This is a genomic window from Streptococcus pantholopis (genome assembly GCF_001642085.1).
GTDB lineage: Bacteria > Bacillota > Bacilli > Lactobacillales > Streptococcaceae > Streptococcus > Streptococcus pantholopis.
Window position 1 is genome coordinate 1787569 of record NZ_CP014699.1, and the last position, 115343, is coordinate 1902911.

The 115343-nt window shown below is 42.4% G+C and carries 105 protein-coding genes, 2 tRNA genes, 3 pseudogenes and 1 riboswitch (2 of these 111 only partly in view); of the genes and pseudogenes, 24 read left to right on the forward strand and 86 right to left on the reverse strand.

What is annotated here, in order from left to right:
- From A0O21_RS08265 to A0O21_RS08295, 7 genes are all read right to left on the reverse strand, one after another.
- Positions 1-353: the 5' end (the start) of a phosphoketolase family protein gene (locus A0O21_RS08265; protein WP_067064169.1), read on the reverse strand. It extends 2011 nt beyond the left edge of the window; only the first 353 of its 2364 coding nucleotides appear in the window; it begins with the start codon at positions 351-353; its stop codon lies beyond the left edge, outside the window.
- Positions 354-675: 322 nt separating this feature from the next.
- Entirely contained in the window at positions 676-1743 is a 1068-nt protein-coding gene (locus tag A0O21_RS08270; protein WP_067064171.1) for a zinc-binding dehydrogenase, read from the reverse strand.
- 47 nt (positions 1744-1790) lie between these two features.
- Positions 1791-3059, reverse strand: coding sequence for a PTS galactitol transporter subunit IIC (locus A0O21_RS08275; RefSeq protein WP_067064173.1), 1269 nt, complete (start codon positions 3057-3059; stop codon positions 1791-1793).
- A 357-nt stretch (positions 3060-3416) separates the two neighbouring features.
- On the reverse strand, positions 3417-3716 hold the full coding sequence (locus tag A0O21_RS08280; RefSeq protein WP_067064175.1) for a PTS sugar transporter subunit IIB: 300 nt from the start codon (positions 3714-3716) through the stop codon (positions 3417-3419).
- A gap of 806 nt (positions 3717-4522) precedes the next feature.
- Positions 4523-4996, reverse strand: coding sequence for a PTS sugar transporter subunit IIA (locus A0O21_RS08285; protein ID WP_067065250.1), 474 nt, complete (start codon positions 4994-4996; stop codon positions 4523-4525).
- Positions 4997-5026: 30 nt separating this feature from the next.
- Positions 5027-6970: a BglG family transcription antiterminator gene (locus tag A0O21_RS08290; RefSeq protein WP_067064178.1), complete on the reverse strand. Its 1944-nt coding sequence runs from the start codon at positions 6968-6970 to the stop codon at positions 5027-5029.
- A 236-nt stretch (positions 6971-7206) separates the two neighbouring features.
- Positions 7207-8499, reverse strand: coding sequence for an adenylosuccinate synthase (locus tag A0O21_RS08295; RefSeq protein ID WP_067064179.1), 1293 nt, complete (start codon positions 8497-8499; stop codon positions 7207-7209).
- A gap of 186 nt (positions 8500-8685) precedes the next feature.
- On the opposite strand from A0O21_RS08295, the gene gshAB reads away from it, so the two are divergent.
- The 5 genes from gshAB to dusB all read left to right on the forward strand — a co-directional run bounded on the left by gshAB (position 8686) and on the right by dusB (position 15630).
- Positions 8686-10950, forward strand: a complete 2265-nt coding sequence (gene gshAB, locus A0O21_RS08300) for a bifunctional glutamate--cysteine ligase GshA/glutathione synthetase GshB (protein WP_067064181.1) — start codon at positions 8686-8688, stop codon at positions 10948-10950.
- Between the two features lie 450 nt (positions 10951-11400).
- Positions 11401-12225 (forward strand): hypothetical protein, encoded by an 825-nt coding sequence (locus tag A0O21_RS08310; protein ID WP_067064186.1) that lies wholly within the window; start codon positions 11401-11403, stop codon positions 12223-12225.
- Positions 12226-12283: 58 nt separating this feature from the next.
- Complete coding sequence (locus A0O21_RS08315; RefSeq protein ID WP_067064188.1) at positions 12284-13558, forward strand: toxic anion resistance protein; 1275 nt, start codon at positions 12284-12286, stop codon at positions 13556-13558.
- 238 nt (positions 13559-13796) lie between these two features.
- Positions 13797-14669 carry an Hsp33 family molecular chaperone HslO gene (hslO, locus tag A0O21_RS08320; protein WP_067064190.1) on the forward strand — a complete coding sequence of 291 codons (873 nt, stop codon included), beginning with the start codon at positions 13797-13799 and terminating at the stop codon, positions 14667-14669.
- Complete coding sequence (gene dusB / locus A0O21_RS08325; RefSeq protein ID WP_067064193.1) at positions 14656-15630, forward strand: tRNA dihydrouridine synthase DusB; 975 nt, start codon at positions 14656-14658, stop codon at positions 15628-15630. The genes hslO and dusB overlap by 14 nt, the downstream gene beginning before the upstream one ends.
- Positions 15631-16418: 788 nt before the next feature.
- Here dusB and A0O21_RS08330 read toward each other — a convergent pair.
- The 18 genes and pseudogenes from A0O21_RS08330 to A0O21_RS08410 all read right to left on the reverse strand — a co-directional run bounded on the left by A0O21_RS08330 (position 16419) and on the right by A0O21_RS08410 (position 37068).
- Complete coding sequence (locus tag A0O21_RS08330; RefSeq protein WP_067064195.1) at positions 16419-17216, reverse strand: alpha/beta fold hydrolase; 798 nt, start codon at positions 17214-17216, stop codon at positions 16419-16421.
- Positions 17217-17290: 74 nt separating this feature from the next.
- The gene (locus A0O21_RS08335) at positions 17291-18796 is read right to left on the reverse strand and encodes a CHAP domain-containing protein (RefSeq protein ID WP_067064197.1); all 1506 of its coding nucleotides are present in this window, start codon (positions 18794-18796) and stop codon (positions 17291-17293) included.
- A gap of 331 nt (positions 18797-19127) precedes the next feature.
- Positions 19128-20933, reverse strand: a pseudogene (gene essC / locus A0O21_RS08340) (type VII secretion protein EssC); the annotation flags it as partial.
- 36 nt (positions 20934-20969) lie between these two features.
- Positions 20970-21815 (reverse strand): hypothetical protein, encoded by an 846-nt coding sequence (locus A0O21_RS08345; RefSeq protein WP_067064199.1) that lies wholly within the window; start codon positions 21813-21815, stop codon positions 20970-20972.
- Positions 21816-21824: 9 nt separating this feature from the next.
- Positions 21825-23129: a hypothetical protein gene (locus A0O21_RS08350; RefSeq protein ID WP_067064201.1), complete on the reverse strand. Its 1305-nt coding sequence runs from the start codon at positions 23127-23129 to the stop codon at positions 21825-21827.
- Between the two features lie 47 nt (positions 23130-23176).
- Positions 23177-23482: a peptidase gene (locus A0O21_RS08355; RefSeq protein ID WP_067064203.1), complete on the reverse strand. Its 306-nt coding sequence runs from the start codon at positions 23480-23482 to the stop codon at positions 23177-23179.
- 17 nt (positions 23483-23499) lie between these two features.
- A complete protein-coding gene (locus tag A0O21_RS08360) occupies positions 23500-23781 on the reverse strand; it encodes a hypothetical protein (protein ID WP_067064206.1) in 282 nt (93 codons plus the stop codon).
- A 16-nt stretch (positions 23782-23797) separates the two neighbouring features.
- Positions 23798-24184: a hypothetical protein gene (locus tag A0O21_RS08365; RefSeq protein WP_067064208.1), complete on the reverse strand. Its 387-nt coding sequence runs from the start codon at positions 24182-24184 to the stop codon at positions 23798-23800.
- Positions 24185-24203: 19 nt separating this feature from the next.
- The gene (locus A0O21_RS08370) at positions 24204-24506 is read right to left on the reverse strand and encodes a DUF4176 domain-containing protein (protein WP_067064211.1); all 303 of its coding nucleotides are present in this window, start codon (positions 24504-24506) and stop codon (positions 24204-24206) included.
- A gap of 2 nt (positions 24507-24508) precedes the next feature.
- Positions 24509-28936, reverse strand: a complete 4428-nt coding sequence (gene essC, locus A0O21_RS08375; protein WP_067064213.1) for a type VII secretion protein EssC — start codon at positions 28934-28936, stop codon at positions 24509-24511.
- A gap of 9 nt (positions 28937-28945) precedes the next feature.
- A complete protein-coding gene (gene essB, locus A0O21_RS08380; protein ID WP_067064215.1) occupies positions 28946-30178 on the reverse strand; it encodes a type VII secretion protein EssB in 1233 nt (410 codons plus the stop codon).
- Positions 30179-30421, reverse strand: coding sequence for an EsaB/YukD family protein (locus A0O21_RS08385; RefSeq protein WP_099092243.1), 243 nt, complete (start codon positions 30419-30421; stop codon positions 30179-30181). It abuts the gene before it with no gap.
- A 637-nt stretch (positions 30422-31058) separates the two neighbouring features.
- The gene (gene essA / locus A0O21_RS08390) at positions 31059-31514 is read right to left on the reverse strand and encodes a type VII secretion protein EssA (RefSeq protein WP_067064219.1); all 456 of its coding nucleotides are present in this window, start codon (positions 31512-31514) and stop codon (positions 31059-31061) included.
- A gap of 2 nt (positions 31515-31516) precedes the next feature.
- Entirely contained in the window at positions 31517-34447 is a 2931-nt protein-coding gene (gene esaA / locus A0O21_RS08395) for a type VII secretion protein EsaA (protein WP_067064221.1), read from the reverse strand.
- An 81-nt stretch (positions 34448-34528) separates the two neighbouring features.
- Complete coding sequence (locus A0O21_RS08400; RefSeq protein ID WP_067064223.1) at positions 34529-34819, reverse strand: WXG100 family type VII secretion target; 291 nt, start codon at positions 34817-34819, stop codon at positions 34529-34531.
- Between the two features lie 466 nt (positions 34820-35285).
- A complete protein-coding gene (locus A0O21_RS08405; RefSeq protein WP_067064225.1) occupies positions 35286-36419 on the reverse strand; it encodes a helix-turn-helix domain-containing protein in 1134 nt (377 codons plus the stop codon).
- Positions 36400-36564 (reverse strand): hypothetical protein, encoded by a 165-nt coding sequence (locus A0O21_RS11030; RefSeq protein WP_227806862.1) that lies wholly within the window; start codon positions 36562-36564, stop codon positions 36400-36402. Before A0O21_RS11030 ends, A0O21_RS08405 begins: the two co-directional genes overlap by 20 nt.
- 15 nt (positions 36565-36579) lie before the next feature.
- Entirely contained in the window at positions 36580-37068 is a 489-nt protein-coding gene (locus A0O21_RS08410; RefSeq protein WP_227806863.1) for a hypothetical protein, read from the reverse strand.
- A 267-nt stretch (positions 37069-37335) separates the two neighbouring features.
- Here A0O21_RS08410 and A0O21_RS08415 point away from each other — a divergent pair, with 267 nt between their 5' ends.
- Positions 37336-38094 (forward strand): CPBP family intramembrane glutamic endopeptidase, encoded by a 759-nt coding sequence (locus tag A0O21_RS08415; RefSeq protein WP_067064227.1) that lies wholly within the window; start codon positions 37336-37338, stop codon positions 38092-38094.
- Between the two features lie 130 nt (positions 38095-38224).
- Positions 38225-38974 (forward strand): CPBP family intramembrane glutamic endopeptidase, encoded by a 750-nt coding sequence (locus tag A0O21_RS08420; protein ID WP_067064229.1) that lies wholly within the window; start codon positions 38225-38227, stop codon positions 38972-38974.
- 715 nt (positions 38975-39689) lie between these two features.
- Here A0O21_RS08420 and A0O21_RS08425 read toward each other — a convergent pair.
- Both A0O21_RS08425 and A0O21_RS08430 read right to left on the reverse strand, forming a co-directional pair.
- Positions 39690-40001 carry a hypothetical protein gene (locus tag A0O21_RS08425; protein WP_158511703.1) on the reverse strand — a complete coding sequence of 104 codons (312 nt, stop codon included), beginning with the start codon at positions 39999-40001 and terminating at the stop codon, positions 39690-39692.
- A 367-nt stretch (positions 40002-40368) separates the two neighbouring features.
- Entirely contained in the window at positions 40369-41235 is an 867-nt protein-coding gene (locus A0O21_RS08430; protein WP_227806864.1) for an AAA family ATPase, read from the reverse strand.
- A 95-nt stretch (positions 41236-41330) separates the two neighbouring features.
- Here A0O21_RS08430 and A0O21_RS11035 point away from each other — a divergent pair.
- Positions 41331-41501: pseudogene (locus tag A0O21_RS11035) on the forward strand (transposase); the annotation flags it as partial.
- Between the two features lie 468 nt (positions 41502-41969).
- On the opposite strand, the gene A0O21_RS08435 reads toward A0O21_RS11035, so the two are convergent.
- Both A0O21_RS08435 and A0O21_RS08440 read right to left on the reverse strand, forming a co-directional pair.
- Complete coding sequence (locus A0O21_RS08435; RefSeq protein ID WP_067064233.1) at positions 41970-42431, reverse strand: NUDIX domain-containing protein; 462 nt, start codon at positions 42429-42431, stop codon at positions 41970-41972.
- Positions 42424-43350: a DNA-3-methyladenine glycosylase family protein gene (locus A0O21_RS08440; protein ID WP_067064236.1), complete on the reverse strand. Its 927-nt coding sequence runs from the start codon at positions 43348-43350 to the stop codon at positions 42424-42426. The genes A0O21_RS08435 and A0O21_RS08440 overlap by 8 nt, the downstream gene beginning before the upstream one ends.
- Positions 43351-43903: 553 nt before the next feature.
- Between A0O21_RS08440 and A0O21_RS10665 the strand changes: the two are divergent.
- Both A0O21_RS10665 and A0O21_RS08455 read left to right on the forward strand, forming a co-directional pair.
- Positions 43904-44133: pseudogene (locus A0O21_RS10665) on the forward strand (site-specific integrase); the annotation flags it as partial.
- Between the two features lie 66 nt (positions 44134-44199).
- Positions 44200-44499, forward strand: coding sequence for a YbaB/EbfC family nucleoid-associated protein (locus tag A0O21_RS08455; RefSeq protein WP_067064242.1), 300 nt, complete (start codon positions 44200-44202; stop codon positions 44497-44499).
- 109 nt (positions 44500-44608) lie between these two features.
- Here A0O21_RS08455 and A0O21_RS08460 read toward each other — a convergent pair whose 3' ends face one another.
- Together A0O21_RS08460 and A0O21_RS08465 are read right to left on the reverse strand one after the other, a co-directional pair.
- Positions 44609-45964, reverse strand: a complete 1356-nt coding sequence (locus A0O21_RS08460) for a sensor histidine kinase (protein WP_067064244.1) — start codon at positions 45962-45964, stop codon at positions 44609-44611.
- Entirely contained in the window at positions 45964-46617 is a 654-nt protein-coding gene (locus A0O21_RS08465) for a response regulator transcription factor (protein WP_067065252.1), read from the reverse strand. Before A0O21_RS08465 ends, A0O21_RS08460 begins: the two co-directional genes overlap by 1 nt.
- A 317-nt stretch (positions 46618-46934) precedes the next feature.
- On the opposite strand from A0O21_RS08465, the gene A0O21_RS08470 reads away from it, so the two are divergent.
- On the forward strand, positions 46935-47624 hold the full coding sequence (locus tag A0O21_RS08470) for a CPBP family glutamic-type intramembrane protease (protein ID WP_067064246.1): 690 nt from the start codon (positions 46935-46937) through the stop codon (positions 47622-47624).
- 482 nt (positions 47625-48106) lie between these two features.
- Positions 48107-48991 carry a CPBP family intramembrane glutamic endopeptidase gene (locus tag A0O21_RS08475; protein WP_067064248.1) on the forward strand — a complete coding sequence of 295 codons (885 nt, stop codon included), beginning with the start codon at positions 48107-48109 and terminating at the stop codon, positions 48989-48991.
- 408 nt (positions 48992-49399) lie between these two features.
- On the opposite strand, the gene A0O21_RS08480 is transcribed toward A0O21_RS08475, so the two are convergent.
- On the reverse strand, positions 49400-49915 hold the full coding sequence (locus A0O21_RS08480; RefSeq protein ID WP_067064249.1) for a DUF536 domain-containing protein: 516 nt from the start codon (positions 49913-49915) through the stop codon (positions 49400-49402).
- A 154-nt stretch (positions 49916-50069) separates the two neighbouring features.
- Between A0O21_RS08480 and A0O21_RS08485 the strand changes: the two genes are divergently transcribed.
- Positions 50070-50411, forward strand: coding sequence for a metal-sulfur cluster assembly factor (locus tag A0O21_RS08485; RefSeq protein WP_067064251.1), 342 nt, complete (start codon positions 50070-50072; stop codon positions 50409-50411).
- A gap of 218 nt (positions 50412-50629) precedes the next feature.
- Here the strand turns inward: A0O21_RS08485 and A0O21_RS08490 are convergent, their stop codons facing one another.
- The 3 genes from A0O21_RS08490 to ilvD all read right to left on the reverse strand — a co-directional run bounded on the left by A0O21_RS08490 (position 50630) and on the right by ilvD (position 57166).
- Positions 50630-53800: an AAA family ATPase gene (locus A0O21_RS08490; RefSeq protein ID WP_067064253.1), complete on the reverse strand. Its 3171-nt coding sequence runs from the start codon at positions 53798-53800 to the stop codon at positions 50630-50632.
- A gap of 3 nt (positions 53801-53803) precedes the next feature.
- Positions 53804-54997 carry a metallophosphoesterase family protein gene (locus A0O21_RS08495; protein WP_067064256.1) on the reverse strand — a complete coding sequence of 398 codons (1194 nt, stop codon included), beginning with the start codon at positions 54995-54997 and terminating at the stop codon, positions 53804-53806.
- A gap of 468 nt (positions 54998-55465) precedes the next feature.
- The gene (ilvD, locus tag A0O21_RS08500; RefSeq protein ID WP_067064258.1) at positions 55466-57166 is read right to left on the reverse strand and encodes a dihydroxy-acid dehydratase; all 1701 of its coding nucleotides are present in this window, start codon (positions 57164-57166) and stop codon (positions 55466-55468) included.
- Between the two features lie 175 nt (positions 57167-57341).
- Here ilvD and aao point away from each other — a divergent pair, with 175 nt between their 5' ends.
- Complete coding sequence (gene aao, locus A0O21_RS08505) at positions 57342-58529, forward strand: aminoacetone oxidase (protein ID WP_067064260.1); 1188 nt, start codon at positions 57342-57344, stop codon at positions 58527-58529.
- A gap of 90 nt (positions 58530-58619) precedes the next feature.
- On the opposite strand, the gene A0O21_RS08510 is transcribed toward aao, so the two are convergent.
- The 7 genes from A0O21_RS08510 to A0O21_RS08540 all read right to left on the reverse strand — a co-directional run bounded on the left by A0O21_RS08510 (position 58620) and on the right by A0O21_RS08540 (position 63113).
- Complete coding sequence (locus A0O21_RS08510; RefSeq protein ID WP_067064262.1) at positions 58620-58946, reverse strand: AzlD domain-containing protein; 327 nt, start codon at positions 58944-58946, stop codon at positions 58620-58622.
- Entirely contained in the window at positions 58936-59634 is a 699-nt protein-coding gene (locus A0O21_RS08515) for an AzlC family ABC transporter permease (protein ID WP_067064264.1), read from the reverse strand. Before A0O21_RS08515 ends, A0O21_RS08510 begins: the two co-directional genes overlap by 11 nt.
- A 227-nt stretch (positions 59635-59861) precedes the next feature.
- Positions 59862-60401 carry a 6-phospho-3-hexuloisomerase gene (gene hxlB, locus A0O21_RS08520; protein ID WP_067064266.1) on the reverse strand — a complete coding sequence of 180 codons (540 nt, stop codon included), beginning with the start codon at positions 60399-60401 and terminating at the stop codon, positions 59862-59864.
- A gap of 3 nt (positions 60402-60404) precedes the next feature.
- The gene (locus A0O21_RS08525) at positions 60405-60875 is read right to left on the reverse strand and encodes a PTS sugar transporter subunit IIA (RefSeq protein WP_067064268.1); all 471 of its coding nucleotides are present in this window, start codon (positions 60873-60875) and stop codon (positions 60405-60407) included.
- Between the two features lie 12 nt (positions 60876-60887).
- Positions 60888-61175, reverse strand: a complete 288-nt coding sequence (locus A0O21_RS08530; RefSeq protein WP_067064270.1) for a PTS sugar transporter subunit IIB — start codon at positions 61173-61175, stop codon at positions 60888-60890.
- 27 nt (positions 61176-61202) lie between these two features.
- Positions 61203-62558 (reverse strand): PTS galactitol transporter subunit IIC, encoded by a 1356-nt coding sequence (locus A0O21_RS08535; protein ID WP_067064272.1) that lies wholly within the window; start codon positions 62556-62558, stop codon positions 61203-61205.
- A 36-nt stretch (positions 62559-62594) separates the two neighbouring features.
- A complete protein-coding gene (locus tag A0O21_RS08540; RefSeq protein WP_067064274.1) occupies positions 62595-63113 on the reverse strand; it encodes an RpiB/LacA/LacB family sugar-phosphate isomerase in 519 nt (172 codons plus the stop codon).
- Positions 63114-63227: 114 nt separating this feature from the next.
- Between A0O21_RS08540 and A0O21_RS08545 the strand changes: the two genes are divergently transcribed.
- On the forward strand, positions 63228-64040 hold the full coding sequence (locus tag A0O21_RS08545) for a DeoR/GlpR family DNA-binding transcription regulator (protein ID WP_227806865.1): 813 nt from the start codon (positions 63228-63230) through the stop codon (positions 64038-64040).
- Between the two features lie 67 nt (positions 64041-64107).
- Here A0O21_RS08545 and tsaD read toward each other — a convergent pair whose 3' ends face one another.
- From tsaD to tsaB, 3 genes are read right to left on the reverse strand one after another with little or no spacing between them, the layout of a single operon-like run.
- Positions 64108-65118, reverse strand: a complete 1011-nt coding sequence (gene tsaD / locus A0O21_RS08550; protein ID WP_067064278.1) for a tRNA (adenosine(37)-N6)-threonylcarbamoyltransferase complex transferase subunit TsaD — start codon at positions 65116-65118, stop codon at positions 64108-64110.
- Entirely contained in the window at positions 65108-65533 is a 426-nt protein-coding gene (gene rimI, locus A0O21_RS08555) for a ribosomal protein S18-alanine N-acetyltransferase (RefSeq protein ID WP_067064280.1), read from the reverse strand. Before rimI ends, tsaD begins: the two co-directional genes overlap by 11 nt.
- Positions 65534-66229, reverse strand: coding sequence for a tRNA (adenosine(37)-N6)-threonylcarbamoyltransferase complex dimerization subunit type 1 TsaB (gene tsaB / locus A0O21_RS08560; RefSeq protein ID WP_067064282.1), 696 nt, complete (start codon positions 66227-66229; stop codon positions 65534-65536). It abuts the gene before it with no gap.
- 354 nt (positions 66230-66583) lie between these two features.
- On the opposite strand from tsaB, the gene A0O21_RS08565 reads away from it, so the two are divergent.
- Both A0O21_RS08565 and rnjA read left to right on the forward strand, forming a co-directional pair.
- A complete protein-coding gene (locus A0O21_RS08565) occupies positions 66584-66814 on the forward strand; it encodes a DNA-dependent RNA polymerase subunit epsilon (protein WP_067064284.1) in 231 nt (76 codons plus the stop codon).
- Positions 66815-66951: 137 nt separating this feature from the next.
- Positions 66952-68634: a ribonuclease J1 gene (rnjA, locus tag A0O21_RS08570; protein WP_067064286.1), complete on the forward strand. Its 1683-nt coding sequence runs from the start codon at positions 66952-66954 to the stop codon at positions 68632-68634.
- Positions 68635-68779: 145 nt separating this feature from the next.
- Here the strand turns inward: rnjA and A0O21_RS08575 are convergent, their stop codons facing one another.
- The 26 genes from A0O21_RS08575 to A0O21_RS08700 form a co-directional block, all read right to left on the reverse strand.
- Entirely contained in the window at positions 68780-69439 is a 660-nt protein-coding gene (locus A0O21_RS08575) for a COG3942 and LysM peptidoglycan-binding domain-containing protein (protein ID WP_067064288.1), read from the reverse strand.
- 622 nt (positions 69440-70061) lie between these two features.
- Positions 70062-71408, reverse strand: coding sequence for a type I glutamate--ammonia ligase (gene glnA, locus A0O21_RS08580; RefSeq protein WP_067064290.1), 1347 nt, complete (start codon positions 71406-71408; stop codon positions 70062-70064).
- Positions 71409-71459: 51 nt separating this feature from the next.
- Positions 71460-71819, reverse strand: coding sequence for a MerR family transcriptional regulator (locus A0O21_RS08585; protein WP_067064292.1), 360 nt, complete (start codon positions 71817-71819; stop codon positions 71460-71462).
- A gap of 106 nt (positions 71820-71925) precedes the next feature.
- Positions 71926-72453 (reverse strand): FUSC family protein, encoded by a 528-nt coding sequence (locus A0O21_RS08590; RefSeq protein ID WP_067064294.1) that lies wholly within the window; start codon positions 72451-72453, stop codon positions 71926-71928.
- 215 nt (positions 72454-72668) lie between these two features.
- Positions 72669-73865, reverse strand: coding sequence for a phosphoglycerate kinase (locus A0O21_RS08595; protein WP_067064296.1), 1197 nt, complete (start codon positions 73863-73865; stop codon positions 72669-72671).
- Between the two features lie 315 nt (positions 73866-74180).
- Positions 74181-75191, reverse strand: coding sequence for a type I glyceraldehyde-3-phosphate dehydrogenase (gene gap / locus A0O21_RS08600; protein ID WP_067064298.1), 1011 nt, complete (start codon positions 75189-75191; stop codon positions 74181-74183).
- 255 nt (positions 75192-75446) lie between these two features.
- Positions 75447-77525 carry an elongation factor G gene (gene fusA / locus A0O21_RS08605; RefSeq protein ID WP_067064300.1) on the reverse strand — a complete coding sequence of 693 codons (2079 nt, stop codon included), beginning with the start codon at positions 77523-77525 and terminating at the stop codon, positions 75447-75449.
- Positions 77526-77760: 235 nt separating this feature from the next.
- Positions 77761-78231, reverse strand: coding sequence for a 30S ribosomal protein S7 (gene rpsG / locus A0O21_RS08610; protein WP_067064302.1), 471 nt, complete (start codon positions 78229-78231; stop codon positions 77761-77763).
- Positions 78232-78247: 16 nt separating this feature from the next.
- A complete protein-coding gene (gene rpsL, locus A0O21_RS08615) occupies positions 78248-78661 on the reverse strand; it encodes a 30S ribosomal protein S12 (protein ID WP_067064304.1) in 414 nt (137 codons plus the stop codon).
- 289 nt (positions 78662-78950) lie between these two features.
- Positions 78951-79763, reverse strand: a complete 813-nt coding sequence (purR, locus tag A0O21_RS08620) for a pur operon repressor (protein WP_067065255.1) — start codon at positions 79761-79763, stop codon at positions 78951-78953.
- 90 nt (positions 79764-79853) lie between these two features.
- On the reverse strand, positions 79854-80795 hold the full coding sequence (locus A0O21_RS08625; protein ID WP_067064306.1) for a 3'-5' exoribonuclease YhaM family protein: 942 nt from the start codon (positions 80793-80795) through the stop codon (positions 79854-79856).
- Complete coding sequence (locus tag A0O21_RS08630) at positions 80785-82059, reverse strand: DNA recombination protein RmuC (RefSeq protein WP_067064308.1); 1275 nt, start codon at positions 82057-82059, stop codon at positions 80785-80787. Before A0O21_RS08630 ends, A0O21_RS08625 begins: the two co-directional genes overlap by 11 nt.
- Position 82060: 1 nt before the next feature.
- Positions 82061-82693, reverse strand: coding sequence for a thiamine diphosphokinase (locus tag A0O21_RS08635; protein ID WP_067064310.1), 633 nt, complete (start codon positions 82691-82693; stop codon positions 82061-82063).
- Positions 82686-83351: a ribulose-phosphate 3-epimerase gene (gene rpe, locus A0O21_RS08640; RefSeq protein WP_067064313.1), complete on the reverse strand. Its 666-nt coding sequence runs from the start codon at positions 83349-83351 to the stop codon at positions 82686-82688. The genes A0O21_RS08635 and rpe overlap by 8 nt, the downstream gene beginning before the upstream one ends.
- A gap of 8 nt (positions 83352-83359) precedes the next feature.
- Positions 83360-84232, reverse strand: coding sequence for a ribosome small subunit-dependent GTPase A (rsgA, locus tag A0O21_RS08645; RefSeq protein ID WP_067064315.1), 873 nt, complete (start codon positions 84230-84232; stop codon positions 83360-83362).
- Positions 84233-84449: 217 nt separating this feature from the next.
- A complete protein-coding gene (locus tag A0O21_RS08650) occupies positions 84450-85103 on the reverse strand; it encodes an NAD(P)H-binding protein (RefSeq protein ID WP_067064317.1) in 654 nt (217 codons plus the stop codon).
- 210 nt (positions 85104-85313) lie between these two features.
- Positions 85314-86675, reverse strand: a complete 1362-nt coding sequence (locus A0O21_RS08655; protein WP_067064319.1) for a bacteriocin secretion accessory protein — start codon at positions 86673-86675, stop codon at positions 85314-85316.
- Positions 86676-86684: 9 nt separating this feature from the next.
- Complete coding sequence (comA, locus tag A0O21_RS08660) at positions 86685-88835, reverse strand: peptide cleavage/export ABC transporter ComA (protein ID WP_067065258.1); 2151 nt, start codon at positions 88833-88835, stop codon at positions 86685-86687.
- Between the two features lie 663 nt (positions 88836-89498).
- Complete coding sequence (locus A0O21_RS08670) at positions 89499-89639, reverse strand: class IIb bacteriocin, lactobin A/cerein 7B family (protein WP_067064323.1); 141 nt, start codon at positions 89637-89639, stop codon at positions 89499-89501.
- A gap of 11 nt (positions 89640-89650) precedes the next feature.
- Entirely contained in the window at positions 89651-89839 is a 189-nt protein-coding gene (locus tag A0O21_RS08675) for a hypothetical protein (RefSeq protein ID WP_067064325.1), read from the reverse strand.
- A gap of 18 nt (positions 89840-89857) precedes the next feature.
- The gene (locus tag A0O21_RS08680; protein WP_067064327.1) at positions 89858-90034 is read right to left on the reverse strand and encodes a class IIb bacteriocin, lactobin A/cerein 7B family; all 177 of its coding nucleotides are present in this window, start codon (positions 90032-90034) and stop codon (positions 89858-89860) included.
- 141 nt (positions 90035-90175) lie between these two features.
- On the reverse strand, positions 90176-90364 hold the full coding sequence (locus tag A0O21_RS08685; RefSeq protein WP_067064329.1) for a class IIb bacteriocin, lactobin A/cerein 7B family: 189 nt from the start codon (positions 90362-90364) through the stop codon (positions 90176-90178).
- A 1001-nt stretch (positions 90365-91365) separates the two neighbouring features.
- A complete protein-coding gene (locus A0O21_RS10675; RefSeq protein WP_082854440.1) occupies positions 91366-91536 on the reverse strand; it encodes a class IIb bacteriocin, lactobin A/cerein 7B family in 171 nt (56 codons plus the stop codon).
- Positions 91537-91565: 29 nt separating this feature from the next.
- A complete protein-coding gene (locus tag A0O21_RS08690) occupies positions 91566-91757 on the reverse strand; it encodes a hypothetical protein (protein ID WP_067064331.1) in 192 nt (63 codons plus the stop codon).
- 26 nt (positions 91758-91783) lie between these two features.
- Positions 91784-91963 carry a class IIb bacteriocin, lactobin A/cerein 7B family gene (locus tag A0O21_RS08695; protein ID WP_227806866.1) on the reverse strand — a complete coding sequence of 60 codons (180 nt, stop codon included), beginning with the start codon at positions 91961-91963 and terminating at the stop codon, positions 91784-91786.
- A 415-nt stretch (positions 91964-92378) separates the two neighbouring features.
- On the reverse strand, positions 92379-93269 hold the full coding sequence (locus A0O21_RS08700; protein ID WP_067064333.1) for a helix-turn-helix domain-containing protein: 891 nt from the start codon (positions 93267-93269) through the stop codon (positions 92379-92381).
- 362 nt (positions 93270-93631) lie between these two features.
- On the opposite strand from A0O21_RS08700, the gene A0O21_RS11095 reads away from it, so the two are divergent.
- Complete coding sequence (locus A0O21_RS11095) at positions 93632-93763, forward strand: hypothetical protein (RefSeq protein ID WP_257722076.1); 132 nt, start codon at positions 93632-93634, stop codon at positions 93761-93763.
- A 643-nt stretch (positions 93764-94406) separates the two neighbouring features.
- On the opposite strand, the gene A0O21_RS08705 is transcribed toward A0O21_RS11095, so the two are convergent.
- Positions 94407-94730 (reverse strand): MerR family transcriptional regulator, encoded by a 324-nt coding sequence (locus A0O21_RS08705; RefSeq protein WP_067064335.1) that lies wholly within the window; start codon positions 94728-94730, stop codon positions 94407-94409.
- A 538-nt stretch (positions 94731-95268) separates the two neighbouring features.
- On the opposite strand from A0O21_RS08705, the gene A0O21_RS08710 reads away from it, so the two are divergent.
- Complete coding sequence (locus tag A0O21_RS08710) at positions 95269-96471, forward strand: IS110 family RNA-guided transposase (RefSeq protein WP_067064337.1); 1203 nt, start codon at positions 95269-95271, stop codon at positions 96469-96471.
- A gap of 231 nt (positions 96472-96702) precedes the next feature.
- Here A0O21_RS08710 and A0O21_RS08715 read toward each other — a convergent pair whose 3' ends face one another.
- Complete coding sequence (locus A0O21_RS08715) at positions 96703-97734, reverse strand: aldose epimerase family protein (RefSeq protein ID WP_067064339.1); 1032 nt, start codon at positions 97732-97734, stop codon at positions 96703-96705.
- Between the two features lie 621 nt (positions 97735-98355).
- Between A0O21_RS08715 and A0O21_RS08720 the strand changes: the two genes are divergently transcribed.
- Both A0O21_RS08720 and A0O21_RS08725 read left to right on the forward strand, forming a co-directional pair.
- A tRNA-Leu gene (locus A0O21_RS08720) sits at positions 98356-98438 on the forward strand.
- Positions 98439-98498: 60 nt separating this feature from the next.
- Positions 98499-98587, forward strand: a tRNA-Ser gene (locus tag A0O21_RS08725).
- A gap of 132 nt (positions 98588-98719) precedes the next feature.
- Here A0O21_RS08725 and pflA read toward each other — a convergent pair.
- Both pflA and A0O21_RS08735 read right to left on the reverse strand, forming a co-directional pair.
- Positions 98720-99511, reverse strand: coding sequence for a pyruvate formate-lyase-activating protein (gene pflA, locus A0O21_RS08730; RefSeq protein ID WP_173644644.1), 792 nt, complete (start codon positions 99509-99511; stop codon positions 98720-98722).
- 69 nt (positions 99512-99580) lie between these two features.
- On the reverse strand, positions 99581-100915 hold the full coding sequence (locus A0O21_RS08735) for a hemolysin family protein (protein WP_067064343.1): 1335 nt from the start codon (positions 100913-100915) through the stop codon (positions 99581-99583).
- Positions 100916-101498: 583 nt separating this feature from the next.
- On the opposite strand from A0O21_RS08735, the gene A0O21_RS08740 reads away from it, so the two are divergent.
- Positions 101499-102284 carry an ABC transporter ATP-binding protein gene (locus A0O21_RS08740; protein ID WP_067064345.1) on the forward strand — a complete coding sequence of 262 codons (786 nt, stop codon included), beginning with the start codon at positions 101499-101501 and terminating at the stop codon, positions 102282-102284.
- 162 nt (positions 102285-102446) lie between these two features.
- Here the strand turns inward: A0O21_RS08740 and mnmM are convergent, their stop codons facing one another.
- The 4 genes from mnmM to A0O21_RS08760 all read right to left on the reverse strand — a co-directional run bounded on the left by mnmM (position 102447) and on the right by A0O21_RS08760 (position 105376).
- Positions 102447-102992: a tRNA 5-(aminomethyl)-2-thiouridylate-methyltransferase MnmM gene (gene mnmM, locus A0O21_RS08745; RefSeq protein ID WP_067064346.1), complete on the reverse strand. Its 546-nt coding sequence runs from the start codon at positions 102990-102992 to the stop codon at positions 102447-102449.
- Positions 102993-103059: 67 nt separating this feature from the next.
- A complete protein-coding gene (mnmL, locus tag A0O21_RS08750; RefSeq protein WP_067064349.1) occupies positions 103060-103977 on the reverse strand; it encodes a tRNA modification radical SAM protein MnmL/YtqA in 918 nt (305 codons plus the stop codon).
- A 161-nt stretch (positions 103978-104138) separates the two neighbouring features.
- On the reverse strand, positions 104139-104795 hold the full coding sequence (locus tag A0O21_RS08755) for a phosphatase PAP2 family protein (protein WP_067064351.1): 657 nt from the start codon (positions 104793-104795) through the stop codon (positions 104139-104141).
- Positions 104796-104818: 23 nt separating this feature from the next.
- Entirely contained in the window at positions 104819-105376 is a 558-nt protein-coding gene (locus tag A0O21_RS08760; protein ID WP_067064353.1) for an ECF transporter S component, read from the reverse strand.
- A gap of 76 nt (positions 105377-105452) precedes the next feature.
- A riboswitch (FMN riboswitch) is annotated at positions 105453-105656 on the reverse strand.
- Between the two features lie 772 nt (positions 105657-106428).
- Here A0O21_RS08760 and A0O21_RS08765 point away from each other — a divergent pair.
- Both A0O21_RS08765 and galU read left to right on the forward strand, forming a co-directional pair.
- Entirely contained in the window at positions 106429-107445 is a 1017-nt protein-coding gene (locus tag A0O21_RS08765) for an NAD(P)H-dependent glycerol-3-phosphate dehydrogenase (RefSeq protein ID WP_067064355.1), read from the forward strand.
- Positions 107446-107514: 69 nt separating this feature from the next.
- Positions 107515-108411 carry a UTP--glucose-1-phosphate uridylyltransferase GalU gene (gene galU / locus A0O21_RS08770; protein WP_067064357.1) on the forward strand — a complete coding sequence of 299 codons (897 nt, stop codon included), beginning with the start codon at positions 107515-107517 and terminating at the stop codon, positions 108409-108411.
- Between the two features lie 76 nt (positions 108412-108487).
- Here galU and A0O21_RS08775 read toward each other — a convergent pair whose 3' ends face one another.
- The 7 genes from A0O21_RS08775 to A0O21_RS08805 all read right to left on the reverse strand — a co-directional run.
- Entirely contained in the window at positions 108488-109159 is a 672-nt protein-coding gene (locus A0O21_RS08775) for a rhomboid family intramembrane serine protease (RefSeq protein WP_067064359.1), read from the reverse strand.
- On the reverse strand, positions 109156-109686 hold the full coding sequence (locus A0O21_RS08780; RefSeq protein WP_067064361.1) for a 5-formyltetrahydrofolate cyclo-ligase: 531 nt from the start codon (positions 109684-109686) through the stop codon (positions 109156-109158). The genes A0O21_RS08775 and A0O21_RS08780 overlap by 4 nt, the downstream gene beginning before the upstream one ends.
- 338 nt (positions 109687-110024) lie before the next feature.
- Complete coding sequence (locus A0O21_RS08785) at positions 110025-111152, reverse strand: N-acetyldiaminopimelate deacetylase (protein WP_067064362.1); 1128 nt, start codon at positions 111150-111152, stop codon at positions 110025-110027.
- Between the two features lie 91 nt (positions 111153-111243).
- Entirely contained in the window at positions 111244-111942 is a 699-nt protein-coding gene (gene dapD / locus A0O21_RS08790) for a 2,3,4,5-tetrahydropyridine-2,6-dicarboxylate N-acetyltransferase (RefSeq protein ID WP_067064364.1), read from the reverse strand.
- A 600-nt stretch (positions 111943-112542) separates the two neighbouring features.
- Entirely contained in the window at positions 112543-113676 is a 1134-nt protein-coding gene (locus A0O21_RS08795) for a glycoside hydrolase family 3 N-terminal domain-containing protein (protein WP_082854443.1), read from the reverse strand.
- 139 nt (positions 113677-113815) lie between these two features.
- Positions 113816-114496 carry a fructose-6-phosphate aldolase gene (locus tag A0O21_RS08800; RefSeq protein WP_067064367.1) on the reverse strand — a complete coding sequence of 227 codons (681 nt, stop codon included), beginning with the start codon at positions 114494-114496 and terminating at the stop codon, positions 113816-113818.
- Positions 114497-115126: 630 nt separating this feature from the next.
- Positions 115127-115343 carry the 3' portion of a PTS glucitol/sorbitol transporter subunit IIA gene (locus tag A0O21_RS08805; RefSeq protein WP_067065264.1) on the reverse strand. The gene runs 149 nt beyond the window's last position, so only the last 217 of its 366 coding nucleotides appear in the window; the start codon falls outside the window, past its right edge; its stop codon occupies positions 115127-115129.

Genomic DNA, 115343 nt, shown 5'->3' on the forward strand with positions numbered 1-115343 from the left:
TTGCACAGTTTGGTGAAACCAGCTTCAGTCTGGGGAATTTCGGGATTTAATTCTGTATAACGGCCATCTAAATAGGCATTTGCAACCATCACCTGGCCTCCATGGCCGGGGCCTTCGATATAGAACATGTCCAAATCATATTTATTAATGACACGATTAAGATGGGCATAGATAAAATTTTGCCCCGGAACGGTTCCCCAGTGTCCAATTGGGTGAGCCTTAAGGTCATCTTTGACGAGGTCTCTCTTTAAAAGAGAGTTATCCTTGAGGTACATTTGTGCGGCTGAAAGATAGTTGGCTGCGCGCCACCAAGCGTCAACCTTTTTTAGGTAGTCTTCTGATTCATAGGTCATAAGTTTTCTCCTTGTGATTTTTTGAGCATAGCTCTTTTAAGTAAAGGGGCGAGACGAGAATCGGCAGATGCGGGGAATCTATTGTTCGTCCCACCCCGTACAGTCGTCTGAACCGTCCCTTTCTTTGCCTAGGCAAGAAAGGCAATTAGACAGTTTTTGCGTTTAAACCGGTATACTGTCAGACTTTGAGTTCCTTTTTACTCAAAGACTAACTGCAGGCTGAAAGTCAGTATTAGTCTGCCTCATACAAGTTTTTAGTTAGGTTAGACAGAGAAGTTTTCTATGGACAGACCAGCAGCAGGCCTGTTCTTTCTTTTTTTAGTCAGTCTAATTCTCCGGGATTGGAAGCAATCAAAACCTTAAGTTCTTTGCCGGCCATCATGGCTTCAAAAGCATCGCGCCAGTGTTCCAAATCAAAAACAGCAGTCACCATTTTTTCTTCATCGATAGCCCCTTTGCCTTCCAAATGAATGGCTATCGGCCAGTCATACGGATTTTGTGAGCGCGATCCCTGATAAAGAATTTCATGCTGAATAATGGTCCTTTCATCCAGCTCATTCAAGTCTTTAGCAAACAGCCCGACTTGCTGCAGAACCCCCCCTTTACGAATCAGAGGGAGAGCTGCGTTAACTGCAGGAATAGCACCGGAACAGTCATAAACCTTATCCACACCCACGCCGTCAGTTACCTCTCTTATAATTTGCGTCAAGTCTTCTTCCTGTGTATTCACGACAATATCTGCCCCCAGTTCTTTTGCAATCTGCAGCCGGTCTGCATCTTTAGTCACCCCTGAGACAATCGTAAAGGCACCGATTTCTTTGGCAATCTGCAGAGACAGCAGCCCCATTGGCCCAGGACCGATAATCAGAATAGTATCGTGAAAATCAAGCGGTGTCAGCTGGTACATAGCATGCACACAGGAAGCCAGGGGTTCTGACATCGCAGCCAGTTTGTAGCTGACATTATCCGGAAGAATATGGACACTCTCCTCCCGTGTCAAAACATAATTAGCCATGCTTCCAAAGGCTTTTGTCCCGATTCCCGACCGCTTTTCACACAAGTTATATTTTTTCTCTTTACAGTAAGTGCAGGTGCCGCAGGTATCAAAAGTTGTCTCACTGGTTACACGGTCTCCTACTTTGACTTTTGTTACCTTTTCTCCGACAGCTACCACCTGCCCTGAGAATTCATGCCCTAAAACCAGAGGCGTAACAGCATTTTTATATTCTCCTTTATAGGTGTGAATGTCTGTCCCGCAGATACCTGTATAGGCTACTTTCATCAACACACGATCCCCTTGTACCTCAGGAACATCAATCTCTTCCAAGGCCATATGATCAAAGCCGGGTGCTGATTTTAAAACAGCCTTCATTTTTTTAGGAATACTCATTTCCATCTCCTCCATAACCATCATTTATAAGATTATCAGAATGCCTTTTAAAAAACAGAGTTAACTAATTCTGACAGCTTCAGGAAAATCCAGTTCAATAGGTTGCCGCCTGTATCAAAATTGGAAATTTGCGAAGCCCCCTTAGGAAATTTAATGACACCTTCTGCCATTTTGGTCAGTACAGGCGCATAATCTGTGGCCATCCACAGAGCAAAAGTAATCACAACTGTCAAAGCAATAACAGAGTGCAGAATGTTCCCTTTTCGTGTCGGCACAACCAGAGCAGCGAAGAAAGGAATAGTCGCTAAGTCAGCAAAAGGCAGGACCCGGTTCCCCGGAAGCAAAACAGCAATCAAAAGAGTGATAGGAACCATCAGGAGCCCCGTTGACAGTGCAGCGGGAGAGCCGGTTGCCAGTGCCGCATCCATTCCTAAGAAAATTTCACGATCGGCATAACGCTTTTGCAGCGTAGCCTGAGCGGCTTCCTGAATCGGAATAAGGCCTTCCATCAGAATCTTGACCATACGAGGCAGAATAAACATGACTGCTCCCATAGCCATGGCTGTCTGCAGAATTCTTGTGATATCATAGCCTCCTAAAATAGCCATGGCACCGCCGATAATAATCCCCATAATCATCGGTTCTCCAAAAATACCAAAACGTTTTTGAATCGTCTCAGGTTCAACATCCAGTTTTCCAATACCAGGAATCTTGCTTACTGCCCAAGCAATCGGTATCCCAAGAAGCGCATAGCCCTGAGCTGAGCCAGTTGTTATCGAAACCCCTTCAAGCCCATAATAGTCCTGAACATAAGGAGCTGTTTTATCAGCAACAAGTTGGACAATGACAGTATAGCCGATACCGCAGACAATCCCCCAGAAAAAGCTTCTAGTTACAATATAGCCGGTAGCAGCTGCCGCACTCATATGCCAATAATTCCAGATATCAATATTAAGTGTTTTGGTCCAGTTAAAAGCCAGCATAATAAGATTCACTGCTAAGATAACCGGTATCATGACTGCCGCAATCGGCTGGGCCCATGTCGCTGCCGCAACAGCCGGCCAGCCCGCATCTACAATTGTCAGCTCCAAACCAAATCTCTCAACCATAGCCTGAGCGGCAGGACCGACATTATCCGATAAAAGACCTAATACCAGACTGATCCCCAGCATCCCAATTCCTACAGTTAAACCTGACGTGATAGCATTTCGGATAGGCACCCGAAAAATAAGAGCTAAGGTAAAGATGATTATCGGAAGCACTACGCTTGATCCCATATTCAAAATACCTTGAACAACAGTTGTTAACGTATCCATAACCCACTCCTTTTACAAGATACAAAGCCCGTTAAAAGAGCAAAGCAAAAATAGGAAAATTGACGAAGAGTCGCTGAGACTCTAGGAGATTTTATCTTTTTTGCACAGCTCTTAGGGCGTGTTCAGTTCCAACAAGATACAAAGCCCGTTTAAAAATCCGCATGAAAATGACGGTAAGTCCGAAATCTTCGATTTCGCAGACGCACCTCTGCCAGAACGACTAGAAGGGTGCGGCAGGCTGTAAAGACTGCAAAGCCTTCAGACGTTTACGGCTAGCTAAATGAGAAGTCAGCACCTGATGGCGCATTTCTTTTTCACTAGGATTTTAGGGCGTGTTCAGTTCAACAAAATGTTTTCTCACTGGCGAGCCTGTATTTTAGCGGCTTCTTCTAAAATTTGAGCTTCAACCTTGTCCTGTCCAATTCCAGTTAAGAATGCCATTGCTTTTATTGCCGGTATCTTATACTCTGTAGGCAGCATCGTTGTTGTAATCAGCATATCATTTGAATCCTGCTTAGAAACAGCCTCTGCTATTTTAATCTGTGTAATTTGTGCATCAATGTGATTGCGGGCAAATAAATCTTCGATTTTTTTCATAACAACTGTAGAAGTTGCTATACCTGCCCCGCAGGCTACCAGTACTCTAACTTTTGACATAATTAATCTCCTCTCAACAAGATACAAAGCCCGTTTAAAGAGCAAAGCAAAAATAGGAAAATTGACGAAGAGTCGCTGAGACTCTAGGAGATTTTATCTTTTTTGCACAGCTCTTAGGGCGTGTTCAGTTCCAACAAGATACAAAGCCCGTTTAAAGAGCAAAGCAAAAATAGGAAAATTGACGAAGAGTCGCTGAGACTCTAGGAGATTTTATCTTTTTTGCACAGCTCTTAGGGCGTGTTCAGTTCATCAAGATACAAAGGGCGTTTAAAGCTCACAGCAAAAATAGGAGCCTGACCGCCGAGTCACTAAAGACTCTAGGGAGGGCTGTCTTTTTTGCAAAGAGCTTAGCCCGTGTTCAATTATCAAGATACAAAGCCCGTTTAAAAATCCGTATGAAAATGACGGTAAGTCCGAAATCTTCGATTTCGCAGACGCACCTCTGCCAGAACGACTAGGGAGTGGGACAGAACCCCAGACCACAAAGTTCGTTGTCCCACCCCCGCAAAGCCTAGTAGGCATTTTAAAGCTTTGAAAAAGCGAATAAAGTGCCACTAGGCTACTGCGTCTTGCAAATAACACCATAACAAACATTAAGATCTATTTTTAAAATCGTCCTTCAGACGTTTACGGCTGACGGTAAGTCCGAAATCTCTGATTTCGCAGACGCACCCCTGCCAGAACGACTAGAAAGGTGCGGACGACTGTTAAGGCGACAAAGCTTTCAGTCGTTTACGCTGCCTAACTATGAAATCGGTTCTATACTTGACCATGCTTTTTCCCGCAGAGCTTAGCCCGTGTTCCATTTAAATGTTATTAGTTTTTACAATCGTTATGATGTCATCTGCAGAACCTGCTTCTCTCATTTGTGTCAATACTTTTGAGTTCTGCAGCAGCCCCATCAGCGACTGAAGCATTTCAAGCTGGGCATGAGGCTCTTTCAGGCCTAAGACAAAAGCAATTTCAGCAGCTACTGACTGGTTAAAATCTTCCATGCTGACAAAGGTAACCGGATCAGTTGTGACAATAGCAACAAACTCTTTTTTGATGCACTCAGCGTCAGTATGCGGAATCGCGACACCCATTGTTTCTAACTGCAGGCCTGTTGGAAAATTTTTTTCGCGTTCTATGATTTTTTCAAGAAAGCTTTTATGGACGTAGCCCGAATCGAGAGATTCTTGATAAATTTTCTGAAACAGAGCGCCCTTTGAGTCAAAATGTTCATTGACAAAGATTAGCTTTGGTGTGATATAATCCTGAAGTTTCATTTTTTCAGTCATACGGTTCCTCCCTTCCATTAGCTTCCTTAATTACAATCGTTCCATAAAATCAGAAACAGTTGTCGAATGCCATAATTGATCAATATAATCTGAGCTGTCAATTTTCGAATAAAGACTGATCAGCGCATCCTTATAAAAAAATTCATCTTCCTGCGACATGGAGATCAGCATAATGACTTTAACCATATTGCTGCCCCAGCGAATCGGTTTCTTCAGCGTCATAATCACTAACTGGGACTCACTCACAGCAATCGGCAGAGCATGCGGAAGTGCTATACCGGTGTAGACACTGGTGCTTCCCAAATCTTCGCGAATCCGGATAGACTGGCGGTAGGACGGATTCTCACGATTTTGAGCAGCTGACTTGGCAACAAGGAAATCAATACAGTCATTAACAGTCCCCTTATCCACATTTAAAAAAATATTGTCGCCAATCAGCTGGTGAATCAAAGACTTTGTGTAAGCTTCCCTGCTTTCTATAACAGATAAAACCCGTCTGTTCCCCTTTTGGAGCTGTAAATAACGGCTTTGCAAATTTTCTAAATCTGCATCGGTCAGTATAGGACTGATAAAAATAATTTTAGAAGCATCCACATCCGTATCTGACAGTGAAATAGAACTGATAATCATATCGGCCTGCTCGATTTTAGCCTGAGTCAGTTCACTGGCATCAATTTTGACCAGATGATCAAAATTGGATATAACATGCGACAGCGACCGTATATTCAGCTCAGTTGTTGCCAGACCTTGAGGGCAGACGACATAGATCAGCAAAGGTTTAGCTAATTTTTCAATGGCAATTTCAAAGTGTACAGTTAAAAATGCCATCTCCCCATCAGTAATATCGATAGAAAATGTATCTGAAAGTTCCCGGCAGGATAGCCAAACAATATTATAGAGAACACTGTACTTCTTTTTGATTTCTTCTGTGATATCGCTGCTGACAATTATCTTATTTTTCAGACGGAAAATCATCGGCTGAACATGACTGATCAGCATCTTAAACAAATGGCGGTCTTTTCTTAAATCTATACTGAGAAGCCGGCTGACACGATTAATCAGATTGCTGATAATACGGTTAATCTGATCTCCTACAATCAAATCATTGGTCTCATAGCCGACAGACAATAAGGTATAAGACAGATTAATAATCTCTAACAGCGGCATTGAATCACCTTTAAAGCAAACACACTCCCTAAATAGATCACAGGCAAAAGTATAGACTTCATAATAAGAAAGTTTATCAACAAAATGCATGCTGCCATCGGAAACAAATGTATGACCGTTGACATAACGCATTTTTGCAATCAATAAATCAACAATCAAATAAATACTGTACTGCTCACTTAGAGTAAAATGATAAATTTCAGCATAATGGCTGACAATGGCTATCACACGCTCAATTTCCTCTTTTGAGAAAAAATAAGTGAACCGTTTAGTTTGGGCAATGCTGGACAATTCTAAATGGAATTCTGTTATCAGATAGTTCCTCAGAAAAGTCCGAATCTCCTGCTCTTGTCCGACAACATGATATTTGCCGTTACGGCGCTCCATGCGGATACGATAATCAGCAAATTTATTTTCCAATTTATCAATATCTCTTCTGACTGAGGTTTCGCTGACAAAGTACTGAACGGACCAGTCAATGATATCAACTTCTTTTTCATCAAAGAAAAGGGACTTCACCAGTAGATATTCTCTGGATATATCATTAATTCCTTCCGCGTGAAAATGGAAATGGTTTAATAAATCCGCAAGATGCTTCTTTTCATTAGCATCAACAGCCAAACGTATCCCTCTCCGAGGAATTTTTTCAATTTTATTAGACAGCTCTTCTATCTCACTGTTTAAAAAAGATAAGTCCGAATAAATCGTTTTGGTTGAAACAGAATATTTATCGGCCAGTGTTTTGCCGGTAATAAAGCTTTCTGTCAGCAGCAAATCCCTTAAAATGCTTACTTGTCTGTAATTCACATCATCACCCCCTTTCTTTAATTATGTTTCATTATAAAGGTTTACTGGCATAAAACAAAGCCAATATACTTCTTCATTAATGTGGAAGCGCTGCCAAAGCCGAAAGACAGGCAGCAGTCTCAAGTGTCAAATAAATAACTGACAATAAAAAAACACTTGTGAAGCTGAACATAAGGTTCAGCTTCACAAGTGCACTTCACATTCCAATCTTATTATTTTATTTATAAAACGGCAGGTCAGCTGTTAGCCCAGACGCTCTCCAAAATATTGGTTTGGTCACGCCCTGGGCCGACTGAAAAGGTTGAAATCCGTACACCGACCAGTTCACCGATACGACGCACATAGTGCCGGGCATTTTCCGGCAGCTCTTCCAAACTGCGAACATGCGTGATGTCCTCCTGCCAGCCCGGCAGCTCCTCATAAATAGGCCGGCAGCGCTTGAGCTGTTCTAAACTGGCCGGGTAGTGGCTAATCCGTTGGCCGTCTAATTCATAGGCTACACAGATTTTAACAGTATCCAGCCCAGACAGCACATCAATACAGTTTAAAGACAGGTTAGTAATTCCGGAAACCCGGCGGCTGTGCCGCATGACAACAGAATCAAACCAGCCAACCCGGCGGGGCCGTCCTGTTGTCGTGCCGTACTCATGGCCGATATCACGGATTCGCCCACCGATTTCATCAAACAGTTCAGTAGGAAAAGGACCGTCTCCAACCCGGCTGGTGTAAGCCTTGCAGACACCGACAACTTTATTGATTTTACTTGGGCCGACACCTGAGCCGATAGTCACCCCTCCGGCAACCGGATTGGAGGATGTCACAAAAGGATAGGTCCCCTGGTCGATATCCAGCATTACCCCTTGAGCCCCTTCAAATAAGACCCGCTTACCCCTATCAAGAGCATCATTGAGAATCACAGATGTATCGGTCACATACTCTTTTATTCTCTGCCCATAGGCATAGTATTCTTCAAAAATATCGGCAAAAGCCATTTCACTGCAGCCATACATTTTTTGAAAAAGGCGGTTTTTTTCAGCGAGATTAGCCTGCAGGCGTTCAGCAAAAATAGCCTTGTCCAAGAGATCGGCCACTCTGATTCCGACACGCGCCGCCTTATCCATATAGGCCGGTCCGATTCCCTTATTGGTCGTACCAATCTTATTATCGCCTTTAGCTTCTTCCTGCAGCTGATCAAGCTTGATATGATATGGAAGAATCACATGGGCCCTGTCCGAGATGCGCAGGCTCTCTGTTGCGATACCCTGCTGATGCAGATAATCCAGTTCCTCAACCAAAGACTTTGGATTGATAACGACGCCATTGCCGATAACCGAGATTTTTTCCGGAAAAAAGATTCCTGATGGAATCAGATGGAGCTTAAATGTTTTGCCATCAATCACAATAGTGTGGCCGGCATTATCGCCTCCCTGATAGCGTGCAATAACTTCTGCATCGGCCGATAAAAAATCCGTAATCTTCCCCTTGCCTTCATCCCCCCACTGGGTTCCAACAACTACTACTGATGTCATACCTTTGTCACAGGCCAGACAGGCCTTTATCCTTTCTTGACAGCATGGCAGGAATTGCACCTGCAGATTTGCCTTACAATTCATTATAGGAGATTTCAGCTTTTTTTTCAATATGCCATAGCAAAACACTGCGTTTTCTAAAAGAATCCTGTAAACTAAAAGTATACTGCTAGCAAGGAGAAAACTATGGCAAGGATCGATCATATTTTACAAGACAGTCCCCGGAGCCTTCCCGTCCTTCAGGCAACCTTTGGCTTGGAAAGAGAGAGTCTCCGTATCAATGCTGATCACAGACTGGCACAGACGCCCCATCCTGAATGCTTGGGCAGCCGGGACTTTCACCCATATATTCAGACGGACTACAGCGAACCTCAGATGGAGCTCATCACACCTGTCGCCTCTTCAACTAAGGAGGCCCTTCGTTTTTTAAGTGCCATTACGGATGTGGCACAGCGCTCATTAGAGCCCACCGAGTATCTTTGGCCCTTGTCAATGCCGCCTGAACTCCGGGAAGAAGAAGTTGAAATTGCCCATTTAAATGATGCCTTCGAGTACCGCTACAGAGAATACCTGAGGGACGTTTACGGTAAAATTCTCCAGTCCATGTCCGGAATTCATTATAATATGGAGCTGGGCAGAGATTTAATAGAACAGCTTTACGCAGTGAGCGGTTATAACTCGCCGATTGCCTTTAGAAATGCTCTCCATCTAAAACTGGCACAGAACTTCCTGCGTTACCAGTGGCTCCTGACCTATCTTTACGGGGCAAGTCCGATAGCAGAGCCCGGTTTTCTCAAAGAAAACAAATCTGGCCCCGTCCGCTCTATCCGCAACAGCCACTTGGGCTATGTTAATCATGAAAATATCAGCGTATCCTATGACAGCCTCCAAGACTATATTGAGGATATCGAGGGCTGTGTCGCAGACGGCAGGCTGATTGCTGAGAAAGAGTTTTACTCCCCTGTCCGCCTGCGCGGCAGCAAGCATAATCGGGACTACCTGACACAGGGGGTAACCTATTTGGAATTCCGCTGTTTTGACCTCAATCCCTACACTCCCACCGGTATCGACCAGAAAACTCTGGATACTGTCCATCTGTTCAGTTTGGCCTTGCTCTGGCTGGACAGTTCGGAGCAGGTTGACAGGGAGCTGGCACAGGCTAAGGAACTGAATAACCGCGTTGCTCTCAGCCATCCTTTGGAGAAACTTCCAAAAGAGGCACCGCTGGATGACCTTTTGACCGCTATGCTGGCTGTCATCACCCATTTCCAGCTCCCTTCCTATTATCAGGAGCTGCTGGAGGAGATCCGCAGACAGGCTGATAATCCAGCTTTGACCCTGGCCGGACGCCTCCATCAGGAAATCACTCAGAATTCACTGGCTGCATTTGGCCGGACCAAAGGACAGGAGCACCATGCCTATGCCTGGGAAGCGCCTTATGCTCTCAAAGGTTATGAGAACATGGAACTCTCCACTCAGATGCTGCTTTTTGATGCCATTCAGCAGGGAATCCATTTTGAAATTCTCGATGAAGCAGATCAGTTTCTCAAACTCTGGCACGGCAGCCATTACGAATATGTCAAAAACGGCAATATGACAGCCAAAGATAATTATGTCGTTCCTCTGGCCATGGCCAACAAGACCGTCACGAAAAAAATTCTGCAAGAGGCCGGTTTCCCGGTTCCGGGCGGTGCTGAATTCTCTGACAAAGAAACAGCCCTGCGCCACTACAGCCGGATTAAGCAAAAACCGATCGTGGTCAAGCCGAAATCCACTAATTTCGGACTGGGCATCTCCATTTTTAAAGAAGGTCTCAGCTTGGAAGCCTATGAAAAAGCGCTGGACATTGCTCTGGCAGAAGACAGCGCTGTCCTTGTTGAGGACTATATTGAGGGGACAGAATACCGCTTCTTTATTCTAGACGGCCAATGCGAAGCGGTCCTGCTGCGCGTTGCAGCCAATATTACCGGTGATGGCAGACACACAGTCCGCCAGCTCATAGACCGTAAAAATGCTAATCCGCTGAGAGGCAGAGACCACCGTTCGCCTTTGGAAATAATCCAGCTGGGAGAGGTTGAGAAACTTATGCTGGAGCAAGAGGGCTACCAGCCTGACGATATCCTGCCCCAAGGGCAGACCGTCTATCTGCGCCGAAATTCCAATATCTCAACCGGCGGTGACTCTATCGACTGCACCGAAAGCATGGATCCCTCTTACAAGGCGCTGGCTGCCGACATGGCTAAAGCGATGGGAGCCTGGGCCTGCGGTGTTGATCTGATTATCCCAGATAAAGAAAAACCAGCGACCGCAGAAGAGCCTAACTGCACCTGTATAGAACTCAATTTCAATCCTTCAATGTACATGCACACCTACTGTCAGGAAGGACCGGGACAGGCTATTACACCAAAAATTTTGGCCAAACTCTTCCCGGAAGCAGCAAAACAGCCTTAAAACTGAAGCTCAGAACCCGGCAGAGATAGATAAAAATCCCTTCTTTAAAACACTGCTCTTCCCAAGACTAAGCTTTTTAGGTGCGGCAGGCCGACTGAAGGGATTGTTTTTTAAACTTTTTTTAGATAAAATAAAGGTAATTGTCAAACCTGCATCAATACTGTAAAAACAGGCTTCAGGACTGACAGCTTTCTGTAAAACCTGCATTGAGCAAAATCTGCCCTATTATGGGTTTAAGCTGGGAAATCTACCTTCTGTTTGGCATTTACTGCTTTTTACGGAAAATCCTTGTCAGACAGACGCCGTTTACGCTAAAATAGATAATAATAAAGCAACCGCTGAAAACAGCTGTGCACAGAAGTCTTTTTTAAGAAACTTTTGAAAATGAGCTGCTGTAAGCCAAATCCTGCTGTCCATCATTACTCACTAAAAAGAAAGGGCTGGTACTTTATGCCTTATTATGGCCGTCCGCCAAGAAGAAAATTTTCATTTACATTTCTTATCGGAATCCTTTTTATTCTGCTTCTCTTGAATACTGCCATAGAGCACTTTCTGCCTATTTTGCTCTTACTAGGTACAGGCGGCGGTGTCTATTATTTAACCACCCGAAAATCCAGACTGGAAAAAGCCAATATTTCTCGGCGCCTGCAGGATTTAAAAGACAGCATTCGCTTGGCCGACCGCCAGATTAAGCTTCTGGACAGTTATTTGGATGCCAAAGAATACGCCCAATACAGTGTTGTCGGACGGCAGCTTCTGCCAAAATTAGAAGAAATTAAAGCCGAAGCGGACAGCCTTAAGAATAATATGGACATCGCCATCTATAAGAGGGTTACGAAAAAAGCAGAGGCCTTTGAGACCGATATTAAACTGCAGCTGGAAAAACTCCATATCAGCACGGCAGCTGAGCCTGTCGGCCAGGCAGAAAATGATTTATTCCATCAGGCTCCTGAGCTGATTAAAGTTTATGACAGTATCCAGACCGACCACCAAGCTATTCTTAAAAAAATTGAAGAAGCGGACAATAAGGCTGAACTCACAGCCCTTCATCAAGCCAATATGCAGCGGTTTCAGGATATTCTGGATGGCTATTTAAAAATCAAGTCCACTCCCAAAAATTATTATAATGCCGAAGAACGTTTGGAAAAGGCCAAGGCCGCTTTAGAACAGTTTGATTTGGACTTGGATGAAACGCTGCGCCAGCTCAATGAAAGCGACCTTAAAGATTTTGATGTCAGCCTCAGAATGATGGGACAAAAAGCAGATAACCTCTAAAAAACGGGCTTCCAAGTAAAAAAGCCCAAAGTCTACAGAAGCAGTAAAGGAGATTATGATGACAGATACATTTAACTTTGATATTGATGCAATCGCCAACAATGCTGTAGCCAAAACCGATAAAACAACAGAATTGATTACTTCCGGCGATACCAGCTCAGCTGGAAGCCTTTCTTTCTACGAAAAACTGACGGAAGAACAGCAAAAAGCTATTTCGGAAAAAACACCGGCACTGGTTGACCACTTTATCAGCGACCAAAATGCTCTGCTGGATTTCGGCCAGTCGGCTGTTGAAGGTGTCAATACTACCGTCAACCATATCTTAGCTGAACAGAAAAAGCTGGAAATCCCCCAAGTTGATGAATTGCTGCGCAATACCAACCGCGAACTGAATGGTTTTATCGCCAAATACAAAGATGCCAAGCCGGCTGAGCTTGAGAAAAAACCGAATTTTCTGCAAAAATTCTTCAAGCAGGGCAAGGCCGGACTTCAGGAGTTCTACTTTGACTCCAAAACAATCGAACAGAAAATGGACAGCATGGCTGCTAATGTTGTCAAACAAGAAGAAACTTTAGCCAGAAACATTGTTTCTGCTGAAATGCTGATTGAAGACAACACCAAATCCATTGAAAATCTAGTCGGAGTTATTGCCTTTATTGAAGCCGGCCAAAAAGAAGCAGCCCAGCGGGCAGATAAACTTCAAAACGACATTGCTCAGCTGGACAGCTCTACCCCTGAATACCAAGAAAAAACAGATGAACTGGCACGGATGACCGAAGTCATCAACACTCTTGAGCAGCAGCATACAGAATATGTCAGCCGGCTCTATGTCGCCTGGGCCACAACTCCGCAGATGCGCAATATGGTTAAAGTTTCCTCGGATATGCGGCAAAAACTGGGCATGCTGCGCCGCAACACCATCCCGACAATGAAACTCTCCATTGCCCAGCTGGGCATGCTGCAGCAATCCGTTCAGTCCGGTGCTACTGCCGATGCTATTGTCAACGCCAATAATGCCGCTCTGCAAATGCTGGCTGAAACCAGCAAAGAAGCCATTCCTGCTTTAGAAAAATCTGCCCAAAGCCCTACCGTCACGATTGCCTCTGTCACTTCACTGGCCGAAAGTCTGGTCGCACAAAACCAAGGCATTATCGCAGCCATTGACAGCGGACGCAAACAGCGGGCACAGCTGGAATCAGCTATTATCAAATCAGCTGAAACCATCAATGATTCGGTCAAACTCCGTGACGAAAAAATCGTCCAGGCCCTGCTTAATCAGGGAAAAGAAACCCAGCAGGACGTTGAAAGCCCAGACGAAGAAAAAACAGACTAGCATTGCAGCCAGTTCTTAAAACAAGCTTGTTTCGCATATAGGAATAAGCTTGTTTTTTCATGGAACAGCAAAAAGAACAGGGGTTTTCCTCTCAGCCCCTTTTCAGACAAGAAATAAAATCACAGAACTTTCCTCGGATAAATCCTGCCGCAAAGACTTTCGTCAATTAACAGTACAATCAGTCTTTTTTCAGTCTCACTCCCGCTTCTTTTGAGACCTTTTATGTTAAAATAATCTTATGGATAAAATCATTAAAACTATTTCAGAAAACGGGGCTTTCCGTGCTTATGTCCTTGACTGTACAGAGACCGTACGGACAGCCCAGCAAAAACATCATACTTTGGCCAGCTCCACCCTTGCCTTAGGCCGTGCCTTAATCGCCAATCAGATACTGGCTGCCAACCAAAAGGGCGACAGCCAGGTCACCCTGAAAATTATCGGTGATGGTTCGCTCGGCCATATTATTTCCGTCGCAGACAGTAAAGGGAATGTTAAAGGCTATATTCAAAATACCGGAATCGACCTCAAGAAAACAGCAGACGGTCAAGTCATCGTCGGCCCTTTAATGGGAAGAGGACATTTTGTGGTAATTACCGACTATGGTACAGGCAACCCCTACACGTCAACGACGCCTCTGATTTCCGGAGAAATCGGTGAAGACCTGGCCTATTATTTTACAGAAAGTGAGCAAACCCCATCTGCGGTTGGGCTTAATGTCCTGCTGGACCAAGACGATCAGGTCCAAGTCGCAGGCGGGTTTATGCTGCAGGCTCTGCCCGGCGCTTCAGAAGCGGATATTGCCCGCTTTGAAAAACGGATTCAAAACATGCCGGCGATTTCAAGCCTGCTGGCCTCAGACAACCATATCGAGGCACTGCTGGCTGCACTTTACGAAGACGATGCCTATAAACGTTTGGCAGAAACAAATCTGCGCTTCAACTGTGACTGTTCACAGCAGCGGTTCAAAAATGCACTGTCTGCTCTAGCCACAACAGAATTACAGCAAATGCTACAAGAAGACCGCGGTGCTGAAATTACCTGTCAGTTCTGTGGCCAGCATTATATATTTACAGAAAAAGATTTAGAGGAGATGATTGATGATAAAGCTTAAGCCCTCATTTAAGATTGGTCAGGTAACCATTCCCCGCCGCACTGTTCTGGCTCCTATGGCCGGTGTCACTAATGCTGCTTTTCGAACAATTGCTAAAGAATTTGGAGCAGGGCTGGTTGTTATGGAAATGGTCTCTGATAAAGGAATCCAGTATAACAACACCAAAACCCTGCACATGCTGCACATTGATGAAGGTGAACACCCTGTATCCATTCAGCTCTTTGGCAATGACGGAGAGAGCTTGGCCAGAGCCGCTGACTTCATTCAGACAAATACAAAAGCGGACCTTGTCGATATCAACATGGGCTGTCCGGTCAATAAGGTCGTCAAAAACGAAGCCGGTGCTATGTGGCTGAAAGACCCAGAAAAGATTTATTCCGTTGTCACAGCGGTCAAATCCGTTCTGGATATTCCCTTAACTGTCAAAATGCGGACGGGCTGGGCCGATCCCAGTTTGGCTGTCGAAAATGCCTTGGCAGCCGAAAGTGCAGGAGCTGCTGCTTTAGCCATGCATGGCCGTACACGTGAACAAATGTACACCGGCCAGTGCGACCATGACACACTGGCAAAAGTAGCTAAGGCCATTCAGCGCATTCCCTTTATTGCTAACGGTGATATCCGCTCCGTTCAGGATGCACAGTTCATGATCGAAGAAGTCGGTGCTGATGCTGTCATGATCGGCCGAGGTGCCCGCAGCAATCCTTATATTTTCACCCAAATCAATCATTACTTCGAAACCGGTGAAATTCTGCCGGATCTGCCTTTTGCAGAAATGCTGGCCATTGCCCGCGACCATCTCAAACGTTTGGTCGACCTCAAAGGCGAAGAAATTGCGGTTCGCGAATTCCGCGGCTTAGCACCTCACTATTTACGCGGCACCGCCGGCGCAGCCAAAATCAGAGGTGCGGTCGCCCGAGCCAAAACAGCAGCCGAAGTCGAAACAATTTTTGCCGCCATCTAAAACAAGATACAAAGCCCGTTAAAAGAGCAAAGCAAAAATAGGAGCCTGACCGCCGAGTCACTAAAGACTCAAGGGAGGGCTATCTTTTTTGCACAGAGCTTAGGGCGTGTTCAGTTCACAAGATACAAAGCCCGTTAAAAAATCCGTATGAAAATAGGGGATGGCAAGTGATGTCTTGCATCACGCTGACAGCCATCTTTTTCACTAGGATTTTAGGGCGTGTTCAGTTCAACAAGATACAAAGCCCGTTAAAAGAGCAAAGCAAAAATAGGAGACTGGACGAAGAGCGACAAAGCTCTAGGACAGTCTATCTTTTTTGCACAGCTCTTAGGGCGTGTTCAGTTCACAAGATACAAAGCCCGTTAAAAGAGCAAAGCAAAAATAGGAGACTGGACGAAGAGCGACAAAGCTCTAGGACAGTCTATCTTTTTTGCACAGCTCTTAGAGCGTGTTCAGTTCACAAGATACAAAGCCCGTTAAAAGAGCAAAGCAAAAATAGGAGACTGGACGAAGAGCGACAAAGCTCTAGGACAGTCTATCTTTTTTGCACAGCTCTTAGAGCGTGTTCAGTTCACAAGATACAAAGCCCGTTAAGAACGCAAAAGGAAAATAGGCGGTAAGTCCGAAATCTCTGATTTCGTAGACACACCCCTGCCAGAACGACTAGAACGGATTAACTTCCTTAATCAGATATTTGTTCATCCACAGAAATAAGAAAGCGAGGGCAATATTTTGCCTCATCATATCTTTATCTTTTCGCTTTAGCTTTTTTGGTTTAAAAAAGCTGTTTAGGTTGAGAGCAGGAACCTTAAAATTATTTTATTAAAATCAGAGATTTCTTGATGAATAGCGTGCCCTGAATTTTTAAAAATTATTTTTTTACAATTAATTCTTGACGCTAATTCATCGGAGTATTCTACTGGAATAACCTTGTCTAACGTTGCTCCAATGACTAATGTTTTTGATTTTATATCACCTAATTGCTCATAAACATCAAATGTTAAACAAGATTCTGCAAGAATACTGAATCTCTCTAAATCTTTTACCTTAACCATATATTTTAGAGCAACATGGATAAGCTTATGCTTTTTAAGATATTGTTTTGAATAGACATTGTCAATCATATTTGATAATAAAGCTTTTGCATCTCCCTTATCTGCTAATGCTATCCAATTATTGATAACATCATTTTGCTTCATATTATTTCTAGCAGTTGTTGCAACCAAAACAAGATGTTCAATTAAATCTGGATAATTTATTGCTAGGGACTGGGCTATCATACCGCCTTGCGAAACACCTACAGCATCAATCTTATGTATATTTAATTTATTCAAACAATAAGCAATCTCTTGGGCCATATCCTTTATTTGATAGCTTCTTTCAATAGTGTTTGGGTGATCAAATATCAGTACTTTATAATTTTTAGCGAATTTCCTATAAAAAAAGGCCATTTGTTTTGCTTTCCCTTTTATTCGCTCTGTACTAAGACCGGGTATTAAAAGAAGAAATTTTTCACCAGAACCAAACGTGATATAATGGATACTGTCTCCATGGAACTCTACTACTTTATTTTTTGCATTAATCATATATAGTCCCCTTACTTAGCAAAAAGACTGGCAATAAGCCAGTCTTTTTGCTATTTTCAAACTGATTGAGCAGGTTAATCTTTCTGACCAACTACATAGGTCAGCTGTTTCGCCTGTGCAGCCGAGAAGGTGCGGTAGGAAATCACTCCGAGACCCAGAGCGTTGGATTCAGAAATCAGGATTGAACCATCTTCCTTAACCTCTTCAACAATAGCTACATGGCCATAAGTACCGTCAGCACCGGCTTGACCGGGCGCAAATGAAACAGCATAGCCGACTTCAGGCTGATGGGTTGTCACATAGCCTGACTTATGCTGCCAATCGCCTCCGTTGCCCATATAGGCATCAAACCGATACCCCAATTCTTCAGCACGGTTAAAGACATACCAAGTACATTGGCCCCAAGGGTAGCTTGCAGCGATATAGCCAGATGCATTAACAGCTTCAGAAATACTGTAGCCGGCTGGAATTTCCGCATAAGTCACTCCGGAGATATTTCTCAGTTCAGCTGGAATTTCAGGGGTACCGCCGTGTTTGTCGATCCATTCGTCTAGATCTTCCATGATTTCAGCACGTTTTTTCCCTGTCCCGGAAGTATCGGTGAAGTAAACACCGCCATCAGCAACTGTATCCAACTGACCTAAAGCGAGTTTCTTAGCCTTATCATCCTGCCGTTTAAATGTTGTGTTTTTATTTTGGATAATTGTGACTTTAGTCAGCTCACGCACAGCCTTATCATCATTGTAGTTAGCTGCATTCTCGGGATTACTGTCAAAAGCCCCATAGCCAAATACATTTGAACCAGGAAGAGCCGCAACACCTGCTGAGCCAAGAGAGCTTTCAGCCATAGCAATAGCAACGATAGCGCGAACATCCAGTCCGCTGGCTTCTTCCCATTCCAGCAGCTTTTCACCATTGATACGGTTCTTATCATAAGCGACTCCTGTCGAAGCCAGATAGCCGTCCAGCTGCTCTGCGGTAATCCCGTAACGGTGCGACAGCAAATTATGCGTATAGGCATCATCGCCTGTCCAATGTTCTACATATGCACGATTAGTAGTTGTAGCATCAGCAATCTCACTGCTATCAGATAAAAACGGCAGACCAAAGGAGGATAAAGGATTGCCTCCCAAGGGATTGGCAGCCGCTTCTTTTCCGGCTGCGGAAGCTTTATCTGAGGCAGACTGGCTGCCTGATTTTTTTTCTGTTTTAGCAGCTCCGGAGTTTGTACTAGGAGCCGTTTCCTTTTCTGCAGCAGTCGTTGCTGAGGTTGTTGTCTCTGTCGTAGTCGTCGTGGTTGTGCTTTCCGTTGTATCGGATCCAGGGGCTTGCTCAGCGGAAGGCGCTGTATCGGTTTCAGCCCCACCTGCATCGTCTTCAGAAGCATCCGCGTCCGTATCAGGATCCGTTGCAGCTTCTTCTTCAGCAGTGTCCTCTTCTGTCGTAGTCGTGGTTGTCGTCGTTGTTTCTGCCGGTGTATCATCTGCAATAATAGAGGATACTTGGGTTAAGCCCGATGCTTCTGATAAAATCAAACCTGAAATAGTCAGTAATGCTAATAATTTTCTCTTGTAAGACATGAAATTCTCCTTAAATTATTTTTTCTTATAACTATCTATTCGAAAAAATGTCTTATTATATTGCTGCTATATGACATTATAACATTTTTCTAATGATTTTTCCTTAAAATAATTCCAAAAAAATGAGCCGAGAAGCATTTTTATCGGCTGATAATCAGAATTATTTTAAGAAAAAATTTATAAATAGCCCTAAGAAACTATTTTTTATCTGTCTGTACATCTTCTCCTTTCACATTATACCAAAAATATATAGAAAGAAAAGGACTTTTGCTCACAGAGGTTATTTGTTATTTTTTTAAATTTTTAATTTTCAATCAGCTGTTTTTGTATCGTCAGCCGTCTTAAGCATCTCCGTGGAATCCTGACGGTTGGCCACCTTCAAAGCAATCTTAAAGCGCGCATTGGACCAAATCTGATCGTTGACCACACCTGACGGCTTCTGGGTCGCTAGGATTAAATGCACTCCCAAGGACCGACCCAAACGGGCCGTCGACACCAAATCGTCCATAAAGTCCGACTGGTTGGCCTTCAGCTCCGCAAACTCATCACTGATGAGAAACAGGTGAGGCAGTGGCTCTGCAGCCTCCCCTTCCTTATAAAGCTTCTGGTAGGCATTGATATGATTGACCCCGTACTGAGAAAAGAGCCGCTGACGCCGCTTCAGCTCCGCATCGATGGCAATCAAAGCCCGCCTGGACTGAGCCCCGTCCAGATTGGTAATCGTCCCTAAAAGATGAGGCAGGTCCTTAAAGAGATTAGCCATCCCCCCTCCCTTATAGTCAATCAAGAGAAAGCCCACATCATAAGGGTGAAAGCTGACCGCCAAACTTAAAATATAAGACTGAATCAGCTCCGACTTCCCTGACCCTGTAGTCCCCGCAATCAAACCGTGCGGCCCGTGCGCCTGCTCATGCAGGTCCAGTGCCACCACATCCTCCTGACCCCTCAGCCCTAAAGGGACCGATAAGGTCCGGTGGGGCGCATGCAAAGCCCAGCGCTCGGCAATCCCTAACTCACTGACCGTCTCCACACCATAAAGCTCCAAGAAAGAAACCGTCTCTGGAATCGTGCTTTTCAGATTCTGCAGGTGATTGAGCGGCGCTAAGCGTCTGGACAGGGCTTCCTTATCATAGCCCAAAGGAAAATGGTCCAAGGCAAAAGGCACAGCCCGAAGCTCCCCTTCCTCCAAGACCAGCTCGCCCTTGTTGCGATCTTTGATGGTGATGATGGTCTGCACATTCTCAGACAGGCTGGACAGCACATCCTCCACAAAAACCAAGGAACACCCCAGAGCCGTCGGGTCCTCTGTGAAGAATTCCATAATCACATGGTCCATGATTAAGGTCCGATCCGTCACCAAAACCACATAGTGTGGCGTAAAGAGCGTCTGCTCCTTCTGCCCTTCCTGCTGCCTTGCCTGACGTACCTTTAACATCTGGTTGAGACTGGTTAAGACCTGATCCCTGGTCCGCTGGTTGTAAACCAGGCCCCGAACATTGAGCGCCTGGAGCTTAGCATGCGGCAGCCAGCGCAGCCAGGACCACTCAGACACCTCCGCTTCCGGAAGCACCACCACAAACTGCAGGTCATGATAAGAATGAAAGAAGGCCAGCTGACGCACCATCAGCTGAAGCTGCTCCAAAACTAAGGCTCTGGGACCCGTATAGCCCACAGGTCCCTGCATGAGATTAGCCACAATGGGCAGATCCGACAGCCTGCGGCTCTTCTGATAAAGCTGATAGCCCTGCGCCTCCAGAGGGTCGGTCTGACCGCTCCGCTCCGTCTGACTGTACTTGAGCGGATAGCTGGTCGCCACCTCGCCCAGACCCAGACGGTAGTGCAGCGCATCGAACTGCTGCAGGGTTTTTTCATAAATCCGGTGATGGTACTGAGCCGCCAGATTGTCCAGTGTCACCGGATCCGGATAGTGATAGAACTGGCCCTGACGCTGGCGTCTGGCTAAGCCTTCCAGCTCCATGGCCTTATCGGATAAGTAGCGCTGATAGTGGGCGACCCGGTCTTTCTTATCCCGCTTATACTGCCGGCGCCTTTTAAAGTAGTTGCTTATGGCAAAAATCACCGTCACCGTGGACATGGCCATGGTGATGATGATATAGATCCCACGAGGAAATGGTAAAACAATTATAAAAAAAGGCGCGGCTGCGCCAAAACATCACTGTCTTAAAGACTCTTTGTATTTTTTCGACTTCGGCCCGTACCACTCTTCAATAGAATAACCGCTCATCTCCCGGTAGTCTTCCAGATACTTCTGGAGATAGTAGCCTTGAAAGTTATCTGCTCCTAGGGCAACTACAAAATAAACTCCTAGTGCAAGTGGTAACGGGAAAAAAATCAATACGACATTCCTAATGATATCATTATGATAAATATCAGAACCACCTGGTAAAAATAATCTTAAGAGAAACAGAAGTAATACAACCAGTCCCCCGTACTTTTTAGAGAAAATAACAAAATAATCCAAAAAGCGAGCTAAAGGATTATTAAAATCTTGTTGACCATAAAGAGAAGCTAGAGTATCCTCTTTAAACCATCTGTATCGCTCAAAACCAATAAATATGAAGAGTAAACCATAAATACCAGTTCCCAAAATATTTCCCAAAACTGATGAGGAGCCAATAATGCTATAAATGACTGCTTGGAGAGCGAAGCAACTTACCACTGCAAGCATATTTTTATTATAATAATAGTAAGAAAGAATGCGTGACTGTTTGACTTTTATTAATTCAAATAAGTAATGGCAAGTAATCAAAACGCCAATAATAAGAGGTGGTAACATTAGAATGGAAGTGTTAATAAAATAAGGCTTTTCTAAGTGAGAGTCGGTATAAATACCTAACCAATACATGCAAAGCATAAAAAATATCATGGTAAAAAAACCCAATATTTTCCTCTTATATCCTTTTTCGTTGATATCTTCCATGGCGGTTTGGATATATTTATCTGTCACCAAGTTCATGCTCTCCTCTAAGGTGGCATTAAAAAGCGTTTGTTTCTTCATAAGCCCTCCTTAGCCAAACCAGCTAACCGCAGGGACAGCACTGCCCAATAACTGCTGCGCACTCTTGCCGACATTGGTGATATTTTTGGTCAAGTTGCTTGCCCCTTGGGATATCGCCTGTCCAGCTGTGGAAACCACTTCCTTCATTTTAGCCGTCGCTGCTTGACCAGCGTGCCGTCCCTGATCAATTAACTGATAAGCTCCTGACTTGATATCACTCTTCAGATTTGGATTGAGAAATTGAACCCCTTGGATAATTACACCTGCAAAAAATCCAACTGCTCCCCCTAATGGTCCAGCAACCGAAGCCCCCATTAAAGCCCCGTCAATCGGACCGACACTGGCAACCGCATCAATCACACCACCTGTCACCGACTTGCCTAAATCATGATAAGCCTCATCCTCGGCATCCATATAAGCCCCTGCTGCTGAAACCACACCTTTTGCAGCAGTCAAAGTCCAAGGAGACGTAATGACCTTGCCCAGACCGCTATTGGCAAACTTGCTTAAAATCTTAACCGGCCGTGCTTCCGCTATCTTACCGGCCCACTCCAGAACTTTACCGCCTTTATTCAGAAAATCAAACCCTTTGTCAGAAATTTTAACCATCAAATTCAGGACTTTATCCTGTTTATCAACAGACAGCTTGCTGGCCCACTTAACAAAGGTGGAATTATCTGCCAAAGCATTCATCAAAGTCTGCGGAAGTTTTTCCGCATCGTTAATGTGCTCCATTAATTTCCAAAAAAAGCTGTCAATTTTGCCGTTCTGAGAAATGGTCTTTAAGAACTTGTCATTCATCAGTAACTTTTCTAAAGCTTTTGTCGGATTGGTCTTAGCTAATTGAATTAAGCGCTTGGCAGTATCACTGTCTAAAACACCGTTAACCATGTCTTCGAATTCCCGCAAAAAATCGAGTTCTGCTTTTTTTGACTGAATGGCTATATCCAAACTCTCCGCCACAGAAGATACCTGACTGGTGGCTGTACCGTCCGCTAAACCAGAAAAGGTAGAACTGTATTCTGTATCGGTCGAAACAACCCCATTTAAAGGATTGCTCCCCCCTTCCATTGACATATTATTCAAATTGGTTTCATGGGTGCGTAATGTTTCTAATTCTGTCTGGGCACTGGTGTAAGACTCAAAACCTTCCACAATGGCTGCATCACGGCTGTCTAAGTCACCGATATTATTGCCCACTTTGTTTAAAAAATCGCTTTCAACACTGTCGGCTAATTCTGTAACTTTACCCTTGATAGTGCCTGAGACACTATAGTAGCTGTCTAAAGGAATTTTAAACTTCCCCTCTGCCATGTATGTCCTCCTAAAATTCTAATGCTTTCTCAATATGTGCTAGGCTATCATCCCCCACTGCCTTCAACAGTTTGCTTGGCTTTGTTATCAGCTTCTTTAATCAGTTTTTCAACGTTATTGGCATTTGTTGAGACAGTAGACCAATTGGTGTTCTCTGTTTCGAGTTTACTTAATAATGAGGCAATTTCTGACGAGAGACTTGTCGCTGCTTCCCCTTCTAAATTATCATCAACACTTGATTGCAGATTCCCAAGTTCTGTGATTAAATCTTCAAAATTATCACCTATCTTTTTCAGTTCGGCTTCTAAGGCTTTATGTTGACCTGCATCGTAGCTAATTTTTCCGCTTGCCATTTTATCTCCTTATTATTCTACCCGAAGGATACCGAAGATTCCTCAGAAGAAATATCTTCCGCAAAATTTTTGGCATTGTCTGTTAAAACAATACACTCTGCAACTAACTGTTTCTGTGTATCTAAAGTTGTATTAATCGAATTAACTAAGGAAGTATAGGCTTTCCCTGTTAAAACATCTTGAAAACTGCTGAACTGAGCGATAGAAGATACAGTAGAATCTTTATAAATAGTTACCTTATTTTCAAAATTCGTAATAGCAGTCGTCAATGCCTCTTTATCCATTTTTATCGTTGTCATTTGATTCCTTTCTATCCTATATCAATTTTAAAAGGCGTTTCTTTACACTCTCATCAACTGATAAGTTGTTAACAGCTGCCCGCCGAAGGGATTTATTTTTGCTAGAATCTTTACTGTCATATATTGAGGTCGCAACAAACTTATTCAAATTAACTTCTGTCTCAAGTTGTGTTTGAATAGCCGTTATTTGCCCATCGACATCGGTTAAAAAACTAGCCTTTTTCCCTGCAATACTTTTAGAATCACTTTTAACCTCTTCAATATAATCATCAAACTTAGGTTTGGCATCACCTTCCCAGCCAGAGACATCTGAAGAAGTACCACTAACATTGTCAGTAGTACTGCCAGAAGAAACTGCTGTTTTAAAAGCCTCAAGAGCTGCTATTCTTTCATCATAATTCATAAGAACACCCTTTATTCTGTTAATTAATTTCTTTTTTAGGTACGGTGACTTTTTTCAGCCAGTCTTCATAAACTTGTTGAAAACGCTCTTCTTCAGCGTCTTTCAACCCTTCAAAAACAACACGGTCAATATTTTCTTGATTAAAGAAAATAGTGTTATCTGGATTAACACCTGTTGGATACCGGCAGCCCATATAATCAACGAACACTTCCTTATCAGAGTCTTCATCATGATAAATCACTCCTCTTCCAACAACCATTACTTTTTCTGTTCCATCTTGTAAATAGACAACTGTTCCCAATGGGTATAACGTATTTGACATTTTTAATCTCCTATTTCTTTATCTATAATCTTAATTTTAACATAACTTCCTCTATTAAAAAAGTACATTTGATCTTTTGCTAAATGGCTTTCTTTGGAGTCTTCCTTGTGTTCCACAAAACTTTGATCATACATTCTCATCGCCAAAAAAACAGTGGACAGATCTTCTTTTAGAATTCTGACAATCGTATTGGATTTAAAGAAAGTCGATTTCATGCTGGCTACTACAAAATGGAGACCATACTTAGGCCCTTCTGTAAACAACGTTTTAAACTGTTTATCAACAGTTGTAAAATGATCCAAAAAGGTTGCTAAATCTGGAATGATAATAAAAGTTTGTGTTTCTTTAGGCCTGTGTTTACGTTCTTCCAACTCTGTCTGCATTCGTTCAAACAACTGTTTAGACAGCTCACCATTAATATACACATCAGCCTCTTCTTTAAGATAGGCATAGTCATCAGTAACATCCACGACTAAAGTATGCCCTTTAGTATATAGCGCATTAACTGTTGTAACAAAATAATTCATGACTTTTTCAAGAGCAGAAACATTTTCTGATAAAATGACAATATGTTTTAAATGTTTAAAAGATAGATTGACACTTTCCACATGTACTGTATCTAAGCCAAGCGGTAATTCTCCCTCGTTAAGTGCTGCTTGGACACTGTCTATAGCCGCAAACTCTTCCATAGTCAGCTTCTCAGGCACAACAGGAATAGGAAGCGGACGCGGGCCCTGCCAAGCGCTGTCCATCTGAGCCACTAAGCTCTGGAGATTCTCCAGCAGCTCAAAATGTTCCTCCCCTCGTGCAGGCAAGGCCGCCTGAAAGACCTCCGGACCATCATAACGAATCAAGCCGCGGCCAGGAAGGTCCTCCATGATGTAATCATGACGGCCCATTAAGGTCTTGGTCTCATTCTCATCGGTCATCTTAAAGATCAGCCGACTCTTCATATTAGCCAGCAGAGCCGGCCGGATAACCCCTGAACGGCTGGCGGTAATCACCACATAAATCCCTAAGCTGCTGCCATCGCGGGCCACACTCTGAATCGTCCCTTCTAAATTGGGACCGATTTCGGTGTCCTCTCTCAAACTGTCGTAGCTGTCTATCATCAGAAAGACATAAGGCAGCCGGTCGCCGCTCATCTGCCGGTACATGGTCATGTTAGCCGCACTATAGCGGCTGAACAGCCGTTTCCTCCGAGCGATTTCCTCACGAATCCGCCGCATAAACTTCGGTAATTTTTCCGTATCTTCCAGAGACAGACTGTCCGCCACATGGGGCAGACGCCGAAGCGGCAGGAGCCCATTGGTACCAAAGTCAAACAGGTAAAACTGGACGTTTTCAGGCGTATGCTGATGAGCCAAATCCATAATCATGGTCTGCAGCAGGGTAGATTTCCCCATACCAGGGCCTGAATAAATCAAAAGGTTCCCCTGCCGTTCAAAGTTGTGGCTGATGATTTCCTGAGTCTGCAGGCGTGGCAAATCGACAAAGCCCAGTAAAGCCGACAGACTCGCCTTTTCCTCTTGCCAATGTTCCTTAAAGGAACCCGGCCGTAAGTCCTGCGCATAAATCCGCTCTTCTAAGGGCGGCAGCCAAGGTTTGGTCAGCTCACCAATGTGTTCCCTAGCCGCTACAGAACCGATTTCAGCCACCACTGCCTCCAGCTCTGTCGGCACCTCCTCGATAGTCTGGGCGCCGTCTAAACCCGATAAGTCGTGATTTAAAAGCTCATACTGACCCAAGCCATTGATGGCATAAATCGTCTGATCCACTATCCCCTGAGCCGCCTTCTCCGGCTGATAGGCAGCTCCCGACCAGGCCGACTGAAAGAGCTCATACACTTCGTTGTTGCCCACCTGTAAGTAAGCCCGGCCGGTCTGGGTAATCTCCGCCGCATCCGGCGTCTTAAGCATCTCCGTGGAATCCTGACGGTTGGCCACCTTCAAAGCAATCTTAAAGCGCGCATTGGACCAAATCTGATCGTTGACCACACCTGACGGCTTCTGGGTCGCTAGGATTAAATGCACCCCCAAGGACCGACCCAAACGGGCCGTCGACACCAAATCGTCCATAAAGTCCGACTGGTTGGCCTTCAGCTCCGCAAACTCATCACTGATGAGAAATAAATGAGGCAGTGGCTCTGCAGCCTCCCCTTCCTTATAAAGCTTCTGGTAGGCATTGATATGATTGACCCCGTACTGAGAAAAGAGCCGCTGACGCCGCTTCAGCTCCGCATCGATGGCAATCAAAGCCCGCCTGGACTGAGCCCCGTCCAGATTGGTAATCGTCCCTAAAAGATGAGGCAGGTCCTTAAAGAGATGGGCCATCCCTCCTCCCTTATAGTCGATTAAGAGAAAGCCCACATCATAAGGGTGAAAGCTGACCGCCAGACTTAAAATATAAGACTGAATCAACTCCGACTTCCCTGACCCTGTAGTCCCCGCAATCAAACCGTGCGGCCCGTGCGCCTGCTCATGCAGGTCCAGCGCCACCACATCCTCCTGACCCCTCAGCCCTAAAGGGACCGACAAGGTCCGGTGGGGCGCATGCAAAGCCCAGCGCTCGGCAATCCCTAACTCACTGACCGTCTCCACACCATAAAGCTCCAAGAAGGAAACCGTCTCTGGAATTGTGCTTTTCAGATTCTGCAGGTGATTGAGAGGCGCCAAGCGTCTGGACAGGGCTTCCTTATCATAGCCCAAAGGAAAATGGTCCAAGGCAAAAGGCACAGCCCGAAGCTCCCCTTCCTCCAAGACCAGCTCCCCCTTGTTGCGGTCTTTGATGGTGATGATGGTCTGCACATTCTCAGACAGGCTGGACAGCACATCCTCCACAAAGACCAGAGAACAGCCCAGAGCCGTCGGGTCCTCTGTGAAGAATTCCATAATCACATGATCCATGATTAGGGTCCGATCCGTCACCAAAACCACATAGTGCGGCGTAAAGAGCGTCTGCTCTTTCTGCCCTTCCTGCTGCCTTGCCTGGCGCACCTTTAACATCTGGTTGAGACTGGTTAAGACCTGATCCCTGGTCCGCTGGTTGTAAACCAGACCCCGAACATTGAGCGCCTGGAGCTTAGCATGCGGCAGCCAGCGCAGCCAGGACCATTCGGACACCTCCGCTTCCGGAAGCACCACCACAAACTGCAGATCATGATAAGAATGAAAGAAGGCCAGCTGACGCACCATCAGCTGAAGCTGCTCCAAAACTAAAGCTCTGGGACCCGTATAGCCCACAGGTCCCTGCATGAGATTAGCCACAATGGGCAGATCCGACAGCCTGCGGCTCTTCTGATAAAGCTGATAGCCCTGCGCCTCCAGAGGGTCGGTCTGACCGCTCCGCTCCGTCTGACTGTACTTCAGCGGATAGCTGGTCGCCACCTCGCCCAGACCCAGACGGTAGTGCAGCGCATCGAACTGCTGCAGGGTCTTTTCATAAATCCGGTGGTGGTACTGAGCCGCCAGATTATCCAGTGTCACCGGATCCGGATAGTGATAGAACTGGCCCTGACGCTGGCGTCTGGCTAAGCCTTCCAGCTCCACGGCCTTATCGGATAAGTAGCGCTGATAGTGGGCGACCCGGTCTTTCTTATCCCGCTTATACTGCCGGCGCCTTTTAAAGTAGTTGCTTATGGCAAAAATCACCGTCACCGTGGACATGGCCATGGTGATGATGATATAGATCCCACGAGGCTGAATGATAGAGATGACAATCAAGAGCGACACCATAACCAAAGGCGGCAGAATCAGGCGCAAAAGCCCGTCTTCCGGCTTTTTAGGCTCCTTTTCCGGCGCATTGATGGTCACCGGATCTTCCGAGCTCCGATAGATGATGCGGGGCGAGCGGTGGTAGTCCGGATAGCCCTCATAAAAACCATAATGGGACTGCGGCATTGCAGCCAGAGCCTCTGAAACCTGAAAGGCCCCGCTCACCCACAGCTCTTCATCATAGACCTTGATGAGGAGCCCAGCCATACTGAGTTCATCCCCCAAAGCCAGCTCCCGCACACTTAGGCTCAGGCGCTGGTTATTGAGATAGAGCTCACCTGACAGGAGGTGCAGCTCCCAAGTCTGCTCCTTACGCTGCAGCCAAAAAGAAGCAGGACTGTCCTTTAAATAGAGATCGCTCCCCGGACGGTCCCCAACCAGGAGCTCCTGCTTGTCCAGCAGGTTGTAAACCTGCCGGTCACCGGCTGCCCTGTAAAAGGTCAGCCCGTCAAGTTTCAGCCCGTCAGTAACTGAGCCGCGCTTTCCCTCATAAACATAAGTCAGCCCCTGCTCATCGCAGTGCAAGGTCACAGGCGCAGCTAAAGACTTGATAAGGACCGAACAGGGCTCAGACGAAGCCAGCACAGCCTCCTGCCCCTCAGACAGGGATAAGCTATAGCGATAACGGTCAGTATAGATAGCAATAGCGTTTGTCATAAACTCCCCTTATTCCTCTTTTGAAGCCGCCGTCTGAGACGAATCCTGCTCACTGGCTGCAGCCTTGGCATCATCACCGTCATTGAGACTGGTCTGCCGGTCTTCCCAGTATTTTTCATATTCCGACTGGAGGGTGCCAAGCTCCTCTTCGCGCTCGCTTCCGGACAGGCTGTCATCATTGCGGACTTCCTGAATCTTTTGCACCAAACCATAGATAATCAAATCCGAATCATCCAAGCGCTTTGCAATGTCAATGGCCTCATCATTGCGTTCACGGCCGCTCTCAATCCAGTAGTCCAGATAGAGTTCATCTGATTTCAGACTGACATTGTTCAGGATAATCTGCCTCTGATCGTCTGAAAGTTTCAGCACCTGAATATAGGCGTAAGCCAGCTCGTACTTCTGCGTATAAGGAAGAGAGCCCAAATCAACATCTTTCAGCTTATCGATCACACCCGAGTAGTCCAGCTTGATAAAAGCCGTATCGGCTTCCAGCATTTTTTCTTTGAAAGGATTGCGGACAAAAACCAAGTAAGCCAGAGGCAAAAGCAGCATAATCAAGCCGGCTGTCAGCCAGATAGAGGCATACTTGTAGAGTTTGTGACGGGACTTATTGACCAGAACAAGGCTTTCCCCTTCCTGCTGCAGCCGCTGGCGGTAGCTGGTCTCCAGCTCCGAGCGAAGTTCCGCAACAGTCTGCAGAGGCCGCAAAGCCTTTAGAAAGTCCGGCAGTTCGACGACATCCAAAGCCCCATTATAAAGAGCCAGAAAATCATGCTCGGTAAAAAGGCTGATAATAAAGCATTTGGCCTGCTTGACAAAGTCCGGCCTGTCCATCTGAGAGGGCACCATGATTTCAGGAAGCCCCCGATAAGCGATTTTGAGCTGCTGGTCTTTGGTAATGAACAGATTTTCCGGATGCAGAAAAAAGGTCACCGGCAGGCTGAGCGCCTGCTCCAGATCCAAAAGATTAAGAGCCAAACGCAGGCGTTCAGACATCAAGCGTTTCTTTACCGCCTCATAGCTGAGACCGTCCTTGGGCAGAGCATAAGTAAAGGTAATATCATCGTCATCAAAAACCGTTGTCTGCTCCAAAAAGAGAGGATGGTGCAAATCCAAAAGCACCAGCTCCTCCAAAGTCTGACTGGCTACATCTGACCGCTTCAAGGTCAGCTGCCACTGGCTGTCATCTTTGTGATAAATAAATGCCTGCTCCAAAAAATCAAGATGCACCTCTCTCACTTACAAAACCTCCTCAATGTCAATCACATCACCCGTTGTCACAGGAAAATCCGACAAATTTTTCCCCTCATCCAAAAGCAGCCCCTTATTGACAACCCTCAGCTGATACTTGCGGCGCTTTTTCTCATAACCAAAAATACTGTCCAGCTCCTCAATGAGCTTAACCACCTCAATCTTTCGGGGAATCCGAATATCCATCACCTTCCCCTGCCAAACCAAACTCACATTAATATGATCCATCACACCACCAACAACAAGATACAAAGGGCGTTCAAGCTCACAGCAAAAATAGGAGCCTGACCGCCGAGTCACTAAAGACTCAAGAGAGGGCTGCACTCACAGAGTAGCCACATTCGTACGTCAGCATACGCTTCCTACGACTGCGTCTCTTTTTTGCCAAGAGCTTAGCCCGTGTTCAATTAACAAGATACAAAGCCCGTTAAAAGAGCAAAGCAAAAATAGGAGACTGGACGAAGAGCCGCAAGGCTCTAGGACAGGCTATCTTTTTTGCACAGCTCTTAGGGCGTGTTCAATTCCAGCAAGATACAAAGCCCGTTAAGAAATCCGTATGAAAATAGGGGATGGCAAGTGATGCTTGCATCACACTGGCAGCCATCTTTTTCACTAGGATTTTAGGGCGTGTTCAATTCACCAAGATACAAAGGGCGTATAAAACGCAAAAGGAAAATAGGGGACTGACTGACGAATCGCCAGATTCTAAGTCAGGACATCTTTTTCCCGCAGCGTTTAGCCCGTGTTCAATTCATCAAGATACAAAGGATCCAGCCTTTTCACATTCCTATGTTTGAAACAATCACTTACTTCTTATTTATTCGCATTCGGACAGAACCAAGGGAACTGCACACCCTTTTTTAGCAGGTCAGTCCGGCTGCTCTTCCTTGCTTGCCAGAAAACTCAGAAGACCGGCTCCGCCGACAAGCAGCAGGCAGACAGCACTGTAGAGATAGCCTGCCGGACTTTCCTTGGTCTGGCTGTCAGCATCCAGCTTTGTGGCATAGCGGTTGGAATCCCCGTCAGCAAACAGGCTGTTCAGCTGATAGATATCTGTCTTTTCCTGCTTTTGAGCAAAAAGCTGGGCCAGACGGCTGTCCAGCTCATCGGACCGGTTTTCCTTTACTTCCTTTAACTTTTGCGTATCGGCTTCAGAAAAGAGCGAAGCCAGAATTTCTGACTGCTGGTAGAAGGCCTGCTCCTCCTCCTGCTCGATACGTCTGCTGTCAAGTTTCAGGCTGTTATCCTTCAAATCAGAAGCAAAGGCGGGTATGGCCTGCCAAAGGCAAAACCATACCCCGATTAAATAAAGAATTTTTTTCATGTTTACGCCTTCGACCATTTCCTTAGATTAAAGGACCAGCTAAAGAAGACATTGACTGCTGTCAGTGCCAGCACCGCTGCAATCAGCAGCAGGAAGACTGCAAGACCTGCAGCAGAACTGTCAAAATAAGCCGACAGATAGCCTTCCAAAAGTGAAAGGGGGTTGAAACGTTTCAGAAGGGTCAGAATCCGGTTCAGACCGACTGTTGTCCCAATGGCATTGGACAAGTAGACAAAACTCATCATCATAAAGAGAATGAGCCCCATACCGACAGCTTTCAGGTTTTTCAGCAGGAAGTACTGTCCTTGTGTCAGCAGGAAACTAAAGAGCGTTACCAAAAGCACCCAAGAAGGCAGCAGTTCGGCGCTTACTCCCAGCTGACGGCCGGACAGAACACCCAGCAAAATCCCGATAGCAGCTGCTAACAGGCTGAGAATCCCGACATTTAAAATATCGGTATGCGCCAAGCGGTCTGTGGTAAACTTGTCTTTGGCTTTTTTAATCACATTATAATTTGCAAACAGATAAGCCATAAAGAATGTCACCACTTCCAGCAGTAAAATCCAAGTGAAAGGACGGTAGACATTGACCGAAGCCTTGACTGATGAGGAAGATTCGCCGACCGGATTGGAAAGGAACTTCAAGAGCACATCATTAGCTACGCCATCGCTGTAAGCGTTGTTTAGCACCTTGACAAAAGCTTCAACAAAATCGCCGCTCTCTTCCAGTTCTTCATTAAAGGCAGCCATCAAATCTTCGGCATCCTTAGAGAGCTTCTGACTGTCATTCTGTGCTGATTCAACACTTTGATTAAAGGAGGCAAACACACTGTTGACTTGATCGGCCTGTGTCACATTAGCCTCCGATGACGATTTGGCATTGGCTGTCGCTGACAGAAGCGACTGCAGTTCAGAACTCAGGGAAGTCAGGCTGCTGTCAGACGCAGACAGTTTTTCCGAAGCCGAACTTTGCAGAGTGCTGACATTATTGACCTGATTCTGCAAATCAGAAAGTGCCTGCAGCTGATCGCTGATGTTAGTGGTTACCGTTTCGTTAGTTTTTTGAACTTCAGCAATCTGAGTAGCCAGGCTGTCACGCTGCCTTTCTAAATCTTTTATTTTTTGCTGCAGTCCGCTGTCGCTGATGCCGGATAAATTGGCATCAATAGCATCGGCCAGAAGATTGGCCATCAGATCCTTGGCATTTTGCCCGAACACAGCCATCAAAGTGTTGACTTTATCGTATTCCCCGTTAATTTCCTCAACCTTACGGGCATAGGCCGCCTCTGCTTTACGGTAAGCTTCTTCTTCCGTTGCCAGACTGGCAACACTGATGCCGTTAATCACAATCTGAATGCTTTCGGAAGTATCGGAAGGAATATTATCATTATAAGTATAGTCGAAACTAAAGCTGTTTCCGGAATCGCTCAAGTCCACATCAACATCCTGAGTCGCAGTCCCCTTATTTTCTCCGTTGAGCGACCAGCTGTTCAGAGTGATGTGGCTGGGAACCACAATACTGACCTTGGCAGAGAGCGAGCTGGTTTGGCTGACTGATACTGTCTCATAGTCATTCTTTCTGTCTTCCAGGTCCTTTTTGGCATCAGTCAACTCCTGCCGCAAAGCCGCATTGCCTGTCGGAGTTGAGTTGTAGACGGCAGCCTGACCGATGTTGAAGGCATGGACACTGTCAGCCGCATCGCCGTCAAGAACTGTCATGTCACTGATTAAATCATTAATCCCCGTACTGTCAGCTGCTGGCAAGTTATCAATAGCACTGGTGAGCTGGCCGGTCATCCCAGCCGGTTTCAAAAGATCAAAGAGTGTTAAATCAGCAGTGTCCTTTTGATAAGTTGTTTTCAGATAAGATTCGACAAAGCTGCTGATATCATTTTTAGCACTGCTGATATTGGTTTGCTCTGTTGCCAGTGCTTCTTTCAGGCTGGCAATGGCTTCATCCAGACTGGTGACACTGACACCGCTGGCAGGTGCAGCCACAGCTCCTCCATTTGCAGGCAGTGCATCGCTGGCAGCCTGAATCTGGCTGCTCAGGTCTCCCTGTGCTTTTTGCAGAGCAGTTAAGAGCGTTGTGATTTGTCCCGAGAGCACCTCACGGTTCATTTCCATTAAGGCTGTCACAAATTCTCCGTATGAGATTTGGTCTTGTGCCCTTTGCTCAACCAGACTGTTCAAGTTACCGTTAAAACTTTGCTGAGAAGTATCCAAGTTTCCAAAGAGTTCTGCTGAACTGCGCAGGGTCTGCACCAAGGCCTCATTAGCGGTCAGAGAGCTGCCTGAGCTGGAAACCAGAATTGGAAAACCATTCTGCAGGGCTGTCGCTGCTCCCAAAAGATTGGCCCTGTAAACACCGACATTGCTGCTTTGTTCTTCAGTAATAGCCTGAATATTTAGCTGAGCCGTATAGAGGTTGCTCAGGATGCTGGCCATGTACATATCCACCAGCTGGCTGTTCAGGTCAGCTACAATGTCCTTGCCCAGCTTAGCCGCTTCAGTCTCCAGCTGCTGGTTGCCGTTAGCATTGACTTCATACTTGACATTGACTTGGTCGACATTGACATTGTTGATATCAAGGACTTTCTTTGAAAAATCACTGGGAATGGTCACCGCCAGCTGATATTTCCCGCTTCTGAGACCGCTGTCTGCCGTCCCGCGGCTGACCACAAACCAATTTTGGCTGTCGTCTCTTTCGATTGTCTTAATATAGCTTTCTCCCAGACTGTAGCGCACACCGTCCGTAGACATAATCGCCCGGTCTTCATTGACAATAGCGACATTCAGTTTGCTTTGCTGGCTGGTTTTCTGATTGGCTGTTTCATTTTGGCGCCAAACAGCCATGTTGAGCCCGGCTGCAGCAGCCAGTAAGGCCAGTACCGCTAAAATACTTAATAAATAGGTTATAAATTTCTTGTTCATCTTTATCTTTTGCTGCCTTATACGAAAAAACTGGAACAGGTAAACACCTGTCCCAATCTTTATTAAGCGTTACCCTAACAATTATTGCTGAATTTGCGATGCAATCTGTGCATCAGTGTCTTCAATAGTCGTAGCAACTTGGTTTAACTGCTGATTAATTTCATCTAACAGATCAGCAAATTGGCTGACTTTTGGCGATAATTCATTGAACTGCTGATCAAAGCTGTCAAAAGAAGTACCGCTCCAGTTAGCTGCGATATCAGCTTGTGTGTTTGTCAGTGTTGTCAAAACATCGCGGACTGATGTCGCACCGTTAGTGTAGCTAGTTGCTTGTGAGCGCAGTTCTTCTGGCGTTAATTTAATTTGAACCATAAACAAATCTCCTATTTTTTTAATTTGATAAGGCTATTATAACAGAATTGCATTTTATTGTCAAACGTTTGACACTGATTTGTTACATTTTTGCAATTTAATAGTATAGCAGTCACCCTCCAGCTTCCCCCTGCAATTTTGATTCACTTGCTTTCATTCCGGCAGCACCGGCTTGGTCAATATGTTTGCCGTCTCTCATGAAATCTGAAAAACGGTCCCTCATTGACGCATTGGGAAAATCTTAGCGCCAACCGATACAGCCGCCACTGCAGAAACTCCTGCTAAGACAATAGCGCTCTGCCATTTTGTCTTTGGCACTGATGACAGGTGGAAAAACATTGAGACTTCTATATAGTGAAAGTTCTTGCATTAAAGGGATAAACTCTGTCCAGCTGACAGTTAAAGTCTCCTGTATAAAATGATATAGCCTTATGCATAAAAAAGAAGCCTTAAGCTTGAGGCTTCTTCACTTTATAATTCTCAGCGTAGGTGCTTTCTGAACAATTGTTTCATCAGTAGCAATCGAAACATCTAATGATTTTTCCAGCTCATCCTGTGGTAAAGACAAATATGATAGTATTTCATTTTTTTGTAAAATATCATTATTAACAATTAGTTCAAACACTTTTCGATAAAGGCTTGGTTTCTCAACCGACATCTCATCATCTAGAGGCTCTTTCTTCTTCCATTTATTATAGGCTATCCGCCTGAATAAATAGAGCCTTTGATCTTCTGAAATTAATTCTAATTGAAAAGTTCTCATAACCATTGCCTGAATAGACACTTTCCAACGTTTCTTTAATTCTATATAAAAGTCTAAATTCGTTGACAATAGTGAATCTAAGAAACCTTTTTCTGGTAATAGCAAGCAGGATGCAAAATAATGTGCTTGCTTCTCAATAACATTTTTTAGTTCTTGAGGCGTATAGTCATGAATGCTTTCAACATCTCCGTGAAGTAAGATATGCCCTAGTTCATGGGCAACATTAAAACGGCGACGCACAGCAGATTCTCCATTATCTGTCAACATAATAAAAGGTCGATCCTCTATCCATTCTGAAACAGCATCTAAAGTATCATCTGACATAGTGGATTCGACAACAATAACACCATGCACTTCAGCACTTTCAATCAAATTGGCAATTGGTAGGTTCTCACCTAACCCCCAGCATTTTCTTAGCTCTGCTGCCTTGTTTTCAATATCTTCATTGGTAATATCATAAATATTTTTCATCAAAGTCTCAGGCAAAGTCAATTTAGGAAAATTGACATATCGTGATAGAAAATCATAAATTTCTTTTTGAAATTCTAATCTCACAGCCTGCATATCTCTGGTCCGCTTTGTTGCAGCGGATTGGCTTCTAAAGAAAGTAGCTCCTTCATAAAAACCTTTGTTTTCAGAGGTAAAGTAGTTATAGGGAAAATTCAGTTCAGATACAATTGCCAACAAATTAGTCGCACCAGGCTGTGTTTTCCCCAACTCATAGTTAGAAACCATCTGCCTTGAAATTCCTGTTCTCTCAGCGAGTTCTTTCTTAGTCAATCCTCTAGCTATACGAGCTTTCTTTAGTTTAGAAGGATTAAATCTTGCGTGTTCCATTAATTTCTCTCCTAAGTAATTCTTCTGAAAGGTCCGTTAAAGTCAAATCTAAGCGCTTCTGTGTTGCTTTTTCCTCAGCGGTCGAAGTAATAATTCTTTGAGCATTTAAGATATCCACTTTTTCAATCCACTTCTCACTCGCCATATCTGGCAATCCTAATTATACAAATTCTAACTGATGATTGCCACCACCATAAGTTAACAATAAATAAGGCGGATTGTTTTCATCATAAGAATGATTTAAATCTTCTTGAGTCGTAAATAAATCAAACTGTCGATTTTTAATACTTCCGAGACTTCTATGAAGAGCTTTCGATGGCATACTTGCCGCAGTTCTTGTCTTGACTGGTGAAATGATAGCACCTTTTGTTTCTATCATAGTATAAGTATAGCCATTCTTATTGTTAGCGGCTGACACCATTTGAACATCTGATTTCATTAATGAATCACTAAGTACCAAGCGTAAAGCAACATCAACCAAAGCTTGCCTAATATGGCCGTATGTTTTACGCATTTCTGGACGCTTCAAAACAGGTGTAGATTCTACTAAATCCCAAAGAAAACGATAAGCTTCCCTTACACTGTAAACTAATTCTCCCGCTAATCTAATATCACATTCTTGCTTCAAGTAATCCTGTAAAATTCCCATAATAACCATCTCCAATTAATATAGCGCTATCTATGTTAATAGTTTACATTTTTTTAAAAAAAATGTAAACACTAAAAACATACTATCACATAAAAAAGAAGCCTTAAGCTTGAGACTTCTTCACTTTATAAGTTTTAAGCAAAATCTACTTCAAAATTTTACGCATGACAGTTTTCTTAGATAAAAAACAGGCCAACAGTAGCTGTTCTTCAGATGGCTGTGTTATGATTTTTAAAGAACCTATTCATAACTAATAGGAGAAATGATATGAACAGATTACAGGCTATTCGAGGCACTAAAAAGATTCGTTTGCTCAAATGGTGGGATATTCTCATCCTAACCCTTATCCTCTTTTTTCAGGCCATCCAAACTTCGTTTGCTATCTTCTTTACATTAGAAGATGGTGCGCTTGCGGATGTCCCAGAATTCACTAGCGCGGTTAATTGGCAGGCCTTTTTACACCAGTCTTTCTTACTGTTTCTGGCTTTTTTGTATCTATGGCTGCGTCATTTTGATTTTTCTGTATGGACATCAAAGATTCGCATTACTCCGCGAGCTATCTTTATGGGAGTTGGCATTTTTATTGGTTTTTCACTCATTTTCGATTTATATTTGATAGGGACTTCTATGCTGATGCCGCCGACAGCAGCTGAAGCCAGCGTTAGCTATGCTGCCACACCTACCAGCTTGCACCCTCTGCTCCAAAGACTCTCAGAAGTTGACCTGTCCTTATTGGTTTTTTCTGCTTTAAATGGTTTCTATGAGGAAATTTTCTTTCTTGGCGTATGCTTAACGGTGAAAGCAGAGCATCGGCGCTGGGCATTGCTGTACTCGCTCATTGTTCGTTACGCCTTCCATACTTATCAGGGTAACATTCCTGCTCTGGGAATTGGTATCTTGATGGGGACTGTCTATTACGTTTTGTATGCACGGATGAAAGAGAAAAACCTTTTCCCTTTCTTCTTAGGACATGCCATTAGTGATGTGATGGGGCTAGGAATTCTCGGTTATTTTTGGTGGTTTTAACATCTTTACCATGCCGAACGGGCAGTAAAGAAAGCCACTAGATTCATTTAATCCTGAAAACATCCCTTGCGAGTGCAGTTTCTGAACTCTTTCAAGGGAAAGATTATTAAAAAATTAAAAAGGAGACTGTATGGACCGTCAAAAATCTATTTATACGATTTCACTTATCTACGCTGCTATAATGCTTGGGAGTTACTTTTATACTTTTCAAGCTAGGGGAATTTCCTATTCATCTAATCAGTTTTTGATTTCTGAACTGCCATTTTTAGGATTGCTTGCTGCTATGATGGTGCTATATGTTATGAAAAACCCTCAAAACGTTGAGCTGAGGGAAAAATTCCCGCTGAGACGGCGGTATTTCTTCTTGGGCTTTGTGCCATTGGCAATTAGTATTATGGCCTTTTGGCTGCTGCAATCCCATCTAGCATTTTCTTCCATTGGTATTTTTGTTGCCACTATTTGTGTTGGCGTCGGAGAAGAATTGTTATTTAGAAAGGTGCTGCTAGCATATTTCTTAGAGCGCTTTCCGAGAAAACAGGCTATTATCTTCTCCGCCTTGTGTTTTGGGCTATTTCATGCCATCAATTTATTTGCGGGCAGTAGTCTAAAAGGCGTCATTTTGCAAGTGGTGGTGACTACTATCTCTGGCTTTTATTACGCTTATCTTTACCTGTTCACCAAAAAAATCAGCTGGTGTGCAGCCGATCATGGTCTGTGGGATTACTTCTTGACGATGATTACTGGAAAGCTCCCTCCAATTTTCTTTATTCTGGTTTTTCTACAACAAGCTTTCCGCTTAGGGATGATATTATTTATGACACATCAGGCTAAGAAGATTCCAGAACATACAGACTTTGAATCTTCACAAAGCAAGGCCTAAAAACAAGAGAAACTTCAATTATTCCTATCAAATCTCAATTCATATAGCCACTTTACGGCGGCCAGCTCTGGTAAACCTACTTGACAATCTGGAAGAACAAATCCTAGTTTGCTTTTATTGCAGCCGTAGTTCTTTGCTAGGCAAGAAAAACAGAAAAATCTCCTTGGACAATCCAGGTCACCCGTGAAAACGGGTGGCTTGTACAAAGGAAAGACTGCATTTTCTTCACTCTTATGAAACGTTTAGGGAATAGCTCCATAAATATTACAATAAATGTGTACTCTCCCTTATTTCCAACACAACAAAAAGAAGTTGCTGATGCCTTTGATAATTTAATTTTTAACAATAAGGCAAATTAAGACAATAAAAATTTATACATAGGGTCTCCCCTTGCTATGAAAGGAAGCGCAAAAACATTATGATGAACATGCAAGACTTGCTCCACGATTTTTTAAGTCTTGCAATCGTTCAAAATGTTGATTTAAAGCTTTTCTAGATTCATTAAATCGAACTAAAAACACTTAAATTTATATCAAAAAATAGACAATAGCAGTATCTTCTTTGTAATCTAAAAAACGCTTCACTAACCAGTGAGGCGTTTCCTACTCTCTAAAACCGTTCCTGGCTTTCACTTTACACTGGTCTTAAGAGATGATTATATTATTTTCAGAAAGATATCGTCCACATTTTTAAACTGATTATAATACTGTTGTAATTATTTTGCATTTTTATTTAAGGCATCTACTCTATCAATTACTTCAAGATAATAATTCCCAATTATATTTTTTAAATAGACAAGTAATAATAATTTATATGAACCACCTACACCCTCGAATAGACAAAAGATAGAATGAGATTGATTTTCGTTTAAATGTATGTATACTGCATTGAATGAAAAATAACCACCATCTATATTATCTATACTTAGACTATTTTCTTTAACATACGGTGTAAGAATAATATAGGTTGACTTTATTGTTCCTGAATTTTCATATATTCTTATTCTAGGCACTTCGATTTCCTTCACCACATTATTGAAAGAAGCTTTTACTTTCGATTTACCTTCTATTTTATAAGAAATAGATAGCTTAGCTCTCCTGTCAGTTTTTAAAACATTAATTCTGTCTATATGTACAGTAATTATACTAATCAGAAATGCAAAAAATGCAATTGGTTCACTTATAACCTGCTTATAAACATAAACAATTATATTAATTAATAATTCAACACCTAATACCTCAGACTACCTCAATATATAAATTAATAAGGATAGTGCCACCCAGAACCAAAAATTTTTATAGAAATATACTTTTTTCAAATTAAATTCACTACCTCATGTTTCTATCGTATTTTCTCTGATAATTAACATAATTAGTTTGATTTATCCTTTATAATTACCTCCAATAGCTTATCTGCACAACATCTTCAACATACTTTCTTATCGCTCTAACATTAGGAAGAGCATTTAATTTAGATTCCATGCTTTCTAAAATCTTAACTTCATCTAAATATCCCTTATACTCCTTAGTCATGGATTCTGAGTCAATAATTTTTGAATAGACTATCTTTGAAATCTGCTTCTTCTCGTCAAAAGATAACTGAGAAAATTTAATAAAGCCATCGAATCGGCTTAATAGCGTTACATCAACATTTTTCTCCATTTCTGACCGACTTTTAAAATTAGATGTGCAAATAATAATTGAATTACTTAAATCTACTTTATAATTTTGGTCTTCATAGATACCTTCATCAAACATTTGAAAGAAGGTACTATGAAAAAATGCAGGAGCTAGAGCAAACTCATCAAGCAAAATAACATTAGATTCTCTGTTTAATAATGTTTTAGAAAACGAGTCTTCGCTATGATTTGTTGATTTAAAATATTTTACACTTGATTCACCACCAACCATAGACATTTGTTCTCGAATAATATTGTCATTCCCATATAGTGTAGTTGATAGTTGTTTTGCTGTTTCAGTTTTTCCAATCCCTGGTTCACCATAAAACATTAAAACTAATGGTTTTGAACTCGGACGTATTAGTTGAGCAACTAGTTTTCTTAATAAACTTTTCTTAGCTTCTCCTTGGCCAATTATGCTTTCATTTAAGTCATGTATTACATCTTGTAAGTCATGTATTACATCTTGAAACTGTTTCTTTTCAATTTTCTTAAAAGTACTTTGCTCAATATGTACACTTTCCGAAGGAATTTGTTGCCTAATTAAGTGAAAAAATTTTTTAGGAGGATTATGAAGGTACACTTCTAAAATATCGGCAAACTCAAATATTTTTACTAATAAACCAATATTTTCAAAAACTAAGAACCTGTATTCACAAAAAATGTTAAACTAAAACTATGACACGAAAAGCATATGATACTGATTTAACTGATGAAGAATGGGCTAAGCTAGAACCCTATTTTCCTAAACATCGTACCTATAAATGGGCCAAACGAGAACTTGTTAATGCGACCTTGTACATCACCAAAACAGGCTGTCAATGGCGCATGCTTCCCCATGACTTTCCCCTTTTAATAAGTAATACTAAAGACCCAAATACCTTGTTAGATTGGTGAATATTAATTCCAGCACAAGACCGATATAAGATATCCATAACTATCTTCCTTCTTCTAGAAAATAGTGGACTTATCTACTGAATTAAATCATATTTTTATACTTATGCTCTGTGCGATATCTTTGAGAGTCCTCATCGGTAGAGTGGATTAGTTTATTCCTTGATAACAGCGATCGTTAAAATTATCAACCACAAAGCCCTCACTAAGTCCTAATGAGGGCTCTATGCTTTGTTTTCATACTTTTGTGGGTAATTGCAAAGCAATCATCAGTGTCTGTCCCAGATTCCTTTTATTTCTCTACCAAAGATAAAACATACATGAAAATTTTCATCATAGTTAATTCTTGCCCTACACCAATTTAACTATTAATCAAAATACTATAAATTACATAGAAACCCCTATTATAATTTTGATTAAGCCCTAATCATCTCCTATTTCATCATAAATTATATCATATAGAATATTGCTTTCGTAATTTTTTAAAGCAATTATGTTGTGAGGAAGAGAATTCTCTGGCAAGGAACTTGGTTTTACCCATAACAAATCTTTTATTTGGTTGGGTTCATTATTTTTTATATTAATTTCTTCATTTTTAGAAATATTATACAGAAAATAAATATAAATATAGTTATCCCGAATATTTTGAATAAGTGTAACATAGACTAACTTTTCTGGTGAAATTTTTAGTCCTAACTCCTCCGAAGCCTCTCTCACAGCAGCCTTTTTAAAATTCTCATTACTATTAACATGACCGCTGACTCCTAAATCATAAAATCCGTCTAAATATCCAGTGTTATCTCTTAATTGTAAAAGTAATTTATTTTCTTTCAATAGGATGATAGAAACAGTAATTTTAAATTTACCATCTTCCAAATCAATCATAATTTTGCTCCTTATCCACTTTGCTAAGCATCCAAAATTCCCAAATATAATACACTAATAGCGATTTATTTCCACACCACCTATTAGTAAATTCTTTTACATTAGTCTTTGATACGGTCCTAGTTGGTAACTTATATAAGTGCTCAACGGCTCTATGTAACCCTAAATCTGCCACAGGAATAGTATCTGGTACCATAAAATAAAATAGCCCCAACATTTCAACTGTCCATTGACCAATTCCCTTAACCGAAATTAATAATTCTTCTAGTTCTCTAAACGAATAATCTTCTAATGAATTATCTAATGCTAAAATTTTACTAGAAACATCTATAATAGCATTTGCTCTTCTTGCGGGAATCCCAATTTCTCTAAGTTGAGAAATAGTTAAATTGTTAGCAATAAATTCAACATTAGGAAATTGATAATAATAAACTCCATCAAAATACAACCTATGGTCATACCTCGTGACAAACTTTCTAACCATATTTGATGCTACTTTTAAACTAACTTGCTGACTAATAATAGTGCGGAATACACAATTCATAAGGCTTATATCTTTTATAAGACGCAGCCCATTTAATGACTTCATCAATTCCCTAGAATTGACATCTCCATACGCATTCAAATTTGAATAAAACTCATTATAAATTGGGTTATCCAAATCAAATACATCTCTTACCTTTTCTGTAAGCCAATCAATATCAATTTCACTAGCCTGCCCGAACAAAATTGCAACTTTAATTGTATTACTTATTTGAGTAACTTCTAGCAAACAGTTACACCTCTTATCATCGACAAACATTCTACATGAATTTAAATTGGTTCTGACAATCGGAAATAATTTTCCCATCCTCTCAAGACAATCCAGTGACTTAGCTAAAGAGTAGTTATCAATATCTTTAATTTCTATTATTTTCATTACTTTCCATCTTTGTCATAGCCCACGCCTTATCAATATATTTAGGTACATCACAGTCCTTTAGAGTCCAAAAATTATCAACAGATTGGGCATCAATTTCATCATTAAATTCAACAATTTTTTTAAATTTAATAACCTTAGATTTTATTATATCATAAAAATATTGCCTATTTTTCGACACTTGACATTCAATCAATTTATATAAAGGTAAAGCTATAAAAGAAAACTCGTTACAAATAGCTTTTATTGGTGCAACAATAAGCGTATTTGGAAGGGGCCCACTAAAAACAATAGAGGAACCTACTCGGTTTTGAGTTAAGCAACAATCATGCTATAATAGAAGACATACAGGAAGATACTGCCACTCGAAAGGGAATTTAATGTGCGAGTAACTAGACAAAAAATAAAAAAACGGAAGGCGGTGTAACAGGCAGAAGCGGCACAGAAAAACAGATTTTAAAACACATAAAAAGGCTGAACGTTATGAGGCCTATTATTGTAATAGAAAAATGCATATAGGAGCTAAACCGTAGAATTTGCACTAAAGCAATAGAAAGAGAATCAGCATAAGCTACTAAATAAATATACTGATAATCCAAGTAGTCTGCAAATCTTTCGATCAACTCCAAAGGTATTGACTGGTCCGAATGTTTCAAATTTTCGGGTTCTTCTAAAAAAAGAATGCCTGAAAATTTAAAACTAATTCGCAATCATGACTTCCGGCACTCTCACTTATTTCCAACCCAGCAAAAAGAAATTGCTGATGCCATTGATAATTTTTAACACTATGGCAATAAAATTTATACACAGGGTCTAACCCCTTGCTATGAAAGGAAGCGCAAAAACATTATGATGAACATGCAGAATATGATGAAACAGGCTCAAAAGCTGCAAAAGCAGATGGAGGCCAAACAGGCGGAATTAGCCAAGACAACATTTGTCGGTAAATCGGCTCAGGAGTTAGTCCTAGCTACTTTTACGGGCGATAAAAAACTGCTTTCTATTGACTTCAAAGAAGCAGTGGTTGACCCTGATGATATTGAGACATTGGCAGATATGACCAGCCAGGCGGTCAATGATGCCCTTAAACAAATAGAGGAAGCTACCCAAAAGTCGATGGGACAGTTTGCCGGCAAACTTCCTTTTTAAAAAATGCAAGCAAAACGAGGCTGGGACAAAAGCCCAGCCTCATTTTGCTTTTTTTAGGCATATAAGCTTGACGCAGTGACCGAATTTTGCCACACTCTCCTTTTGTTTTTTAGGAAAAATTAATTGTAAAGCGCATGGTTTGGCTGTCTGTTTTTTCAAATGTGTAGGCAAAGCCATGTTTATCCAGGATTTGCTGGACTAGGAAGAGTCCAATCCCAGTTCCTCCGTCCTTTCGGCTCCGGCTGAAATCAGGACGGTAAAAAGGCTGAAAAATCTGTTCCAGCTCTTCTTCTGTCAAAAGGTGTTCTGCCTGATTTTCGATGCTAAACTGCTTTTCAGCCAGTGTCAGCCGAATGAAACCGCCTTTTTTTGTATAGCGAAAGGCATTATCCAAAAGGTTTTTTAAAGCCTTTAAAAGATAGAGAGAATCAGCTGTCACCGTAACAGAAGCCAAATCAGCTGTAAACTGATAATCGTTAATTTGAGCCAGCACCTGATAGGGCTCCAGATTTCGGCTGACCTCTTCTGTTAAGGAAAAGGTCTTATAGGATTTTGTCATCGCCAAATCCAGATTAGTTGCTTCTAAAACGTCTCCAACTAGCTGGGACTGCTCCTGCAAAATTGTTTGGCATTTCTGCAGATATTTCTCATGGTTCTTGAAGTCACCGACATTGTAAAGCATGCCTTCAACCAGACCCAGGAGACTGGCCAAAGGTGTTTTTAATTCATGCGAGCTCATGCGCAGAAACTCTGATTTTTGCCGCTCGCGCTCAGCTGTTCTTTCATTTTCCAGTTTTAATTCTTCAATACTGGTCAGCAGCTTTTCATACAGCTGATTCACGTCCTGCGCCAGTGTCGCTATCTCATCACGGCCTTTTATTTGGCAGGCAAGTTCTTTATCCAGCGTCTGCATCTGTCTGGCAGTCTGTGAAATAGCTCTTATCCGCCGGTTGGACAGGCGGCTGTAGAAATAAGCAACAAAACCGGCAAGTGAAATAACGAGCAGGAGAACAAAAGGATAGAAGGTTACCAAAATCTGGCTGATGACTGAGAGCGAGTTAAAACCGTATTCGGCTTGCAGGGTCAGACTTTCGCCCCCCTGTAATTGGACAGGTTCTGCCCAAGCTCCTATTTCATCATAGTCTGCTTCTTCCAGATAATCTTGATCCTGACTGCTAATCGAATCGGCTGATGAAACAGGGTAAACAATCTGACCTGATGTATCAAATAAAACATATAAAATATTATCCTGCCTGCGGTCAGACACAGCTATTCTTTCAACAGCCTCCTCTTTTGACAGGCCGTCTATGCTTTTGACAGTCTTGATAAAATCCTGTCGGAGTTCCTGCTTTTTAGTCTCATTGTAATAAATGGGCATAACAAAATAAAGAAAGGCCAACAGCAAAATAAAGGTGACAGTAATCAGCAGACTGACAATTAAAAAATTTTTGCGAACAATTCCCATTATGACACCTTCTCAATCTGATAGCCCCGGCCGATAACTGTTTTTAAAGGGAGAGAGGGCAGTTTTTTCCGTAAATTTTTAACATGATTATCCAGTACACGGCTGTCTAACTCACTGTAACCCCAGATACTGTTCATCAAAAGGTCGCGGCTGATAATTTTTCCCTGCCTCTCTGCCAAAAATAAAAGAATAGCATACTCTTTTTTTGTCAGACTGACAGCTTCACCATGAAGATAGACAGAACCTTCTTCAGGGTAAATGGTGATATCGTTAATGATAATAGAAGCAGCGTTTGACTTTTCCCGCAGGATATTTTCGATTCGTTTCATCAGTATTAACGGCGAAAAAGGCTTGGTGACATAATCGCTGATAAGATGATTAAAACTGAGCAGCTGAGTTGCTTCATCTGCCATGGCTGTCAGCATCATAACTGGAACTGTCGAACTTTTACGGATTTCTTTAAGCACCTCCAAACCGCTGACATGAGGAATCATAATATCAAGAACAATCAGGTCAAAACTGTCTCTGTAAAAAGAGTTTAAGGCTGCCTTGCCATCAAAAACAGACTCAACTTGATAGTGATGCTCTTTTAAAAATTCGCTGACTACCTGATTGATAACCGAATCGTCTTCAACAACTAATATTTTTACCATAAAAACCTCCAGAACGCACTTTTTACTTCTATTATAAGCAGAAGCCGGCTTTCCGGCAAGAGGCTGCATAAAAAGCAGTTCCTTCCCTTCTGAGGCTCAAGTCCCTTATTTTAAAAGGAAAAGTGCTATTTCCCCTTTTTAAAAAACAGACAAAAAACAGACAAGCCTTACAAGAGTAACAGACAGAAATGCTAAGATAAGACTAAATAAGCAGTGGTTAAAAGGTTTTAGCGTATGAAATACGAAAAACTTTAAAGTGCAAGCTTAATAATGGCTTTTCATATAATGATGGAAAGGCTGGTAACAAGAGTGTGCCTATGACGAATAAATTAAAACAGCTGCGTTGGTTTGACTTAGCAGTGCTGACAGTTATTATGTTTGGTTTCGCCATTTACAGCTCAACTGTTCAATACTTATCAACCGGTGACAATCTTGAAAGGATAGAAAAAAGTATTACCTTTTCTTCTTTGCAAAATTATCAAGCTTTGGCGACCCAGCTAATCTGGCTTGGTTTAGCCTTTGTCTATCTTCTTTTGCGAAATTTTGATTTTTCTATTTGGACAAGACAGATAAAATGGACCCTCTTTCTTCCTTTACAGGTTTTAGCAGCCTTTTTTCTGGCAGCTGCGGCTATGGATCTTTTCACGGCTTTTACCTGGCCTTTATTTTATCCGGCAGCACCCAGTGTTTTGGAAGTTATCAAAGAAACAGATTTGTCATTGGTACTGTATTCATTGATGAATGGTTTTTATGAAGAAATCTTCTTTTTAGGCATTTGTCTGACAGTTAAGCCTGAGTTTATCAAATGGTCTTTTCTCTTCTCACTTTTTGTCCGCTTCAGCTTTCATACTTACCAAGGAATGACAACTGCCATTGGTTTAGGCTTTTTACTGGGAACTGTCTTTTTTCTTCTCTACAGAAAGATGAAAAAACCCAACCTGCTGCCCTTCTTTCTGGCTCACAGTATTGCCGATATCGTCGGGCTGTCGCTCCTGTTTATACTGTAAAGAAAGCAGATTTCTAATTAAACACGGCTTAAGCTCTTTACAAAACAGTGACACAGTCGCAGGAAGCGCAAACTGACGTCCGAATGTACTGACTTCTCGTTTAGCCAGCTGCAGCTGTCTGAAAGCTTTGTCGCCTTAACAGTCGACCGCACCCTTCTAGTCGTTCTGGCAGAGGGGCGTCTGCGAAATCAAAGATTTCGGACTTACCGTCAGCCGTAAACGTCTGAAGGCTTTGTCGTCCTACGGCCGACCGCACCCTTCTAGTCGTTCTGGCAGGGGGGCGTCTGCGAAATCAAAGATTTCGGACTTACCGCCTATTTTCCTTTTGCGTTTTTAACGGGCTTTGTATCTTGATAATTGGACACGGGCTAAGCTCTGTGCAAAAAAGATAGCCCTCCCTAGAGTCTTTAGTGACTCGGCGGTCAGGCTCCTATTTTTGCTGTGAGCTTGAACGCCCTTTGTATCTTAATAGAGGAATTATTATGCCGTCATTTATTCAAGCTAAATCACGGTCCCGCTTTAACTGCGGTTTGCTTCTTGCTCCTATAGTCGGTGTTTTCCTGCTTTTGGCCGGAGAAGTCAGCGCCGAGTCATTCTCCGGATGGTTCTTTCAGGTCTTCCCTAAAACAAGTGGCAGCAGCTTTTTGCTCGAATTATTCAGTTTTATTTTTATCACACTGATTGTTATTTGCTGGTCACGACTAATTGAGGGCAGCCCTTGGCAGGGCTTTGGCTTTTCCAAAAAACATGCTCTTAAAGATTTTATCTGGGGCTGGATTTTGGGTGCCGGCTTGTTAAGCTTGTGTGTCCTGATTATGGCACTTCTGGGCGGCGTGACATTTGAAATCAGCAATCTTTCTGTCAAGACCTTCTGCCGGCTTTTAGTGCTTATTCCGGCTTGGTCTGTTCAAGGACATGCTGAAGAAACACTGGTTCGAGGCTGGTTTTTTAGTTCGATAGCGGTTAAGCATAAAATCGTTACGGCAGTTATTGCCTCTTCCCTCTTTTTTGCTGCTATTCATATGGGAAATGACGGTTTAAGTCTGCTTCCTGTCTTGGATTTAGTTTTATTTGGCATTTTAGCCTCCCTTTACCTGCTAAAAACCGGCAGTATTTGGGGGATAAGCGGTTTGCACGCAGCTTGGAACTGTTTCCAGGGAAACGTTTTCTCTTTTCCTGTCAGCGGCAGTTCAGCCGGCACAGCCTTAATCAAAGTGAGCCAGCAGGGACCCGACTGGCTGTCAGGAGGCAGCTTTGGAGTTGAAGGCAGTCTTATCAGCATTCTTGTGCAGATTATTTTTATTTTGCTGCTGGCTTATGATTTGTTTCTCAAAAAAAGCAGCCGGCAGCTGAAAAAGTCCGTCTAAGGGTTTCAATGTTAGAAGAATAAACAGCGACCTGTTCGGGGCAGCTCTTAAAACAAGCAAAAAAAGAGAGTGGGACAAAAATCGGTAAATCGTCACAAAATGCCGATTTCGATTCTGCTGTCCCACCTCCGCATAGTTGATTAGGGAGGTCGCTATCCCTTGCTCGACAAGGGATAGAACGTCCAATCAGCCACTGCGTCAAACCCATCCATCGAAAAAAATTAAAGAGGCAGGAACTTTTGTTCCAGCCTCTTTTTGACTGCTCAAAAATCAGTCCAAAGCGGCAGAGAGAATATAGCTGACTATTCCTGCCGGTAAAGGATGCAGATCCTATCCGATTCTGAAGATTTCGGCTCTTTATTACCCGCTGCAGTTTAGAGATAAGCAAAAAAGACCCTTTTTCGGGTCTTAACTTCCGCCAAAAAGACGGGCAAAGAAGCCTTTTTTAGCTGTCTGCTGCTTGGTCTGAATTTCTTCGACTTCAGCTTTAGCTTCATCCAGTTCCAGCTGAAGCTGCTTGCTGTCTTCCATAGCAGCCAGTGTCAGCTGCTGCTGCTGATCCAGCTGCTTATCTTTCTCCGCAATTTGGACATCTTTAATTCGGAGCTGTTCATCTTTAGCTGCTATCTGAGCGTCTTTGGCCTTTAGCTGTTCATACATACGGGTGATTTCCGTATTTTTTTCATCAACCAATATCTCCAGCAATTCGCGCTGCTTAGTTTCCTCATCAATCGGTTCGTCTTCAAAGATGGTTTTTTTATAAATTTCCTCAAGTTTAATTAAACCGCTGCGATTAACAACTGTAACCCCTTTTTCATTCTTTTCAACATCTTCCGCCGGAAGATTCTTGACACGGTTATTAACCGCCTGACGGCTGACACCCAAGATTTCAGCTAGCTCACTAACTGTCTTTTCAATTGCCATAATATCCTCTTTTTTTCCTGAATAGTCTTATAAAATAGTAACATAATAGGGCTTTTCTGTCAATTTCCTTAGTTTTTAAAGCTTTGCCAGCATTGAAAAAACGGCTTTTTTATGTCATAATAGAGCTGAAATCCAAGATAAAGGTGGTGCGATTATGCGTGATGATATTAAAATTAATGACCGTGCCGCAGCTATCGGCCATAAACTGATTGAAAAACTTGAGACAGTTTATGATCCGGAAATCGAACTGGACATTTATAATCTTGGTCTTATTTATGCCATTGATTTAGATGAAGACGGCCACTGCCGGTTTTTGATGACCTTCACTGATACCAACTGCGGCTGCGAAGACACAATGCCGGCTGAGATTGTGGAAAAGCTCTGCCAGATTGACGAGATTGCCAGCGTTTCTGTGGAAATCACCTGGTCGCCTGTCTGGAAAATTACCCGAATCAGCCGCTATGGCCGGATTGCTCTGGGAATAAGCCCCAGATAAGCTGACTTTCTTCTCAGTAAAGAGAACCAAAAGACCTCTATGACTGCTTTTATCATCATAGAGGTCTTTTTTGCTATGCAAGAAAGTGAAGCAACAAAGTCGTACGCACCTATCTAAGGCAGGACTTTTCTCCCAGCCTCTGATTCAGCAAAGAGTACAGCCAGCAGGAACTGGTCAATCCTGACAGCCGTCCTTCTGCGCATTCTATAATGACTGTACTATGTCCGGTGTTTTATAGCCGAGCTGCCGTCAATCCTTTTTTCAATCAGCAGCTGCTGCTCAATTGTCTCTTTCATTTCCTTGACATGGCTGATGACACCTACCATGCGGTTTTCTCCGATGCTCTCCAGTACAGCGACAGCCTTATCCAGTGTTTCCTCATCCAGTGAGCCAAAACCTTCATCAATAAAGAGCGTCTCAATCAGAGCGCCATTGCTGGCATTTTGGACAACCTCTGACATGGACAGAGCAATAGCCAGAGAAGCAATGAAAGTCTCGCCCCCAGACAGTGAACTTGCCGGCAATTCTTTATTGTTGGTTTTATCATAGATATTGATATTGAGGCCGGACTGGGCCTTGCCGGCTGTCCTGTCTGAAATCAAGAATTCAAACTGCTGGCTGCTCAGCAGGCCGATATAGTGGTTATTGGCATAGTCGAGAATACGTTCCAGATGTGCCTGAATCACATAAGTTTCCAAGCGGACATGGCTTTCGCCCTGTCCCTGAACCAGCTTATTCAGATAGGCTAACTCCTGAGCGGCCTGTCTGTTTTTTTCGGCTTCCTTTTGCTTATCAGCGATTGCCTGAACGGTCTCTGCAATCATTTGCAGCTGTCTGCTTAAACGCCCCTGTTTCTCCACTAAAGATAGATGATTTTGCTCTGCTTCCTCTTTCTTTTTTTCCAAACTGTCCAGCTCAGGATAGGCTTTATCCTTGACTCCTTCCTGCAGCTCAGCAATTTCCTGAGACAAGGAGCGCTTTTGTTCTTCAAAACGGCTGATTTGATTGGCCGTCACCGAAATACGATTATGACCGAGCTCGGCAATCCAGTCTGCCAGCTGCTGTCTATCGTGTGTTAAGGCTGTGTCCGGCAACAAGGCCTCATCGAGTTCCCTCTCTGCATCTGTTCCTTCCTTTTGCTGAGCTGTCAGTGTTTCTGATTCGCTCGTTAACTGTCCTTTGAGCTTGGACAGGGCAGTCTCTGATTGGTGCAGGGCAGTCTCTGCCTTTGTTAATGATTCCTTAAAGGTCTGATAGGCTTCTTTGATAGTGTCCTCTAATTTTTGATAATAAGCTGCACTTTTTAAATCAGGATAGCTTTCTTGAAGTTCAAGAATTTTTCCTTCAGCCTGCTCCAGTCTGTCGGTTTCAACAGACAGATTTTTAAGGGAGGTCTGCTGCTCTGTCTGGTTGTTATCGAGCGCTGCTTCCAGTTTCTCAATAGTCTGTTCCTGCAGCTTTTGACGGTTTTCCAGTTCTTCATGACTGGCTCTCAGGTCAGCTAAAATGGCCTGACCGACGGCTTTTGAATAGTTTTCTTTAAGATCTCCGGCAGCTGTTTGGCTAACCGTATTTTGTAAATCCTGATAAGCTGCTGCGACTGCCTCCGCAATTTTTTTCAGTTCCTTAAGGACATCTTTTTTTCTGCTGTCATCAGCTGCCAAAAGGTTGTTTAACTCCTGAACCCTTTGCTCTGCAGCTTTTATTTGCTGCTCAAGGTTTTCAATGTCTTTAAACAATAACTTTAGATTCTCTTCATCAGTTTCAGCTATCTGGGTGTTAGGGTGCTCTAAAGAGCCGCAGACCGGACAGGCTTCTCCTTGGGTCAATTCGGCTTGGAGCTTACCGATCATAAGCTTGAGCTGGTCTTTCTTTTTACCGCGACTCTCTTGCTGCAGGCGGGACAGTTCTGCTTCTGCTGCGGCTAAGTCCCTGCGCGTTCGGGACAGCTTCTCTTCCAAACTATCTTTTTCTTTTAAAAACCTTGTCTGATCCTCAATGGATTTGTCCAAATGGTATTTGATAAGTTCTTCAGCCTGCCTGATAACTCCGGAAAGACCGGCTATTCTCTCAGTCAGAGCGTTTTGCTGGCGGTTGGCTGCTTCGAGCTCTTGTTTGTTTTTTTTCTCCTCTTGTTTAAGGCGGCCTCCTTTTTCCTTTAATGTATCGATATTTTTAGCGGAACTCTTCCTTTTCTGCTGATAATCCTGCAGCTGTTTTGCGGCCTCCAGCTGCTGGCGAATTTCAGGGAGAGCCTGATATTCTTTTTCTTGATGGGGCTCTTTCTGTTTTAGGCTGCTGACTGCGGTCCGGCAGGAATCGTAATTGGCAGCTGCTGTGCTTATTTCCTCCTTCAGCTTCGCAATGGACCGCTCCAGCTCAGCAGTCCGTCTGTTAGCTGCTATCATTTTGCTGTGCGCGTCTTTAAGATGATTTGCAAACTCTAAGCGCTCAAGGAGCTGTCGATTTTTTTGCTGCTGCTCTTCCTGTGCTTGGATATCACGCGCATACTGCGCTTCTTTTTCCTTCAAATCAGCAAATAATTCAGCTGTCTTCTGTCCCTCAGTCCAGTCTTTAAAAGCCTTATTTTTAAGTTCTTCTGCCTCTTTTACCTGCAAAGTTAAACTACTTTGCTCTGCCTGATGGTTTTTCAGAAAGTCCTCGGCCAGCTGCCTACGCCTTTGCCCGTCTGTTTCAGCAAAAGCCTCTATCTCAGTTTGAGTCCAGACCGATTCATTTTGGAACTGCTTTTCTAATTCTAGATTCAGGGCCTGCTGCTCAGCAGTCAGGCTTTTATTTCGCTCAGCCAGCTTTTCTTCAAAATCCCTAAAAATCTGAGTTCCGAAAATCTGACGCAGAATCTCTCTCTTGGCTTCCACCCCGGATTTAAGAAACTGGCTGAACTGATACTGAGGCAGCAGAATAATCTGTTTAAACTGCTCTGCGCTCAGCTGCAGCAAATCTTCGACAGCCTTTGTGGTCTTGATATTCTGACTGGCCAGATGAACAAGTTCGCGGCCGTCTGTCTGCTCCAAAAGGACTAAACTGGCTTCTTTTGTACCGATACCTTTCCCTCTGTCAATCCCTTTTTTAGGCATCAGCTCCAGTGTCCTTTGCACACGGTAGAGCTTATCCTGATGTTCAAACTGAAAAATAACTTGTGTTCTGGCATCTTTTAAAGCCGCAAAGGTTGACCGCAGTTCACCAATTTCGCGGTCGCCGCTGGTAACATTATAAAGCGCATAGAGCATGGCATCAAAAATGCTGGATTTCCCAGAGCCTGTTCTGCCGCTGATTAAAAACAAAGAACCTTCTTCAAATTTGGTAAAATCAATCGTTTCGTGACGGTAAGGACCGAAATTTATCATTTCTAATTTAACTGGTTTCATATGCTAGTTCTCTTTCAGTTGGCTTAATATATCAGCGACAATTGTTCTCTGATAGTCTGACAGGCTGTCGCCGTTTGTCATTTCTGCATAAAAGGTTCCGATAATTTCTTCTTCACTGGCTGAAAGTCTTTCCTGCCGCTTTTTGGATTGAAGAGTTCTGCCGGTTTCAACTTGACTGTGAATCGTAATATCCATGATCTCCGGGCCGTAAATCTCCTCTAATTTAGCACGGATATTAAGACCTTCTAGTTCTTTCCGGTTTTTAGTCAAAATATCAAAAGCAAAGCGAGCCCTTTTACGAGGATATGTTTCATAAAAATCTCTGTCAATTAAGCGGTCAAAGCCTTCTTCTAAAACAAAAAATTCTTTATAAACAGGCAGTTCCACAAATTTTTTACGAACTTCCCCCGGTTTGATATCGACAATATAAACACCCTTTCTATCCTTTCGCCGCGCTTCGTCTTTATTAAATATAAGCGGACTGCCGCTGTAGACAACCCTTTCAGAAGGGCTGGCATGATGGGTATGAATATGCCCCAAGGCCACATAGTCAAAATCAGCAAACAAATCACTCCTCAAACTGGTCAGACCGCCCACAGTACGAAGCGTTTCAGACAGCATTTGAAAGCGCAGGTCAGTATCGTCCTTCCCTTTAGAGACAGCAAAATGACTGACTAAGAGATGGGCTTTGTCAGGGTCGAACTTGGCTTTCATGTCTTTTAAAATACGCCCGATAACCTGCTGCATATCTTTAAGAGAATCCGGATTTTCCTCTTTATAATAAATTCTGGCATCAATAGGATCAATAAAAGGCAGCAAAAACAGCTGAGTATCAGGTGTTTCAATAGGTTCAAAAGCATCTTTTAAATCCGTCACCAAAAAAAACTGCTGCCGCTTAAAAAATTCCTGACCAAAAGACAGCCGCCGGCTGCTGTCATGATTGCCGCTGATAGCATAAACAGGGATCCCGGCCTCAAAGAGAAAGGCATTGATGATACTATTAAAAACCTGAACGGCATCTACAGAAGGAATCCCTCTGTCGTACAGATCTCCGGCAATAACGACACCGTCAACTCCTTCTTGCTTAGCCAGTTTGACCATTTCCTGCAAGACAGCCGTTTGGTCCTCTAATAAACTCATGCCATTATTATTCAACTGACGCCCAATATGCCAGTCCCCTGTATGCAACAATTTCACAACCAAAACCTCCAATAAGATACAAAGGCCGTTTAAAGCTCACAGCAAAAATAGGAAAATTGACGAAGAAACTTCGGTTTCTAGGAAATTTTATCTTTTTTGCACAGAGTTTAGGCCATGTTCAATTAAATAAGATACAAAGCCCGTTAAAAGAGCAAAGCAAAAATAGGAAAATTGACGAAGAGTCATTAAGACTCTAGGAAATTTTATCTTTTTTGCACAGCTCTTAGGGCGTGTTCAGTTCATTAAGATACAAAGCCCGTTTAAAAATCCGTATGAAAATAGGGGATGGCAAGTGATGTCTTGCATCACGCTGACAGCCATCTTTTTCACTAGGATTTTAGGGCGTGTTCAATTATCAAGATACAAAGCCCGTTAAAAACGCAAAAGAAAAGAGACAGGACAGCCGGCTGCCTGTTTGAGCATCAATAAAGGCTGTCTCAGTCTCTTTATTTATAGATGTGACGACTATTCTTTCTTCCAAAAGTCTGTTACAGCACCTCTGGCTGCTGATGAGACCGTATGGGCATACTTCCCGAGAACGCCACGCGAATAAAGCGGCGGAATCACAGTCTCACCTTTGCGGCGTTCGATTTCTTCATCTGAAACGGCCATGCTGATTTCTTTTGTATCTTGATCCACTGTGACGATATCCCCAGTGCGCAGATAGGCAATCGGGCCGCCGTCTTGGGCTTCAGGTGCAATATGGCCGACAACCAGACCGTATGTTCCGCCTGAAAAGCGTCCATCAGTGATAAGAGCCACTTTATCCCCCTGGCCTTTACCGACAATCATGGAAGACAGAGACAGCATTTCCGGCATGCCAGGACCTCCTTTAGGCCCGACATAGCGAACCACAACTACATCACCATCAACAATATCGTCATTCAATACGGCTTCAATAGCAGCCTCTTCTGAATCAAAGACCTTAGCAGGGCCGACATGGCGGCGAACTTTAACACCTGAGACCTTGGCAACTGCTCCGTCAGGGGCCAGATTGCCCTTAAGGATAATGAGCGGTCCGTCTGCGCGTTTGGGATTTTCAAGCGGCATAATCACTTTTTGTCCCGGAGTTAAATCCGCAAATTCTGCCAGATTCTCAGCAACAGTCTTACCGGTGCAGGTCATGCGATCGCCATGCAGAAAACCATTAGCTAGGAGGTATTTCATAACCGCAGGGACTCCTCCGACCTCATAAAGATCTTGAAAGACATATTGCCCGGAAGGTTTCAAGTCTGCCAGATGCGGCACTCGCTCTTGAAAATCATTGAAATCCTCAAGTGTCAAATCAACATTGGCAGCATGAGCGATAGCCAGCAGATGAAGAGTCGCATTAGTCGACCCGCCTAAAATCATCGTCACTGTAATGGCATCTTCAAAGGCCTCACGGGTTAAAATATCCGATGGCTTAAGTCCTATCTTGAGCATATTGACAACGGCACGGCCGGCTTCTTCAATATCAGCTTTTTTCTCAGGTGATTCTGCCGGATGTGACGAAGAGCCCGGCAGACTCAGGCCCAAAACCTCAATAGCTGTTGCCATGGTATTGGCTGTATACATACCGCCGCAGCCGCCGGGACCCGGACAGGCATTGCATTCAATCGCCCGAACTTCTTCTGCGGTCATATCACCATGGTTCCATTTTCCAATCCCTTCAAAAACAGAAACCAAGTCGATATCTTTACCATCAAGATTCCCTGGTGCAATCGTTCCGCCGTAAGCAAAAATCGCTGGAATATCCATATTAGCCATAGCAATGACTGAACCCGGCATATTCTTATCACAGCCGCCGATAGCAACAAAGGCATCAACATTGTGTCCCCCCATGGCGGCCTCAATAGAGTCAGCAATAATATCACGCGAAGTCAGGGAGAAACGCATGCCTTGCGTGCCCATGGCAATTCCGTCAGCAACCGTAATCGTTCCGTACTGAACCGGCCAGGCTCCGGCGTCTTTGACACCTTCTTTAACCACCTTGCCGAAATCGTGGAGGTGGATATTACAGGGTGTGTTTTCTGCCCAAGTAGAGATGACCCCGACAATCGGCTGTTCAAAATTTTCATCTTTCATGCCGGTCGCACGCAGCATAGCGCGGTTGGGAGACTTCACCATACTGTCATAAACACTGCTGCGGTGTCTCAGGTCTTTCAATGTTTCCTTATCTGTCATTTGCTGTTTTCCTCCTGAATAGGGGTTATTACCGTACTATCTTTAGTTCTTGTTTTTATTTTACCACTTTCCTTATTTAAAGTCAGTATCAAATAATCTATTATTCTAAATTTTTTGACAATTCTGCCAGCTGCCTCTGCTGTTAAAGAAAGACCATTTATGCTAGAATAAAAGCATGACACATTACGATATTATTATCATCGGAGGCGGGCCTGCCGGTATAATGGCAGCCATATCAGCCTGTCACTATAATCAAAAGGTCCTTCTGATTGAAAAAAATAAGCGCTTAGGGAAAAAACTGGCAGGGACAGGCGGCGGCCGCTGCAATGTCACAAATAGCGGATCGCTTGATGATATACTGGCTAATATTCCGGGCAACGGACGCTTTCTGTACAGTGTTTTTTCGCAGTTTGACAATCACGACATTATCCAGTTTTTTGAGGAAAACGGTGTGGCTCTAAAAGTAGAAGACCACGGGCGGGTCTTCCCAAAAACCGATAAATCGCAGACCATCATCAAGGCTCTTGAAAGAAAAATCAAGGAAGAAGGTGCCTCAATTCTGACTGGCACAGAAGTTGTCTCTGTGAAGAAATACGATCATCAGTTTCACATCAAAACGGCAGATAAAGAAATGACCGCCGGCAAACTGATTGTCACAACGGGCGGAAAATCTTACCCTTCTACCGGTTCAACAGGCTTTGGCTATGAAATTGCCAGACACTTTAAACTTAGTCTGACAGCTCTTGAAGCCGCCGAAAGTCCCTTGCTGACTGACTTTCCGCATAAATTGCTGCAGGGCATTTCGCTGACGGACATCACACTGACTTATCAAAAGCACAGCATCACTCACGATTTACTGTTTACGCATTTCGGACTGTCCGGGCCTGCTGCCTTGCGTATGTCCAGCTTTATCAAAGGCGGTGAAACCATCTATTTAGATTTCCTGCCTCAAAAAGAAGACTCAGAACTTTTAGAGCTCTTAAATACTTACAGCCATAAAACAGTCAAGAACGCTCTCAAAACGCTGCTGCCTGAGCGTGTGGCTGATTTCTTGGCACAGCCCTTCCCTGATAAAGTAAAACAGCTTAATAGTAAGCAGATTCAGGAACTCATGCAGCAGATCAAGCATTTCCCTATTAAGGTTACAGGCAAAATGTCTTTAGCTAAATCCTTTGTCACCAAAGGAGGTCTTGCCTTAAATGAAATCGTTCCCAAAACACTTGAAAGCAAAAAAGTAGCAGGGCTCTACTTCGCCGGCGAGGTTTTGGATATCAACGCCCATACCGGCGGTTTTAATATCACTTGTGCCCTCTGCACCGGCTGGGTAGCCGGAAAACAGGCTGCTGTACGAGATGAAATTTAAGCGGCAAGAATCTTAAACAGTCCAGTTTTTAACCGCAGGCTTGCTTCTGCGCAGCGAAATTCCGGCACCCTGCCTTTAAATCGTTCTGGATTAAAAGAGCAGACGCAGACAGGCCGTGCTGATAATCCCCACTAAAACCGACAGTAAGATATTCTTATAACGCAGGGCTGTCCAGAAAGTCGGCAGCACTGCCGCAGCCTCTATCCATCTTACCGTAGGAAGGGCACCGGTTTTTTCATTTAAAAGGCTGGACAGAGTCAGGGCAAAAATGATGGAGACAGGCAAATAATTTAAAAAACGGATGACAAGCTCAGGAAGTTCTTTATACTTAGTCAGTATAAAAGGGGCAATCCTAGGCAGCCAGGTTACCAGCCCGCTTAAGATAATGACTATCAAAACGTAAGAATTAATGCTCATCTAAAAACACCCCCACAGTACAGCCCGCTAATGTCGACAGCAAAACAGCCAATGATTCCGAAATAAGGACAGCCAAAACAAGATAAGTCAGCGTTACCGCCAATAAAACGGTCAGTATTTTCTTAAGCGGCTCACTCATGAGTATGACTTCCAGCTGGGCAGCAAAAATAGCAACAAACATAGCAATTAAAGCAAAGTCCAGACCAAAAATCTCAGGGTTAGGAACATAGCGGCCAATGACAGCACTGAAAAACACAGCGAAAATCCAAGTCAGATAACCTGTCAGATTATTCCCATGCATCCAAGCAGCGGTGATATGCTTATTATGAGCATATTCGCCCAGCAGAACCCCATAGCTCTCATCAGTGATAAGGCTTCCGATAGCTATATTTTGCAGCAGCGGCCGGCCTTTAAAAATGGTCGCTGCATGAAGACACATCAAAAAGTGCCTGAGATTGACCAAAAAAACCGTGAGCACAATCGAAAACACCGGAGCCTGAGCCAGCAGCATAGCACACATCACAAATTGAGCACTGCCGCCGTAGACAATCAGACTCATCAGCCCCATTTCAAGAGGCGAAAGACCTGAGCTGGCCCCCACTACACCGCAGGCTATTCCGATACTGACATAGCCTAAAGCAGTCGGAAAAGAGGCCTTTACTCCATCACCAAACCCTTTTTCCTGCATTTTTCTCTCCCCGATTCGTTAATAAGTCCATTGTAAAACACTCTTGCCAAAGGCGCAAGAGTGTTTTTCTAAGGAGTTTAAGCTATAGCATAGCATAAAAATGAGCAGCAATTTAAACAAAGCCTTTAAAAAGAGAGCAGATTATACTAAATCGGCATATTACACACAGTCTGGCAGTTAATTGATTTTTTCGCATTTCAACAACCTGATGCAGTACATTTAATTTATTACTCTAAGTCTGCATGCCTTTTTGCCATCGTTTCACTGGATTCATTCAAAGCTGCCATTAATAGTAAAATAAGTGTATCATACAAAACCAAACTGCACTGTTCAAAAGCTGATCCCATAGGCTGCGCACTTTTGCTTTCATCATCCTTATTCTGTGCTGGTATTTCCAATACTAGATTCGAAAATTCTCCAATAGTTGTTGACCGGCTAGCTGTGATAAGTGCAGAATCCAGTGATAAGCTGTGAGCTTTTTTTACTAATGAAATTAAACTCGTTGTTTTACCAGAACCAGAAGCAATAATTAGCAAATCATTTATCTGTGTGTGGGGAGAATTGGTATCTCCCACTACACTCGCTGACAAACCAAGATGCATGAGCCTATTAGCAAAAGCACGGAGCATTAAGCCTGATCTCCCTGCCCCTGCTAAAAATATGTGATGTGCATTTACAATTTTATTAACTAAAATATCCAGTTTGTCCCTGTTAATCTGACTGATGGCCTTTTCAATATCAGATAAAACGATTTGAAACTCTTCCATAACTTATTCCACCCTTAATTCATCAGAATCTAACCTTTCCTTAATTTCTCTAGCTATGTTTTTATGACTGTCCGCTAGACTTTTTTTCATAAATGACTCATCTTGAAAAAGGGCAATAACTTTTTTTAAAACTTTAATATGCTGTTCCCCTGATGATAAAGCTAGGTTGAAAACTAGCGCAACTTTTACTTTCTGCTTTTTATCTTCCATCAGTCCAAAAGTAACGGGATTTGATAAACGGACGACACTTATACTGTCCTCATTCACAAAGCTAGAGTCACCATGCGGCATTGCCACACCTTGACCATCTGCTAAAGACAAACCTGTTGGAAAATCCATTTCGCGATCAATACAGGCTTGAATATATTCACTTTTAATATTGTTTAGCTTAAGCAAGGGTTCTCCTGCAAATCGAATAGCCGACTGATAATCTATTACAGTTTCATCTGCATCATTTACTACGACATAAACCATAACAAACTCCTGCTAAACTATTTCAGCTTTGACTGCATCAAGAATTTCATCTTCATCAATCCCTGTCAGCAACCCAGCTCCAACAATAACTGGAACAGTCAAGCCATCATTTTCAAGTTTTGTGGATGAAACAACTAAATCATAGCTATTGAACTTTTCAGTTGAGCAGTCCATAAGAGAAGCTTTATCAACTTGGACATCAGCAATTTTTTCTTCTTTCAAAAAATCCTGTAAAACGGATACCATAATCGAAGAAGACGCAATACCGTTTCCGCAAACTACAAGAATTGTTTTAGCCATAATTCTCACCTCTATTTCTATTTTTAATTAAACATTTTTGATTTGGGCCCGTTCTCTTTTCTTAAGCAGATAACCAGCTGCAATAAGAAGGACGCCAACTAAAATATAGCCGATAACCCCAATATGGGATACTGCTGCAAAAAGTCCTGTAAATGGATTTGCAGATGGATTCAAGGAAGAATACATTACTCCTTCTTTAGCACCTGCACCAAACTTTTGGAAGACTTCATTAGTTGCTGGTGTCATCCAAGAGGATATATATAAACCGCCTCCAAATAAAATCACTGAAGTTAACCAAGTGCGAATAATATTACCCTTAAATACGGGAACCATGCACGCAATGAAAAAAACAAACTGCGATAAATCTCCAAGCGGCATAACTTTATTCCCTGGGAGAAGGACTGCCAGAATAACCATTACGGGAATAAGAAGAAGAGCAGGTGCAATGACTGACGGGTTCCCTACAATAAGTGCAGTATCCATACCAACAGTAATTTCGCGGTCTGGAAATTTTTTAACCAATTTCTTGCGGGCAGCATTAGAAAGCGGTACTAGACCTTCCATCATAATTGAGGTCATTTTGGGCAAAAGGAGCATAACAGCTGCTAGATACATACCAAGCTGCAAGCTTGAAATAATTGTCGTATATGGACTGCTCCAGTCATAGCCAAATAAACCCAAAAGCACGCCAAGGATAAATCCTATAATTGTAGGATCGCCTAAAACACCAAAACGCTTTTGAATAGACTCCGCCGTAACATTCCAGTGACGTAAACCGGGGATACGGTCATAAATCCAATTAAACGGATAAGCAAATAAAAGATAGGTATTTGCAACAGGGTGGGATATCGAAACCCCTTTAGGCAATCCAAAAAACTCATTATTACGTTTGGCACCTAAATCTGCTGCAATCAGAGCCCAGACATGGAAAAGTCCTGCAGTTAAAACACCGTATAAAAAATTACCGGAATAAACTGCAACAATAGCACCCATAGATGCATTTTGATGAAGATTGAAAACGTCAACATTAGCGCAGTCTGTCAGCCTCAGCACCAAAAGTCCTATATTTATACCAACACAGAGGGGAATAATGATGGCTCCCATATTAGAACCAAATCCCATGACAGCTGTAGCCGCACCACCTACATCAATGGCGCTGAGAGAAGAGCCGGTTTTCTCAGCTAAGCCTGTAATCGCTGGTTCCATTTTTTCCAGCATAAAATTAATCACAAGAGATAGAGCAATAAAACCGATTCCAACCTTCATTGCTGATTGAATAGCTTCAGAAATTGGCCTGCGTAATATCAGCATGAAAAGTAGGAAAATTAACGGAATAAAAATAAAATTTCCTAAATCGTTGACAAAATTTGTAATCACTTCCATTTTTATTTTAGCCAGTCAGTTCTGGCCCCTCCTTTATTACTCAGGCCGGAATCCCATATTCCATGCAACATAGCTAGGTTTTTTTAATAAACGATTATCATCATCCTCTGCTTCTAATAAATTCTTCTTTGAATTTTCTCGAGCTGTTTCAAAATTAAATGGCTCATCGTACCATGCATCTACGATTTGCTTGATATATTCAAAACCATTGACACGGCATCCTAAACCTATGACCTGCACATTATTGCTAAGTCTTGCACGTTTTGCCGAGTAAGGATTAGTTACAGCAGCAGCTCTAATACCCCAATGCTTATTAATTTGGCAAGTAAAGCCAATTCCTGTTCCACAGATATAAATCCCTAATCTGCATTTATCACGTTGAATAACCTCTGCCATTTCATCTGCCAAGACTGCAAAAGTATTAACACCTTCTTCCGGTTTTTTCACAGGATCATAAACTATCTCTGCGTTTTTTTCTTCAATAAGATAAGTTCTGAGTGCCTCTTTTGTCTCAAAACCTAAATCATCACAAGCAATGGCAATTTTCGTCTTCATTTTTACACCTCCTAGAAACCGTTTTCTTTTCCACAATTCTATTCTATCATTGGTTTTTGTTGGTGTCAATAGTTTTTTATTTGTTTTTATTGTTTTTTATTGGTTTTTTAAAAAATGCTTGTTTTTCCTTTTTTTTGCTATATAATTATTTTTAGAATAAAAGGAGGTGGATATATGTTATTGGAAAAACGGCGTCAGCTTATACTTGATGAACTAAAAAGCAATGGCATTATTTATGTCAGTAAGCTGTCTAAACAGTTTAGTGTTAGCTACGAGACAATTCGTAAAGACTTATCTTATCTGGAAAAAAAAGGATTGCTGATTAAGAGTCATGGCGGAGCTATCTTAAAACAAAATGCTATCGAGCTGTCCTACAATACTAGAGAAAAAGAAAATGCTTCTGATAAAAAAAGAATTGCGCAAAAAGCTTTGGAGCTTATCCCAGATAACTCTTCTGTCATCATTGGAACAGGGAGCACAACTGTTGAACTCGCATATTTATTAGCTCAAAAATCCGGTTATAAAATTTTTACAGATTCCTTACCTGTCACTAATGCTCTTGTTAACTCAGATAATCAGCTTTTCTTTTTTGGAGGGGAATTTCGTCCAAAAAGCTCATCTGTTTTTGGTGGATGGACAATATCACAAATAAAACAAGTTTTTGTTGATATGTGTTTTTTAGGGTCAGATGGTTTTCTAAACATTGACGGTCCCTCAAGCCCATCCTCTTCAGACGTTTTTATTGATCAAGAAATTTTAAAGCAGTCTGATAAAGCCTATATTTTAGCTGATTCTAGTAAATTTGAACGAAAGAGTCTTTATAAAATATGCAACTGGTCAAACATTACTGCCCTAATTACAAACTCAGATGCTAATCAGTCAAAACGTCTGGATATTGAAAAACAAACTAAGGTTATTATGACATAAAAAACACCCCCAAAATTAGTTTTACATCTAACATTCGAGGGTGTCTATTTAATTATAAAATGATATATCAAGGCAACCTAGCAAACGATAAACTCGGGCGGGCGTTCAAATCGAGGCCTGCCCTATGGCCTTTTTCATATTCAGCAGCAGCCGCCAGAGCAATCATACCGGCATTGTCTCCGCACAGCCGCAAAGGCGGAATCAGAACATCAACATCTTTTATTTCAGCAGCCAGACGTTCCCGCAGGCCCTGATTAGCCGCAACACCGCCGGCTACAACCAAAGTTTTGACAGGGTAAGCCTGCAGTGCTTTTTGGGTTTTAATCAGAAGAACATCTAACACTGCCTCCTGAAAAGAAGCACAGAGGTCTTCTTTGCTCAGGCTGTCGCCTTTTTGCTCAGCCTTATGGCAAAGATTGATAAAGGCTGATTTAAGGCCCGAAAAGGAAAAATCCAGGCTGTCATCATTAATCATAGCCCGCGGAAATTCATAGCGATCCTTGCCCTGATGAGCCAGCCGGTCAATTTCCCGGCCAGCCGGATAAGAAAGCGCCATGACCCGGCCTACCTTGTCGTAAGCTTCACCAACAGCATCATCGCGTGTTTCCCCAACAATATAGTATTCTCCCGGTTCTGTCACATAAACCAGCTCTGTGTGACCGCCCGAGACTAAGAGAGCCAGCAAAGGATAAGTCAATTCTCCCTGTTCACGCGCAGCCATCAGATGTCCGGCCATATGATTGACCGGAATCAGCGGCAGCTTATTGGCCCAAGCAAAAGCTTTAGCAGCAGCCAAGCCCACCAAAAGAGCACCGACAAGCCCAGGACCGTATGTCACAGCAACAGCAGTCAAGTCAGAGGCCTGAAGTCCAGCTTCTGCCAGAGCATCCTGCAGACAGTCCGTTATCACTTCAACATGATGCCGGCTGGCAACTTCCGGTACAACGCCGCCAAAGCGCTTGTGACTTTCAACTTGGCTGGCAATCACATTAGACAGAAGCTCCTCTTCATTTTTTAAAACAGCGACACTGGTCTCATCGCAAGACGTCTCTATTGCCAGAATATATCTATCTTTCATAGCCTCCCTCTCTTTTCATGACAATGGCCGGCTCCAGCGGCTCCTGATAATAATTTTGACGCTTACCAACTATTTCAAAGCCAAATTTCCGATACAGAGCCTGAGCTGCTCGGTTGGACTCCCTGACTTCAAGAAAAATCGGAAAATCAAGTTTATCAAGATGAGAAAGAAGCTGGGAACCCAGCCCTTGCCCCTGATACTGCCGCATAACAGCAATGTTAGTAATTTCCAGCTCACCAACTAAATGTTGGACGGATAAAAAACCGGCAATCTTCTCCTGAGCCTGAACAAAAAAATAATCCACATGGTCCTGTTCCATATCCTTGGCAATTTGTTGCTCAGACCAAGGAGAGCTGCCGTATACATCCTCTAAAACAGCAAGAACAGCAGCTGCTTTTTCTTTTATCATCTTCATTTAAATCCGTTTAATGTAGCCTTCCTTGCGGCCTGCTGACTGCTGGTGGTCTCTCAGCCAATTCTCTTCAGCCTCCACACGTTTTAAATACTGCGGAACAAAAGCAGCTGTATCAACAGGCTCTAAATGGCCTGCCAGTTTCCCAATTTCATAGGCTGACGGACGGGTGGCCATGATTTCAGCCTGGGGCAAAGCAGCCTTAATCTGATCCTGAAAAGCAGCTGCCTCACCGACAAACAAAAGAGATTTCACCGATGACAGGCGGTCTAATATTTCCGTCAAGGGTGCGTAGCAGTCCGGCCAAACGGACTCTCCCTTTTCATAGCAGCCTGCATAAACATGATTGCGCCTGGCATCGATCAGCGGAACAACCAGTCCTTGAAAGTCAATCCCTGCTGCAAGGGCATAAAGACTGGAGACCCCAACTAAATCAATACCTAGAGTATAAGCCAAAGTCTTAGCTGTTGCAGCAGCTATGCGCAGCCCCGTATAAGAACCGGGACCGTGCGCCACAGCTATACGGTCCAGATGCTCGGCCTCCAAATCAGCTGATGCTAGCAAAAAATCAATAGAAGGCATCAGGCTGATACTATGATTCTTTTTGACATTAATCGTTACATCGGCCAGCAGCTTCTGCTTATCCAGCAGAGCCGCTGACTGCGTCCGATTTGAAGTATCAAAGGCTAAAATTTTCATTATCATGGACCTCTCTACTAAATCACTACTCTTACTATTTTACACTAGTTTTGCTGAATTGTTGATTATTTGCTTAAAAAACCAAAAAAAGACACGCTGGCACTACCACTCATTCAGAAAGGCTGCTCCTTAGTCTCTATATCTGCTAATACTGCTGCTTAAAATACAGCAGACTTTTTGTTTTAATACTTTTACTAAAAAGCAATAATATGATATAATTCTACTAACTGCACAGAATCACGCCAAATCTATTACACAGTAACAACTGAATAGGCAAACAGTCAAAGGCCGAAACGGTCTGTCTTGGCTGCTTTGTTATGGTTTGGATTAATCCTCTCAGAAAGGAAGAGAAAAATGATTTACAAAGTTTTCTATCAAGAAACAGCAGACCGCAGTCCGCGCCGCGAACAAACCAAGGCGATTTATATAGACATCGACGCTGATCAGGAGCTTGAAGGGCGGATTAAAGCCCGGAAGCTGGTTGAAGAGAAAACAAATTATAATATTGAATGGATTGAATTACTCTCAGAAAAGCATCTCGAATACGAAAAAGAAACAGGTGTCTTTTCTTTAACAGAACTCTAGAAAGGAGCTGACTGACGGACTGTTAACAGTTAGGCTGCTGCTTTTGCAGCTCAGCTGCAGGAAATCGTCTTACAGGAGAGCGCTTTCTCAATTTTTCTTCCTGCATCTGTAACTGTTTTGTCCTTAATATCTCTATTATGTCACATATCAATTTAAAACCCAAAGAAGTCGGTGTTTATGCTATCGGCGGCCTCGGAGAAATCGGGAAAAATACCTACGGTATTGAGTATCAGGATGAAATCGTCATCGTTGATGCCGGCATTAAGTTCCCGGAAGATGATCTCCTAGGGATCGACTATGTTATCCCCGACTACTCTTATATTGTTGAAAACATAGACCGCATCAAAGCATTAGTAATTACACACGGCCACGAAGACCATATCGGAGGAATTCCCTTTCTGCTCAAACAGGCCAATATTCCTATCTACGCAGGCCCGCTGGCATTGGCTTTGATTCGCGGAAAATTAGAAGAACACGGTCTGCTGCGCGATGCCAAAATGTACGAAATCAACCACAACACTGAACTGACTTTCAAAAACCTCAGTGTCACTTTTTTTCGGACGACCCACTCTATTCCTGAGCCCTTAGGCATTGTTGTCCATACCCCTCAAGGAAAGGTTGTTTGCACAGGAGACTTCAAGTTTGACTTCACACCGGTGGGCGAACCTGCTGACCTCCACCGCATGGCTGCTCTTGGTGAAGATGGTGTCCTATGTCTGCTGTCTGATTCCACCAACGCTGAAATACCTACCTTTACCAACTCTGAAAAAGTAGTCGGCCAGTCCATTATGAAAATCATTGAAGATATTCACGGCCGGATTATTTTTGCATCTTTTGCGTCCAATATTTTTCGTCTCCAGCAGGCAGCTGAAGCAGCCGTGAAAGCCGGACGGAAGATTGCTGTTTTTGGACGCTCTATGGAAAAAGCAATCGTTAACGGAGTAGAACTCGGTTATATAAAGGTTCCTAAAGGTACTTTTATCGAACCCAGCGAACTCAAGGATTACCATGCCAGTGAAATCATGATTATGTGTACCGGCAGTCAGGGAGAATCAATGGCTGCTCTGGCTCGCATAGCTAACGGCACCCACCGTCAAGTGACACTCCAGCCCGGAGATACTGTTATTTTCTCATCCAGTCCGATTCCGGGCAATACAACCAGTGTCAACCGGCTGATTAACACTATCCAAGAGGCCGGTGTTGAAGTTATCCACGGCAAGGTTAATAACATCCACACCTCAGGGCACGGCGGGCAGCAGGAACAAAAATTAATGCTGCGCCTCATGAAACCAAAATATTTTATGCCGGTTCACGGGGAATACCGCATGCAGAAGGTCCATGCCGGACTGGCCGTTGACACAGGAATCCCTGAGGAAAATATTTTTATCATGGAAAACGGCGATGTTCTGGCTCTGACCGATCATTCCGCCAGACGGGCCGGCCATTTTAACGCTCAGGATATTTATGTTGACGGCAACGGTATTGGAGACATCGGCGCAGCAGTGCTGCGGGACCGGCATGACTTGGCAGAAGACGGTGTTGTCTTAGCTGTTGCCACCGTTGATTTTAAAAGTCAGATGATTCTGGCAGGACCGGAGATTCTCAGCCGAGGTTTTATCTATATGCGTGAATCAGGTGAGCTTATCCGGGAAAGCCAGCGGGTGCTTTTCAACGCCATTCGCATCGCTTTAAAAAACAAGGAAGCTAGCATCCAGTCCGTTAATGGCGCTATTGTCAACGCCCTGCGCCCCTTCCTCTATGAAAAAACCGAACGCGAGCCGATTATTATCCCTATGGTGCTGACACCTGACCGATCATAAAAACTATTTATCCTAAAAACCATAAAAGCCATACAGCAATCGTTTTGCTGTATGGCTTTTATCTTTTCTTCTTTTTACCCAGCCCTGCAGAGCAGCTGCCAGCATGCGGGTTTCAGAAATCATTTATCTGATAATGTGCTCAATATTAGAGACTTGGATAAATGTAAGTCACTGTTCCAGGAGTTAGGCCGTCGTTAGGATCGAACCAGCCGCGGTAGTTATCAATCCACTGCTGATCTTTGTAATTCGCTTCAAGCACTTGAATCTGGCCGTCATCTCCAACTTCAGTAACATAGGCAACATGGCCGTAACCGCCATCTGTCCAGCAAACAATAGAACCGACGGCTGGCACATAGCCGACAGCATAACCTTGTTCTGCAGCACTGGCTGCCCAGTCACCGCCATTGCCCCACCAATCACCGGCCCAAGAAGCCAGTTCTTTTACGCCCCAAGTACACTGGCCGATAGGATAAGTATTCCCCGGTAATTCTTCTTCGGCAACAGGCTGGCTTTCAGCTGTTTCATCCCCTTCAGCAGCGAGAGCCGCAGCATTTGAATCGGTAATATTATTAGTAACATTAATTTGCTGCCCGGGAAGAATAAGACTGTTGACAGTCATGTCGTTCATAGCAGCTAACTCGTACATGTCCATACCGTATTGACTGGCAATACTAAAAAAAGAGTCCCCTTCCTGAATCGTATGGCTGTCTGCACTGACCGGAGCTGACGCAGCAAAAAAAGCAAGAGCTGCTGAAGAGCAGAGCAGGACCGAGTACGATAACTTCTTTTTTCCTAATGACTTCATTTAATGAACCTCCGTTTGTAGTAAAAAAAGTATATCAGACAAATGTGACAATCCAATTAAGCTCAGGTTAACAAAACAACAAAACAGATTTACAAGTGAAGCACCTATTTTTGAAAATCAAATGAACTGAATACGCTTAAGCTCTTTGCAAAATAGATATGGCTAAGTTTAGAATTTTTTTCAAGTTAGCTAGCCGTAAACGACTGAAAGTTGTGTCGCCTTAACAGTCGACCGCACCTTTCTAGTCGTTCTGGCAGGGGTGCGTCTGCGAAATCAAAGATTTCTGGCTTACCGCCAGCCGTAGACGTCTGAAGGCTTTGCCGTCCTACGGCCGACCGCACCCTTCTAGTCGTCTTGGCAGGGGTGCGCCTACGAAATCAAAGATTTCTGGCTTACCGCCATTTTTGCTTTGCTCTTTTAACGGGCTTGGTATCTTGTGAATTGAACACGCCCTAAGAGCTGTGCAAAAAAGATAGCCCTCCCTTGAGTCTTTGATGACTCGGCGGTCAGGCTCCTATTTTTGCTTTGCTCTTTTAACGGGCTTTGTATCTTAAAAAAGCCCAGAGCTTTTGCTCCAGGCTTTCAGCTTATAATATGGATACGGCTGTTTAGCAGCTGATTTTTAATAAAGATCTAAATAATTGTCCACTTCCCACTGTGAAACAAAAGTAGCATAGCTGGCCCATTCGATACGTTTAGCTTCGAGGAAATTAATATAGATGTGCTCCCCAAGAGCCGCTTTGATAACTTCGTCCTCCTGCAGAGCCTTCAGCGCATTATGCAGAGTAGAAGGCAGATCAATAATGCCGACTTCCCTGCGCTCCTCAGCTGTCATTGAATAGATGTTTGTTTCAATCGGAGCAGGAGCCTCAATCTTATTGGCGATACCATCCAATCCGGACTCTAAAAGAACTGCAAGCGCCAGATAAGGGTTGGCTGTAGGATCAACAGACCGCAGTTCAAGCCGGGTACTGAGTCCCCGTGAGGCTGGAACACGGATCAGAGGCGAGCGGTTGCTGCCGGCCCAAGCGATATAAACCGGTGCTTCAAAGCCAGGAACCAGACGCTTATAGGAGTTGACTGTTGGATTCATGATAGCAGTGTAACTGTATGCGTGCCGAATTAAACCGCCTAAGAAGTAATAGGCATCCTCAGACAGACCCATTCCTCGAGGGTCAGCCGGGTCATAAAAGGCATTTTCTCCGTTTGGGTGGAAGAGCGACATGTTGCAATGCATACCCGAGCCAGCAATACCGTATTTAGGTTTTGCCATAAATGTCGCGTACAAGCCGTGTTTGCGGGCAATGGTTTTAACGACCAGCTTAAACATCTGAATATTGTCGCAGGCTTTTAAAACATCAGCATACTTGAAGTCTATCTCATGCTGGCCGACAGCTACTTCATGGTGGCTGGCTTCAACTTCAAAGCCCATTTCAGTCAAGACATTAACAATCTCACGGCGTGTATTATCAGCCAAATCGGTGGGGGCTAAATCAAAGTAGCCGCCCTTATCGTTTACTTCCAGTGTCGGAACCCCTTGCTCATCCATTTTAAAAAGGAAAAATTCAGGCTCAGGTCCTAAGTTAAAGGATTTATAACCCATTTCTTCCATATGCCGCAGCGCTCTTTTCAAATTTCCGCGGGGGTCTCCAATAAATGGTTCGTTATCAGACGTATAAATATCGCAGATAAAACCGCCGACACGGCCATTTTCATCGCCCCAGGGAAAAACTGTCCACGTATCAAGATCAGGATAAAGATACATATCGGATTCATTGATACGTACAAATCCCTCGATTGAAGAACCGTCAAACATTGCCTTATTGGCCAAAACTTTATCAACTTGCTCTTCAGTTGCAGGAAATTCAACATTTTTCATTGTCCCCAAGATATCAGAAAACATCAAACGAATAAAAGTAACATTTTGCTCCTTAATGTCACGTTTGATGTCAGCTACAGTGATTGCCATGAAATGGTCTCCTTTTATAAAATAACGATTAAAGTACTTCTAGTTCCAAAACTAACGGAAATTGTGAGAAGGAGTGAGAAAGCCGCCCTGACGTCTTAGTTCATCATGCAGTATCCGTCTGACGTCAGCATCGGTCAGAGTTTTCTTTTTTTTGAGGGCTTTGTCTTTGCGGTCAGCATATACTTTTTTGATAGCTGCAATATTAAGGCCTTCATCCAGAAAGTCCTTAACTTCAAGCAAAGTATCCATATCATTTAAAGAATAAAGACGGCGGTTGCCTGAACTGCGATCCGGCCTTAGCAAACCCTGATCTTCATAATAGCGAATTTGGCGGGCAGTCAAATCAGTCAGCTTCATAACAGTTCCGATAGGAAAAACTGCCATAGAACGCCTTATTTCTTTTTCTTGCATGGTAAACCTCCCTTCAACTGTCTATTATAAGATTAATAAAACGAACTGTCAAGGTATTAATGTGATATTTTGTGACATAAAAAAAGCAAGTTTTCAAAAACTTACTTTACTTCTTAAAATGGGTAAGCAAAAACTGCTGGACTTTGTCAAAATCAGCGTTAACCAAAATAGCAACAAAGACGCCGCAAAAGGTTTCAAAAACACGGGCAAAAACATAAAGGACAGTCTCATCTCTTGGGATAGACAGACTGATAATCAACATGGCTGCTACACCGCCGATAACTCCCGCTTTATTATTAAAGGCCACATTAACCATAATGGTCAGCATGGTTAAGATTGGGACTAAAAGAGGACTGACCCAGAAACTGTTATTAAGCCATTCACTGACAAAATAGAAAATCAAGGCCATAAAACCGCCGATAGAATTTCCTAAAATACGGGATGTGCCAAAATGGACACTTTTATCGAAGTCCTCCCGCAGGCTGAAAACCGCCGTCAAAGCAGCAATTTGCATACCTTCCCAATGAAGGAGGGAGAAAAGCAGCAAAACCAAAAAGACAGCAATCCCTGTCTTTAAAGTCCGCATGCCTAATTTAAATTTTTTTCTGTCAAACCGATATTCTTTAAACACCATTAAACCTTCTTCTTTACTGCCTCTATTTTAACATGGAAGACAGCTTTTGCTAAAATTTTTTATAAATTTGTCTTTTCCTGATAAGCAATAAGCTGATTTATAAGAGCTAAACCGCCAAAAGATTTAAACCGTCTTACTGCATAAAACATTTTCACCTATTCCATGTCATAAAAACAGCAAAAGCCAGGGGCTTCCCCAGCTTTTTGCTCTATGTCTTATTTTTCTGTAAGAGCTGAGAGACCTGGAAGAACTTTTCCTTCAAGGAGCTCCATAGAGGCCCCGCCGCCGGTAGAAATCCATGAGAATTTGTCGGCACGGCCCAGATTAATGGCAGCAGCTGCAGAATCTCCGCCGCCGATAATCGATTTAACCCCAGGCTGTTTAACGATAGCATCCATAACTCCGATAGTTCCTGCTTGGAAATCTGGATTTTCAAATACACCCATTGGGCCATTCCAGACTACTGTTTTAGCACCAGTCAGTTCATCGTCAAATTTGGCGATAGATTTAGGACCGATATCAAGACCTAAGAAACCTGGGTCAACTGCTTCGCCTTCCGTATCTTTAACTTCTGTATAATCCGCAAAAGCATTAGCTTCTTTAGAATCGACAGGGAGCACAAGCCGGCCTTCTGCTTTTTCAAGCAATTCCTTAGCGATATCCAGCTTATCTTCTTCAACCAGCGAATCACCAATTTCAATTCCCTGCGCCTTATAGAAGGTGTAAGTCATTCCGCCGCCGATAAGGACTTTATCAGCCTTAGAGAGCAGATTTTCAATGACACCGATTTTATCAGATACCTTAGAACCGCCCAAGATAGCTACAAATGGACGCTCAGGACTTTCAACAGCCTCTTGGATATAGGCAATTTCATTTTCCAGAAGGAAGCCGGCAGCAGCTTTTTCAACATTAGCAGAAATCCCTACATTTGAAGCGTGAGCGCGGTGTGCTGTACCAAAAGCATCGTTGACAAAAATACCATCACCGAGAGAAGCCCAGTACTGACCCAGTTCAGGATCGTTTTTAGATTCCTTTTTGCCGTCAACATCTTCAAAACGTGTGTTCTCAACAAGAAGGACCTCTCCGTCTTTAAGAGCAGCAATAGCTGCTTCAAGCTTTTCACCCCGTGTTGCCCCTGGGAAGATAACTTCCTGACCGAGTTTTTCAGACAGGTCTTTTGCAACCGGTGCGAGTGATTTGCCTTCTTTATCTGCCTCTTCTTTTACACGGCCGAGGTGAGAAAAGAGGATAGCCCGGCCGCCTTGTTCAACAATATACTGAATCGTCGGTAAGGCCGCTGAAATCCGGTTATCATTTGTAATGACTCCGTCCTTTAAAGGAACATTAAAGTCAACACGGACTAAAACTTTTTTTCCTTTTAAGTTAAGGTCTTTAACAGTTAATTTCGCCATTTATCAGAACTCCTTAAAAAATTTTTACATGCTAATTATATCACAATTTTCATAAATACGGTAGATAAAATAGAGACTCTTCTGATACAGCAGTAGCTTAAGCGGCAAACAGATGTAAGCCTGCCAGCCAGCAAACGCCTGTCTCAAAACCTTTGTATGCTTCGAAATATACAGACAAATCCCGATCAGCTGTCAGACTTTAAATGTTTTTTGTTTTTGATAGAAACAGCTATGTGCCAACAAAAAAGAAGACCTTCCGATCTTCTTCTGTTATGTATGTATCAGCTTATTTCAGCTGATAAGCTTGGGCCTAAATTACTGAGCAATTTTTGCGAAGTATTCAAGCGTACGAACAAGCTGAGATGTGTAAGACATTTCGTTATCGTACCATGAAACAACTTTAACTAACTGTTTGCCGTCAACGTCAAGCACTTTTGTTTGAGTTGCATCAAACAGTGAACCGTATGACATACCCACGATATCTGAAGAAACGATTGGGTCTTCAGTGTAACCGTATGATTCATTTGCAGCAGCTTTCATAGCAGCGTTTACTTCTTCAGCAGTCACGTTCTTATCAAGAACAGCTACTAATTCAGTAACAGAGCCTGTTGGAACAGGAACACGCTGTGCAGCACCATCAAGTTTTCCATTCAGCTCAGGAATAACAAGACCGATAGCTTTTGCCGCACCTGTTGAGTTAGGTACAATGTTATTAGCACCTGAACGTGCACGGCGAAGATCTCCGCCGCGGTGAGGACCGTCAAGAATCATTTGGTCACCAGTATAAGCGTGAATAGTAGTCATCAAGCCTTCTTGGATGCCAAAATTGTCATGAAGTGTTTTGGCCATTGGTGCAAGACAGTTTGTTGTACATGATGCACCGGAGATAACTGTTTCAGTACCATCAAGAATATCATGGTTAGTGTTGAAAACAACTGTTTTAACATCGTTGCCGCCTGGAGCTGTGATAACGACTTTCTTAGCACCGTTAGCATGCAGATGTTTTTCAGCAGCAGCTTTCTTAGCAAAGAAACCAGTTGCTTCAAGAACAATTTCAACACCGTCAGCTGCCCAGTCAATTGCTTCTGGATCACGTTCAGCAGAAACCTTAACGAATTTACCGTTAACTTCGAATCCGCCTTCTTTTACTTCCACTGTACCATCAAAACGGCCTTGAGTTGTATCATACTTCAACAGATGCGCAAGCATATTTGGATCTGTTAAGTCATTGATGCGAGTAACTTCAACACCTTCTACATTTTGGATACGACGGAAAGCGAGACGTCCGATACGACCGAAACCGTTAATACCAACTTTAACTACCATATAGTGATTTCCTCCTTAATTGAAAATCAAAAAAATTTATTAGAGAGTTGCCTCTCTGCCAATCGTGAAAAGAATAACTTGTAAAAAACTACAGGCCCTTTCAACAGTTTTATTATATACCTATTTCAGAAAAATTGCAAACATAAGCGGCCAGTCATAAAAAGCCAGTCAAATGTAAAAAGCCCTGCAAGCACCGGCTCAAGCAGCTCGATTCTTGCAGGGTTTGATGAGATAAGAGGAAAGTCTGCGGACAGACTATTCTCCGGAATTTTTCTTAATAATTTCTTCCTGAACTGCTTTAGGCACGTCTTCATAGTGGTCAAAGACCATCATAAAGGTTCCGCGTCCTTGGGTTGCTGAACGAAGCACTGTCGCGTATCCGAACATTTCAGCAAGTGGAACATAGGCACGGACAATTTGACTGTTACCGTGCGCTTCCATGCCGTCAACACGGCCGCGGCGAGCAGTTACATGACCCATGACATCTCCTAGATTATCCTCAGGTGCAGTAATCGTAACAAGCATCATCGGCTCAAGAATGACCGGTTGAGCTGTCTTGGCAGCCTCTCTAAGCGCCAGCGAAGCTGCAACTTTAAAGGCAGTTTCTGAAGAGTCGACATCATGGTATGATCCATCATAAAGCTTAGCTTTGACATCGACAATCGGGTAGCCGGCGAGTACACCGTTAGCCATTGATTCAACAAGACCTTTTTCAACAGCCGGAATGAATTCACGCGGTACGACACCGCCGACAATGGCATTTTCAAATTCAAAGCCTTTGCCTTCTTCATTAGGAGTAAATTCAATCCAAACATCACCAAACTGTCCCTTACCGCCGGTTTGACGCTTGAAGAAACCGTGAGCTTGTGTAGAAGCACGGAAGGTTTCGCGGTAAGATACCTGCGGTGCCCCGACGTTGGCTTCAACTTTGAATTCACGTTTCATCCGGTCAACAAGAACGTCAAGGTGCAGTTCCCCCATACCGGAAATAACCGTTTCACCAGTTTCAGCATTGGTCTCAACGCGGAAGGTTGGATCTTCTTCAGCAAGTTTTTGCAAAGCGATCCCCATTTTATCTTGGTCAGCCTTAGATTTTGGTTCAACCATCAGCTGAATAACCGGTTCCGGAACTTCAATGGATTCAAGGATAACCTTAGCTTTTTCATCAGTCAGGGAATCCCCGGTTGTCGTTTCCTTAAGACCTACTGCTGCAGCGATATCTCCGGAATAAACAGTTTGGATTTCTTCACGGCTGTTAGCATGCATCTGCAGGATACGGCCGATACGTTCACGCTTCCCTTTTGTTGTATTCAGCACATACGAACCGCTTTCAAGTATACCTGAATAAACCCTAAAGAAAGTCAGACGTCCAACGAACGGATCTGTCATAATTTTAAAGGCCAGTGCCGCAAATGGTTCGTCATCTGAAGCAGGACGTGATTCTTCTTCATCAGTATCAGGATTAACACCTTTTATAGCTGGGATATCCAGCGGGCTTGGGAGGTAGTCAATAACCGCATCAAGCATCAGCTGCACACCCTTGTTTTTAAACGCAGAACCGCAAAGGACAGGGTAGAACTCAACATTGATTGTTGCTTTACGGATAGCAGCTTTCAGTTCATCGTTGGTGATTTCTTCCCCTTCAAGATATTTCAGCATCAGGTCTTCATCTGTTTCAGCCACAGCTTCAATCAGTTTTTCCCGATATTCTTCAGCCTGATCGAGGTACTCAGCAGGAATATCCTCTTCCAAGATATCTGTTCCAAGGTCGTTAGTATAAATTTCAGCCTTCATTTTGATCAGGTCGATGATGCCGCGGAAATCATCCTCAGCTCCGATTGGCAGCTGAATAGGGTGGGCATTAGCCTGAAGACGGTCATGCAGGGTGCTGACAGAATAGAGGAAGTCTGCACCGATTTTATCCATTTTATTAGCAAATACGATACGCGGAACGCCATATTCAGTCGCTTGGCGCCATACTGTTTCAGTCTGCGGCTCAACCCCTGACTGTGAGTCCAGTACAGTTACAGCACCGTCAAGGACACGCAGAGAACGCTGAACTTCAATAGTGAAGTCCACGTGCCCCGGGGTATCAATGATATTGACCCTGTGGCCGTTCCATTGGGCTGTTGTTGCAGCCGAAGTGATTGTGATACCACGCTCTTGTTCCTGTTCCATCCAGTCCATTTGCGAAGCACCTTCATGTGTTTCACCGATTTTATGGATTTTTCCAGTATAGTAGAGAATGCGTTCTGTCGTTGTTGTTTTACCAGCATCGACATGGGCCATGATACCGATGTTACGAGTTTTTTCAAGTGAAAATTCGCGAGCCATTTGGTTTTCTCCTATAAATTTATTTATTTTCTTATTATATCATATTTAGAAAGAACGGATAGGCAGGACCTACCCGTTCTCAGCAGCTTCATTTATGCGGTTTGGTGACAGGTCTCAAGTCTATAAATTCATATAAACCGACTTGGCAGCTTCCTTAGCGAGCACATTTAAACTCAAAACAAAGGCAGCATCTTTTAATCGTCGCTGTACCTGATTAACACCTTATGCCGCAGTCTTACCAGCGGAAGTGAGCAAAGGCACGGTTAGCTTCAGCCATACGATGAGTGTCTTCCCGTCTCTTAACAGCTGCCCCTGTATTATTGGCTGCATCCATAATTTCTTTAGCCAGACGATCTTGCATAGTATGTTCGCCGCGGCCACGGGAAATTGTAACCAGCCAGCGAAGACCGAGTGTAGTCCGGCGTTCCGGACGCACTTCCACTGGCACTTGGTAGTTGGAACCGCCGACACGGCGGGCACGAACTTCAAGGACAGGCATAATATTTTCCATTGCTGTTTCAAAAACTTCTAAAGCATCATTCCCTGTTGCTTCTTTGATTTGTTCGAAAGCACCGTAAACAATGCTTGCAGCTGTTCCGCGTTTCCCATCAAGCATAACACGGTTGATAAGACGTGTCACAAGTTTTGAATTGTACAACGGATCCGGTAATACTTCACGCTTTGGCGCTTGGTTTTTACGACTCATTTCTCATGCTCCCTTCTTATGCTTTTGGTTTTTTAGTCCCATACTTCGAACGGCCTTGCTTCCGATCAGTTACACCGGCAGTATCAAGGGCACCGCGGACAATATGGTAGCGGACACCGGGAAGGTCTTTAACCCGGCCGCCGCGGATAAGCACAACGCTGTGTTCTTGAAGGTTGTGCCCAATCCCTGGGATATAGGCAGTTACTTCAATGAGGTTGCTCAAACGGACACGGGCAAACTTACGAAGGGCAGAGTTAGGCTTTTTCGGCGTCATTGTGCCGACACGTGTTGCCACACCGCGCTTTTGGGGTGAAGGAATATTAGTCTGCACTTTTTTATGGCTGTTGTAGCCAACATTCAGAGCCGGTGATTTCGATTTTTCTACTTTAGATTTACGTGGTTTACGTACCAACTGATTAATTGTAGGCATCTACATTCTCCTGTATCATTTTTATTTTTGGTTGAAAGAAAGATTGGTGACCATCTTCTTTTCTGTGTGTACTTTTGCAACAATTGTCAGCACGTCTCTGTACACTTTTGAGAGACCAAAAGTAAAAAGTACCGCTTAGTATAGTAACATAAACGGCACTTTCTGTCAAATACTTTTTCTGCTGAAATTCAGCTGCTCAAAAAGCGGAGACGCTTTAAAGAGCCGAGCTTTTCGCAGACTAATAACCAAGACAGGAGCAATACCCAAACAGGCTTGTTTGTTTTTCCTATTAATCAAAGATATTGCCGATCTTAACAGTTATTTTATGGTCCTTTATATCGATATCAGATACTTTAAGCAAAGACTTGTAATCTTTTCTGTCCTGTCTTTGCTGAATATTCTCAGCAAAAACGGCCACACCGACCAGCTGACAGTCAAATTCATCCAGCAAACTGATCATGCCCGAAATAGTTCCCCCGCCTTTGAGAAAATCATCAACAATCAAAACTCTGCTGTTTGGCTTGAGACTGCGCTTAGATAGGAACATTTTTTCAATCCGGCCGCTTGATCCGCTGGCATAATTGACAGATACCGTAGAGCCTTCGGTAATTTTTAAATCACGCCGCACAATGACAAAAGGCACATTGAGGATATTGGCAACTGCATTGGCCAGAGGGACACCCTTAGTCGCTACTGTCATGACAGCATCAATCGCCTGTCCTTTGAAAGCATCTGCCATAATTCGTCCGACATTCTGCAAAATTTTAGGAGTGCTGAGCAAATCTGACAAGTAGATATAGCCGCCGGGTAAAATACGGTCACTTTCTGACAGGCGTTCACGTAAATCTTCTACCAGCGCACGCGCTTCTGATCTGGCAATCGTCGGCCGGAATAAAACACCGCCGTTGGCGCCGGTAATGGTTTCAATCTCCCCAATCCCAGCTTCCTGAAAAGCTTTCTTGATAATGGCAATGTCTTCTGAAATCGAAGACTTGGCTGCTTCATACTGTGAAGCGAAAGTGCTCAGACTCGTTAATTTATAAGGGTTATTGAGCAAATAATTGGAAATGACAACCATGCGTTCACTTCGTCTCAGCTTCATAGATTTTTTCTTCATTAAGTTAAAATTCCTTTGTCATTATAATAGAATTTGTTTTCAAAACTGCTGTCCGGCGGATAGTGTTGCCCTTTATTATTTGGACTTCGGTTTGTAGAAGGGGCGGTTGTCCATAGCAAAGATCCGGCTGGTCATCTCGCCTGACTCAACGCGTTTCAAAGCCGTTGTCATCATCATCATCTCCGCATCCAAATTGTCAATGATATGAATAATTTCAGCCTCCATAATCCGCGGACGAACCGGGCTGCCGTATTCCAGCTGCCCGTGATGGCTCAAGATAACATGCCGCAAAACAATAACGTCTTCTTTCGTATCATCAATATTGAGCTCCAGCAGCGCTTTGGTGATTTCTTCATCAATAAGCGCAATATGCCCAATCAAATTTCCGCGGATTGTATACTCCGTATTGTCCGGCCCGGACAGCTCGATAACTTTGGCAAGATCATGCAGCATAATACCGGCAAAAAGGAGGCTCTTATTCAGCTCGGGATAGATATCCCCGATACTGTCTGCCAAGCGTACCATTGTCGCTGTGTGATAGGCTAAACCGGATTCAAAGGCATGGTGATTCGTCTTAGCAGCCGGATAAGTAAAGAATTCCTTGGCAAATTTGCGGTAGAGACTGCGAACAAGGCGCTGCCAAACGGCATTTTCAATTTTGAACATCATCTGTTCAAGGTAATCTTTGACATCAGAGACATCTACCGGCGGTTTTTCCCTAAAATCAGCCGGATCGTTCGGTTCGCCGGCTTGGGGGTGCCGCAGCGTAATTTGGTTAACTTGGGGAGTTCCGTTGTAAACTTCTCTGCGGCCTTTCATATGAATAACCTTGCCGGCAGTAAACTCGCTGATATTATAGGGCTGAGCGTCCCAAAGATTGCCTGAAATTTCACCGCTGTCATCCTGAAAGGTAAAGGCAATGTAATTTTTGCCCGCACGGGTCTTTCGAACTTCAGCTGATTTGATAAGATAGAAGCCTTCGAAAAGCTCATCTTTTTTCATTTGACTAATCTTCATCGTTTTCCTCGTCTTCTAACTGCGGGAGGTCAAGCAGTGAGCCGTTTTCTTGCTCTTGATAGGTTTCCACCCGATCAAGCGCACGGACGATAGCATTGGTTCGTGTTGTCAGTAAGCTTCCTAATGTTTTATTTGCAGTATTCAGCTGCTTTTGTGCCTTAGTCAGCAGGCTGCCGAATTTATTGAATTCAGCTTTTACATTTCCCAAAATCTTGCTGATATCATCGGCATTTTTCTGAAGATTCAGGGTTTTAAAACCTACAGAAAGTGAATTAAGCAAGGCGGTCAAGGTTGATGGACCTGCTACTACGATATTTTCTTCCCGCCGCAGACTGTCAAAAAACGCTGGCTGACGGACAGCTTCGGCATAAAGCCCCTCTGTCGGCAAAAACATAACAGCAAAATTAGTCGTTTCAGGCGGTTTAAGGTATTTTTTATTAATATCCTTGGCAAACCGCTTGATAGCAGCAAGAAGAGCCTTCCTTTGGGTTTCTATCTCTTCTTTGCGCCCTGTTTCGTAAGCTTCCTCCAAACGGTAGTAGTCCTCCAGCGGAAATTTGGAGTCAATCGGCAGATAAACATATTCTCCTTGCTTTGTTCCAGGCAGTTTAATCGCATATTCAACACGCTCAGCTGTACCTGATACTGTTACAAACTCACGCTCGTACTGGTTTTCTGTCATGATATCTTCGATAATCTGACCGAGCTGCAATTCACCTAAAATACCGCGAGTTTTAGTGTTTGACAGAACTTTATTAAGCGTTCCGACATCCTGAGCGACAGAGCGCATCTCTCCAAGGCCCTGATTGACACTCTCAAGCTGCTTGGAGACAGCAGCAAAGGAGGCCTGAAGACGGCTCTGCAGCGTTTGCTCCAACTTTTCTTCCACCGTCTGGCGCATTTGCTCCAGACGCTTTTCATTGGAGACCTGAAGGTCTTTAACGGACTGAGACAGACTTGTTTCAATAGCAGATAAGCGCTGGTCCGACCGATCGCGGCTTTCGGTCAGATTCTGCTGGAGGACATCGCGTAAATCATTCTGCTGCTGATAGATTTCTGTCTGCAGACGGTTAAGCTGATGGTTTATCTCCAGCATCTGGTCTTTCTGGGCCAGATTCAGCTGATAAGAAAGCTGGTCCGAAAGATCATCAGCATTATTATCCAGTTTGTCCGCTAATTCACCCTTAAGCTCACTGATCTTTAACAGCAGCAAAAGTGTAAGAAGTAAAGTTGCAATGGCAATAATGATTAAGAAAATTTGCATCTCAGCTCCTGTCTTTGCTCTGAATCACAAGAAGATAGCCCGAATCGCACTGAACAGTAATCGGCCGGCCGATAAATTCATTGCTGGTGTAAATCTTCTTCTTAAAAAAATGCTTGGAGGTCAGCTCGTACTTAGCTCCGGTGATAGTTAGGTCAGCATCGCTGTCTGTCAAAAAAGAAATGTAAGCCATCCCTTCATCTTGTACAATTTGATGCTGCCCGCTGGGCAGAAAACATACGGTATTAGCTGCATCACGCAGCTCGATTTGCCTCATAAAAGGCGCCAAGTCCGGATCGCTGGGCAAAAAAAGATTAGCCAGCATATGATCAATCCGTCCGCCAAAAGCACCAAAGATAGTGACTTGAGCTTGAGGAAATCTGGTAAAAATCGTTTTTAAAGCCAGCTCCGTATCCGTGTCATCTTTTTCTGCAGTCGCTGAAACAAGTTCCTGAGCCGATTGCTGAATAACTGCAAGTTCCTCCGCTGTCACAGAATCAAAATCACCAACCGCCAAATCTAAAGGCAATCCTTGTTCAAGCATGGTCAGGCAGGCACGATCAGCTCCGACCAGATAATCAAAATCACCGGAAAAACAGGTCAGGTCTCCGCTGACAAATAAGGCAGCTCTAATCATCCAAGGCCTTTCGCAGCGTCTGCAGCTGAGCTGTTAGGTCCTGAGCCTTAAAGAGATAGGATCCTGCTACAAACACATTGGCTCCAGCGTCAGCACAGGCTTTGATGGTATGCTGATCCACCCCTCCATCCACTTCAATATCAAAATCGAGGCCGTGCTGCTTACGAAGACGGGCTACTGCCTTGACTTTAGCCAGACATTCAGGAATAAAAGCCTGTCCACCGAATCCAGGATTGACTGTCATTATCAAAACTTGGTCAACTAAGCCTAAGAGCGGCTCCAGCGCCGTAACAGGTGTTCCGGGATTAATCACTACCCCAGCTCTCATCCCCGCCGCTTTAATTTTTTGCAGAGCTCCGTGAATATGGCTGGTCGCTTCGGTATGAACAGTCATGATATCGGCTCCGGCCTGAGCAAAAGCAGTGACATAACGCTCGGGGTCGACCACCATCAAGTGGCAGTCAAAGACCAGTTTACTATGCCGGCGCATACTGGCTACCACCCCGGCACCAAAGCTGATATTAGGAACAAACTGACCATCCATAATATCGATGTGAACATATTCAGCACCTGCTGCTTCTATGCGCTGCAGCTCTGAAGCAAAATCAGCATAGTCGGCCGCCAAAATAGAAGGAGCCATTTTGTGGGATAACGTCATAGTCTAACCTACTTTCTTTTACTGAGTTTTTGATACGTTTCACGCCGGTTCTCAATTTCACTTAGAAACTGCAGGTAATGCTCATAGCGCTGCTGCCATATCTCTCCCTGTTCCAGGGCTGTTTTCACAGCGCAGTCCGGCTCATGTGTATGGGTGCAGGAACGGAATTTGCAAGAAAAACTGGCTGCCTTTATCTCTGGGAAAGCAGCTGTCAGACTTTCACTATCTGTTATTTCGTAATTCAGAGAAGAAAAACCCGGGGTGTCTGCAACTTTTCCGCCGCAGACATCATATAGGCTGACAGCCCGTGTCGTATGACGGCCGCGGCCAAGACTGTCGGATATGGCCGCTGTTTTTAACTGCAGTTCCGGTTCCAGCTGATTCAGAAGCGTCGATTTCCCGACACCGGTCTGCCCCATAAAAACGGTTATGCGGTCTCTTAATACAAGCGGCAGCTCTGCTGTTTTCGAAAAAAAGCGATAGCCGATATCTTCATACCGTGCTCGGACCATCTCCATCTCCCGGCTGTCCGTCAGCAAGTCCATTTTGGAAATATAAACCAGCGGACAGATCCTTTTATGTTCTAATAAAACCAAAAATCTATCCAATAAATTTGGATTGAAATCCGGCTCTTTAGCCGACATCACCACTACAGCCTGATCAACATTAACAATAGGCGGGCGGACAAGGCTGTTCTTTCTTTCATAAATTTTTAAAATATAGCCTTCAGAATGCTGAGCTGCTGTAAAGTCTACCAAATCTCCGACATAAGGGGTCTCCCCTTTTTTTCTGAAATTACCGCGCGCCCGAGTCTGGTAAACATTCCCCTCTGACTCAACATAATAAAAGCCAGCCAGAGATTTAATAATTCTGCCTTGCAAGTGAACTCCTTTATCTTTTATAAGCTCATCATAACAAATCCACGTCATATTTTCAAACGCTATCTGCTCTATAAGGCAATATACTGTTATTTTCACGTTTCTTGACTAAAAATAAAACGAAGCCAGACATAAAAGTCTTAGCTTCGCAGCAATTCAGAATCAGATTTTCAGCTTCAGCAAGATACAAAGGGCTTAGGCCGTAATCAGTTTCAAATCATTAATAAACTGGTCTTGTTTTGCCCTGTGTAGCAGCATTTGCAATACCGACGCTGTCATTTTTGAGAAAATCAAAATTCTCAGCAATGCGTACGACAACATCTGCCATACTCTTACGTGAACCGGACACCCCTACATACTCTTCATTTTTATGAGTAATAACATAATCTATTTCATTGCGATCGTTGAGCCAAGGTAAACGCAAGGTCGTGTAGTCGAGCTCTGATTCTTCTAAAAGTTTATCGGAGCGCAGAGCGCTGCTTAATCCGCTTTGACCGATTGTTTCCCGATTCCAGCGGCCAAATTCATCCGGAACTTCATTATAAATTCCAAGAACATTTGAGGCCACGACACGGTTAACACCGTTTGCTTTCATCGCATCAATAACATTTTGAGTGATGCGGTTGTTGGGATCATGGTCAACATTGGAAATGAAAACCAAGTCCTGACCTGCTGTTGCTTTGGTTAGAGTTTCAAGATCATAAATATCCCCCTCCACAACATCAACACGCTCAGCGTTTTTTGCTAAGTCATTGACACGACTGCTGTTGCGCAAGTACAAAGTTAAATATGTCTCTGGCTGTTCTGCCAGCAAACGTTCTGCAACAATACGGGCAATCTGTCCGTTAGCACCGAGAATCAAAATATTTTTCATTATAATGTCCTCCATAACTGTTGATGAGTTTAGTATAAATCTAAAAAATCATTTTGAAAATTACTTTTACAGTATAGAAGCATACGTACCACGCATAGCAAATATCGATCTTTTCGCTGAAACTACAGAACCTTTTTACTAGATAAACTTGTTACTGTTCACCTAAAAATACTCTCTTACCTCTTTTTAGGATATAGCAGCAGCTATATATTAGTTTAAAAATTGATCAATATAATAATTGAAGTACGTCTTTTCACCTGTTATGATGACAAGATTACCAGAAATACCGTACTTAAGTTTTCCCACTTGTTTTTTAGACAGTCTTGTCTTTGCAATAACTTTAAAATAGTTCCCTTCTTCTGTTTGTGTAGCATTTGAATCAATACTTGTAATTTTAGAAGTAAGTGTTGTATCATTATTTGCAGAATCCTGCATTTTAAATTTTACTTCATCACCAACTTCTAAAATTGATATAGCATCAGAAGGTATATAGGTCTCAATGTTAACTTCTTTTTTTTCTTCTATTGATGGATAAATCTGAGCAATAGTCGTCCCTTCAGAAATAATTTCAGAATCAATAACCTCCGGATTTACATGTACAATACCTGTATTAGTAGATAGAATTTTGGTTGCATCTAAGGCGTACTTTTGAAGCTCAAGCTCACTAGCCGATTCTTGAATTCTTTGGTCTAAAGCAGTCATTTCTTGACTAACTTCTACTATTTTTTGTGCTTTTAATGATGACAATTGACTATCTAAACTAGAATTATAGGCTTGTTGAGTTCCAGAGCTTGAATATTGAATTTGATAGCTGGATAATTCTGTTTGAAGTTGGTTAATTTGCGTATCTATCTGTGAAATAGTCTGCGTTTTAAGAGCTTCCTTATCATCCTCATTCAACGATGATAGATTTTGGGCATTATAAACTAGATAGATAAAATAACCAGTATTTGAACTATCAATTGTTTCACCTGAAGAAATTGCATTTTTTAGGTTTTGATAATCAGAGATTTTTTGAGAAATATCGCTCATAATATTTCCTATTGTAATTTGTGTATCAATCGCTGATGAATTTTGAGAAGATATTGTACTATTTTCTTGTTCAACTTCACCTGCTAGTGTTTGTTTTTGGCTTAAATAATCTTCAAAGCGTTGTAAGTAACCAAAAGAATCCTCTCTATCAAACTGATTACTATCATTTTCAATACTCGTTTTTAGCAGTTCTAACTGTGATTTTTGTTGATTTAATGACTCCAATTGTTGCTCAGCGTTTTCTTTTTGAACGGACTCAATTTCAGAAGCATACTCAATCAGCAAATCCCCTTCTTTTACGGTAGCATTTTCAGAAAGATTATTTGTTTTAATTTTGTTATTGCTAGTCGATTGTATTTGTGATAACACCTTTACAGGTTCAATAGTTGCTGTACTTTGCAAAGTGATTTCTTTTTTCATAAAAATTAGGAAAATAACAAAAAATACTAATAAACCAAAAACAGGCAGGATAAGTCTAGTCGAAAAATTGTGATGCCGCTTTTGATAAAATTCAGAGCTCTCTAATAATTCTTTATACATAATATTCTCCTAACTGTTTACTAAGTGAGCATAAAAACCTTGCTTCTGCAGTAATTCTTTATGATTTCCCTCTTCAATAATTTTTCCTTTATCAAGAACAACAATATGCTCTGTTCTTTCAGAAATTGTTAATCGATGCGCTATAAAGATCAATGTTTTATCTAAAGCCATTAAATTATCAAGAATTTTCTTTTCCGTAAGAACATCTAAACTGCTTGTTGCTTCGTCCAAAATAAGTATCGGAGAATCAGTCAGCAATGCTCTTGCAAGAGCAATACGCTGACCTTGTCCTCCAGAAATTCCTACTCCATCCGTTGTTAATTCTGTTTGATAACTAAGCGGCATAGCTTCAATATCTGATTTTATTTCAGCTAACTGAACAGCCCTAAAAATATCTTCTTGGCTTGTACCTTCTTTAGCGCCTAACAACAAATTATCAAGAATAGTACCGTTAAATACATAAGGTTTTTGTGGCAAGTAATTAATATATCGACGTAAACTTTCTTTATCAATTTCATTGAAATTAACACCATCTAAAAGAATTTCTCCCTTAGTTGGACTATAAAAATTAACTAACATTTTAGCTAGAGTTGTCTTTCCTGACCCTGAAATACCAACAAATGATAATTTGCTACCAGCCTTGATTGTTAATTTGATCTCTGAAAGAACTTCTTGTCCATAACCATAGCTATAGCTAACATCTTTAAGAGTGATATTACCACTAAAATTATTTATATCATGAACTGTTTTCTTATCTTCAAATTCTGACTTAACTAAATAAACTTCATTTAAACGATTATTAGCAACCTTAGCTGTTTGGAGTTTTGTTTGAAGATTAATTAGGTTTTCCAACGGATTAGTAAAATAGACTAATAAAGTATTATAGGTAATAAGCTGTCCTAAAGTCATTTTATTATCCATCACCAAGTTTGCTCCAAGCCAAAGGACCCCAACATTTAGTAATAATTGAGCTAATTTTTTGAGTATCTTTTGCGCACTTTCTGCTTTGCCATAAGCAAATGATTTTTTTAGATAAGTGACAAACTCTCTATCGATTTTTTGGTAACGTTGTTTTTCACTTGTTAAAGATTTGATTGTTTCGATACCATTAATATCTTCAATAATGGATGATGATAATACCGCATTAGCTTCCATAGATTCCTGATTCATACGTTCGAATGGTTTCATAAAAGAAAAAATGATAATCGTATAAATAGGTAAAGCTAATAAGCTGATAAAGAATAAGTTGCTATTTTGTGAAAATAGAACGATTGAAACAATAATGACAGTAGAAACATCTAAAAAGATTGAAAGGATGGTACTTGCAAGTGCATCGATAATGGAGTTAGCATCAGTAAAACGTGATATAATTTCCCCTGTTCTTCTGGTAGCAAAAAAGGACATTGGTAAATGAAAAATATGTTTGATATAAGATAAAATGACATCAATAGATAAACGTTGACCAAGTACCAATAAGAGGTATTCTTGTGCGTAAGCGATTAGTTGCTGTAGTAAGTAAACAATAATTAAGCCAAAAGAAATTATGCTAAGTGTATTTTTAATCTGTTGTGGAATATAAGTATCAATTATAGATTGAAGGTAATAAGAACCGACAATATTTATTATTGTCACTAAGAATGTTGCCACCACAATATTAACTATCAATCCCTTTTGGCGAGCTAAAAGCGGAATAAATGATAGCAAACTATCTTTTTGTTCTTTATGAACTTTATAACTAGGTGCTGGTGCTATAAATATCGCTGTTCCCGTCCACTCTTTTTCAAAACGTTCTCGTGGTATTTTAGTTAATCTTACACTAGGGTCAGGGTCAGCAATGTGAATAGTCTTTTTATCACACCCTGTAACGACATAATAGTGCATCAAATTACCATTTTTAAGCACATGAGCTATAAATGGATAGATGATATCCTCATCAAAGAGAGACATATCAGCACGAAAAGCACGGGTCTCAAACCCCTCTCCTTCGGCAACTTTTACTAAACCAAAGGCTGTTGTTCCCTCTTGGGTAGTTTGTGCAAGCTCTCGTAAGGTTGCTAAAGAATAGTAGGAGCCATAAAAATCAAAAATCATTGCTAAAGCCGCCACACCACAGTCTCTTGTATCAACTTGAGCACGATAATGTTTTTTCTTAAATTTCATAAATTCTCCCATTAGAAATATTATTCTTTTTGTCATACACTATTTTTTTAATTGAAAATAGGAATTACCAGTGGTTTTTTAGACATATTAAATTTCTTTTTATACTGTTATGGTCTATTGTCATTACTACAGTACTAGCAATGCAATACATTTGTAGATATCTTTTTATATTAATTTCCGTAGTTTATCAAATAAATAAAAGCAACCTAGCTTAAAGCCACATTGCTTTATAAAATATTAAATATTTTCTACTCTATGACTTTTTCAAAATACCCAGAGGCAATTAAACCTAATACCATTCAAGTATATTCTGGGTTACTCATTGATTTTTGTAAGTATAAATGACTAATAATATTCATTGTAATTACTACCAATGGTAATATAGTAGTCATTTTAGGGAGAAGTGTTCCTAAATTTATATTGATATTATTCATAGTTAATTATACCTATCCCCTTAGTAACTCCACTTTTATATTATTAATTAACTACCTGCAAATTTCTTACTGCCTTCATAGATAGCCAGATATAAGATAATTACGATAGGTAATGGAATTAAATCCATATTGAACCATGAAATTATTCCTAAATCATGAAGAAGGTAGGATAGACTCCATAATATAAAAATAATTGTAGATATAGTGGTTATCCTATCCTGTACCATATTTATTTACCTCGTTGTGCGATATCCTTTCCAATGGTGTATCCTGCCATAAATAAAGCAATGGCAACACCTACTCCGCCACCTTCGATTTCCATCAATTCTTCATCTGTTAATTCCACAAATTTGTTTACTGCTAATTCCATAAAATACTCCTTTATTTATTTACCAAATATCCAACACCAATACCTGCTCCGACTAATCCTGCTCCACCAATAATTTTCCAAGCTGCGACTCCTGCAATAGTGGTTGTAAGAAGAGCACCACCTTCTACTGCCATTAATTCTTCATCTAAAAGTGGTACAAATTTTTGGTTCATACTATTCATTTGCTCAAATTTTGTCATAATATCTTCTCCCTCAGTTTAACCAAAAACTCTAGCCAAAGTGTAGCCTGCAGCAAAACCTCCACCAAGACTTGCAGCGACACCAACACCAATTAATATTGGAGCAATTCCACCAGAAATTTGTTGCAATTCTTCAGATGTTAATTCTTCGAATTTTACAACATTATCAATTTTTCTTGTCATATCATTTTTCATAATTTTACCTCACTTTAGTTTAAACTATTAAGTCCTACAGCAATTCCTGCTAAAAATCCAATACATGCTATAACTATGAATAGAATAGCATATCTATATTCATAAAATTCTTTCATATCCGACCTACTTTCTTTTATGTTATCAATGACGATTAACATAATTTAGACCGACAGCGATACCTCCAGAGAAGCCTACACCTGCAGCTGTTGCCCAAATTGCAATAACTGGTACAATTCCACCTTCTATCGCCTTTAGCTCTTCTTCTGAAAGAGTCACATAGTTTTTAGTTACATTGTCCATAGTTTCAAATTTTGTCGTGGTTTTTACCACCTTTCTTTAAAATATATTTTTATTATTTAAACTAAGCTAGCGTTTTCAATGCTATAATAATTGCTTCCCAAAACATCTTTTTCACCCCTTAATTTATATTAACTCTGAAATTGATAAATTTTACCTTCTTTGTATAATAATTCTATAGTCGACCAAGATTCTAAGTAAATAATTTTGAAGAGTCTATGATTTACCTCACCTCTACATAGACACTCTAAATCGGTCTCATTTTCAATAATAATTGTCTGATATTCTATACTTTGGGATTCTATTCTGTATTTCATCCCATAAACTATACACAAGTTACTAATGGAGCTGAAATTAATGCCATTGCGTTCTCCTCCCTTTTACTTAGTTTTTATAGCTTTCTTTTTTATGGTCTTAGGTCTTAGTATATCTGAAAATATAAAAAAGCAACATGACTCCTAAGTCAGGTTGCTGAACTGAAAAAAAGTTCAAATTTTTTCGTTAATACCATCTTTTTTACAACTAAAAATATGTCTAGCAGTAATACTACAGACCTAATTCCACTTTCAATTGCATTAACTCTTTGTATGAAAGAGTCGTATAATTCTTAGTTATATTGCTTAGTATTTCAACCAAAAATTCTAGCTAGGTGTAGCCTCCAGCAAATCCTATTCCTAAACTCGCTGCTATAATTAAATAAATAGTATCAAATGTATTATGTTATATTAGTTGATTACTGATAAAAATGTGTTTTTCTGTGATAATCATTTTTTTATTGCTAAAATCTGTTCTCCACTTGTCTTAGCGTCAAGCGAAGAACAGATTTTTTCTGTAAATTGATTAACTACCTGTAATTATTCTACTCCCTTCATAAATAACTAGATGTAGAATAACTACAATAGGTAGCGGAATTAAATCTATATTGAACCAATAAGTTATTTTTAAACCATTAAGAATATAGGACAAATTCCATAAGATAAAGACAAGTGTACACATAGTGGCTATCCCATCCTCATCATATTTATTTGCCTCTTTTACTTATGACCAAAATAATATCCTGCTCCAAATCCAGCTGCTCCTAGACCAAGCCCAATCAACGCTCCTGTTGTTAAAGTAATTGAACCGCCCTCCGTTTCCATCAACTCTTTATCCGAAAGTTCTACATAGTTCTTAGCAATATTATCTATTGTTTCAAATTTAGTCATAATATCCTCCTTTACATTATATCTCTAATTTACGTACCCAGCTTACTCTCTTTAGTTATAATATAAATTAATGTTGTTACTGCAACACTAGCACCTGCTACAATTAGATAAGCAGCGTCAAGTGTATTATGCTGTATTAATTGATAACTGATAAAAAGAGTATGAAAAATTAAATTAAATACATATACCAGGTTAAAAATGTGTTTTCCTGTAATAATCATTTTTACTCCTTTGCTACTAAAATCTGTTATCTTTTAGTACTTTGTCCAATAGCATATCCTACTGCAAAACTTCCTGTAAAAATTCCAACACCTATTCCTACTGCTGTGCCTGTAACTACAATTCCCCCCTCTGTATTCATCAACTCTTTATCCGAAAGAGCCATGTAGTTTTTAGAAATACTATCCATTACTCCAAATTTAGTCATAGTAAATTACCACCTTTCTTCATATATTTTGCTTTGTCAAGAACGAAACAAACGATTTCAATGCTATAAGAATATCATTTTCAGCTAACTCTATCGAAGATTTATCAATTTTATCATCTTTAAATTAACAGCCCTACAATTAATTAAAATTTTAAGTAAATAAAATAATTTTGAAAAGCCTATGATTTACGTCAGTTCTACATAGACATTGACATTTTAGATTAGTATGTTTTTTAATCATAATTTTTGATATTCTATGCATCCAAATTCTATTCCGTATTTCATACTAGAATCCATGGGCAAACTTCCAATGGACCAGAAATTAAAACCATTGTGCTCTCCTTTCTTTTACTTAAATTTTATATCTATGGCTTTAGTATACTGAAAAAAATTAAAAAATAACATGACTTTTGAGTCAGGTTGTTAAATCATTCTTTTTTTCTATTTCAATATTTCTCGCTAATACTTCATCATTGAGCATTTTAGCAAACATAATAGCTTTATCATAAGACTCTATTGTTTTATTTTTATTTTGTTCGATATCTAAATAGTATTTTGCTTCGAAAACATAGACTACTGGCTTATGCTGAAAATGATTAGATTCCTTCATAATTTCTCTAAATATTTTTGTATAAATTAAATACTCTGTAGGATCAACTTGAACAAGAATGCTCAGTAAAACCCTCTCTACTAGATAAAGTTTTTCTAAGTCACTATAATCAACATGAAGTAGAACTTTTTTCGAAAGTTCATCAAAGTACTCTTTATCTTCAAGCCCCATTGCACAACACGTAAAATAGACATATACAATCAGCAAATCATTGTAGCTGTAGTTCTTTTTGGTGAGTATTTGTTGGAAATATTCCTCTAAAAAGCCTAAAGCAAAACCTATATCCCTACTCGTAAAAACATTTAGTTGTACCTGTAGAGCCTCAACTAGTAACTGTTCTTCTTCAGGAAGGAAATCATAATAGTTATTATAAATTTCATCAAATATTTCTTCCTGTTTAGCAATTCTCTCCTTATCGCCATAGGTATGACTTTTGATAAGTCTATTTTTTAATTCTAAATAACGCTTCGGAATCTCTATTTTTTCGATATCAACTAAATCTTGAATCGGAATCTCCAATTTTTTAGCTAAAAATAAAAGTTTAGGAATTGTCACCATTGCCTGTCCATTCTCAATTCTTGCTAATTGTCTAAGTGTAAATTCCGATTCATCATCGCAAATATCTGCTTGTGTCAATCCTTTATTAATTCTCGTACTTCGAATTTTTTTCCCAATTGCGCTTTTAATATGATCCATAGCAGTCTCCAAATTGTTTTGATACTGTATAATAAAAAAATATCTCACGAATTCGTTTTAATTGATTTTTAGTATAGCATAGCAGTACTGAAAAAACAAGTAACACTCTTTATAATTTTTGTAAGTAGTTGACTTTGCACAAATTTTTAGAGCTACTATACGTAAGATACAGAAGATACTAATTTATGGCTATTAAATTAACCGATATGTAGCAATGTTAATCAGCTTATACTTTACTATACGTAAAAAATGTTAATTCCCGCTGCCTATTAAATAATTATTTAAACCTGACTTACAAGTCATGTTACTTTTTTTGTTTTACTGTATACTGGAGACATAAAAAAATAGAAAGGAAGTCTAATATGAAAAAAACCAAGCCATTGACTGATAAAGAATTATTTGATATTAAAGGGGGCTACTATCCAGTTATTACAGGACCGATTCTTCTTTCACAAAAAGTTGCTAATTGGGTAGTTGGTAAAATATCAAAATGACTTATTTTATATCATATAGTTACAGAGGCTGGGACAAAAGTTCCTGCCCCTATAACTTTTTTAGATGGATGCGTTTGACGCAGTGGTTAATTGGAAATTCTTATCCCTGGTCAATCTAGGGATAGCGACCTCCCTAATCAACTGTGAGGAGGTGGGACAGCAAAATCGAAATCGGCATTTTATGACGATTTACCGATTTTTGTCCCACTCTCTGTTTTTTGTGCACTGAGTGAAGCTAAGTCTCAAAAAGCTAGTTAAAACACCAAAACATCCGGCGAATAAACTGAAAAATGCGGCACAGCGGTCAAGTGTTTCCAATGTTATTAGCAAAAGAATCCAAGAATAATAATCTTATTCTGCTGATTGACTCTCAGATTCCCCCTTAAATATCCCAAATCTGTTAAGATATGAGGGCTTTAAAAGCACAAATTTATAAATTGAAGACAAACCGTTGAGAATAACTATATTGCAAATGATGATAATGAGAATTTAGCGTCATAATGCAGGCAGTTTTAGCTTGCCTCAATTATACTTGCCATCTAATAGAATTAGCACCTCTAGTATAATTCCTTCTCTATGTAAAAGTATTTAAAAAATGATGTCCCGCTTTCAGTCTGATTTTATGCTGCAAACTGTTAATTTCTTAGCTTTGTTTCCAGCTGTCATCTTGCAGAATTTCACCCGTTTCATAAAGGCTAATTTTACGGCTTAAGCGGTCAATACTGCGCTGTAAATTAGCTTGCTTTTCTTTTTCCAGAAGCATCTCCCGCTGCTGACGCAGCAGAGCCTCAATAGGAATTCCCGAGTGCCGAAAACAGATAACCATCTCCAGCCATTTGTTCAAATCGTCTGTAAAGCAACGGTTGCCATTGTTTTTTCGCGGAACTGACGGTAAAAGTCCGATACGCTCATAATAGCTCAGGGTATTGGGGCTAATATGATATTTTTCAGAAACCTGTGTGATGATATAAGTATTTTGATTATCAACAGTTCAATAAGGCAAAGACAGCAGGCAGAGAGCAGTACTTGGAGATAAGTACCGCCGCTGTTTGGGAAATATGTCCTTGCATAAGCCAAATACTGCTTTGCCGTACAGCCGACAATCTAAGCTTTCATCTTTTCACTGTTTAACAGTGCAGCACTTACAGTTAACTACAAGTCAAGGTGATTGTTTTTTTAACGGCTTCTCTTTCTCATCTGGATCAACAAGCCCTTTAAGCTTGAACTGCTTTAAAAGTCCTAGCTGTTCAAATATTGCTATAAAACATACTAAGATTAGTAGTGAGGAAATCTCCGACGGGAGAGAGTACTCACTACTTTTTCTTTGTGTTAAGTAGAGGTGTCTTGTTAAGTTGTAGGGGTTTTTGACGCTAGACGTCGTATATAAAACTGGCAAGACACCTATTTTAGAGAGAATGTTATCAAAGTATGTGGGGCGTTTAACGTCGGGTATTGAAAATGACATCACTAAAATAGGGAAGCAATCAAGACAAAGAGGTAATATCATGCGTGCAGTTTTCGGAATTGATGTGAGTAAGGCGAGTTCAGAAGTGGCTATTTTGGTCAATGGTGATAAGGTTCATAGCTATACTATGACAAATGATGCCATTGGATTTTCTCGGTTACTGGGCGACTTAGAGACCGTCCACCAGCCTGAGATTGTCTTTGAAGCAACAGGGGGTTATTCACGCCGTCTTCAGAGCTTTCTGGAGAACAAGGGCTACGCTTATACACGGCTCAATCCCTTGGAAGCTAAGAAGCAACTCGATCACTTGCGTGTCCGTAAAACGGACAAGATTGACGCTGAAAAATTAGCGGCATCTCAATTCGTCCTCAATCGCAAATCAAGCTATGTCCAAGAACCAGTTTATCAAGAACTACGTGACCTCAGCCGATTCTATCAGAACCTGACTGAGGATAGTGTCCGTGCTAAAAACCGTCTTCATAAGGTCTTGCAGGTAACTTTTCCGAACTTGGAGACTATCTTGTCAACACCAACAGGTGAACAATACTGGAACTTGGTCTCTACTTTTCCGAGCAAAGATTTCGTGCTCGATTTGAACAAAGATGAGCTATCAAATAGTATCCGGCAGTCTACTTCAAAACGCATTTCTGAAAAGCGTGTGGCTGCTTTGGCGGATAAAATGCTTGAACTGACTAAACAAAGCTACTCTGCCGTCAAGAAAACCTCTCCAATACTTGAAGAGGTCCGTTACTATGCTCAAGAATGGCTTAGACTTTCTGAACGCAGACAAGCGCTATTAGATGACATGGTGCAACTCGCTCAACCATTACCAGAATACGACATCTTACTGTCTATACCTGGTATCGCTGAAACAACAGCGACAAGCATTATTGGCGAACTAGGTGACATTCGTCGTTTTCAGTCTGCCAACCAAATCAACGCCTTTATTGGCATTGACCTCAGACACTATGAATCGGGCAATTTCCTAGCTCAAGAATACATCACTAAACGGGGGAATCCCTATGCCAGAAAGATTCTGTTTAAGTGTATTCATAACATCGCTTCTGCCAGCCACACTAATCCTTGTCATATCGCCGATTTTTATGAGAAACGAAAAAGGCAATCGCAGACAACTTCAACCAAGCCACACACGATTGCCTCTATACATCGCCTCATCAGGACAATGTATTACCTTATAACGCATAACCAACTTTACGATTACACTTCAACCCAAAATCGGTAAAATCGGTTACGCTTCATCATTGTAACACTGTAACACCTTATCAAAAATTTTCAAATAGGGTGTTGTTTTTGCGTACAATTTTTGAAATTGGGAAACTCGAAAAAACAAGACAGTAACCCAACATGAGCTGCCGTCTTTAAAATAATTGACATCTAAAGCCTTGATACACTTGACAAATGGTAGAAATAAAAACCATCACTAGAATCGTTTTAGTGATGGCTCCCTATCTAACTATCTAACTGTCGCACGGTAACGCGTTGAGGTTTTTAAAAACTGACCGGCTCGTAAAATAACCTGACCTTTCTCTGCACGATGAATCGCATCAGGAATAGCCTGAGTTTCCAAGGCTAAGCCATTGTGAGCCGGATGGCCCTTAGATTTGGTAAAATCATTATAGTTATTTGCAGTATAGACAATCAGACAGTCACAGTCAGTCTCAACAGTCAGCAGGCGTCCCGACTTAGGATCATAATATTCTGCTGCTGCCTCTTGTTTTGGATCAATCGCAAAAGGATGATCAATACCGCCAGCCAGGCGGATTTGCGGATGTGATGATTGTCTGATCGCTCCAATAGCTGTTCCTGCCATCAGTTTCTGTACAAAATCACTCTGACTGTCGATTGTTTCAGTTGGCAGGCTGGCTTCATTCAAGGGATAATAGCCTGTTACATTAAGCTTAAGCTGAAAGTCATCAATTAGCTGGGACTTATCCCCGCTGAGATTGAAATAAGCGTGATTTGTCGGATTGAAAAGAGTATCCTTATCCGCAGTTGCTTCGTAAGTCAGCGTCAATGTCCCATTCTCTGCTAAGCTGTGCGTAATCCAAATTTTAACAGGACCGGGAAAACCGCCGAAGCCATCGGCACGCTCAGTATAGAAAGTTACAGAACAATCCGTCAGCTCTTCAACCTCAAACAATGCGACATGAATACCATCTAACCCGCTGTGCATATTATTAGTCTTATTATTTTGCGGCAGCTGATAGGTCTTCCCATTTAATTCAAACTTGCCCTGGCCAATGCGGCCGGCAACCGGACCAACGCTGGCACCAAATTTCGGACCTTTAACCAGATAGTCTTCCAAACGGTCAAAGCGCAGGTTAATATTGGCAAAATGCCCGTCTTTATCCGGCGTCACATAATTCAGTATCGTAGCACCATAAGGCATACTGGTTAAACGGTAGCCAGTATCCGTTTCAAATGTGTAGCTATAAATATCCTGCGTGTCAATTCGGCCAAACAGTGTTTTAACAACTTCTCTCATGACATCACCTCGTTTCTTTGTCTCAAGGCCATTATACCATAAAAAGAAAACGGTTTCTTTTCGCAGCCAGCAAAGCTGAATAAAGATACGATACAGAAGGGCGTTTAAAACTCACAGCAAAAATAGGAGCCTGACCGCCGAGTCACTAAAGACTCAAGGGAGGGTTGCACTCACAGAACAGCCACATTCGTTCGTCAGCATACACTTCCTACGACTGCGTCTCTTTTTTGCACAGAACTTAGCCCGTATTCAACTAACAAGATACAAAGGGCTTAAAAAACAACTGAAAGTAGAGACAAACGACCGGTGAATCGCATCACGGCGGATGTCATCTTTTTTCACTAGGATTTTAAGGTCTGTTCAATTTCACAAGATATAGAGACAGCGAAAAGTTCACGGCAAAAATAAGAAAACGGACGAAGAATCTTCTCCTTCTCAAAAAGATTAAAAGGAGAAAATCCAATATAGGGTTTACCTATAGAGGGAAAGACCTGCAATTTTTCAAAAACGGGAATAGCTTGATTTTACAGGATTCCGGAGCCTTTAGAAAAATTTCATACATTTCTGTCAGCTAAAACACTTGATTTTTTTTCAAATTAGGTTATAATAGTCTCTGTTAATGCGGAAATGGTGGAACGGCAGACACGCATGCTTCAGGCGCATGTGCCCTTAAGGGCGTGAGGGTTCAAATCCCTTTTTCCGCATTTTTTTATTGCTGCGATTATTTTTAACCCTTTTTACCTAGAGCGCAGCTCTTTTATTTTGGAAAGGTGGCCCAGCTTGGTACGGCACCGGACTCGAAATCCGGCAAGTGGACTTTGTTCACACGCGGGTTCAAATCCCGTCCTTTCCTTTGATATTACAGCCATCAGCTTTTTCAGAGCTGATGGTTTTTTGTACTTTAAAACTAATAAGACAGCAGTAGTTTTCAAGAAACAAAGAAAGCCGCTCTTACTGTAGCAGTAAGAGCGGCTGATACACTCTATCAGCCATGCACGCGCGTCATATAATCCTTATAGTTTTCTGTATGCATCAGCTTTTTAGCGTTCTGCACCCGTTCCTTAGTCGGCGGCTTAACCCCTTCAAGCGTGTAAGGAATACCCAGTTCATGCCACTTAAATTCTCCCAGAGTATGATAGGGCAAAATCTCAAACTTATCGACATTTTTTAGTGTTGCCACAAACTCTCCCAGCTCAATTAAGTGTTCATCAATATCTGTCAGACCAGGTACCAGAACATGGCGAATCCAGACAGGAATCCCCTTATCTGAAAGATATTGAGCAAAAAGCAGGATATTTTTATTAGGCTGGCGGGTGACAAAAAGGTGCTGCTCTGGATTGATTTCCTTGATATCCAAAAGCACTAAATCGGTTACCGCCAAAAGCTTGTCTACAATTTTATGGTATTCAGGAGTAGGCCGATAGGCAAAACCACAGGTATCTAAAGTACAGTGAATACCTAGTTCTTTTGCCTTGATGAAAAGAGCCGTAATAAAATCTATCTGCAGCATGGCTTCACCGCCTGAGACCGTAATACCACCGTTTTTCCCCCAAAAATGGCGATAGCGCAGGGCTTCATTTAAAACATCATCTACCGTCCTTTCCTGGGACATATTAGTTTCCATGGCCCACGTATCCGGGTTATGGCAGTATTGACAGCGCAGTTTGCAGCCCTGCATAAAAATGACAAAACGAATTCCGGGACCGTCTACAGATCCGAAACTTTCAGTCGAATGAACCATTCCTGTAACTTGACCGTAATCAATCTCTGTCATGATGTCCCTCCTTTGCAATCGTTTACCTAATGCTATTATATCATTTTTCAACATAAAAAGACTAAGATTTGCTTAGTCTTCTTCAAGATACTGTTCTATATCAGAGATGAGCACCTTCAGCTTTGTAATGCGACCGTCTTTAACCTTATCATTGATAATATGCAGATGTTTCTCCTTACTGTCCACTTCAAAGCTTTCCTTTTCTTCCTGACTGGGAATCGTGCCGACACCGGTCAGATAGTAGCCGGCTATCGTGTCAACATCATCGCTTTCCAGTTCAACATCAAAGTGTTCATTAAAGTCGTTTAAAGTCATCGTCCCCTGAACAATATAGGTATTATCCCCGATAGCGTGGACGAACTGCTCAACCTTGTCCGTTTCATCATCGATTTCACCGACGATTTCCTCCAATAAATCCTCGAGAGTGACCAAACCAGCAACCCCACCGTATTCATCCAGCAAGATAGCCATTTGATTTTGAGTATTGCGGAGCTGTCTCAGCAAATCATCAATAAAGATTGTTTCGGGAACAAAAAGCGGATCCTGCAGAAGCTTGCGCAGGACAATATTGGCAAAGCCATCGCGAAATCCCACATCTAAAATCCGTTTAGTATGAAGAACACCGATAACCTTATCGCGGTCATCATCATAGACAGGTATACGGGAGAAGTTTTTCTTTAAAATCTCTTCAATATTTTCTCTAGTATCATTGTTAATGTCAATCATGAAGGCATCTGTCCGAGGAACCATCACCTCGCGCGCCATCATTTCATCCAGTGAAAACACTCCCTGCAGCATTTCAATCTCTTCTGCATCAAGTGTTTCCTCGCTGTTTGACAGCATATACTCAATTTCATCCCGTGTCATTTTTTCATCAGCATCATCGAAAGTCATAGGAGTAATCCGGCTCAATACATTGGTCGAAGCTGATAAAAGCCAGACAAAAGGGCTGACAAGCTTGCCGAGCACAATAATGACAGGCGCTGAAATAATAGCCAATCTGTCCTTAAGATTCATTGCGATACGCTTAGGGTAAAGTTCTCCCAAGACGATGGACACATAGGTTAAAAAAATAAGCGCAATGAGACTTCCTGCCGTTTTGGCCGTTGCTGAATTTCCAAACCAAACGGCAACCTGTGTTCCCAAAGAATCAGCTAAACTGGCCCCAGAAAGCAGGCCGATAAAAGTAATACCAACCTGAATGGTTGATAAAAAGTTATTAGGCTTGTCAAGGACTGACAGCAAGCGGCTATAATTTTTATCGCCTTCTTCTGCTTTTTGCTCTACTCGCGAACGGTTGAGCGAGACCAAGGCCATTTCACTGGCTGAGAAAAAGGCATTTAAAAGCGTCAAAATCAGTAGTAAAATAAATTGAAAAAGTAAGGGCTGACTGCCGGGGTCTTCCATTGGTTATTTCTCCTAAAAAGTGATAGTATTCCCATTATAGCACATTTCCTAAAGATTGACGATAAGCTGGCTATTTTTAATCCTGCTGTCATCAAAAAAACATCTTTGCCTTTTCGTCTGCCGTCTATTGGACTTAAAACCTCAACCAGCCTTGGGGCAGATCTGCTTTACCTATAAGGGCAGATCCTTACCAACTCCTGCTTGGCTATACCCTTTTAGATATGCTATAATGAAAAAGACTAAATTGAACACGGGCTAAACGCTGCGGGAAAAAGCATGGTCAAATATAGAACTGATTTCACAGTTAGGCAGCCGTAAACGTCTGAAGGCTTTGTCGTCCTACGGCCGACCGCACCCTTCTAGTCGTTCTGGCAGGGGGGCGTCTGCGAAATCAGAGATTTCGGACTTACCGCCTATTTTCCTTTTGCCTTTTTTACGGGCTTTGTATCTTGTTAATTGAACACGCCCTAAACGCTGCGGGAAAAAGATAGCCTGACCTCGAATCTTTTTGGATTCATCGGTCAGTCTCCTATTTTCCTTTTGCGTTTTTTACGGGCTTTGTATCTTGTTTAAGGGGGGAAGGATGGCGGTTATTTCTCTGAAAAATGTCAGCCTTATCAGACAGAATCAAACACTTTTAAAGAATCTTAACTGGACAGTAGAAAGAGGGCAGACTTGGGCAGTTTTGGGGCTGAACGGTTCTGGAAAAACGACATTGCTCAAACTCCTCATGGCCGAATATTTTCCTTCAGAAGGGGAAATGGAAATTTTAGGGCTGTCCTTTGGACAGGGGGACATAGCTGAAATCCGTAAAAAAATCGGTACTGTCGGTTCTTTTATCGCTGAACGGCTGCCAAAGCAGATGCTGGCAGAAAAAATTGTTTTGACCGGTAAATATAAATCCAGTATCCTCTATAAAGCCTACGGCGAAAAAGAGCTCGGTGAAGCAAGAGAAATGCTGACGATGCTCGGCGGCAGGCATTTGCTGGGACGGCCTTATGCTAGTCTCTCACAAGGCGAAAAGCAGCTCCTGCTCATTGCCCGCAGTCTGATGGAAGAACCGGAAATCATCATTTTAGATGAGGCGACCAGCGGTCTGGATCTCTTTGCCCGGGAAAAACTTTTATCACAGATTGAAAGTATTGCAAAGCTGCCAAAGGCACCGACTCTGATTTTTGTTACGCACCATGCCGAAGAAATTACTAAAAGTATGGAGCATATCCTTCTGCTGCGCAGGGGTGAAATCATTGCCCAGGGTAAAAAAGAAGACGTCATTGCTCCTCATGTACTGGAAAATTTTTATGAAAATCCTGTCAGCATTCTGCCCATTGATAAGCAGCGTTTTTTTATCAAACCGGAAATCAAATAAAAAGCGGCAGCCTTTAATCCGCACCTCAAAAGTTAAACATAAAACCTAATGGGTGCAGATTACTTAAAAACTGTCGCTTTTTATTAAAACAGATTTTGCATATTGGGAATTGATACGGATCAAATCCATGTGAAAGTAGGGAGCAGCCCTGCTTTTTATATCTTATTTTAACTTTTCAATCATGATTAAAAAAGGCGGGGTATTGATTTGGTTTAAAGGCTGGTAAAGCATAGTTGAATATTGAGTTTGCGGCAAGCTTTTTACAAAAGTCAAAACAGCGTCTTTTTCTTCAGCACCGCCTCTGTGCCCATGATAAACCATCAAAGCCACCCGCCCGCCGATCTGCAGACAGTCCAAAGCTTTCTGCAGAGCTTGCAGGGTTGTTGCCGGTTTTGTCGTAATCGATTTGTCCGTTTTGGGTAGGTAGCCCAGATTAAAGATGGCAGCATTGATGGAGTCAAGGTAACGGTCAAGATGCTCATGCCCGTCTAAAATAAGCTGAACATTTGTCAGTCCTGCCTCCTGCAGCCGTTTTTTCGTCTGCATAACCGCTTCTTCCTGGATATCAAAGGCATAAACATCCTTAGCTAAACGGGCTAAAAAGATCGTGTCGTGCCCGTTTCCCATCGTCGCATCAAGAGCAGTACTGTTCGCATCCAGTACTTCCGCCAAAAATTCATGAGACAAATCAAGCGGTTTTTTAATCATAAAAGCTCCTTTTTATTTAATCCCTGAAAGCTCTTCGCCTTCTTGCGGGCTCTCAATTGCAGCATGCTCATAAGCGACAGCCTTGATAAGAACCTCTGGCTTCCATTTCCTGATCTATGCTGTTGAGGACTTCCCATTTATTCAGGCTCCACATCGGACCAATCAGCATATGCCGAGGAGCATCCCCGGTAAGGCGGTGAATCACAATGTGTTTAGGAATGATTTCCAGCTGATCGCAGATAATTTTGACATAATCATCTTGGCTGAGAAGCTTCAGGCGCCCTTCATGATAATCGCGCTGCATACGTGTATTGGTCATCAAATGCAGCAGATGGAGTTTGATGCCCTGAATGTCATTATCCGTCACACAGCGCCTGACATTCTCCACCATCATTTCTGCTGTTTCACCCGGCAGACCGTTAATCAGGTGCGATACAATTTCAATCTTGGGGTAGCGGCGAAGCCGTTTAACTGTTTCGACATACAAATCGTAGGAATGAGCCCGGTTAATCAGGCGGGAAGTTTCTTCATAAGTCGTCTGTAAACCGAGTTCAACCGTCACATGCATCCGATCTGATAATTCTGCCAAATAGGCAATCGTCTCGTCCGGCAGGCAGTCTGGTCTGGTTCCGATGTTGATGCCAATCACACCCGGTTCATTGATGGCCTGTTCATAGCGCTCGCGAATAACATCAAGAGTGTCATGAGTATTCGTAAAATTTTGAAAATAGACCAAATATTTTCTGACCTCCGGCCATTTACGGTGCATAAAATCCACCTCTCGGTAGAACTGTTCACGGATTGGCGCATCAGGTGCCACGATAGCATCTCCAGATCCCGATACTGTACAGAAAGTACAGCCCCCATGTGCTACCGTTCCGTCGCGGTTGGGGCAGTCAAAGCCGGCATCAATAGGAACTTTGAAAATTTTTTCACCAAATAGCCGACGGTAATATGCATTTAATGTATGATAGCGTTTGTTCATATTTTTATTATAGCACTTCTACTGAAAAAAGGAGAGTGAGGGAAAATCGTCACCGATTTGTCCTTACTCTCCAATTTTTGGTTTGGGCTGAAATCATCATTGAATCAGTCCCCTTGTAATAGGACTGCTGTTAGAGACTGAAAATTTCCAGCTGCCAATCCTTATCTTTGCTTACTTTGAAAGCGCCAGATGAAGCGTCTCTGTTCATAAAAAGGATAAAGAAAGGCAAGCAGAGCTGCCGCAAGCAGCCAGCCGCCCACAATATCTGAAGGATAGTGAACCCCCAAATAGATACGAGATAGGCCGACACTGATCAGCAGCAGGGCTAACAAGAGCTCTAAGGCATATTTCAGCCAAGTTTTCTTCAGCCTTTGTGCTGCAATAATCATCAATGCCCCAAAAATAAGGCAAGTCGAGGCAGCATGCCAGCTGGGAAAGGACGGACCGATGGGTTTCTCAATCAGATAGAGCATGTTTGGCCGAGGACGCTGATATAAATACTTAAAAGCTGTTGAGGAAATAAGTATCAGCAGCAAATTGCCTGCCAAGAAGCAGGCTTCAGCCCGCCATTTTTTAACCCAAGCAAAGAAAAGAGCACATAAGACTGTTCCTGCAATAAGAATGGAAGCATTGCCAACGACAGTCACCGTTTTAAAGTAAGCCGTCAGAAAATGCGGCAAATGCCCTCGCAAGCCCGTCTGAACTGCGGCGTCAAGCTCTGCCAGAGTCTCAGGGTAAAATCTGACCAAATAGCCCAAAGCCATAAAAAGGAGCAAAGCAAAGGAAGCCAGCATCAAATAAGTCTGTTTATTTTTCATAACTGTTATTATACCATAAAGGGCTATAGTTTCTTTAAAACAGGCTCTAAGCACGTATATAAAAGCAAAAAGGTCACAGCAAAAATGAGACCCTCAAGTAGGTTAAATGGGATGACCATCGCAAACAGATAATTCCCTAAACCTAAAAGCGCGTCAATATCAAAATGAGCAAATCTGGCATAAAGTGGTACAGCGTAAATGTAATTGAGAATAAACATTGCTCCAGTCAAGCCGAGTGTTCCTACGACTGACCCTACAATATAGTTTTTAACCGTCCGCTTTTTATTCCAAAGCAGAGCCAGAGCCAACACGAAGAGGCCGAGAGCCACAAAATTCATGGGCAGACCGATTAAGGTTGAAACGCCGCCATTATTTAGCAAGAGTTTAAGAAGCGTCCTGATGATTAAAATCGCATAAGCACTGCTTAAATCAAAAATGACCAGACCGAGCAGAACAGGCAATATCGAAAAATCAACCTGCAAAAAACCAGCCGACGGAATCAAGGGAAACTGGATATACATCAGCAGAAATGAAAGAGCTGAAAGAATGGCAATATAAGCCATTTGCCGTGTTTTAGTCATAAAAAATTCCTCCAATTTTTAACAATTGGAAGAAGTCCCAAAGAGTATTATTTTGCCGCAGACAAAACAAAAAGCCCTTCGTCTTCTCCCATCCAGACTTTACTGTCGGTTGCGGAATTGCACCGCATCAGCTTGCGCTCGCGGACTTCTTCTCGCTTCATATTCCTGCTGCTTATTTTTAAGCATCAGCTCTGCAGAACTACTCTGCAGGCCATCAAGCTGGAACAGTAAACGAAAAGTCACCGCCGGTCGGGAATTGCACCCTGCCCTGAAGACATTTATAGAATAACAAAATTAGGAACAGTTGGCAATAGTTAAGACCTAAAAATTGGAAGCGAGAATAAGCGGGTCCAGGTCAGGAACTGCTGCTTTGTCGTATAACAGCATCAGCCCCTAATTTAGACACTTTTACACTGACAGCTTAAACAGATATCTTTTTATTTCCAGTAAAATCTCATACAAAAGCACAGGCTATGTTATAATGAAATAAACATGGGTATTATTAGCCTAAACCTAAGTTAATGGAAAGCTGTCTGTTTAGGAATTATTAATAAAAACGCTATCAGACACCTTTGTATCCAACTATATTGATACAGACTTAGGTTTTCTGGGAAATTGAACACGCCCTAAACGCTGCGGGAAAAAAGCATGGTCAAATATAGAACTGATTTCAAGTTAGGCAGCCGTAAACGTCTGAAGGCTTTGTCGTCCTACGGCCGATCGCACCCTTCTAGTCGTTCTGGCAGGGGTTCGTCTGCGAAATCAGAGATTTCGGACTTACCGCCTATTTTCCTTTTGCGTTCTTAACGGGCTTTGTATCTTGTGAATTGAACACGCCCTAAACGCTGCGGGAAAAAGCATGATCAAATATAGAATTGATTTCACAGTTAGGTAGCCGTAAACGTCTGAAGGCTTTGTCGTCCTACGGCCGACCGCACCCTTCTAGTCGTTCTGGCAGGGGTGCGTCTGCGAAATCAGAGATTTCGGACTTACCGCCTATTTTCCTTTTGCGTTCTTAACGGGCTTTGTATCTTAATATAAGGAGTGTAGTGATGTCTAAACAGAAAATTGCCGTTTTAGGTCCCGGTTCGTGGGGGACAGCCCTGGCGCAGGTCCTTAATGACAATGGCCATGAGGTTTGCCTCTGGGGAAACCTGCCGGAACAGATTGAAGAGTTAAACAGTCAGCATAAAAATACGCTGTACTTTAAAGATATCGTATTGGATGACAAAATTAAAGCAACTCTTGATTTAGAAGAAGCCCTCCGTGATGCAGATGCTGTTCTTTTTGTAGTCCCAACAAAGGTTACTCGGCTGGTTGCTAAACAAGTGGCTGAATGTTTAGAACACAAGGTTATCATGATGCATGCATCTAAAGGTCTGGAGCCCGGAACTCATGAGCGCTTGTCCGTTATTTTAGAAGAAGAAATTCCGTCCGACCTTCGCAGTGACATTGTTGTAGTTTCCGGCCCCAGCCATGCAGAAGAAACCATTGTGCGGGATATCACCTTAATCACTGCTGCTTCAAAAGATTTAGAAGCCGCTAAATATGTGCAAAAACTTTTCAGCAACAGTTATTTCCGGCTTTATACCAATACTGATGTTATCGGAGTTGAAACAGCAGGGGCACTGAAAAATATTATTGCTGTCGGAGCAGGAGCCCTGCACGGTCTCGGTTATGGAGACAATGCTAAGGCAGCTGTCATTACTCGCGGTTTAGCAGAAATTACCAGACTTGGTGTCAAACTGGGCGCGGATCCTCTGACTTACAGCGGTCTTTCCGGAGTGGGCGACCTGATTGTTACCGGAACTTCTGTTCATTCCCGCAACTGGCGGGCAGGAGATGCACTGGGACGCGGAGAAAAATTGGAAGATATTGAACGCAATATGGGAATGGTTATTGAAGGAATCTCAACCACTAAGGTCGCTTATGAAATCTCCCAAGAGCTCGGGGTTTATATGCCTATTACAACAGCTATCTACAAGGCTATTTACGAAGGGGCCGATGTTAAAGAAAGCATTCTCGGCATGATGTCCAATGAATTTCGGTCAGAGAATGAATGGCACTAAATCATCAGACAGCTACTGAAAAAATGAGAAATATGGTATAATAAGCCTAGCAGTTTAAAGGAGTTTTTTATGAAAAAAGTCAGAAAAGCAGTGATACCTGCAGCTGGTCTCGGAACACGTTTCTTACCTGCCACCAAAGCTCTCGCCAAGGAGATGCTGCCAATTGTGGATAAGCCGACTATTCAGTTTATTGTTGAAGAAGCCTTGAAATCAGGTATTGAGGACATTTTAGTTGTTACCGGTAAGTCAAAGCGTTCTATCGAAGACCACTTTGATTCCAATTTTGAATTAGAATACAACCTCAAAGAAAAAGGAAAAAATGATTTATTAAAATTGGTCGATGAAACAACTGGTATCCGCCTTCACTTCATCCGCCAGAGTCATCCACGCGGACTGGGCGATGCTGTTCTGCAGGCTAAGGCTTTTGTCGGCAATGAACCGTTTGTGGTCATGCTGGGCGATGATTTGGTGGATATCACCGGCAGTCAGGCTGTCCCTTTGACCAAACAGCTGATAGACGACTACGAAGCAACCCATGCCTCTACAATTGCTGTCATGCAGGTCCCTCATGAAGAAACAGCTGCCTACGGCGTTATCGCCCCTCAAGGCGAAGGGGTCAACGGTCTGTACAGCGTAGATACTTTTGTTGAGAAACCCCTGCCGGAAGAAGCACCAAGTGACTTAGCTATTATTGGCCGCTATCTGCTGACGCCTGAAATTTTTGCTATTCTGGAAAATCAGGAGCCAGGTGCCGGAAATGAAGTTCAGCTGACTGATGCTATCGATACACTTAACAAAACTCAGCGTGTTTTTGCTCGTGAGTTCACCGGCAGCCGTTATGATGTCGGAGATAAATTTGGCTTTATGAAAACCTCTATTGATTATGCTTTGCAGCACCCTCAAGTTAAAGATGATTTGAAACGCTATATTATCAGTTTAGGACAAAGCCTGTCGGATCAGACTTAATCTTTATAAAAAGCCTCTTTGGGAATCAGAACGATTGTCTGATCTCCAAAGAGGCTTTTTTATAAGATTCATCTCCCTAAGAAAAGGCAGCAAAAAGCATAGTGGCCATCAAAGCCAGATAAACTAAAAGAGCTGACAGGCGCTGGGTTCTGCTGAAAGTATTGGCCTCATAAAGAGTTGGCAGAAAAACAGCACACAAAGCACCGCCGATCAAACCACCCAGATGGCCTGATAAGCTAATACCCGGGGTGACTAGATTAAAAACCAGATTCAGCACTATCAATACAACATAAGAACGCCCCAGCTGCCGCAGCATCGGGTTAGAGCCAAAATAACCAATGATGGCAACTGCTGCAAACAAACCAAATAAAGAAGTCGAGGCTCCCGCTTCAACTACTGAGGGCTCAAAAAAGAAAACAAAAATATTGCCGGAAAGACCCGCTAATATGTAGAGCAGCAAGAAACGGCCCGAACCCCAAATCTGTTCAGCTATCCTGCCGATAAAATAGAGGGACAGGGCATTAAAGATAAAATGCTCCCAGCCTATATGGACAAAAATCGGTGTGATCAAGCGCCAAGCCTGATTCGGAAAAATTTTCAGAATTTCACCGTACAAACCGCCAAAGGTTATCACCGCCTGTACTGAAGTTGCCTGCCCAAAATACAGCAGCTGCATCAGTAGAAACAGCAAACTTGTCAGTGACAATAAAAATAAGGTAACCGGATTTCTTTTAAATTCTTCTTTCATTGAGAAAAAACCTCCATTACTGCAATATCATGCGCATCTTCCTGAAATTCAATCCTTTGCCGGGCATATATCGTACTGAATGTCCTGCCCTTAAAATTCCCCAAATAACGGTCATAGTAGCCCTTGCCGAAACCAATGCGAAAACCTTTCGGGTTAAAGGCCAGCCCGGGGACATGTATCAAATCAATCTCTGAGGAAGCAACTGCCTTCTGTCTGCCATCCGGCTCCAGAATACCAAATTGACTTTTCACCAGATAATCGGGATGATAAGGAGCAAATACCATTTCTCCCTGCGGCTGAGTCCGAGGGATAAGAATTTTTTTGCCATCTTTGACAGCTCTCTCTATCAGGAGCTGGGTGTTGTATTCAAAAGCTAGAGCCATATAAGTCGCGATAACTTGACTGTCTTGGTAAGCTCTTGATTTTATGACCTCTTCCAGCAGCAGCTTATCAAGCCCTGCTTTTTCTTTTTGACCCTGAGTTTTCAAACTCTTGATGAGATGCTGTCTGATTTCTTTTTTGTTCATGATAATATCATAACATAAAGTCTGTTTGATTTTAAAAAAATATAATCTAACAGTTTATTTTAAGGTTTCTTTAAGCTTTCCCTGATAATATATAGTTATCCTAAAACGGCGGCTTGAAAAAGCTGCCGGGAAGGGAATAACCTTACCCTAGTTATTTCCTTTTTCATAAATCTCCTGGGCGTAAGCAGACATGCTTACGCTCTTCCCTTTTATCTTTGAAAAATCCCTGACAGCAATAGTCTGTCAGGGATTTTTTCGTATAAAGAGCGGAGTGTCAATTTTTAGAAAGACAGCTCTATAGCTCTAAGACTTCCTTTTATTTCCCTTTAGAGCGCTCTTTAATTTGTCTTGCTTCTTAAAAAAGGAGCAATTGTTTGAACGGCAAAAGACAAGGCCTCTTCTTTTGGACTCATTTTAGGATGGTGCAACGGATAGGGCGTATCAACCCCCAGCCAAAACATGACACCGGGCACTTTATTCAAAAGGTAGCCAAAATCCTCACCAGTCATAGCAGGGGCACAGTCAATCAGGTTGACCCCTTCCTGAGCAGAGAAATAGGCCATCAGCCGGTCAGCCAATTCAGGGTCATTTTCTACTGGCAGATAACCTGAGGGATTAAGCTCCAAATCTAGTTTAAGGCCAAACGAGGAAGCAATCCCTTCTGCTATATCACGAACCCGCTTTTGAACATGTAAACTCATTTCTTGAGTTAAAGCTCGAATTGTTCCGTGCAAGGAGGCTGTTCCGGCGATAACATTATTAGTTGTCCCGGCATGCATAGACCCAAAAGTTACTACTGCCCCTTCAATCGGATTAACACTGCGGCTGACTACCGATTGAACCTGAGTGATAAAATAACTTGCTGCAACCAAGGCATCGTTAGCCGTATGCGGAAAAGCTGCATGACCGCTCTGACCGGTAAAAGTGATTTTCACCTCACAAGTACCGGCAAATAAGGTACTGCGGTTAGTAGCTATATCTCCGACCTTCAGATCAGGGCGCACATGCAGGCCGTAAAATTCATCCGGCAGCCAGTCACCAAATGCGCCGTCTCTATACATCAGCATCCCTCCGGCCGCATTCTCTTCTGCAGGCTGAAAAAGAAAAAGCAGATGGTGCTTTGGCTGAGCCTGCACCAAATCATCTAACAATCCCAGAGCTATTGTCATATGCATATCATGACCGCAGGCATGCATCCGGTCGGTATGAAGTGATTTAAATTCAAGGCCGGTCTCCTCAACAATCGGCAGACCATCAATATCTGTCCGCCAGCCGATTATTTTGCCCGGCTGATAGCCTTCCAGAAATACCAGAATCCCTGTCTGCCATGTTTTGATATGCACAAAATCCTTAGAGGCTGTTAAATCCTTAATCGTTTTGAGCAAAAAATCATGGGTTTTAAATTCCTGCAGGCCAATCTCTGGTATTTGATGAAGGGCACGCCGTGTCGCTTTTAAATCAATCATTTTTTACAATCCTCCGGTAAAATCAAGATTATCAGCCTGATTTCCCCTGTTCTGACAGCTTTTTAGCTTAACTAAGTAAAGACAGCGAAATTTAAAGGCTGCGCAAAGCATCCTCCAAGGCCGTTTTTTGCTGGGTTTGCTTATCAATTTTTTTGATAACACGTGCCGGTACACCGGCCACAACCGCATTTTCCGGTACATCCTCAGTGACAATAGCGCCAGCAGCAACTACCGACCCGCTGCCGACTTGAACCCCTTCAAGCACAACCGCATTAGCCCCCACAAGAACGTTGTCACCAACACGGACAGGCTCGGCACTGGCAGGCTCAATCACTCCGGCAAGGACAGCACCGGCACCGATATGGCTGTTTTTCCCAACATAAGCACGGCCTCCAAGAACTGCACCCATATCAATCATACTACCAGAACCGATTTCAGCACCAATATTGATGACAGCACCCATCATAATAACAGCATTATCTTCAATCGTAACCTGATCACGAATAATAGCTCCCGGCTCAATGCGGGCATTAATGTGACGTGTGTCTAAAAGCGGAACAGCCGTGTTTCGCCCGTCCTGCTCAACCACGTAATCCTGATTTTCAGTCAAATTTTCTAACAACGGAACAATATCCTGCCAATCTCCAAAAAGGACATTGCCTAACTTAAGAACATTGTCCGGCACAGCAGCAGCTAATTCACCTTCAAAGGTTACTTTGACCCGTGTGTGCTTCTTGGCATTCCCAATAAATGCGATAATTTCCTGTGCAGTCATCTTTTGTGCAGTCATATTTCCTCCTCAAATAAGATACAAAGCCCGTTTAAAAATCCGTATGAAAATGACGGTAAGTCCGAAATCTATGATTTCGCAGACGCACCTCTGCCAAGACAACTAGAAAGCTGCTGTCGGCCACTAGGACGGCAAAGCTTTCAGACGGCTACGGCTTTTCTAATCAATTGCTATTACAAAGCATGGTTATACCATCTTTTTCACTAGGATTTTAGGGCGTATTCAGTTTCACCAAGATACAAAGGGCGTTTAAAGCTCACAGCAAAAATAGGAGCCTGACCGCCGAGTCACTAAAGACTCTAGGGAAGGCTGCACTCACAGAGTAGCCACATTCGTACGTCAGCATACGCTTCCTACGACTGCGTCTCTTTTTTGCAAAGAGCTTAGCCCGTGTTCAGTTCAAATAAGATATAAAGGCTGTCTGAAAAAAACAGCAACCAAGGGTACAAAGGGAGGCTGCGCTCTCGTCCATCCTCAGCCATTTTACAGTTTAAACAAACCTTGCTAAACAATACCTTTATTATATCAGACTTTGAAAGGTAAATCTATAATAGCCTAGATACTAAAAATAAGGTGTTTAAATCCGCTGAATAAGCAAAGCTACTTCCCTCGCTTCTTAAGCAGGCCCAAATCGTACTTCCACGCTAAAATGCGGCTGACAGATTCATCAAGGCGGTCTTCGCTTAGATCTCCCGCTTTAACTTTTTCAAGAAGATAGGTGATTTGACTGGGATATTTGGAACTCATAATCATATCTCCGCCGGCTTGGACAACTTGATAAGCGGCTTCTTCCTGACTGGTGAATTTATTTAAAGCAGCCATATCCATATCATCTGTAATGGTTACGCCGTCAAAATTCAGGTCTTTTCTTAGAATAGTATACATCTTTTCAGATAGAGAAGCCGGAACATCATCAATAGATGTGACTATGTGATGGCTCAGCAGAATACTGTCTGCTCCCTGCTTAATCCCAGCAGCAAATGGTAAAAAATCAGCTGATTCAAGCTCTTCAAGGCTGCGCTGGTCATAAACAAGATCAGTATGTGTATCAGCATTATTGCCATAACCGGGAAAATGTTTCAGTGTTGAAGCAAACTGTTCCTTTTTTAGAGTTTCCACAACTCCTGCAACATAGTTGGCAGTCGTTTGTGCATCCTGCCCCAAAGTTCGTTCATAGATAAAAGCCTTTTTTTCAGTTGCAACATCAGCAACAGGAAACAAGCCAGCCGTTATACCGACTGATTTTAAAAGCTGGGCTTTAGCAGCTGCATCATCAACAACAGCAGGCAGCCCGCCTGTCTGATAAAGAACCATAGGCGATTCGAAATCTTTAGACAAAATGGGGCTAATCCGTGTCACAAGCCCGCCCTCTTCATCTGAAGCGATAATCATAGGGATAGCCGAAACTTCCTGATAGGAAGCTGTCAACGCTCGAATATCATTTAAGCGGCGTCCTTCAAAATCGCGGCTAAACAAGAGGTAGGCTCCCAAATGGTAAGTCCTGATATCATCGAGAGCTGACTCTTCTGGTACTCTGGCAAAGAAAAGCTGACCGACTTTCTCCTCAACGGACATCTCTGCAAGATAAGCAGCAATAGTCTTTGTTTTGGCTGATTCCACATCAGGCTGTACAGGAGGTCTTGAGGTCCCAGCAGGTGTTTGATAAAACCGAAGGCCTATATAGCCCAGGCCAATCAGACCGAAGACGCTGACTAGTGTTATTATCCTCTTCATAGCTATTAGTATAACAGAAAATATACAACTTCACATGAACAGACTAATAAAGCCGGTCCACAGTCGGCCGGCTCTATTCTTATTCTTGATTTAAGCTTATCTAATGTACCGAAGCACCGGTACTCTAAGCAGTAAAGCTTTATAAATCTGCAATTGTTTTTTCCTCACCAAAAACAGCGAACCAATCATTTCTAAAAGCCTGTACAGCCTGATCGACTGAAGGAAGAGCCAAGGCCTGTTCGAGGAGCTCCGGAGCTACGGTAACAGCCTGCCCTCCAGCTTCCAAAGTTCGATTGATTTGTTCGATATTTTTGTAACTGGCTCCTAAAATCTGTGCTGAAGACGCTGTCCGCTTAATCTCATCTGCTATTGCAGCAATCGTTGCGGCTGCATCACTATTTAGGTTTTCCATGCGGTTATAATAAGGCGCTACATAATCCGCACCTGCTGCAATAGCCAGATGAGCCTGCATTTTAGAATAAACGGCCGTAGCCGTAGTATGAACACCAGATTTACGCAGCAGTTTAATCACTTTTAGACCTTCGGCAGTTACAGGCACTTTAATGTAAACATCTCTGTCAACCTTATCTAAAACAGCGTCTGCTTCTGCCAGCATCTCTTGAGCTGTTAAAGCGATAACTTGAACATGCAAAGACTGATCTCTGCCAATAATCTGGCGAATCTGACGCAAATGAGCAAAGAAATCTATCCGTCCCTCTTTTTTTATAATAGAAGGGTTCGTTGTTACTCCTGATAGAGGCAAAAAATCCTGATACAAGCGGATAGCCTCCAAATTGGCCGTATCCAGCATTAATTTCATTCCGTTCCTCCTAAAGATACAAAGGGCGTATAAAACGCAAAAGGAAATAAGGGACTGACTGCTGAGTCACCAAAGACTCTGAGACAGACCATACTCACAGAGCAGCCACATTCGTAGGTCAGCTTACGCTTCCTGCGATTGCGTCTCTTTTCCTGCAGCGTTTAGGCCGCATCCAGTTCCAACAAGATACAAAGCCCGTTTAAAACGTAAAAGGAAAATAGGGGACTGACTGACGAATCGCCAGATTCTAAGTCAGGACATCTTTTTCCCGCAGCGTTTAGGGCGTGTTCAATTAACAAGATACAAAGCCGGTTTAAAAATCTGTATGAAAATGGTGGTAAGTCCGAAATCTTTGATTTCGCAGACGCACCCCTGCCAAGACGACTAGAGAGTTGGACAGAACCCCAGACCACAAAGTTCCTTGTCCCACCCCCCACAAAGCCTAGTAGGCCATTTAAAGCTTTAAAAAAGCGAATAAAGTGCCACTAGACGACTAGGGTCTTGCACATAACACTATAACAAACATTAAGGCTTATTTTTAAAATCGTCCTTCAGACGGCTACGGCTGCTAAATTAATAGCCGGAACTGAACTGAGTGTACTTTTTGCTCAGACTTGAGTTCTGTTTTATTTATGCAAACAGCTGAATGACAGTGCCTTCCTTGAGTTCTAGTTCTGCCTGAGGTGCAACATGCAGGGTCCCGGGGAGACTTTCTTGAGGCGATCCGTCCAAGGAAACAGTAATATGGCCAAGACCGCGTAAATTTTTCTCAACAACACTGCCAACAGCTGTAATCTCGCAGTTAACACCGTCAACAAGCAGACGGCCGCCAACGGAGATAGAGCCG

Coding starts and splice junctions, on each gene's coding strand:
- A0O21_RS08310 (WP_067064186.1), top strand. CDS start 11,401: ATGCCTTATTATGGCCGTCCGCCAAGAAGAAAATTTTCATTTACATTT.
- A0O21_RS08295 (WP_067064179.1), bottom strand. CDS start 8,499: ATGACATCAGTAGTAGTTGTTGGAACCCAGTGGGGGGATGAAGGCAAG.
- A0O21_RS08565 (WP_067064284.1), top strand. CDS start 66,584: ATGATTTACAAAGTTTTCTATCAAGAAACAGCAGACCGCAGTCCGCGC.
- A0O21_RS08280 (WP_067064175.1), bottom strand. CDS start 3,716: ATGTCAAAAGTTAGAGTACTGGTAGCCTGCGGGGCAGGTATAGCAACT.
- A0O21_RS08435 (WP_067064233.1), bottom strand. CDS start 42,431: ATGATTGATTTGGAAGATGGTAAATTTAAAATTACTGTTTCTATCATC.
- comA (WP_067065258.1), bottom strand. CDS start 88,835: ATGAAATTTAAGAAAAAACATTATCGTGCTCAAGTTGATACAAGAGAC.
- A0O21_RS08405 (WP_067064225.1), bottom strand. CDS start 36,419: ATGGAACACGCAAGATTTAATCCTTCTAAACTAAAGAAAGCTCGTATA.
- mnmL (WP_067064349.1), bottom strand. CDS start 103,977: ATGAACAAACGCTATCATACATTAAATGCATATTACCGTCGGCTATTT.
- hslO (WP_067064190.1), top strand. CDS start 13,797: ATGGATAAAATCATTAAAACTATTTCAGAAAACGGGGCTTTCCGTGCT.
- A0O21_RS08545 (WP_227806865.1), top strand. CDS start 63,228: ATGCTTGTTTTTCCTTTTTTTTGCTATATAATTATTTTTAGAATAAAA.
- A0O21_RS08625 (WP_067064306.1), bottom strand. CDS start 80,795: ATGAAGATTAGTCAAATGAAAAAAGATGAGCTTTTCGAAGGCTTCTAT.
- dusB (WP_067064193.1), top strand. CDS start 14,656: ATGATAAAGCTTAAGCCCTCATTTAAGATTGGTCAGGTAACCATTCCC.
- A0O21_RS08680 (WP_067064327.1), bottom strand. CDS start 90,034: ATGAAAAATGATATGACAAGAAAAATTGATAATGTTGTAAAATTCGAA.
- essC (WP_067064213.1), bottom strand. CDS start 28,936: ATGACAAACGCTATTGCTATCTATACTGACCGTTATCGCTATAGCTTA.
- A0O21_RS08485 (WP_067064251.1), top strand. CDS start 50,070: ATGCGTGATGATATTAAAATTAATGACCGTGCCGCAGCTATCGGCCAT.
- mnmM (WP_067064346.1), bottom strand. CDS start 102,992: ATGATTAAAAAACCGCTTGATTTGTCTCATGAATTTTTGGCGGAAGTA.
- tsaD (WP_067064278.1), bottom strand. CDS start 65,118: ATGAAAGATAGATATATTCTGGCAATAGAGACGTCTTGCGATGAGACC.
- A0O21_RS08700 (WP_067064333.1), bottom strand. CDS start 93,269: ATGGATCATATTAAAAGCGCAATTGGGAAAAAAATTCGAAGTACGAGA.
- tsaB (WP_067064282.1), bottom strand. CDS start 66,229: ATGAAAATTTTAGCCTTTGATACTTCAAATCGGACGCAGTCAGCGGCT.
- A0O21_RS08410 (WP_227806863.1), bottom strand. CDS start 37,068: ATGGGAATTTTACAGGATTACTTGAAGCAAGAATGTGATATTAGATTA.
- A0O21_RS08460 (WP_067064244.1), bottom strand. CDS start 45,964: ATGGGAATTGTTCGCAAAAATTTTTTAATTGTCAGTCTGCTGATTACT.
- A0O21_RS08650 (WP_067064317.1), bottom strand. CDS start 85,103: ATGAAAAATATTTTGATTCTCGGTGCTAACGGACAGATTGCCCGTATT.
- A0O21_RS08760 (WP_067064353.1), bottom strand. CDS start 105,376: ATGACTAAAACACGGCAAATGGCTTATATTGCCATTCTTTCAGCTCTT.
- A0O21_RS08575 (WP_067064288.1), bottom strand. CDS start 69,439: ATGAAGTCATTAGGAAAAAAGAAGTTATCGTACTCGGTCCTGCTCTGC.
- A0O21_RS08350 (WP_067064201.1), bottom strand. CDS start 23,129: ATGGCAGAGGGGAAGTTTAAAATTCCTTTAGACAGCTACTATAGTGTC.
- A0O21_RS08365 (WP_067064208.1), bottom strand. CDS start 24,184: ATGAATTATGATGAAAGAATAGCAGCTCTTGAGGCTTTTAAAACAGCA.
- A0O21_RS08420 (WP_067064229.1), top strand. CDS start 38,225: ATGGACCGTCAAAAATCTATTTATACGATTTCACTTATCTACGCTGCT.
- A0O21_RS08275 (WP_067064173.1), bottom strand. CDS start 3,059: ATGGATACGTTAACAACTGTTGTTCAAGGTATTTTGAATATGGGATCA.
- A0O21_RS08800 (WP_067064367.1), bottom strand. CDS start 114,496: ATGAAATTAATGCTGGATACGGCCAATTTGGAGGCTATCCGCTTGTAT.
- A0O21_RS08740 (WP_067064345.1), top strand. CDS start 101,499: ATGGCGGTTATTTCTCTGAAAAATGTCAGCCTTATCAGACAGAATCAA.
- A0O21_RS08535 (WP_067064272.1), bottom strand. CDS start 62,558: ATGGAAGTGATTACAAATTTTGTCAACGATTTAGGAAATTTTATTTTT.
- A0O21_RS08775 (WP_067064359.1), bottom strand. CDS start 109,159: ATGAAAGAAGAATTTAAAAGAAATCCGGTTACCTTATTTTTATTGTCA.
- A0O21_RS08345 (WP_067064199.1), bottom strand. CDS start 21,815: ATGAAGAAACAAACGCTTTTTAATGCCACCTTAGAGGAGAGCATGAAC.
- purR (WP_067065255.1), bottom strand. CDS start 79,763: ATGAAGCTGAGACGAAGTGAACGCATGGTTGTCATTTCCAATTATTTG.
- glnA (WP_067064290.1), bottom strand. CDS start 71,408: ATGGCAATCACTGTAGCTGACATCAAACGTGACATTAAGGAGCAAAAT.
- galU (WP_067064357.1), top strand. CDS start 107,515: ATGAAAAAAGTCAGAAAAGCAGTGATACCTGCAGCTGGTCTCGGAACA.
- A0O21_RS11030 (WP_227806862.1), bottom strand. CDS start 36,564: ATGGCGAGTGAGAAGTGGATTGAAAAAGTGGATATCTTAAATGCTCAA.
- esaA (WP_067064221.1), bottom strand. CDS start 34,447: ATGAACAAGAAATTTATAACCTATTTATTAAGTATTTTAGCGGTACTG.
- A0O21_RS08475 (WP_067064248.1), top strand. CDS start 48,107: ATGCCGTCATTTATTCAAGCTAAATCACGGTCCCGCTTTAACTGCGGT.
- A0O21_RS08590 (WP_067064294.1), bottom strand. CDS start 72,453: ATGGTGTTTAAAGAATATCGGTTTGACAGAAAAAAATTTAAATTAGGC.
- A0O21_RS08415 (WP_067064227.1), top strand. CDS start 37,336: ATGAACAGATTACAGGCTATTCGAGGCACTAAAAAGATTCGTTTGCTC.
- A0O21_RS08285 (WP_067065250.1), bottom strand. CDS start 4,996: ATGACTGAAAAAATGAAACTTCAGGATTATATCACACCAAAGCTAATC.
- A0O21_RS08455 (WP_067064242.1), top strand. CDS start 44,200: ATGATGAACATGCAGAATATGATGAAACAGGCTCAAAAGCTGCAAAAG.
- A0O21_RS08510 (WP_067064262.1), bottom strand. CDS start 58,946: ATGAGCATTAATTCTTACGTTTTGATAGTCATTATCTTAAGCGGGCTG.
- A0O21_RS08335 (WP_067064197.1), bottom strand. CDS start 18,796: ATGTCTTACAAGAGAAAATTATTAGCATTACTGACTATTTCAGGTTTG.
- rpsG (WP_067064302.1), bottom strand. CDS start 78,231: ATGAGTCGTAAAAACCAAGCGCCAAAGCGTGAAGTATTACCGGATCCG.
- A0O21_RS08785 (WP_067064362.1), bottom strand. CDS start 111,152: ATGATTGATTTAAAAGCGACACGGCGTGCCCTTCATCAAATACCAGAG.
- A0O21_RS08655 (WP_067064319.1), bottom strand. CDS start 86,675: ATGTATAAAGAATTATTAGAGAGCTCTGAATTTTATCAAAAGCGGCAT.
- dapD (WP_067064364.1), bottom strand. CDS start 111,942: ATGACTGCACAAAAGATGACTGCACAGGAAATTATCGCATTTATTGGG.
- essA (WP_067064219.1), bottom strand. CDS start 31,514: ATGAAAAAAATTCTTTATTTAATCGGGGTATGGTTTTGCCTTTGGCAG.
- rpsL (WP_067064304.1), bottom strand. CDS start 78,661: ATGCCTACAATTAATCAGTTGGTACGTAAACCACGTAAATCTAAAGTA.
- A0O21_RS08675 (WP_067064325.1), bottom strand. CDS start 89,839: ATGACAAAATTTGAGCAAATGAATAGTATGAACCAAAAATTTGTACCA.
- A0O21_RS08710 (WP_067064337.1), top strand. CDS start 95,269: ATGCGTGCAGTTTTCGGAATTGATGTGAGTAAGGCGAGTTCAGAAGTG.
- A0O21_RS08480 (WP_067064249.1), bottom strand. CDS start 49,915: ATGGCAATTGAAAAGACAGTTAGTGAGCTAGCTGAAATCTTGGGTGTC.
- A0O21_RS08735 (WP_067064343.1), bottom strand. CDS start 100,915: ATGGAAGACCCCGGCAGTCAGCCCTTACTTTTTCAATTTATTTTACTA.
- A0O21_RS08515 (WP_067064264.1), bottom strand. CDS start 59,634: ATGCAGGAAAAAGGGTTTGGTGATGGAGTAAAGGCCTCTTTTCCGACT.
- A0O21_RS08400 (WP_067064223.1), bottom strand. CDS start 34,819: ATGGTTCAAATTAAATTAACGCCAGAAGAACTGCGCTCACAAGCAACT.
- A0O21_RS08270 (WP_067064171.1), bottom strand. CDS start 1,743: ATGAGTATTCCTAAAAAAATGAAGGCTGTTTTAAAATCAGCACCCGGC.
- A0O21_RS08780 (WP_067064361.1), bottom strand. CDS start 109,686: ATGAACAAAAAAGAAATCAGACAGCATCTCATCAAGAGTTTGAAAACT.
- A0O21_RS08630 (WP_067064308.1), bottom strand. CDS start 82,059: ATGCAAATTTTCTTAATCATTATTGCCATTGCAACTTTACTTCTTACA.
- A0O21_RS08715 (WP_067064339.1), bottom strand. CDS start 97,734: ATGAGAGAAGTTGTTAAAACACTGTTTGGCCGAATTGACACGCAGGAT.
- rimI (WP_067064280.1), bottom strand. CDS start 65,533: ATGAAGATGATAAAAGAAAAAGCAGCTGCTGTTCTTGCTGTTTTAGAG.
- A0O21_RS08635 (WP_067064310.1), bottom strand. CDS start 82,693: ATGATTAGAGCTGCCTTATTTGTCAGCGGAGACCTGACCTGTTTTTCC.
- ilvD (WP_067064258.1), bottom strand. CDS start 57,166: ATGACAGATAAGGAAACATTGAAAGACCTGAGACACCGCAGCAGTGTT.
- A0O21_RS08765 (WP_067064355.1), top strand. CDS start 106,429: ATGTCTAAACAGAAAATTGCCGTTTTAGGTCCCGGTTCGTGGGGGACA.
- rnjA (WP_067064286.1), top strand. CDS start 66,952: ATGTCACATATCAATTTAAAACCCAAAGAAGTCGGTGTTTATGCTATC.
- A0O21_RS08670 (WP_067064323.1), bottom strand. CDS start 89,639: ATGGAATTAGCAGTAAACAAATTTGTGGAATTAACAGATGAAGAATTG.
- A0O21_RS08440 (WP_067064236.1), bottom strand. CDS start 43,350: ATGAAAATAATAGAAATTAAAGATATTGATAACTACTCTTTAGCTAAG.
- A0O21_RS08370 (WP_067064211.1), bottom strand. CDS start 24,506: ATGTCAAATACGTTATACCCATTGGGAACAGTTGTCTATTTACAAGAT.
- fusA (WP_067064300.1), bottom strand. CDS start 77,525: ATGGCTCGCGAATTTTCACTTGAAAAAACTCGTAACATCGGTATCATG.
- A0O21_RS08585 (WP_067064292.1), bottom strand. CDS start 71,819: ATGCAAGAAAAAGAAATAAGGCGTTCTATGGCAGTTTTTCCTATCGGA.
- hxlB (WP_067064266.1), bottom strand. CDS start 60,401: ATGGAAGAGTTTCAAATCGTTTTATCTGATATTGAAAAGGCCATCAGT.
- gap (WP_067064298.1), bottom strand. CDS start 75,191: ATGGTAGTTAAAGTTGGTATTAACGGTTTCGGTCGTATCGGACGTCTC.
- A0O21_RS08330 (WP_067064195.1), bottom strand. CDS start 17,216: ATGATTAATGCAAAAAATAAAGTAGTAGAGTTCCATGGAGACAGTATC.
- A0O21_RS08540 (WP_067064274.1), bottom strand. CDS start 63,113: ATGAAGACGAAAATTGCCATTGCTTGTGATGATTTAGGTTTTGAGACA.
- rpe (WP_067064313.1), bottom strand. CDS start 83,351: ATGACGTTATCCCACAAAATGGCTCCTTCTATTTTGGCGGCCGACTAT.
- A0O21_RS08465 (WP_067065252.1), bottom strand. CDS start 46,617: ATGGTAAAAATATTAGTTGTTGAAGACGATTCGGTTATCAATCAGGTA.
- A0O21_RS11095 (WP_257722076.1), top strand. CDS start 93,632: ATGAAAAAAACCAAGCCATTGACTGATAAAGAATTATTTGATATTAAA.
- A0O21_RS08595 (WP_067064296.1), bottom strand. CDS start 73,865: ATGGCGAAATTAACTGTTAAAGACCTTAACTTAAAAGGAAAAAAAGTT.
- A0O21_RS08530 (WP_067064270.1), bottom strand. CDS start 61,175: ATGGCTAAAACAATTCTTGTAGTTTGCGGAAACGGTATTGCGTCTTCT.
- A0O21_RS08315 (WP_067064188.1), top strand. CDS start 12,284: ATGACAGATACATTTAACTTTGATATTGATGCAATCGCCAACAATGCT.
- gshAB (WP_067064181.1), top strand. CDS start 8,686: ATGGCAAGGATCGATCATATTTTACAAGACAGTCCCCGGAGCCTTCCC.
- A0O21_RS08795 (WP_082854443.1), bottom strand. CDS start 113,676: ATGAAGAGGATAATAACACTAGTCAGCGTCTTCGGTCTGATTGGCCTG.
- A0O21_RS08355 (WP_067064203.1), bottom strand. CDS start 23,482: ATGGCAAGCGGAAAAATTAGCTACGATGCAGGTCAACATAAAGCCTTA.
- A0O21_RS08490 (WP_067064253.1), bottom strand. CDS start 53,800: ATGAAACCAGTTAAATTAGAAATGATAAATTTCGGTCCTTACCGTCAC.
- A0O21_RS08470 (WP_067064246.1), top strand. CDS start 46,935: ATGACGAATAAATTAAAACAGCTGCGTTGGTTTGACTTAGCAGTGCTG.
- A0O21_RS08525 (WP_067064268.1), bottom strand. CDS start 60,875: ATGGTTTATGTCGTAGTAAATGATGCAGATGAAACTGTAATAGATTAT.
- A0O21_RS10675 (WP_082854440.1), bottom strand. CDS start 91,536: ATGACTAAATTTGAAACAATAGATAATATTGCTAAGAACTATGTAGAA.
- A0O21_RS08690 (WP_067064331.1), bottom strand. CDS start 91,757: ATGATTATTACAGGAAAACACATTTTTAACCTGGTATATGTATTTAAT.
- A0O21_RS08695 (WP_227806866.1), bottom strand. CDS start 91,963: ATGACTAAATTTGGAGTAATGGATAGTATTTCTAAAAACTACATGGCT.
- A0O21_RS08755 (WP_067064351.1), bottom strand. CDS start 104,795: ATGAAAAATAAACAGACTTATTTGATGCTGGCTTCCTTTGCTTTGCTC.
- A0O21_RS08360 (WP_067064206.1), bottom strand. CDS start 23,781: ATGACAACGATAAAAATGGATAAAGAGGCATTGACGACTGCTATTACG.
- aao (WP_067064260.1), top strand. CDS start 57,342: ATGACACATTACGATATTATTATCATCGGAGGCGGGCCTGCCGGTATA.